This is a genomic window from Mesobacillus sp. (assembly GCF_057785455.1).
This window is the reverse complement of record NZ_JBYNSB010000023.1, coordinates 1-115,343: the sequence shown is the minus strand read 5'-3', so window position 1 is coordinate 115,343 and position 115,343 is coordinate 1. Positions and strand designations below refer to the sequence as shown.

105 protein-coding genes, 1 pseudogene and 2 riboswitches (1 of these 108 running past the window's edge) are annotated in these 115,343 nt (G+C 42.1%); of the genes and pseudogenes, 22 read left to right on the top strand and 84 right to left on the bottom strand.

Annotated features, from left to right (window positions below; translation table 11 throughout):
- The 3 genes in view from AC3EBE_RS08685 to AC3EBE_RS08675 are tightly spaced (each overlapping or abutting the next) and all read right to left on the bottom strand, a layout consistent with a single transcriptional unit that may run on beyond the window.
- Positions 1 to 41: the 5' end (the start) of a nucleoside recognition domain-containing protein gene (locus tag AC3EBE_RS08685; RefSeq protein WP_488594621.1), read on the bottom strand. 1,360 nt of this gene lie to the left of the window's left edge; only the first 41 of its 1,401 coding nucleotides appear in the window; it begins with the start codon at positions 39 to 41; its stop codon lies off the left edge, out of view.
- Positions 41 to 736 carry a FeoB small GTPase domain-containing protein gene (locus AC3EBE_RS08680; protein ID WP_488594620.1) on the bottom strand — a complete coding sequence of 232 codons (696 nt, stop codon included), beginning with the start codon at positions 734 to 736 and terminating at the stop codon, positions 41 to 43. Before AC3EBE_RS08680 ends, AC3EBE_RS08685 begins: the two co-directional genes overlap by 1 nt.
- Positions 729 to 980, bottom strand: a complete 252-nt coding sequence (locus tag AC3EBE_RS08675; protein WP_488594619.1) for a FeoA family protein — start codon at positions 978 to 980, stop codon at positions 729 to 731. The genes AC3EBE_RS08680 and AC3EBE_RS08675 overlap by 8 nt, the downstream gene beginning before the upstream one ends.
- Before the next feature lie 334 nt (positions 981 to 1,314).
- Between AC3EBE_RS08675 and AC3EBE_RS08670 the strand changes: the two genes are divergently transcribed.
- Complete coding sequence (locus AC3EBE_RS08670) at positions 1,315 to 2,367, top strand: M50 family metallopeptidase (protein ID WP_488594618.1); 1,053 nt, start codon at positions 1,315 to 1,317, stop codon at positions 2,365 to 2,367.
- Between the two features lie 334 nt (positions 2,368 to 2,701).
- Here the strand turns inward: AC3EBE_RS08670 and AC3EBE_RS08665 are convergent, their stop codons facing one another.
- The 5 genes from AC3EBE_RS08665 to AC3EBE_RS08645 form a co-directional block, all read right to left on the bottom strand.
- Complete coding sequence (locus AC3EBE_RS08665) at positions 2,702 to 3,028, bottom strand: ankyrin repeat domain-containing protein (RefSeq protein WP_488594721.1); 327 nt, start codon at positions 3,026 to 3,028, stop codon at positions 2,702 to 2,704.
- Positions 3,029 to 3,336: 308 nt separating this feature from the next.
- Positions 3,337 to 4,137, bottom strand: a complete 801-nt coding sequence (locus AC3EBE_RS08660) for a DUF6843 domain-containing protein (RefSeq protein ID WP_488594617.1) — start codon at positions 4,135 to 4,137, stop codon at positions 3,337 to 3,339.
- 302 nt (positions 4,138 to 4,439) lie between these two features.
- A complete protein-coding gene (locus AC3EBE_RS08655; RefSeq protein ID WP_488594616.1) occupies positions 4,440 to 4,829 on the bottom strand; it encodes a hypothetical protein in 390 nt (129 codons plus the stop codon).
- Between the two features lie 157 nt (positions 4,830 to 4,986).
- Positions 4,987 to 5,319, bottom strand: coding sequence for an ArsR/SmtB family transcription factor (locus tag AC3EBE_RS08650; RefSeq protein ID WP_488594615.1), 333 nt, complete (start codon positions 5,317 to 5,319; stop codon positions 4,987 to 4,989).
- A gap of 99 nt (positions 5,320 to 5,418) precedes the next feature.
- Positions 5,419 to 6,153 (bottom strand): ZIP family metal transporter, encoded by a 735-nt coding sequence (locus AC3EBE_RS08645; RefSeq protein ID WP_488594614.1) that lies wholly within the window; start codon positions 6,151 to 6,153, stop codon positions 5,419 to 5,421.
- A gap of 154 nt (positions 6,154 to 6,307) precedes the next feature.
- Here AC3EBE_RS08645 and AC3EBE_RS08640 point away from each other — a divergent pair, with 154 nt between their 5' ends.
- Entirely contained in the window at positions 6,308 to 7,180 is an 873-nt protein-coding gene (locus AC3EBE_RS08640) for a cation diffusion facilitator family transporter (RefSeq protein ID WP_488594613.1), read from the top strand.
- 80 nt (positions 7,181 to 7,260) lie between these two features.
- Here the strand turns inward: AC3EBE_RS08640 and AC3EBE_RS08635 are convergent, their stop codons facing one another.
- The 8 genes from AC3EBE_RS08635 to AC3EBE_RS08600 all read right to left on the bottom strand — a co-directional run bounded on the left by AC3EBE_RS08635 (position 7,261) and on the right by AC3EBE_RS08600 (position 14,097).
- Positions 7,261 to 8,184, bottom strand: a complete 924-nt coding sequence (locus AC3EBE_RS08635; protein ID WP_488594612.1) for a cation diffusion facilitator family transporter — start codon at positions 8,182 to 8,184, stop codon at positions 7,261 to 7,263.
- A 255-nt stretch (positions 8,185 to 8,439) separates the two neighbouring features.
- Positions 8,440 to 8,607 (bottom strand): hypothetical protein, encoded by a 168-nt coding sequence (locus AC3EBE_RS08630; protein WP_488594611.1) that lies wholly within the window; start codon positions 8,605 to 8,607, stop codon positions 8,440 to 8,442.
- A 69-nt stretch (positions 8,608 to 8,676) separates the two neighbouring features.
- Positions 8,677 to 9,747 (bottom strand): copper resistance D family protein, encoded by a 1,071-nt coding sequence (locus AC3EBE_RS08625; protein WP_488594610.1) that lies wholly within the window; start codon positions 9,745 to 9,747, stop codon positions 8,677 to 8,679.
- Positions 9,744 to 10,328 carry a copper resistance CopC family protein gene (locus tag AC3EBE_RS08620; protein ID WP_488594609.1) on the bottom strand — a complete coding sequence of 195 codons (585 nt, stop codon included), beginning with the start codon at positions 10,326 to 10,328 and terminating at the stop codon, positions 9,744 to 9,746. Before AC3EBE_RS08620 ends, AC3EBE_RS08625 begins: the two co-directional genes overlap by 4 nt.
- Positions 10,329 to 10,341: 13 nt before the next feature.
- Positions 10,342 to 10,722: a FixH family protein gene (locus AC3EBE_RS08615; protein WP_488594608.1), complete on the bottom strand. Its 381-nt coding sequence runs from the start codon at positions 10,720 to 10,722 to the stop codon at positions 10,342 to 10,344.
- Positions 10,723 to 10,955: 233 nt separating this feature from the next.
- Positions 10,956 to 11,570, bottom strand: a complete 615-nt coding sequence (locus AC3EBE_RS08610) for a class I SAM-dependent methyltransferase (RefSeq protein WP_488594607.1) — start codon at positions 11,568 to 11,570, stop codon at positions 10,956 to 10,958.
- Positions 11,571 to 11,591: 21 nt separating this feature from the next.
- Positions 11,592 to 13,736, bottom strand: coding sequence for a heavy metal translocating P-type ATPase (locus AC3EBE_RS08605; protein WP_488594606.1), 2,145 nt, complete (start codon positions 13,734 to 13,736; stop codon positions 11,592 to 11,594).
- Positions 13,729 to 14,097 carry an ArsR/SmtB family transcription factor gene (locus tag AC3EBE_RS08600; protein WP_488594605.1) on the bottom strand — a complete coding sequence of 123 codons (369 nt, stop codon included), beginning with the start codon at positions 14,095 to 14,097 and terminating at the stop codon, positions 13,729 to 13,731. Before AC3EBE_RS08600 ends, AC3EBE_RS08605 begins: the two co-directional genes overlap by 8 nt.
- A gap of 202 nt (positions 14,098 to 14,299) precedes the next feature.
- Here AC3EBE_RS08600 and AC3EBE_RS08595 point away from each other — a divergent pair, with 202 nt between their 5' ends.
- Entirely contained in the window at positions 14,300 to 14,791 is a 492-nt protein-coding gene (locus AC3EBE_RS08595; RefSeq protein ID WP_488594604.1) for a PCYCGC motif-containing (lipo)protein, read from the top strand.
- A gap of 297 nt (positions 14,792 to 15,088) precedes the next feature.
- On the opposite strand, the gene AC3EBE_RS08590 is transcribed toward AC3EBE_RS08595, so the two are convergent.
- Positions 15,089 to 16,993 carry a TniQ family protein gene (locus tag AC3EBE_RS08590; RefSeq protein WP_488594603.1) on the bottom strand — a complete coding sequence of 635 codons (1,905 nt, stop codon included), beginning with the start codon at positions 16,991 to 16,993 and terminating at the stop codon, positions 15,089 to 15,091.
- A 320-nt stretch (positions 16,994 to 17,313) separates the two neighbouring features.
- Positions 17,314 to 18,507 (bottom strand): PDZ domain-containing protein, encoded by a 1,194-nt coding sequence (locus tag AC3EBE_RS08585; RefSeq protein ID WP_488594602.1) that lies wholly within the window; start codon positions 18,505 to 18,507, stop codon positions 17,314 to 17,316.
- Between the two features lie 245 nt (positions 18,508 to 18,752).
- Here AC3EBE_RS08585 and AC3EBE_RS08580 point away from each other — a divergent pair, with 245 nt between their 5' ends.
- Complete coding sequence (locus AC3EBE_RS08580) at positions 18,753 to 19,226, top strand: hypothetical protein (protein WP_488594601.1); 474 nt, start codon at positions 18,753 to 18,755, stop codon at positions 19,224 to 19,226.
- A 53-nt stretch (positions 19,227 to 19,279) separates the two neighbouring features.
- Here AC3EBE_RS08580 and AC3EBE_RS08575 read toward each other — a convergent pair whose 3' ends face one another.
- The 6 genes from AC3EBE_RS08575 to AC3EBE_RS08550 form a co-directional block, all read right to left on the bottom strand.
- Positions 19,280 to 20,728, bottom strand: coding sequence for a S41 family peptidase (locus AC3EBE_RS08575; RefSeq protein WP_488594600.1), 1,449 nt, complete (start codon positions 20,726 to 20,728; stop codon positions 19,280 to 19,282).
- A gap of 303 nt (positions 20,729 to 21,031) precedes the next feature.
- Entirely contained in the window at positions 21,032 to 22,360 is a 1,329-nt protein-coding gene (locus AC3EBE_RS08570; RefSeq protein ID WP_488594599.1) for a murein hydrolase activator EnvC family protein, read from the bottom strand.
- Positions 22,361 to 22,456: 96 nt separating this feature from the next.
- On the bottom strand, positions 22,457 to 23,350 hold the full coding sequence (gene ftsX / locus AC3EBE_RS08565; RefSeq protein WP_488594598.1) for a permease-like cell division protein FtsX: 894 nt from the start codon (positions 23,348 to 23,350) through the stop codon (positions 22,457 to 22,459).
- A complete protein-coding gene (ftsE, locus tag AC3EBE_RS08560; protein ID WP_488594597.1) occupies positions 23,340 to 24,026 on the bottom strand; it encodes a cell division ATP-binding protein FtsE in 687 nt (228 codons plus the stop codon). The genes ftsX and ftsE overlap by 11 nt, the downstream gene beginning before the upstream one ends.
- 500 nt (positions 24,027 to 24,526) lie before the next feature.
- Positions 24,527 to 24,841: a cytochrome c551 gene (gene cccB / locus AC3EBE_RS08555; RefSeq protein WP_488594720.1), complete on the bottom strand. Its 315-nt coding sequence runs from the start codon at positions 24,839 to 24,841 to the stop codon at positions 24,527 to 24,529.
- Positions 24,842 to 24,891: 50 nt separating this feature from the next.
- Positions 24,892 to 25,731, bottom strand: coding sequence for a YitT family protein (locus tag AC3EBE_RS08550; RefSeq protein WP_488594719.1), 840 nt, complete (start codon positions 25,729 to 25,731; stop codon positions 24,892 to 24,894).
- A gap of 778 nt (positions 25,732 to 26,509) precedes the next feature.
- On the opposite strand from AC3EBE_RS08550, the gene AC3EBE_RS08545 reads away from it, so the two are divergent.
- Both AC3EBE_RS08545 and AC3EBE_RS08540 read left to right on the top strand, forming a co-directional pair.
- The gene (locus AC3EBE_RS08545) at positions 26,510 to 29,077 is read left to right on the top strand and encodes a CoA-disulfide reductase (protein ID WP_488594596.1); all 2,568 of its coding nucleotides are present in this window, start codon (positions 26,510 to 26,512) and stop codon (positions 29,075 to 29,077) included.
- 100 nt (positions 29,078 to 29,177) lie between these two features.
- Positions 29,178 to 29,738, top strand: a complete 561-nt coding sequence (locus tag AC3EBE_RS08540) for a hypothetical protein (RefSeq protein ID WP_488594595.1) — start codon at positions 29,178 to 29,180, stop codon at positions 29,736 to 29,738.
- A 67-nt stretch (positions 29,739 to 29,805) separates the two neighbouring features.
- Here the strand turns inward: AC3EBE_RS08540 and prfB are convergent.
- From prfB to AC3EBE_RS08440, 20 genes and pseudogenes are all read right to left on the bottom strand, one after another.
- A protein-coding gene (prfB, locus tag AC3EBE_RS08535) for a peptide chain release factor 2 (RefSeq protein WP_488594594.1) occupies positions 29,806 to 30,916 on the bottom strand; the annotation gives its coding sequence in 2 pieces (ribosomal slippage) (positions 29,806 to 30,843 and positions 30,845 to 30,916; 1,110 coding nt in all).
- A gap of 223 nt (positions 30,917 to 31,139) precedes the next feature.
- On the bottom strand, positions 31,140 to 33,653 hold the full coding sequence (secA, locus tag AC3EBE_RS08530) for a preprotein translocase subunit SecA (RefSeq protein WP_488594593.1): 2,514 nt from the start codon (positions 33,651 to 33,653) through the stop codon (positions 31,140 to 31,142).
- Positions 33,654 to 33,895: 242 nt separating this feature from the next.
- Positions 33,896 to 34,738, bottom strand: a complete 843-nt coding sequence (locus AC3EBE_RS08525) for a DUF1028 domain-containing protein (RefSeq protein ID WP_488594592.1) — start codon at positions 34,736 to 34,738, stop codon at positions 33,896 to 33,898.
- A gap of 108 nt (positions 34,739 to 34,846) precedes the next feature.
- Positions 34,847 to 35,392 (bottom strand): ribosome hibernation-promoting factor, HPF/YfiA family, encoded by a 546-nt coding sequence (hpf, locus tag AC3EBE_RS08520; RefSeq protein WP_488594591.1) that lies wholly within the window; start codon positions 35,390 to 35,392, stop codon positions 34,847 to 34,849.
- Between the two features lie 284 nt (positions 35,393 to 35,676).
- Positions 35,677 to 36,060: a DUF8042 domain-containing protein gene (locus AC3EBE_RS08515; RefSeq protein ID WP_488594590.1), complete on the bottom strand. Its 384-nt coding sequence runs from the start codon at positions 36,058 to 36,060 to the stop codon at positions 35,677 to 35,679.
- 10 nt (positions 36,061 to 36,070) lie between these two features.
- Entirely contained in the window at positions 36,071 to 36,412 is a 342-nt protein-coding gene (gene fliT, locus AC3EBE_RS08510) for a flagellar protein FliT (RefSeq protein ID WP_488594589.1), read from the bottom strand.
- On the bottom strand, positions 36,412 to 36,813 hold the full coding sequence (gene fliS / locus AC3EBE_RS08505; protein WP_488594588.1) for a flagellar export chaperone FliS: 402 nt from the start codon (positions 36,811 to 36,813) through the stop codon (positions 36,412 to 36,414). The genes fliT and fliS (AC3EBE_RS08505) overlap by 1 nt, the downstream gene beginning before the upstream one ends.
- A 34-nt stretch (positions 36,814 to 36,847) precedes the next feature.
- Positions 36,848 to 38,959 (bottom strand): flagellar filament capping protein FliD, encoded by a 2,112-nt coding sequence (gene fliD / locus AC3EBE_RS08500; RefSeq protein WP_488594587.1) that lies wholly within the window; start codon positions 38,957 to 38,959, stop codon positions 36,848 to 36,850.
- Positions 38,960 to 38,976: 17 nt separating this feature from the next.
- Positions 38,977 to 39,348 carry a flagellar protein FlaG gene (gene flaG, locus AC3EBE_RS08495; RefSeq protein ID WP_488594586.1) on the bottom strand — a complete coding sequence of 124 codons (372 nt, stop codon included), beginning with the start codon at positions 39,346 to 39,348 and terminating at the stop codon, positions 38,977 to 38,979.
- Between the two features lie 109 nt (positions 39,349 to 39,457).
- The gene (locus AC3EBE_RS08490) at positions 39,458 to 39,895 is read right to left on the bottom strand and encodes a YaaR family protein (RefSeq protein ID WP_488594585.1); all 438 of its coding nucleotides are present in this window, start codon (positions 39,893 to 39,895) and stop codon (positions 39,458 to 39,460) included.
- A gap of 86 nt (positions 39,896 to 39,981) precedes the next feature.
- Positions 39,982 to 40,425, bottom strand: a complete 444-nt coding sequence (locus AC3EBE_RS08485) for a flagellin (protein WP_488594718.1) — start codon at positions 40,423 to 40,425, stop codon at positions 39,982 to 39,984.
- 1,611 nt (positions 40,426 to 42,036) lie between these two features.
- A pseudogene (locus AC3EBE_RS08480) lies at positions 42,037 to 42,453 on the bottom strand (flagellin N-terminal helical domain-containing protein); the annotation flags it as partial.
- A 21-nt stretch (positions 42,454 to 42,474) separates the two neighbouring features.
- Positions 42,475 to 42,903 (bottom strand): flagellar export chaperone FliS, encoded by a 429-nt coding sequence (fliS, locus tag AC3EBE_RS08475; protein ID WP_488594584.1) that lies wholly within the window; start codon positions 42,901 to 42,903, stop codon positions 42,475 to 42,477.
- 50 nt (positions 42,904 to 42,953) lie between these two features.
- Positions 42,954 to 43,250 (bottom strand): EscU/YscU/HrcU family type III secretion system export apparatus switch protein, encoded by a 297-nt coding sequence (locus AC3EBE_RS08470; RefSeq protein ID WP_488594583.1) that lies wholly within the window; start codon positions 43,248 to 43,250, stop codon positions 42,954 to 42,956.
- Positions 43,247 to 45,595, bottom strand: coding sequence for a hypothetical protein (locus AC3EBE_RS08465; RefSeq protein WP_488594582.1), 2,349 nt, complete (start codon positions 45,593 to 45,595; stop codon positions 43,247 to 43,249). Before AC3EBE_RS08465 ends, AC3EBE_RS08470 begins: the two co-directional genes overlap by 4 nt.
- A gap of 921 nt (positions 45,596 to 46,516) precedes the next feature.
- Entirely contained in the window at positions 46,517 to 47,254 is a 738-nt protein-coding gene (locus tag AC3EBE_RS08460; protein ID WP_488594581.1) for a glycosyltransferase family 2 protein, read from the bottom strand.
- 6 nt (positions 47,255 to 47,260) lie between these two features.
- Positions 47,261 to 47,587, bottom strand: coding sequence for a hypothetical protein (locus AC3EBE_RS08455; RefSeq protein WP_488594580.1), 327 nt, complete (start codon positions 47,585 to 47,587; stop codon positions 47,261 to 47,263).
- 8 nt (positions 47,588 to 47,595) lie between these two features.
- Positions 47,596 to 48,336: a glycosyltransferase family 2 protein gene (locus AC3EBE_RS08450; protein ID WP_488594579.1), complete on the bottom strand. Its 741-nt coding sequence runs from the start codon at positions 48,334 to 48,336 to the stop codon at positions 47,596 to 47,598.
- On the bottom strand, positions 48,299 to 48,961 hold the full coding sequence (locus AC3EBE_RS08445; RefSeq protein WP_488594578.1) for an HAD family hydrolase: 663 nt from the start codon (positions 48,959 to 48,961) through the stop codon (positions 48,299 to 48,301). Before AC3EBE_RS08445 ends, AC3EBE_RS08450 begins: the two co-directional genes overlap by 38 nt.
- Before the next feature lies 1 nt (position 48,962).
- On the bottom strand, positions 48,963 to 49,598 hold the full coding sequence (locus AC3EBE_RS08440; protein WP_488594577.1) for a PI-PLC domain-containing protein: 636 nt from the start codon (positions 49,596 to 49,598) through the stop codon (positions 48,963 to 48,965).
- A gap of 277 nt (positions 49,599 to 49,875) precedes the next feature.
- On the opposite strand from AC3EBE_RS08440, the gene AC3EBE_RS08435 reads away from it, so the two are divergent.
- Entirely contained in the window at positions 49,876 to 50,820 is a 945-nt protein-coding gene (locus tag AC3EBE_RS08435) for a WavE lipopolysaccharide synthesis family protein (RefSeq protein WP_488594576.1), read from the top strand.
- Between the two features lie 380 nt (positions 50,821 to 51,200).
- Here the strand turns inward: AC3EBE_RS08435 and AC3EBE_RS08430 are convergent, their stop codons facing one another.
- From AC3EBE_RS08430 to AC3EBE_RS08355, 16 genes are all read right to left on the bottom strand, one after another.
- On the bottom strand, positions 51,201 to 53,144 hold the full coding sequence (locus tag AC3EBE_RS08430; RefSeq protein ID WP_488594575.1) for a glycosyltransferase: 1,944 nt from the start codon (positions 53,142 to 53,144) through the stop codon (positions 51,201 to 51,203).
- A gap of 120 nt (positions 53,145 to 53,264) precedes the next feature.
- Positions 53,265 to 54,110, bottom strand: a complete 846-nt coding sequence (gene hag, locus AC3EBE_RS08425; RefSeq protein WP_488594574.1) for a flagellin Hag — start codon at positions 54,108 to 54,110, stop codon at positions 53,265 to 53,267.
- 150 nt (positions 54,111 to 54,260) lie between these two features.
- On the bottom strand, positions 54,261 to 54,482 hold the full coding sequence (csrA, locus tag AC3EBE_RS08420; protein ID WP_488594573.1) for a carbon storage regulator CsrA: 222 nt from the start codon (positions 54,480 to 54,482) through the stop codon (positions 54,261 to 54,263).
- A gap of 5 nt (positions 54,483 to 54,487) precedes the next feature.
- Positions 54,488 to 54,922 carry a flagellar assembly protein FliW gene (gene fliW / locus AC3EBE_RS08415; protein ID WP_488594572.1) on the bottom strand — a complete coding sequence of 145 codons (435 nt, stop codon included), beginning with the start codon at positions 54,920 to 54,922 and terminating at the stop codon, positions 54,488 to 54,490.
- A 13-nt stretch (positions 54,923 to 54,935) separates the two neighbouring features.
- Complete coding sequence (locus AC3EBE_RS08410) at positions 54,936 to 55,490, bottom strand: DUF6470 family protein (protein WP_488594571.1); 555 nt, start codon at positions 55,488 to 55,490, stop codon at positions 54,936 to 54,938.
- A 61-nt stretch (positions 55,491 to 55,551) separates the two neighbouring features.
- Complete coding sequence (gene flgL / locus AC3EBE_RS08405; RefSeq protein WP_488594570.1) at positions 55,552 to 56,442, bottom strand: flagellar hook-associated protein FlgL; 891 nt, start codon at positions 56,440 to 56,442, stop codon at positions 55,552 to 55,554.
- 10 nt (positions 56,443 to 56,452) lie between these two features.
- Positions 56,453 to 58,018 carry a flagellar hook-associated protein FlgK gene (gene flgK, locus AC3EBE_RS08400; RefSeq protein WP_488594569.1) on the bottom strand — a complete coding sequence of 522 codons (1,566 nt, stop codon included), beginning with the start codon at positions 58,016 to 58,018 and terminating at the stop codon, positions 56,453 to 56,455.
- A gap of 24 nt (positions 58,019 to 58,042) precedes the next feature.
- On the bottom strand, positions 58,043 to 58,492 hold the full coding sequence (locus tag AC3EBE_RS08395; protein ID WP_488594568.1) for a flagellar protein FlgN: 450 nt from the start codon (positions 58,490 to 58,492) through the stop codon (positions 58,043 to 58,045).
- Positions 58,493 to 58,507: 15 nt separating this feature from the next.
- A complete protein-coding gene (gene flgM, locus AC3EBE_RS08390) occupies positions 58,508 to 58,771 on the bottom strand; it encodes a flagellar biosynthesis anti-sigma factor FlgM (RefSeq protein ID WP_488594567.1) in 264 nt (87 codons plus the stop codon).
- A gap of 101 nt (positions 58,772 to 58,872) precedes the next feature.
- Positions 58,873 to 59,274, bottom strand: a complete 402-nt coding sequence (locus AC3EBE_RS08385; protein WP_488594566.1) for a TIGR03826 family flagellar region protein — start codon at positions 59,272 to 59,274, stop codon at positions 58,873 to 58,875.
- A gap of 34 nt (positions 59,275 to 59,308) precedes the next feature.
- Positions 59,309 to 60,028 carry a ComFC family protein gene (locus AC3EBE_RS08380; RefSeq protein WP_488594565.1) on the bottom strand — a complete coding sequence of 240 codons (720 nt, stop codon included), beginning with the start codon at positions 60,026 to 60,028 and terminating at the stop codon, positions 59,309 to 59,311.
- Positions 60,006 to 61,517 carry an ATP-dependent helicase ComFA gene (locus tag AC3EBE_RS08375; protein ID WP_488594564.1) on the bottom strand — a complete coding sequence of 504 codons (1,512 nt, stop codon included), beginning with the start codon at positions 61,515 to 61,517 and terminating at the stop codon, positions 60,006 to 60,008. Before AC3EBE_RS08375 ends, AC3EBE_RS08380 begins: the two co-directional genes overlap by 23 nt.
- A 262-nt stretch (positions 61,518 to 61,779) precedes the next feature.
- Complete coding sequence (locus tag AC3EBE_RS08370; RefSeq protein WP_488594563.1) at positions 61,780 to 62,619, bottom strand: DegV family protein; 840 nt, start codon at positions 62,617 to 62,619, stop codon at positions 61,780 to 61,782.
- A 179-nt stretch (positions 62,620 to 62,798) separates the two neighbouring features.
- Positions 62,799 to 62,960: a sporulation histidine kinase inhibitor Sda gene (gene sda / locus AC3EBE_RS08365; RefSeq protein ID WP_488594562.1), complete on the bottom strand. Its 162-nt coding sequence runs from the start codon at positions 62,958 to 62,960 to the stop codon at positions 62,799 to 62,801.
- Positions 62,961 to 63,238: 278 nt separating this feature from the next.
- Positions 63,239 to 63,922, bottom strand: coding sequence for a response regulator (locus AC3EBE_RS08360; protein ID WP_488594561.1), 684 nt, complete (start codon positions 63,920 to 63,922; stop codon positions 63,239 to 63,241).
- Positions 63,923 to 64,003: 81 nt separating this feature from the next.
- Positions 64,004 to 65,146 carry a sensor histidine kinase gene (locus AC3EBE_RS08355; protein WP_488594560.1) on the bottom strand — a complete coding sequence of 381 codons (1,143 nt, stop codon included), beginning with the start codon at positions 65,144 to 65,146 and terminating at the stop codon, positions 64,004 to 64,006.
- 421 nt (positions 65,147 to 65,567) lie between these two features.
- Here AC3EBE_RS08355 and AC3EBE_RS08350 point away from each other — a divergent pair, with 421 nt between their 5' ends.
- Entirely contained in the window at positions 65,568 to 66,200 is a 633-nt protein-coding gene (locus tag AC3EBE_RS08350; protein WP_488594559.1) for a YigZ family protein, read from the top strand.
- A gap of 151 nt (positions 66,201 to 66,351) precedes the next feature.
- Positions 66,352 to 67,401 (top strand): LCP family protein, encoded by a 1,050-nt coding sequence (locus AC3EBE_RS08345; protein WP_488594558.1) that lies wholly within the window; start codon positions 66,352 to 66,354, stop codon positions 67,399 to 67,401.
- A 1,003-nt stretch (positions 67,402 to 68,404) separates the two neighbouring features.
- Here AC3EBE_RS08345 and AC3EBE_RS08340 read toward each other — a convergent pair.
- Positions 68,405 to 69,463, bottom strand: coding sequence for a glycosyltransferase family 4 protein (locus AC3EBE_RS08340; RefSeq protein WP_488594557.1), 1,059 nt, complete (start codon positions 69,461 to 69,463; stop codon positions 68,405 to 68,407).
- 468 nt (positions 69,464 to 69,931) lie between these two features.
- Here AC3EBE_RS08340 and secA2 point away from each other — a divergent pair, with 468 nt between their 5' ends.
- Positions 69,932 to 72,289 carry an accessory Sec system translocase SecA2 gene (gene secA2 / locus AC3EBE_RS08335; RefSeq protein WP_488594556.1) on the top strand — a complete coding sequence of 786 codons (2,358 nt, stop codon included), beginning with the start codon at positions 69,932 to 69,934 and terminating at the stop codon, positions 72,287 to 72,289.
- Between the two features lie 14 nt (positions 72,290 to 72,303).
- Complete coding sequence (locus tag AC3EBE_RS08330) at positions 72,304 to 73,206, top strand: accessory Sec system S-layer assembly protein (protein ID WP_488594555.1); 903 nt, start codon at positions 72,304 to 72,306, stop codon at positions 73,204 to 73,206.
- A gap of 1,029 nt (positions 73,207 to 74,235) precedes the next feature.
- Here AC3EBE_RS08330 and AC3EBE_RS08325 read toward each other — a convergent pair.
- From AC3EBE_RS08325 to AC3EBE_RS08310, 4 genes are all read right to left on the bottom strand, one after another.
- Positions 74,236 to 77,760, bottom strand: coding sequence for a S8 family peptidase (locus AC3EBE_RS08325; protein WP_488594554.1), 3,525 nt, complete (start codon positions 77,758 to 77,760; stop codon positions 74,236 to 74,238).
- 229 nt (positions 77,761 to 77,989) lie between these two features.
- Positions 77,990 to 79,069, bottom strand: a complete 1,080-nt coding sequence (locus AC3EBE_RS08320; RefSeq protein WP_488594553.1) for a hypothetical protein — start codon at positions 79,067 to 79,069, stop codon at positions 77,990 to 77,992.
- A 20-nt stretch (positions 79,070 to 79,089) separates the two neighbouring features.
- On the bottom strand, positions 79,090 to 80,532 hold the full coding sequence (locus tag AC3EBE_RS08315) for an MBOAT family O-acyltransferase (RefSeq protein WP_488594552.1): 1,443 nt from the start codon (positions 80,530 to 80,532) through the stop codon (positions 79,090 to 79,092).
- 337 nt (positions 80,533 to 80,869) lie between these two features.
- Positions 80,870 to 82,864, bottom strand: coding sequence for a phosphodiester glycosidase family protein (locus AC3EBE_RS08310; protein ID WP_488594551.1), 1,995 nt, complete (start codon positions 82,862 to 82,864; stop codon positions 80,870 to 80,872).
- Between the two features lie 232 nt (positions 82,865 to 83,096).
- Here AC3EBE_RS08310 and AC3EBE_RS08305 point away from each other — a divergent pair, with 232 nt between their 5' ends.
- Complete coding sequence (locus tag AC3EBE_RS08305; protein WP_488594550.1) at positions 83,097 to 84,143, top strand: S-layer homology domain-containing protein; 1,047 nt, start codon at positions 83,097 to 83,099, stop codon at positions 84,141 to 84,143.
- 154 nt (positions 84,144 to 84,297) lie between these two features.
- Here the strand turns inward: AC3EBE_RS08305 and AC3EBE_RS08300 are convergent, their stop codons facing one another.
- The gene (locus AC3EBE_RS08300) at positions 84,298 to 85,578 is read right to left on the bottom strand and encodes an S-layer homology domain-containing protein (protein WP_488594549.1); all 1,281 of its coding nucleotides are present in this window, start codon (positions 85,576 to 85,578) and stop codon (positions 84,298 to 84,300) included.
- Between the two features lie 485 nt (positions 85,579 to 86,063).
- On the opposite strand from AC3EBE_RS08300, the gene tagU reads away from it, so the two are divergent.
- Complete coding sequence (tagU, locus tag AC3EBE_RS08295; protein ID WP_488594548.1) at positions 86,064 to 86,996, top strand: polyisoprenyl-teichoic acid--peptidoglycan teichoic acid transferase TagU; 933 nt, start codon at positions 86,064 to 86,066, stop codon at positions 86,994 to 86,996.
- A gap of 346 nt (positions 86,997 to 87,342) precedes the next feature.
- Here tagU and AC3EBE_RS08290 read toward each other — a convergent pair whose 3' ends face one another.
- The 9 genes from AC3EBE_RS08290 to AC3EBE_RS08250 form a co-directional block, all read right to left on the bottom strand.
- Positions 87,343 to 89,001, bottom strand: coding sequence for a glycerol-3-phosphate dehydrogenase/oxidase (locus AC3EBE_RS08290; RefSeq protein ID WP_488594717.1), 1,659 nt, complete (start codon positions 88,999 to 89,001; stop codon positions 87,343 to 87,345).
- Between the two features lie 145 nt (positions 89,002 to 89,146).
- A complete protein-coding gene (glpK, locus tag AC3EBE_RS08285) occupies positions 89,147 to 90,637 on the bottom strand; it encodes a glycerol kinase GlpK (protein WP_488594547.1) in 1,491 nt (496 codons plus the stop codon).
- A gap of 215 nt (positions 90,638 to 90,852) precedes the next feature.
- Positions 90,853 to 91,695 (bottom strand): MIP/aquaporin family protein, encoded by an 843-nt coding sequence (locus tag AC3EBE_RS08280; RefSeq protein WP_488594546.1) that lies wholly within the window; start codon positions 91,693 to 91,695, stop codon positions 90,853 to 90,855.
- Positions 91,696 to 91,926: 231 nt separating this feature from the next.
- A complete protein-coding gene (locus tag AC3EBE_RS08275) occupies positions 91,927 to 92,472 on the bottom strand; it encodes a glycerol-3-phosphate responsive antiterminator (RefSeq protein WP_488594716.1) in 546 nt (181 codons plus the stop codon).
- A 196-nt stretch (positions 92,473 to 92,668) separates the two neighbouring features.
- Positions 92,669 to 93,847 (bottom strand): toxic anion resistance protein, encoded by a 1,179-nt coding sequence (locus tag AC3EBE_RS08270; RefSeq protein WP_488594545.1) that lies wholly within the window; start codon positions 93,845 to 93,847, stop codon positions 92,669 to 92,671.
- Entirely contained in the window at positions 93,844 to 94,503 is a 660-nt protein-coding gene (locus tag AC3EBE_RS08265) for a 5-bromo-4-chloroindolyl phosphate hydrolysis family protein (protein WP_488594544.1), read from the bottom strand. The genes AC3EBE_RS08270 and AC3EBE_RS08265 overlap by 4 nt, the downstream gene beginning before the upstream one ends.
- 345 nt (positions 94,504 to 94,848) lie before the next feature.
- Positions 94,849 to 95,397, bottom strand: coding sequence for a transposase (locus AC3EBE_RS08260; protein WP_488594543.1), 549 nt, complete (start codon positions 95,395 to 95,397; stop codon positions 94,849 to 94,851).
- Between the two features lie 165 nt (positions 95,398 to 95,562).
- Complete coding sequence (locus tag AC3EBE_RS08255) at positions 95,563 to 96,657, bottom strand: S-layer homology domain-containing protein (RefSeq protein ID WP_488594542.1); 1,095 nt, start codon at positions 96,655 to 96,657, stop codon at positions 95,563 to 95,565.
- A gap of 173 nt (positions 96,658 to 96,830) precedes the next feature.
- Positions 96,831 to 97,259: a hypothetical protein gene (locus tag AC3EBE_RS08250; protein WP_488594541.1), complete on the bottom strand. Its 429-nt coding sequence runs from the start codon at positions 97,257 to 97,259 to the stop codon at positions 96,831 to 96,833.
- Positions 97,260 to 97,416: 157 nt separating this feature from the next.
- On the opposite strand from AC3EBE_RS08250, the gene AC3EBE_RS08245 reads away from it, so the two are divergent.
- Positions 97,417 to 97,545: a hypothetical protein gene (locus AC3EBE_RS08245; RefSeq protein WP_285290782.1), complete on the top strand. Its 129-nt coding sequence runs from the start codon at positions 97,417 to 97,419 to the stop codon at positions 97,543 to 97,545.
- A gap of 43 nt (positions 97,546 to 97,588) precedes the next feature.
- On the opposite strand, the gene AC3EBE_RS08240 is transcribed toward AC3EBE_RS08245, so the two are convergent.
- Entirely contained in the window at positions 97,589 to 97,753 is a 165-nt protein-coding gene (locus AC3EBE_RS08240) for a hypothetical protein (protein ID WP_488594540.1), read from the bottom strand.
- Between the two features lie 44 nt (positions 97,754 to 97,797).
- Positions 97,798 to 97,888: riboswitch (cyclic di-GMP riboswitch) on the bottom strand.
- A 194-nt stretch (positions 97,889 to 98,082) separates the two neighbouring features.
- On the opposite strand from AC3EBE_RS08240, the gene AC3EBE_RS08235 reads away from it, so the two are divergent.
- From AC3EBE_RS08235 to AC3EBE_RS08225, 3 genes are all read left to right on the top strand, one after another.
- Entirely contained in the window at positions 98,083 to 98,544 is a 462-nt protein-coding gene (locus AC3EBE_RS08235) for a hypothetical protein (RefSeq protein ID WP_488594539.1), read from the top strand.
- Between the two features lie 52 nt (positions 98,545 to 98,596).
- A riboswitch (cyclic di-GMP riboswitch) is annotated at positions 98,597 to 98,680 on the top strand.
- A gap of 587 nt (positions 98,681 to 99,267) precedes the next feature.
- On the top strand, positions 99,268 to 99,768 hold the full coding sequence (locus tag AC3EBE_RS08230) for a matrixin family metalloprotease (protein WP_488594538.1): 501 nt from the start codon (positions 99,268 to 99,270) through the stop codon (positions 99,766 to 99,768).
- Between the two features lie 21 nt (positions 99,769 to 99,789).
- Entirely contained in the window at positions 99,790 to 100,347 is a 558-nt protein-coding gene (locus AC3EBE_RS08225) for a hypothetical protein (RefSeq protein ID WP_488594537.1), read from the top strand.
- A 168-nt stretch (positions 100,348 to 100,515) separates the two neighbouring features.
- Here the strand turns inward: AC3EBE_RS08225 and AC3EBE_RS08220 are convergent, their stop codons facing one another.
- On the bottom strand, positions 100,516 to 101,394 hold the full coding sequence (locus AC3EBE_RS08220) for a helix-turn-helix domain-containing protein (RefSeq protein WP_488594536.1): 879 nt from the start codon (positions 101,392 to 101,394) through the stop codon (positions 100,516 to 100,518).
- A 163-nt stretch (positions 101,395 to 101,557) separates the two neighbouring features.
- Here AC3EBE_RS08220 and AC3EBE_RS08215 point away from each other — a divergent pair, with 163 nt between their 5' ends.
- The 5 genes from AC3EBE_RS08215 (at position 101,558) to AC3EBE_RS08195 (ending at position 106,405) form a co-directional block, all read left to right on the top strand.
- Positions 101,558 to 101,689 (top strand): hypothetical protein, encoded by a 132-nt coding sequence (locus AC3EBE_RS08215; protein ID WP_488594535.1) that lies wholly within the window; start codon positions 101,558 to 101,560, stop codon positions 101,687 to 101,689.
- A gap of 291 nt (positions 101,690 to 101,980) precedes the next feature.
- Entirely contained in the window at positions 101,981 to 102,577 is a 597-nt protein-coding gene (locus AC3EBE_RS08210; RefSeq protein WP_488594534.1) for a DUF5317 domain-containing protein, read from the top strand.
- A 155-nt stretch (positions 102,578 to 102,732) separates the two neighbouring features.
- Positions 102,733 to 104,571, top strand: a complete 1,839-nt coding sequence (locus AC3EBE_RS08205; protein ID WP_488594533.1) for a diguanylate cyclase — start codon at positions 102,733 to 102,735, stop codon at positions 104,569 to 104,571.
- A gap of 341 nt (positions 104,572 to 104,912) precedes the next feature.
- Positions 104,913 to 105,584: a C40 family peptidase gene (locus tag AC3EBE_RS08200; protein WP_488594532.1), complete on the top strand. Its 672-nt coding sequence runs from the start codon at positions 104,913 to 104,915 to the stop codon at positions 105,582 to 105,584.
- Between the two features lie 254 nt (positions 105,585 to 105,838).
- Complete coding sequence (locus tag AC3EBE_RS08195; RefSeq protein WP_488594531.1) at positions 105,839 to 106,405, top strand: 3D domain-containing protein; 567 nt, start codon at positions 105,839 to 105,841, stop codon at positions 106,403 to 106,405.
- Between the two features lie 142 nt (positions 106,406 to 106,547).
- Here the strand turns inward: AC3EBE_RS08195 and AC3EBE_RS08190 are convergent, their stop codons facing one another.
- The 7 genes from AC3EBE_RS08190 to AC3EBE_RS08160 all read right to left on the bottom strand — a co-directional run.
- Complete coding sequence (locus AC3EBE_RS08190; protein WP_488594530.1) at positions 106,548 to 107,450, bottom strand: DL-endopeptidase inhibitor IseA family protein; 903 nt, start codon at positions 107,448 to 107,450, stop codon at positions 106,548 to 106,550.
- 206 nt (positions 107,451 to 107,656) lie between these two features.
- The gene (locus AC3EBE_RS08185; protein WP_488594529.1) at positions 107,657 to 109,321 is read right to left on the bottom strand and encodes a DL-endopeptidase inhibitor IseA family protein; all 1,665 of its coding nucleotides are present in this window, start codon (positions 109,319 to 109,321) and stop codon (positions 107,657 to 107,659) included.
- 89 nt (positions 109,322 to 109,410) lie between these two features.
- Positions 109,411 to 110,787, bottom strand: coding sequence for an ATP-binding protein (locus AC3EBE_RS08180; protein WP_488594528.1), 1,377 nt, complete (start codon positions 110,785 to 110,787; stop codon positions 109,411 to 109,413).
- Between the two features lies 1 nt (position 110,788).
- Positions 110,789 to 111,493 (bottom strand): response regulator transcription factor, encoded by a 705-nt coding sequence (locus tag AC3EBE_RS08175; RefSeq protein ID WP_488594527.1) that lies wholly within the window; start codon positions 111,491 to 111,493, stop codon positions 110,789 to 110,791.
- 500 nt (positions 111,494 to 111,993) lie between these two features.
- Positions 111,994 to 114,555: a bifunctional 2',3'-cyclic-nucleotide 2'-phosphodiesterase/3'-nucleotidase gene (locus AC3EBE_RS08170; RefSeq protein WP_488594715.1), complete on the bottom strand. Its 2,562-nt coding sequence runs from the start codon at positions 114,553 to 114,555 to the stop codon at positions 111,994 to 111,996.
- Between the two features lie 192 nt (positions 114,556 to 114,747).
- Complete coding sequence (locus tag AC3EBE_RS08165; protein ID WP_488594526.1) at positions 114,748 to 115,071, bottom strand: hypothetical protein; 324 nt, start codon at positions 115,069 to 115,071, stop codon at positions 114,748 to 114,750.
- 177 nt (positions 115,072 to 115,248) lie between these two features.
- A partial coding sequence (locus AC3EBE_RS08160; protein WP_488594714.1) for an IS3 family transposase occupies positions 115,249 to 115,343 on the bottom strand: 95 nt, incomplete at its 5' end.

Genomic DNA, 115,343 nt, shown 5'->3' with positions numbered 1-115,343 from the left:
TCCATGAGCATCTGTTGTTGTTCATACGCTGTATCTCCCATTAGCTTAAAACCTCCTTCATTAGATGCCTCTCCTTCAATTCATCAAGCAGTTTCTTGTCTCCATCCAACAGTCTTAAAGAAAGCCACCTAGCAGGAATTTTATCCCCAAATACCTTTTGCACCATTGGTAAAAGTGAATCTATTTTTTTTTCAGTTTCTTCATCATATTTAATTGGAACAGGCATGCATGGAATAACCCCGGTCACTACCCTTTCGATTGTATCTATCAGCAGCGGCAGACCTGTTTTGTTTCTTGCCGAGATTTTAATAACAGGTACTCCAAGTCGCCTCATTAGGATTTTTTCATTAATTTTGATGCCCATTTTTTCAGCCTCATCAATTAAGTTGATGCATACAATCACTTTTTCAGTAAGCTCCATGACCTGCAAAGCCAAATTCATATTTCGTTCTAGAGCAGTTGCGTCTAAAACTACAACAGTCAAATCAGGTTTTTCAAAAACAATGTAATTCCTGGCTGTTTCTTCATCTAGCGAATTAGAAAAAAGGGAGTACGTACCTGGCAAGTCTATCATGGAAAAAGATTTCCCTTTATATAAAAATGACCCTTCTTTAATATCTACTGTTTTCCCTGCCCAATTTCCTGTATGCTGCCTTAAACCTGTCAAAGTATTAAATAGTGTGCTCTTCCCGGTATTAGGGTTTCCTGCGAGTGCAATCCTAAATCGGTTACTCATTGTTGATCAGCTCCCCTTCAATACTTAAACTCTCTTCTTTTCTTAATGCGATTGATGTACTTGATACCCGATAAGCAATAGGGTCACCTAATGGACTTTTTCTGATCACCTCTACTATGGCCCCAGGCACAAACCCCAAGTCAAGCAGCCTCCTTCGCATTGTTCCTTCTAAGGTAAGATTTGAAATTTTTATTAAATCGCCTTTTACACCTTCGAACAAACTGATGATTTTAGTCCGAGCCATCTCTTTTTCCTCCACACTATAAATTTTACCTTGCGCAACTTTTATTTTATTATATGTACATATGCTCATATTGTCAAAAAGTTTGTGCAAAAGTATTTCTGAAAAAAAATACATAAAAAAATCCCTATTGAATCAGCATTTTATGATAAATACTGATATAGGAACATAATAAAAATCCAAATATTATATTTAATTTTTCTTATACCAAATGGAATTAATCACTAAAACCTAAGAAGTTATCCTTAACTTTTCTCTTCAAAACAGGCCCTCTTTAAAAATATTAAGGAGAACTCGTACATATAATGGAAAAAACAAGATATTTGGAGATGTGTTGATGGCAAACATAATTGTACTTACTTTATTATTGTTATTATTTCTTTGGAGTTTTTTTATGTTAATAAGATCCTCAATCAATTTAACTGTATCGATGAAGAGAAAATCCGTTGACGAGGAAATTCGCTTAAAACAAATCGAGAAATTTCAATCTGGCATCTTTACCCACATAATTAATATTTTTATCATTAGCGGATGCCTGAATTTTTTTCTTGAAAACGTTATTACAAGCAAACTAGTTATTAATTTATTTGTTGCATATTTAACATTAAATTTTATTATCTTCATGCATGAATTTGGACATTATTTCTTCGCTAAAAAGTTTGGTTTAAAAATTGAAGCCTTTAATGTGGGAATTGGTGCCACGCTATTTAAAATACAAAAAAACGAGACCACCTTTACATTAAAGCTCATTCCGTTTTTGGGTTTTGTAAAACCTAGGGATATGGAAGAATTTAACCAGTTGAAAAGAAGTCAAAAAATACTTTTCTTTTCAGGTGGTCTAATCATAAATTTTCTTTTTTATATTATAGGTGTTGTTATGGTAGGGGTAGCAAAAGGTCATTCAGTTCTCTTCGGAATTAAAGCATCATTCACATTATTATGGACATCTCTTCTAAAGGTAATAGAATCCTTTACTATAGATATTGTTTATTCACCAGAATTAAGTCTCGAAGGGCAAGTTCAAGGAATGATGAAAATGTCAGAATTCTTCTCTGACTTTTGGATAGGATTTGCTATTTTAAATCTGTTATTTTTTATATTAAATTTACTTCCTATTTCTCCTCTGGATGGAGGCCACATATTTAAAGAAGTTCTAGAAAAGACATTAAATATTCTTCGGATTCCAATGAAGATAGTTACCTTCATCACTACCCTTTTTGTAGTGACAGGAATAATTTTTCTGGGGTCTAGAATGGTGGTTAACAACGGGTGGGCAATGTTGAATGACATAAGCGGAAGATGGATTGAATTTACACTATGGCTAATGCTTCTCTTTGCTGTAGTTGGATATTTCACTCAAAGAAAATTAGATAATATAAATAATTCATGAATGTTTAAATAAAGCCTTAAACAATTCTTATCAATTAAATCACAGGTATAGTGAAAAAACTAAGCATAAATTCAAGAAATAAATTGAGAGTCGGGATTAACAATCGATATTATTTGCATGAAACATAAACACCGAACGCATTTGGTCAGCCAGATATTTCTGGTTGACCATTTTTTCATAACGGTAGCCTGAACAGAATGGAAGCTCACGAGGTTTCATTCCGTCAGCTAAACAGTTCGCCCGCTCCTATAGGAAAACGATTGAAATGGATCGGATTCTAGAGGAATCGGCACATATGATTTAGAAGCCAGGCTAGGAAATTATTGAAAATTACTTATAATTTGTTCTCCCGCTGTTTTATCAATTCTATAATTTCTACTTGTTTATGATCATCCCAACCGTTTTTTGCTCTTTCTAAACAACCGGTTTTATCTGCTCCGTTTTCCAACAAAAAGGATGTAATTTCAAGATATCCAAAATAACAAGCAATTAACAAAGGAGTCCTGCCTAAATGGTCACGTTGGTTCACATTTGCACCTCTATGAATTAAATTCTTAGTAAATTGAATATTATTCATATAGACTGCCCAATATATCAGACTTTGACCTTTGTACACCTGGTTTACATTATGTTTTGTTAAATATTCATTTAATCCTTCGATATCATTTTTATGTAGTTAATTCAAATAATCCATTAGCTCAACCTCTTTTTATAAATGTATCTATGAATCCCCCTCCTTTATGCACATTTTTCTATGCATATAAAATTGCATGTACGTATTTATGATATAGGATTTGATATATCGTGCTATAACAAATTTCTTATCATGAACACAAATTATGATTTTCTACACACAATAAAAAGGAGGCGAGAGCAAAGTGCTCTTACGCAGCTTGGTAGTCGCCGCAGGTACATATGGTATATAATATACTTATAGATAAGGAGAGCTTCCAGCTCTCCTTATTATTTTTACTCTCTCGGTATGAATTTATATTTTTCCAAATCAAAAATGCCTTCTTCATAAAGGATGTCTTCAACAGATGGTCCTTCTTTGAAATAGTAAAGTTCTTCTTGCTTAATATCTTCAATACATCCTACAGTAAAATGGGTATATGAATACTCATATCCATCCCCCATTGTTGAACCAAGTCCACCCAACTCGATGCATCTCTCAGGAATTTCTTCACGTTTTCCCTTTTCATCAACATAATAGTATAAGTCCTCAATCAAACCCTCACTTTGTGGCAAAGCGGTTACAGCATATCCTTTATTGTTTACGCTGAACACATCATACTTCCCTTCTGTTACTGGTTCGGGGGAATACTCAAACTCATGTAAAATTGTCACTTGTCCAACATATCCTTTTGGTATTAAATATACATCATTTGTCTTTTCTTCCATTTCGGCTTTCCCCTGCATCCAGAGAAGGCCCATCAGCAGCAAAATAGCCAATAGAAATGCAGTGGCATTCATTACAGCTATTTTTCCACCAGGCATTTGCCTATCCCATTTCCTCCACTCATCCACCATAAAGAAGAATACTGATGCCAATAGAGCAAAAAAAGCAAAGCTATCCATTATAAGATAAGTTACTGCTCCAAAAATCGTATGTATAAACCCCGCCGCAGCAAACCTCCACTTGATTAACCTTTTTGTGAGATAGTCGGACAGCAGCGAAACAGGAACTCCATAAATCACATTTCCAATTAGACAGTATAGGAAAATTACCAGTAGCATAAAGGAAAATAAAATCTTCCCATCCTGAATCAATCCTAACAGCCAGAAACCAAATGTGAAAATTAAAGTAGCATATAATGCAGTCTTAAACTTGAAAGTTAGCACAAAACAACCACCTTTAATGTGAATTACTTCACATTAATAATAGCATCAGAAGGAAATTATCCATACATTCAATATAAATAACAAAACGTGCTCCTTAGCTATAAATAATACAATCATCATGGCCCCTTTGCATAATAAGGAATTCAACTAAAAAGGTGGCTAATCCTTCCTGGATCAAGTTTAAGTGCATTTTTTCACAAAATTTGAATTATTAATAATTATAAAATTGATTATCCTTCAACAATTGCTAGGTATCTTAAAATTTCTCCTTCTAATTTCACGAATAAAATATCTCTTCTTTCCTTGGCTGAGAAAATCTTTGCACCAACTGGAAGTTTATTCGCCGTTTCATCTTTGAAATCTGTATTAGTATCATTTCTTGTTTTAATTTCACCGATTTGAACGTCTTTTGTTAAAGACAATTCTTCAACCCAATCGATATTAGTTTTGTAGATTACTCCATCATATTGGAAAATATCAGCATTAGGGTCCAATGTTAAAACCTCTTCAGCATCAATACTATTAATTGATACTCCCGCTGTTTCGCCTCCATTAGAGCATCCATTAATAGTAAATAATGCTAATGCAACCAATACATAAAATAACTTTTGAACCAACATATTATCCCCTTTATATATAGATGGGTCTTCTTCTATCAAGTTAGATATTTCTTATTCAACCTGCCCTGTAAGAAAAAGGGACTACCACAATAATCCCCTCCTTTAACTCATGTACAAATAATTCAAATACACTATATAAAATGGGAAAAACTGCATTCTAATGATGCATTGCATGATCAATAATTTGTTTAAGAACATCCATTACATGTTCATCATCGCAGGAATAGATCATGGAAGTCCCTTCCCTGCGATATTTAACCAATCTTAAATTCTTAAGGAATCTTAGCTGATGGGATATAGTGGATTGGAGTAATTGCAATTGTTCTGCAATTTCATTGACTGACTTTTCCTCTTTAGCCAGCAGATAAAGAATTTTTATTCTTGTTGGATCAGAAAGAGCTTTAAATGTTTGGGAAACAATAAACAATGTTTCCTCATCCAGAGTACCTTTCGAGATTATAAAATCATCTTCAAGTTTGTTTTTTTTCATTTGTTTCACCTCAACGGCTTTATATCGAAAATTATAGCATATCAGGTAATTAACTCACACTAGCACCCATAGTTACACGTTAGATAAAATCTATACGTTCTACCAAGAAGCTACGATTAACATAAAGATTTTTAATGATCCAATAGCAATTACCACCGTAATCAATACCTTAAAAATAGACAACGATTGAAAACCTTTCCAAAGTATTTCGTAAAAGGTAACATAACATAAAGTTCCAATTGCTGCGCCAGTTATGATTGTATATAGCTTAAGCGAATCAATTGAAATGTTTAATCCGATAAAGAAGTTCAAACCAACAATAAGGGCTAACACAAAACAAACTGTCCCAAAAAAACCTGGCTTAATTTGATGATGAATCATAGCAGCCATAATAATGACTCCTTCTGGAATATGATGCAGTATAATAGCAGCTGCAAAAATTGAGTTTGTCAAATACCCATCACCTATATTCAAACCAAGGGCAATGCCTGTAGGGACACTATGTAGATATAAAGCAAAAATCAATAAAGTAAATGAAAACACTCCCACTTTTAAGTTGTGCTTATACCGGTGAACCGCCCTATCTATTAAAAAAACAAGTATGATTCCTGCCGATATTCCTATAAAAATCCCTAATGGATCTAGTTGATTCAAGGTTTCAGGGATTAAATCCAAAATAATAATGCCCATTAATAATCCGCCACAAAATACATTTATAAAAACATGGTTAATGCTTAATTTCTTACTTATTAACAGTGTTAAGTACCCGCCCACTAATGTTCCTAAAAAAATGAGGCATATTAATAATGAACTGACTCTTACAGCTTCAACCACTTAATCACCTCGATATTGAAGTTTTATAAAAGTATATTCAGTACTTACTAGGACATGCTTTCTACCTTTTACTCCAATGCTTCTAATTAAGGATAATTCTTTCAGTTTTATATTTTTTTATGAAGGGAAAAGAAGAAGAAAAAGGAGTATGTGTATGCAGAAAGAAAAGAATTCACACAAAAGCATGGGTATTGCTTTTTTCCTAAATCTTGCATTCGCGATAATTGAAGTAATTGGAGGCATATTAACAGGAAGCATTGCCATAATATCTGATGCAATTCACGATTTAGGTGATTCCCTATCCCTTGGGACATCATGGTACCTGGAAAGAAAGTCTGACAAAAAGGCTGATGAAAATTATACATTTGGTTTCAAACGATTATCTCTCATGGGCTCTCTTCTAAACGCTGCAGTTCTTATATTTGGTTCAATATATGTACTAATGGAAGCTGTTAAGAGATTACAGGATCCAGTGTCACCTAACTCGTTAGGAATGTTATGGCTCGCTGTCTTAGGTATCGTTGTAAATGGATACGCGGCTTATCGGCTGAAAAAAGAAGAAAACGGCATGAATGAAAAAATGCTATCATGGCATCTTATCGAGGATTTATTAGGATGGATCGCCGTACTAGTTGTCAGTATCGTCATGCAATTTAAAGATATTCCTATTCTAGATCCCCTTCTCTCAATTGGCATAACAATATATGTCTTATATCACGTAGTAAAGAACCTCAAAAAGACTTTAGTCATTTTTATGGATTCTGCTCCAATAGATTTGAATATCACGGCCTTAAAGGAGAAACTTTTAACTCTTGAAGACATCGAAGATTTGCATGCTATGCACTATTGGTCAATAGATGGAAAGCAGAATGCCTTTTCCGTCCATTTTGTTGTCCCAGAAAATTTGGAGCAAAGCAAGGAAATAACTTTATTGAAGAATGTGAAGAAAATCCTTAAAAATACTGATGAAAATACAGATTACATTACCATACAGATAGAGCGAGGAAGGAAGATTTGCGAGAATTAAAAAAGGGAAGAATACCTGGATTAACTTCCCTTGGTATTCTCCCTTTTATTTTACCTAATTAAAAATTACACCCTTGTTCATTAATTACAGGTCCCATGCTCACTAGGACAACCATATTCAACTTTTTCAGTTTGAATGGTACTGTGATCAATCCCAAACTTATCATGGAGGATGGATTGCGCCCTATGCAGAACAGTATCGTGTACTGCATCTTCGGTAATAGTAATATGGCAGCTTAACATTAATACACCTGAAGTAATAGACCATACATGTAAGTCATGAATATCTTGTACAGATGGAATATTAAGTAGTGAAGATTTAACCTCTTCAGTATTAATTTCAACAGGTGCTCCTTCCATCAAAATGTGAAAAGAATCTCGAGTAACTCTCCACCCACTGATTATAATTAAAATCGATACTGCAACACTTGCAATTGGGTCGGCTATTCCCCAGTCGAAAAAATAAATTAGTAAGGCAGCCACGATGGCACCGACTGATCCTAACATATCTCCTAAAACATGCAAGAAGGCACTTCTTACATTTAGATTTTCATCCTTGTCGCCCTTCATTAGTATCCAAGCAGCGATAATATTCACCATTAATCCAATGACAGAAATCGTAAGCATACCCAAACTTTTTACTTCCGGTGGATTTAAAAATCTCTGATAGGCTTCATAAAAAATGTAAATGGAGATCAATATCAATGTGATACCATTAAGGGCAGCAGCAATGATTTCAAATCGTTTATACCCAAAGGTTTTCCCGACAGTCGCTTTTCTTTCACCAAGTTTTATCGCAAATAAACTAAGTCCTAATGCTGCAGCGTCACTTAACATGTGACCTGCATCCGACAATAGTGCAAGACTGTTTGTAATGATTCCACCTATTACTTCGACAATCATATAGGCAGTAATGATAATAAATGATAAAAACAGTGCCTTTTTGTTATTTACACCTCCATGGCTATGACCATGTGAATGTCCGTGTCCGTGTCCATGTCCCATCAATCCCACTCCTTATATGAATATATGCTCATATATAAATATTAACATGTTTTTCTACATTTACAATAAATATTTTCTACAATATACTTTCCTTTTACACTTTTCCCCTAATCCAAGCAGGTGATGTCATCTTATCAACATTGTGTATCTCACCATATTTTAGCTACAAAAATGATAAGAATTGAATAGATAAGGGACAACAGAAACAGGTAAATAAAATAAAAGGAGCAGGGTTAACCCCTGCTCCTTTCATCCCTAACTATTGTTTTCTTTTTGATTACTTTTTTCTTCAAGTGCCTTCAGCTCTTTTTCGGATTTTTTCTTAAAAAGAACGATTACACCTATAGCTAAGGCAGAAAGTATGGAATACACCAGAATTGTTGGAAGTAGATCAATTACAGTAAAGCCAAGTATATATCTCACTTAAACGCACTCCCTTATTTTTATTACACAATGACATTCACGTTGTTTTTATTAACTAAAAAATTTCATTTAATGTGCCGCAGTCAACAGAGTAATATAGGTAATAAAAACAAAAAACAATCCGAATATGATGGACAGCAGAACAGAGTCTTTTCTAATAAAACTAAATATCATTAAAATCACGACAATAGCCGATAAAACTCCACCTACTAAAAAGGAGGAATCTATGTTCAATTTAACTGCTGCATCCGGTAAAAATGGATGAAACCACTTATACAACTGTGAATAACCTTCTGTATGAATCATTGATTCTATATCATGCGGTGGAGATTGAATGCCGAGAGCGCCAGTCACAATAAATATCAAAGTTACAAATATGCTTTCTGCTTTTATCCATTTAATTGTTGAGGGACCTGGATGTTCCGCTTGTTTTTTCATCAAAATTCCATTGATAAGTGCAAAGACTAATAAAGGAATTATTAGTATATGTTTAACTAATAAAGCCTGTCCATATGGCAGCATCCAAGAAGAGACGTAATCTTTAGGATCCACAACCAGTTTCATGGTCATAAAGCCACTTACAATGATTAATATCAGGCAAAGAATAGCTGTAGGAGTAAACCAAGACAAAAACTTTCTCCAGTTCCGCAAGTCTTTGGAGAAGAAAGAAACCATCAATAATATACCTGTCCAAACCGCAACACCTAGAAAATGTATTGTGTGAGATGTCAGGCCATACCAAAATGATAAACTTGCAGCATGGCTTGAATAACCAACTGCAATAATTAACAAGAGAACTAAAAAAGCTTGAAAATGCTTGGATTTCTTAAATAAAATCATAAAATATAGAAGCAGTCCCACCCATGAAGTAAACATCCAAGCTTTACCTACTTCAAAATCATATAGAACTGATTTTAATGTTTGCCAAAAACCTAATGCTTCAATAAAATAAAATATCACTTGAACTAAAGGTCCAATTGAAGCAAAAATGATTCCCAGTATCGCTAGAAAATATACTGCTCTTGGAATTTCAATCGTTGGCTTATAATTTTCGGGAACGAGCTGGAATATCATAGCTCCAACTAAAACGGAAAAGGAGAGGTACAAAACAGTTTCAGATACTATTAGATAAAAGGTCATTTTTTACCCTTTCTGAATATAAAAAATGCCATAATTAATATAGTTAAAGTTGCTAATGGCAAAAACCACTTTTTGATATTTGAATTTACCGTTCCATTTTGATTAATTTGTTCGTTTTGAGACAAGGTGTCATCTTCCTTGTTTTGCTCTTGAGCCTCCTGCTCTAAGTCTTCAGTTTGGTTCTCGGTTTCATCTTCTTTGTTTGAAGGTTCATTTTGAGATTGTTTAGGAACTTGAACGGTAAATGAAATGGTTCCTTCCAAAGGATGGCCATCTTCTCCAACTATCTTCCAGGTCGCCTGATACTGGCCGTTTTCTAATGGCTTATCGAATTTCCCTATTAATTTATCTTCTTCAATCGTAATATTCTCCACTTCAACTGTCTGGTTATTTTGTGTTAGGAATAGTTCACCAATTGTTTCAATTTCTGTTTCAAAGGTGATGTCGATCGTATCAAGAGGTTCCTCAACAATTTCCCCTTCTGCAGGGTTCGATTCTTTGGTATAAGAATGAGCGAAGACTTCAATTTTTGAATTAGAGATAAAGAGAATCAGGATTACTATCATCCAGAACTTTTTCATTTTATAAAACCTCCTATTTCACTATAAAATCCATTTTGGGCATGTTGTGCATCCCTCTGGCAGTTACATGTGCAATAATAGTATACTTTCCTGCTTCAGAAAAAGACTTTTGAATGGAATAGATTCCTGATTCAGTATTTTTAGCCTTTAGCTTTTCATGAGTTTCCTGGCCATCTTTCCAAATCTCAAATTGTACAGAGTCAGCATCATTCACATATTCTTTCTCCTGAGTAATTTGGGCTTTCAATGGAACAGTTTCCCCTTTATTTATTACTTCAGGTAGAACAATTTCAACATCAACCATTTCGGGTAGGGGTTCCTCTTTGCTTTCCTGTGTACACCCTCCCAATATAAAAATTATAGTGGTGAATAATATCACGATAAAAGATTTCATTTAAATCAACTCCTTATTCCAAGGCTCGGAGCCTTTTATTAACCACGTGAATATATGAGCAATTAATCATATAAAATATTACTAATTTGAAGAGCATAAATCAATAACTTTAGGCAAATGACTTACCGTACCTAACTATCCAAAGCTTAGGGTAAATTAATTAACCCTTATTAAATAAATTTTTCATGAAAAAGCCCACATTCAACATTCGAAATGCGGGCAACTTGTGCAAATTAACCTTTCATCAATACTATCTTTTGATACATTCCATTGAATAATAGATCTTTTCTCTCTAATAGTCTTATATTCTTCGTCTCATTCGAGATAGACTCAAATGCTAAACCAATATCAGTTCCCAATATTCTAATCAATGGCCGAATAAATCTTTTCGATATTGAAAGTTCTTTCTTACCGTCAACAAACTTATCAAAAACAATAATCTGTCCACCATTTTTCGCAACTCGGACCATTTCATCAAAGGCTTTATTGCCATCGGGAACGACAGTCAATATCAAGCTGCCAATGACATAATCAAACGTATTGTCAGGCAGGTTCATGCTTTGGGCATCCATTTGTATAAAATCAATTTTTTCGCCTTCATACTTCTTTCGTGCTTGATTTAGCATGTCTTCTGAAAAGTCTATGGCTGTTATTTTGAGGCTGTTAAAAGGGACTTGATCGATATCCGCCCCTGTACCAACCCCTACGAAAAGCACGGACTCTCCCTCTTTAAACTCTATATCTTGAAACACTCGTTTCCTTGCTTCTAAAAATAGTCCGGAATTGAAAAAGTAATCGTAGATGGGGGACCAAATTTTATAGATGAATCGATTCCAATTATTATTCATCTGAATACCCCGTTCGTAAAATTATTCTTTTACCCTCAAAAGTCGCAACCCATTTAAAGTTACAATAAGAGTAGCCCCCATGTCGGCAAATATCGCGATCCATAAGGTAAGCCATCCAGGTATTACTAGCAGAAGTGCGATAAGCTTGATCGCCAGGGAGAATGTAATGTTTTGCTTAATGATCGTTAGGGCTTTTCTGCTAAGTTTAATAGTAAACGGCAGTTTCTTGAGATCGTCGCCCATTAGAGCAATGTCTGCAGTTTCCAATGCCGTATCAGTCCCTGCTCCTCCCATGGCGATTCCTACAGTGGCAGAAGCTAGAGCAGGTGCATCGTTGACCCCATCTCCAACCATGGCCACTTTACCATGTTCATCACGCAGTTTCTTGATAAATGCCAGTTTATCCTCCGGAAGAAGTTCCGCTTCGATGTCAGACACTCCGACCAATTCACCAATTGCATTTCCAGTCCCTTTATTGTCACCAGTCAGCATGATTGTCTTCTTTATACCAAGTTCATGCAGTCTGGCTATAGTGGACCGGCTGCTTTCCCTAACTTCATCTGCTACTGCAATTAACGCTGATAAACCATCTGTGGTGCCAACAACCATTACTGTTTTTCCTTGAAGCTGTAATTCACTTATTTTTTTGCTAGTTTCTAGTGAAAAACTGTTATCTAGCAGCTCTTCAAATAACTTTGGATTCCCAATATAGTAAGTTAATCCGTTTATTGTTCCTTTTATCCCTTTTCCCGTAATCGATGAAAAATTCTCCACAACTACGTCCTTGTAAGATATTTCTTTTTCCTCTGCTTTTTTTATTATCGCTGATGCAAGAGGATGCTGAGAATTATATTCTAATGCAGCTATGATACTCAGCTGCTCATATTCATTCTGCTCATTATCAAGCATTACATAATCAGTAACTGCAGGTATGCCTTTTGTTAAAGTACCTGTTTTATCAAATGCGATGGCGTTCAGCGCCCCCGCTTCCTCAAGATAAACTCCGCCCTTGATCAAAACCCCATTCTTTGCTGCATTCCCTATTGCCGTTACAATGGCGACCGGTGTTGATATGACAAGTGCGCAAGGACAGCCGACAACAAGGACAGCAAGACCTTGATAAATCCATTCGCTCCAGTCTGCCTGGAATAACAGTGGAGGAACAATTGCCACCAATGCGGCGACTAAGATAATGACAGGTGTGTAGTATTTCGCAAATTTATCGACAAAAGCTTGCGATGGGGCCCTTTCCGCCTGAGCTTCCTCTACCAGATGGATGATTTTCGCGATCGTTGTATCATCGACCCTTTTTGTTACTTCGACCTCCAGTAAGCCTTCTGTATTCAATGTACCTGCGAAAACATCATCATCCAAGGATTTTTCTAGCGGTACTGATTCTCCAGTAATTGCTGCCTGGTTGACGGATGAATATCCTTTAACCACGGTTCCGTCCATAGCAATTTTTTGACCTGGCTTCACGATCATGATATCACCAATTTGGATATCATCTACTTTAATCAATAATTCCTGGCCGTTTCGACGGATGAGAGCTTCTTTGGGCGCGATATCCATTAATGACCGGATTGAAGCCCGAGCCTTATCCATGGAATATTTCTCAAGGGCTTCAGATATTGCAAATAAGATAACGACTACTGCACCCTCGCTCCATTCGCCGATAAAGCCAGCACCTATGATGGCAATCGTCATGAGAGTTCTCATGTCAAACTCTAATCGGAACAGATTTTTCAAACCTGTTTTAAATAAAGAAAAACCTCCAATTAAGATGGCTGCTAGAAAAGCAGCGATCGTTGGCAGACTCTCTTCGCTATTAATGGATTGAGAGACATATCCTAAAATCACAAACAGCAATGAAGCCAAAACCGTGGAATATTCCTTCCAGAATGGTTCTTTTTTCTGTGGTGCTATCTCACCTTTTTCTGGATAAAGTTTTAAATTTTCAAAGGCTCCTGCCTTTTCCAGTTCTTCAATCGTGGTGTTTCCATAGACCGTTATTTTTGAAGCACCGAAGTTTACATTAGCATCATAAACACCATCCAGGTGTTTAACGTTCTTTTCGAACTTAGTGGCGCAGCCAGCTCAGGTGAATCCTTCAATACGATAAACTTGCTTCTCAGCACTTTGGTTTTGTCCTAATTCCTCAGTCAAGGCTGCTCAACTCCTTTTGATGTTCAAATGCGATACTAATCAATTGTTTTACATGATCATCCGTAAGTGAATAAAAAACCAATTTCCCTTCCTTCCTATACTTAGCCAAACCCATATTTTTAAGCAGACGCAAATGGTGAGACGCAGTTGCAGTTGAAGCCCCTACAATATGGCCAACATCACATACGCAAAGCTCTTCCTCTAAATATAGAGAGTAGGCTATTTTCATTCTTGTATCATCGGATAATGCCTTGAAAATTTTGGCCACATCTTTTGTCACTTCAGGATTAAGTATTGCTTTCACACGATTAACCCTTTCTTGATCCACACATGCCACTTGACATACATCGGTTTCCTTCATAAATCCACCTCCATCAAACTATATTCAAATGCTTGTTTGAATATATTATATTCAAAAGTATGTTTGAGTGTCAAAGATTAATTCACTTTTCGTTTAGGATTCTATATTCTTATACATTTATTTCATTAATCAAAGGAAGCTTAGAATATGTTATAATTGTATCTAAATCAAAGCATAATGTAGAAAGTGTGGTTATAATAAATTGAAAAAATTCATTATACCAATGATTATTGGCTCTTTTTTAGTTTCGGGCTGTTCCTCAAGTAATACTGAACAGTCCAATGAAGAACATAAGGACAGTCATAATACCCAAGCTCAGCCGACATTAAAATATGTACTGGGCAGCAATGATTGGTCTTCTGTCACCACTTTAACGGATGATCCAAAGATTTTAGAAGCTTATCAATTTGCAGTAGAACACCCTGAAGTTTTAAATTATATGCCATGTTACTGTGGTTGTTATGAAGAAGATGGTCATACAAGCAACACAAATTGCTTTATAGACTCGGTAAAAAATGATATAGCCAACCTAGATACTATGGGCTTTGGCTGACCAGTTTGCGTAGATATCGCCCGTGAGGCGAAACAAGAATTTGAAAAGGGAACTGACCTGAAAACAATCAGGGAAAATATAGACAACAAATATAAAGGCGGGGGTAGTGAACCTACACCAACCCCATTACCAAACGCATAAAGGAACAGATTCTTCAAAATCAATGTCTTTTTCTGAGTAGTAAACCCTTAATCAATATAAATATTAATTCGAAATTAACGAATTAACGATTAGATTTTTATAGTACAAACTAGCAATTAGTAGTATATTCCGAAAAAGAATTAGCAAAGAAATTTGTAAAATCAGCACTCAAAAAGCTCAGAACCATAAAAGGGTCTGAGCTTTCACTTTTTTACTATTGAACAAAACACACCCGTTACTTTAGGTATTAATTCAAAAGATTTCAAAAACATTTAAGTAAAAAAACTCACAAAGGAGTTAGGTATTAAATCTTTCAGACTTTATACTTTCCTTTTCGAATGATATAACTTCCAATGTTCTTTCATATAAACTTATACTTGGTGACTCTAAACCAAGTTTATCTATATCAGTTCTTCTAAATAAATATCCACTACTACCATCTAATGTATAGCCGGTAACAGGATAGATACCTTGTTTTCTTAATAAATTTACAATATTACTACTTGAAGTTTTGAATACTTGTAAAAGTTCATTAAGAGGGACAAAATCGTTAATAAATTCCTCCACCTCAGAATATCCAAATGCCACTACTTCTTCACTTCCAATAAAACCCAACCTTCTCCAAGAAACAAAATTGTGATATGTTACTCTCAACAATTCACATACTTCCCCAACACCTAAACGTATATTTTTCTCAATGAACTTCTCATACCTGAAGATTTTTATATATGATAAAACTTCCGTTAATTTAAAATAATAACTTTTAAATGGTCTTTCTCCTTCCACTTTAAACATATTTACCGATCCGTTTATTAATCCGTCAATTAATTCAATAAACGAAATACCTCGAACTGCTGCTCGATTGTTAAAATTACTGAATGAAATTAAGGTTTTATCTTTTATTCGTTCCTTCGGTATTATAATAATATTCTTCTCTAATTTACTAACTAACTCTTCTCCAAACCTAATGTCATAATACGATTTTTTCTCATTTTTCTTACTAAATATTTCAATTCTTTTTATCCAACCATTTTCTTCAAACATATTAATATTTTGAGTATTTAATCCGAGATAATCCGCTAATTCTTTTTTGAATACAATAAATTTTCTCATTTGAAGGAAGTTATTAATTGAGTCAACAGTTATACTTCTTGTTTTATATGCATCATTATGTATTTGCTTAAACTCAACAAGTATTCCCTTTTCGATTAAATTATTTATAGATGGGTGTCCCATATTTAGTAATTTTAATACATTACCATATGACATTAAATTAGATTCCGTATTAAAGTTCTTGAATATTACCGGTCTTTTTGCTTGCCTTTCAAGATAACTTCTGAATTCCTCAATATAAACTGAAAATACAGGCTCGTATAATTTAGTATAAAAATCCCTTTTTATATTAGTAATGAATTTTTCATTTTTACTTTTATTAAGAGAATCTACAAAGTTATATGGCCAATTCAGGAACATGTTATAAACTGAGATGAGTTGTTCAAATAAATCCTGCTTCTCTGTATTTATCTGATTTATTCCTATACCGTTTCTCCCTTCATTTAAACGATACCAAAATGAATGGATCAGTTTCGTTAAGGAATAATACTCAAGCTGATTGATTGGTGAATTATCAAAAACTTTATATAGTTTTTTGCCATAATAAGCATTGGCAATAATTCTACTGTGTAAAATTCCACTCTCTTTTAGATGAACTTTTGGCAAATTAATTAATCTATAGCCACAGTTGCATTTGTTGATATCTGTCCTGATTGATGAAATCTTTTTATTACAATTTGGACATATATTTATTAGGAGTAATGAATGTATAGGACAACCCATGTTTATTTTTAAATTCCACACCTTTTTAATATAGGTATCCTCTTCAAAACAAGCTGGACAGATTTTATCATATTCTGTATTAGCATGGTCTTTAAAACTGCAAGGGTCACCCGTACTTTCGAACAAATCAATATCCTTAACAAACGTTAGCCCCCATAATACAGCTTCCTCTATTCTCATTAATTGTGCCAAGGGATATAAGTTTACCTTCTTAGGATTTGGCTTTGCTAATTGTCTACTATCAATACCAACTAATTTAGAAATCCAACTTAAACTTTCATATTTATTAACCTGACACGTCCTTAATAAGAAACTTGTAAAGGTCTCGTCGGCTTTCGGTAATATTGTCAATAATAAACTCTTCATATCTGTTCTTCCTTGAATTTTATTTATCAGGCAACATAACTGGAAATTAATAAACCGTTAGCCCTGATATAAAATGTTATAAAATTGATTGATATTTCTGTCTATTATAACAAATAAAATATAAAAGCCGCACCCCTTTAAATTGGGCTGCGGCTTTGACTATCTGTTGTTTATACATAAAATGTTAATTATTTTAAGTACAATAAAATATTCCTAAAATTATGGAAGTATTCCATTAAATTGAGAAAAGTGTTCCGAGTAATTTTGAAATCCATTCCGGTGAATTAAGATACTATTCCGGAAGTTAATAAAAAATTACATTAAACCGCTGTACTTCCCCACTTCTTCTCATCCTGAACAAACAGGATCCCGAGCTCGTGGTGATCGCCTTCATAAAGGGCACGCTGAACGAACCGGATTTGCCCGTTTGTGTCCAGGACTTCGAGCTTGCAGTGGGCGCGATTCCGGGATAATGCTTCATAGAATGTCTTTTCATCATGAACCGCAGATCCATTCACTTTTGTGACGAGCTCTCCTACGCCAAGGGCCATTTTATCGGCAGGTGATCCCGGCAGAATTCCGAGAATCATGACTCCGTGATTTTTCTTAGAAAAATAGAATGGCCTGTTGTCCTCTTGAATCTTCTGCGCTAATGTCAAAATTTCCCGTCCGATGATCGCCACTGCAGCCGCAGCGATTGAAGCAATCGGATACCAGTATCCCGCTGCGGCGATAAGTGCAACCGCGATTCCAAGGCCGATTACCCTGCTGCCCAATTGCTGTACCGCTTCGGCTGGCAGCATTCCCTGGATTTGCTGATGCATCCCGATTGCAAACGGAACGAGAATCAAGCTATATGTATTGTCGCCAATTGCAAACACCGGCCACCATTCAAACGGCAGCGTCAGCACATTACCCGGTACAAGCAGGAATGCCGGCAGCAGCCAGAGCCGTTTTACCTCATGGACCCCAACCGTTTGCCCGCGCTTGCTCTTGACCAGCTTAGGAGATGTCCCCTTTGATCCGTTCTTTAAAATCAGAATCCCTTCCCCGATGACCAATAACGCCAACAGAATCGCTATGGAAGGATAGATTTTCTCGTTAAGCCCTGCAAAAGCATCCTCCAGAAAAGGCAGGCTGATTTTTTTGCCGGATAGAAAAATCAGCGCAAAAAATGCCGCTCCTACTGTATAGGCAGGTGCCAGCAGCCTGATGCTCGTTGTCAGCCCGAGCAGGAGCGTGATGGCTGCAGTCATAATAACAGCTGCCAGCGGTATAGTTAAACCCATGGCAATCGTTATCACCGAGATGATCAGCCCAAGCAGCAGCCCGAGCGGCAACAGCTGCCTGAGTTCAAAATATGCATCCATCGCGCGCACCGTGAAATTTTTCCGTTCGCGTTTCACTCTCGATACGCCAAGTACCGCTGCAACAATAATTGATAGATAAAACACAGGGTGAAGCAGAAGCTTACCCGTCCCTTTTAGCAGTTCGATGATCCAATCTTGAGCCACCCCTATGTCACCAGCCTTTGCGTCCTCAATAAATTAGTATGATATTAAGCTTATTCTATCAAATCTGAACATTAAAACCTATTAATAGTTTTGGAATCTGTCTGGGATTTTTTTCTGCTTCCAGATGATGGTAATATATTACCATTTTTACCATAAGCCATATCTTCTGATTGGATTATATAGTATAAATGGGTTGAGGAAGAAATGTCCGGTATTTTTATAACTGTAAAGGAGTGAACGACTTAATGGACTTATTAAGATTAAGAAGCTTCAGTGGAAAAATGGTTTTAGCAAGTGTAATTGCTATAGGCGGCATTGCAGCTGGTCCGCTGACCGGGCTGCCGGTTTTAACACAGGAGGCATCAGCGGCTATGCATTCTTTCCAAAACTGGCTTAAGATTATCAACAGTAAGACTTTAGCTCACGGCACAAGTTTTTCAACCAGCCATTCCATTGACCATAAGGAAAGGACTTCACTTTGGTATATAAAAAATGAGCATGGAACAATAAAAATGAAAGGGACGAACATTGTTAAGTATAGTACGACAACGAATGATGGGCATACCACATGGAATACTGCCGAATTAAAGACTGATGTTTCCAGTTTAAAACCAGGAAAATACTCACTTCTATATATTTATAATGTCGGGAACACCACATATCGTTCAAGTCAGTATTTTATCATCAAGGCAGATGGCAGCCTAGCCTACTATTATTAATAGTCTTAGAGAATGAAAGAAGGACTTCAATCGCTATTGAAGTCCTTCTTGTTTTATCTAGCCATCAGCCTCAAAGCAGTCTGCAGCTGGATATCATTTTCTTGCTTCTTCATTTCAGCTCGTGCTGCATCCTCAAGGGCAGCTGCCGTCTTCGCGTTAATCACGCCGGTAACCTTCATGCCATTTTTTCGCTGGAACGCTTTAACTGCCGTTTCGGTTGCCTCGTTAAAGTATCCATCCGTGCGGCCTGGTTCAAAACCGATGCCTGCAAGGATTTCCTGTGCATTTTTCACCTGTTCATTGTTCATATCGAGCTTCAGCGGTTTTTCGGCCTGGATTGGATGCGTGTCAAAAATAGCCGGCTGGCTGACCTCTACGGTTGGCTCGACCCCTTTTTTATGAATCCAATTTCCATCTGGAGTCAGCCACTTGAACAAGGTCAGCTTGATATTGCTACCATCGCCCATCGGTACTGCCTGCTGGACAGTGCCCTTGCCGAAGGTTTTCTCGCCAATGATCGGATATCCGCCTGCTTCCTTTAACGCCCCCGCAAGGATTTCCGATGCTGATGCGCTGCCTTTGTCAGTCAGCACGCCAATCGGGTAGTCCTTTACTTTTTCCAAAGCAGAGAAGAAACGTGTCTTTTCCCCGCTGCGCTCCTCGATTTGATAGAGCGGCTTATCCTTGGCGATCAATTCGCGTAAAATCTCTTCTACACTTGAAAGCAGCCCGCCTGGATTTCCGCGCACATCAATCAGCAGGGAATCCATCCCTTCTTTTTCAAGAGCCTTCAGCTCCTTTTTGAACTCCTTCGAGGTGTCCTCGGAAAAAGAAGTGATCTCCAAATACCCAACCTTTTCGCCATTCACTTTTTTCATATCAGCATGGACGGTGATTTGCGGAATCTCATCCCGCACTACTTTTACTTTAAGCGGCTCCTTCAGGCCCTTCCGTTCGATTTCGAGCTCGACGGCCGTTCCCTTTTTGCCGCGGATTTTTAGGGTCGCCTCATAGAGATCGAGCCCCTCAATGCTTTCCCCATCCACCTTAAGGATCTGGTCATTCGGCTTCAAACCTGCTTTTTCTGCCGGAGAGTTCTTAAATGGCGAGACAATCATGATTTTGCCGTCAACTGTGCTCACCTCGGCACCGATTCCTTCAAACGAGGATTGGAGGGTGTCGTTGAATTGTTTGGCGGTTTCCTTGTCCATATAGACGGAATACGGGTCATCCAGGGTGGAGAGCATCCCCTTGATCGCACCTTCAACGAGCTTTTTTTCCTCGACCTTTTCTACATAACTGTTAAAAATCAAGCTGTATGCCTGTTCCACTTTTTCCAGACTGTCAGGATTGCTTGCCCGGACTGCGGTATCGGCCTGCGGCACAAGCTGGCGTTCCAGGACGCCTGCATTGCTTCCGTACCACTTCATGCCGGCATATGTACTTCCAGCACCTGTAAGCAGCGATCCCGCCATTAAAAAGGCAATCCACTTCCGTTCCATTGCCATGCTCCTCTCTGTTTACCGCAACATGCTCCACTGCCGTAAATTTTTCTAGTAATCTGCTTTCCATTATATGACGGAGGTGGACAGGGTATGAAGGATTAATTTTTCTAGCAGGGGCTTAAAGGGAGATGATTAATTTTTTGCTGGGGCTTAGACGGAGGGATGATAAATTTTTTATGCAGGGGTTCAGGGGGATCATTAATTTTTCAAACAGCGGCTTAGAGGGATAATTTACAAGTTTCCTAGTTCGTTCAGCGGGAAAATAAAAAAGGAAGAGACATAGTCTCTTCCGATTGATGTTTATGGTAAAACGCTAAGCGGGTCAATTGCATTTGACTTAGAAGCATTCCATTCGCCTCTATGTACTTCAAAGTGCAAGTGCTGGCCGAATGATTGGCCTGTGTTGCCCATGATGCCGATTTGCTTGCCTTTTGATACGACTTCACCGCTGCTTACATTGCGGCTGTTCATATGAGCGTAAACCGTTGTATAAACCTGTCCGTTGATTGAGTGTGCAATGAAGACTGCGTTCCCGTAGCTTGATGAATAGTAAGAACGGATGACGACGCCGACGGCGGCAGCAACGATTGGCACGCCGCTTGCTTTATTGGCGATGTCGATTCCAGCATGGAAGTCGCCCCAACGCTGTCCAATACCTGAAGTAAGCCTTCCGTTAGCAGGCCACATGAAGTTGCCGCTAGATACTGGTGGAGCAGATTGCTCTACTGCAGGAGCCGAGCTTCCGCCGCCGCTGTTCCTTTTGGCCTTTTGTGCAGCAGCCTGCTGAGCAGCGCGCTGTCTTGCCTCTTCTGCCGCTTTTGCACGTGCAGCAGCTAGTTCAGCCTGGCGCTTTTGTTCAAGCTCGATCGCTTTCTGGATTGCGGAACCCTGGGCTGCAAGGATTTCGTTTTGTTCCTCAAGCTTTAGATTTTCTTTGTGCAGCTGATGCTCTTCATGCTTAAGCTGTGCCATCAGCTTATTCTTTTCACGGATTTTCGCGTTCAGGCTATCTTTAAGCCCGACCAAATCCTGCTTCATACGCTGAAGCAGTGCAAGCTTCGATTCAACCTGCTGCTGCTTTGTTTCAAGATCTTTTTTATCTTTTTCATGCTGTGTGATAATATCTTTATCAGCTTGTACAATTGTTGTCACTGCACTGACACGGTCGATAAAGTCGCCGAAGCTCTGAGCCCCAAGAAGGACATCCATATAGCTAACAGTTCCGCCGCTGAGCTGCAGCGAACGGGCGCGGTCCTTAAGCAATTCATTGCGCTTTGCAATGCGCTCTTCAAGGACCTTGATTTCACCTCTTAATTGAACGATTTCTTGATTCGTCGTCTCAATTTCGGCATTCTTCGAAGCGATTTTGTTTTGTGCATCTTCAACTGCCAAGTCCAGTTTTTCCACTTGGGTTTCGATCTGGTCCTGCTCACTTTGCAGTTCACCGATCTTGTTTGTCTTTTGTTTGATCTGGCTATTGACACCGGAGCGCTTGCTCTCGATCTGGTCTCTTTGTGCCTTCAAATCAGAAATGCTTGCTGCTGTTGCGGTATTCACTGTAAATGGGCTAACGAAGGCACCCAGGCTTAAAGTACTGACTACTGCTAGTGAGAGTATCTGTTTTTTCACTAGAACTATACCCCTCTCATACTTTTGATAGTTTCGTAACTTCTCTGTCTTTCTATCGATCGTCTATTGGTTTTTAAGTGTTTGCTAGATTGCTGGTTACACTTTCAAGAACTTGCGGACGGACATGAGACTTCCCCAGATTCCAATCGCAGCGCCCATGATGATCAGGATCGCTGATAATTGATAAACAAACGGGTTGAATTCAAGCAATCTAATGAAATGGTCCTTCAGTTTCTCGTTGAGGAAATCGTATGCATAGTAGTAGGCACTGGATACGACCGCAATCGGGATGACTGCTCCGAGAATTCCAAGCCATAATCCCTCAAGGAAGAAAGGCCATCTGATAAAGTTATTTGTTGCCCCGACAAGCTTCATGATTTCAATTTCGCGCCTGCGGGCCATAATCGTGATTTTAATCGTGTTTGATATCAGGAACATTGCTGTGAACAGCAATCCGACAATCAGCACAAGGCCGACGTTCCGGCTGATTTTTATAAAACTGAATAGCTGTTCGACCTTGCCCTGTCCGTATTTAACCGAAGCAACGTATTCAAGGGGTTCAATCTTCTTAGCTACTTTCATTGTATCGGTAGGATTTTTCGTCTTTACGACGAACACGTCATTTAAAGGGTTGTCTTGTTCAAAAAGCTTATAGGCTTCTCCTTCGTCACCCATGCTATCTATCAGCCTTTCGAGTTCTTTTTCCTTAGGAGAATAAGCTATATCTTTGATCCCGGGAACTTGTTTGATTTTCTGTTCCAATACCGCTTTATCTTTGTCGTTCGCTGCCACATCCACGTGTACGCGGATTTCAACATCCTCTTCGATAGTGGATGCCACTTTATTCAGATTCATCATAATGACGAAAAAGACACCGACCAAAAGCAAGGTGACCGTTACGGCACTTACGGATGCAAATGTCATCCAGCCATTTCGGCCAAGACTTTTGAAGCTTTCACGGACATGGCGGCGGAAGGTTCTAGCTTTCATATCCGTATTCACCTTTCATTTCGTCACGCACGATCCTGCCGTTTTCAATTGCAATGACACGGTGCTTGATGGTGTTGACGATTTCTTTGTTGTGGGTTGCCATTACAATGGTTGTTCCCCTTAAGTTGATTTCTTCAAAGATGTTCATAATCTCCCATGATGTTTCAGGGTCAAGGTTACCAGTAGGCTCATCCGCGATGACGACTTTCGGTGCGTTCACTATTGAACGAGCGATGGCAACACGCTGCTGCTCCCCGCCCGACAGTTCATTCGGAAGCGCTCTTGCTTTATGCTTAAGCCCGACGAGCTCCAATGTCTCCATGACACGTTTCTTGATGTACTGAGGCTGTTCCTCGATTACTTCCATAGCGAATGCCACATTTTCATAGACTGAAAGAGTCTGCAGCAGCTTGAAGTCCTGGAAGACGACCCCGATGTTGCGGCGCAGTAAAGGAACCTTGCTCGCCTTCAGCTTGGCAAGATTCACACCATTGATTGTAATGCTGCCTTTAGTTGGCTTCACTTCACGATACATCATCTTTATAAAAGTAGATTTACCAGCTCCGCTGGGTCCTACTACGTATAAAAATTCACCTGGATCTATATGAACATTTATCCCGTTAGCGGCTGTAACACAGTTCGAGTATGTTTTATACACATCTTGCATATCTATCATTTCTGTATCACCTTAGACTGTTTGTCTTATAAATCCCCTAAAACTCGACAATTTGTAACAAACCTATTATAGCATCTATCTATCTCAAAAAAACCCTTTTCTATATTACAGTTTCTTTTCAAAACGGGAATTTTTAACCATTTACTTCCTAATATTCTATATTAAACTAGGAATTTTACAAGCAACTTATAGAGAAATTTAGCTAGAAACCGCGTATTTTGCCGCCTTTCCAGCATGAGGGAATAAGTGAAATCTTCAGTAATATTTCAAAAGTATAACGACCGTTTGACAAATTATGTTATGGAAGAAATGTGAACTTTTTTAGGGGGTGGAAATGGGTCTGGCGGGAAGAGACGAGATGGATGGATGGATGGATGGCTTTAGCACTTTAAAGGACCGGGGGTCAGACCCCCGGTCCTTTAAAGTGCTAAAGTGCCTGGTTAAATTAAAAACGTCCTGAGAGGTTCAGGACGTTTTGCTTTGCCGTACTTTGGTTTTGATTACTTCTTGTTCGCGAGCCACTCTGCTACAGCTTTTGCGTCGTCGCCTTCAAGCAGCTTTGGAGGCATGGAGCCTTTGCCGTTTGCGATTGTGCTTTCGATTTCTTCTTGAGATAGGCGTGATCCTACGTCGCTAAGCTTAGGCCCAACTCCGCCTTCAAGATTGCCGCCGTGGCAGCTTGAGCATTTTTGATTGAATAGCTTTTCTGGATCTGCACCAGCCTTGTCGCCGCCAGCTTCATCTCCGCCGCCACCGCCGCAGGCTGCCAGTGCTAAGGAAGTTCCCATTAATAGAGCCAATAATTTCTTCTTCACCATAACTCCCCCTAAGAAAATTTTACATACACAGCTATTTTATACCAATGTCATGCCCGTTTAAAACCCTCGCCCAATACCTCTGAAGCATCCATAACAATGACAAATGCAGCAGGGTCAATGGATTGGACCAATTGTTTCAATTTGGTGAACTCTGTTTGATCGACCACGCACATGATGATTGGCCGTTCCTGATCCGTATAGCCGCCGTATGCTGATAGTTTTGTCACTCCACGGTCGATTTTATTCAAAATTGCTTCACGAACTTCTTCCTGGCGGTTGGTGATGACCATCGCCATCTTGGACCGCCCAATTCCAACCTGCACCAGGTCGATTGTTTTACTCGTCACATAAAGCCCAATAAGCGCATATAAGCCGCGTTCGATATCAAACACAATCGCTGCAGACAGAACGATCATGCCGTCGATCAGTGCGACACAGGTGCCGAGCGGCAGTCCAGTGTACTTATGGATAATCTGTGCGGCCAAATCCGTTCCGCCAGTAGAAGCATTTCCCCTAAAAAAAATGCCTAGTCCCAAACCAACTCCAATGCCGCCGAATAACGATCCAAGCAGAGGATCCATCGTCCACGGACTCCATTCATTCGTCAAAAATACGACAAATGGCAGGAAGATCGTCCCCGCAAGGGTTTTATACCCAAATTGCCGGCCCAGTAAAACAACCCCGGCGATGAACAAGGGGATGTTGAACGCCCATTGCACATAAGCTGGCTCCCAGCCTAACGTCGCATCCAGAATCGTACTGATCCCGCTCACCCCGCCGGAAGCGACCCGATTTGGCAGCAGGAAAACATTAAAGGATATCGCTACGATTGCTGAACCAATCAATACATTTACATATTCGAATACCTTTTCCAAGGCTGGATTCATTGTATGACTCCGTCTCTTTTTCAACTTCCTATCCCCTTTTTGAAAATCTCAGATTGTCTTTTTTAAAGGCTCTTTTCTAATACTTTGTTGCTATTCTATAGGCTTTTGAAATTCTTCAAAATGGTTTATTAAAGGACGCTTTGCAATAAAAGGCTGTTGATTTCCGTTCCAGGCGCTTCGCTTTCCTCGGGGCGTGCGGTTGCCTCCTCGTCGCTTTGCTCCTGCGGGGAAAAATGATCCCTTCTTTTGGGATCATTTCTTCCGGGGTCTCACCTGTCCCGCTTCATCCCGAAGGAGTCTGCGCGCCTGGAACGAAGAGCAACAGGATCTCAATTCAACATTGGTGAAAGCAACAATCTTTGCGAAAAAGCCTATTTAAATATAAAATGAGGACATTTTTTCACAAGCAAAAATAATCCTGAACTGGAAGAGTCACCATATGCCGTCAGTGAGTATAGCACGTGTCGAAAAAGCTGTAAATGCTAATGGTGTAACGTGTTAAAGTGATAAAACATGTGATATTTTAATAAATTTTTGCGTGAGTTTGTGAAATTATGAACAATTTTTGACGTTTCTCCAAATACCCTTACCCCTTACTGTACTTTGTGATATATTTCACGTATGGAGGCGATCACATGATTAGTCTTTCCTGTAAAACAAAAACCGTATTCATTTCCATACCGTATTACAGCATCTGGCCAGACTGAAATACAGAGCAATTTTTTAAAACAACTTAAAAACTTAAATAGATCAATTTTAAAGAAAGAGGGTAATCATAATGGCTAAAAAAGTAGTAATCGTTGGCGGAGTTGCAGGCGGCGCGACAACGGCAGCCCGTTTAAGAAGATTAGATGAACAGACAGAAATCGTGATGATTGAACGCGGTGAATATATTTCTTTCGCAAACTGCGGACTTCCATATTATATCGGCGGAGCGATTCAGGAACGTGATGCATTGCTCGTGCAGACTGTTGAAGGCATGTCTAAAAAATTCAATATGGACATCCGCAACCTGAGCGAAGTGTCACGCATTGACCGCGAACGCAAGGTGGTTGAAATCAAGAACCTGAAAACAGGCGAAACTTATGAAGAAAGTTATGATGTCTTGGTTTTATCACCAGGAGCAAGCCCAATCAAGCCTCCTATTCCTGGAATCAATGAGGCCGATGCACTTTTCACATTGCGAAACATCCCTGACACAGACAAAATTAAAGCTTATGTAGATGAGCAAAAACCACGAAAAGCTACTGTCATCGGCGGCGGTTTCATTGGTGTCGAGATGGCAGAAAACCTTTGGGAGCGCGGAGTTGATGTAACGCTCGTCGAAATGGCTGACCAGATCATGGCGCCGATCGACTTTGAAATGGCTTCTATTTTACATCAGCACCTGCGCGAAAAAGGCGTCAACCTGGTTCTCGAAGACGGAGTGAAATCCTTTGAACAAAACGGCAGGCTGATCAACCTGAACAGCGGCAAGCAGATCGAGACAGATTTGGTGATCCTTGCTATCGGTGTCGCTCCGGAAAATAAACTGGCTAAGGAAGCAGGGCTGGAATTGGGTCTTCGAGGCGCAATCCGCGTGAACGAACGCCTGCAGACTGCAGATGAAAACATTTACGCAATCGGGGATGCCATTGAAGTGAAGGACTACATCAACGGCCAGGCTACACATATTCCGCTTGCATGGCCGGCTAACCGCCAGGGACGCATCGTCGCTGACCATATCAATGGCATTGACTCAAAATATCAAGGGACCCTTGGAACATCAATCGCAAAGGTGTTTGATATGACTGTCGCCGCAACAGGCAACAACGAAAAGACATTGAAGCGACTTGGCATCACGTATGATGTCGTGCACGTGCACCCAAGCTCTCACGCCGGCTACTATCCTGGCGCCTTCCCAATTGCGCTAAAATTAATCTTTGACCGCGGGACAGGTAAAATCTTCGGTGCGCAGGCTGTGTCTTACGATGGAGCTGACAAGCGCATCGACGTACTTGCTACCGCAATCAAGGGCGGAATGACCATTTTTGACTTGCCAGATCTTGAGCTTGCCTATGCACCTCCATATTCTTCTGCAAAAGATCCAGTCAATATGGCAGGCTATGCAGCTAAAAATATTGCCGAAGGCCTTGTGGAAACAGTACAGTGGCATGAAATCAATGACATCCTCGCAAACGGCGGCTACCTGATCGATGTCCGTGAACCAATCGAGCGCGACATGGGCATGATCGAAGGCTCTGTCAACATTCCGCTTGGCGAGCTTCGTGAACGCCTGGATGAAATCCCTCGCGGACAAAACATCTACGTGTACTGCCAGGTCGGCCTTCGCGGCTATCTTGCTACACGCATCCTGATGCAGGCTGGCTTCAAGGTCCGCAATCTGGATGGCGGCTATAAGACATACTCTTGTGTATACGAGCCGGATGCGAGCGAGAACTGCGGAACGCCGATCAGTGATAATGGCGTCGCTCAGCGAAATCATGCGATGGAGGAGATTGCTGCTGGGGCTGGGGAGGCTAGCGTAGGGGCAGCTATTGCGGAGACTCCAGTTGTGCCGGTGGCTCCCGTTCCTGTTGCTGTTCAGCCCGCTGTAAAAACAACATTGGATGCTTGCGGGCTGTCTTGCCCTGGCCCAATCATGAAGGTGTATAAAACGATTGGTGACATGAAGGATGGCGAAGTGCTTGAGGTTCACGCTACTGACCCAGGCTTTGCCAAGGATATCAAGGCATGGTGCGAGAAGACAGGCAACAAACTTGTCAGCAACAAGTTTGAGGATAAGAAGTTCAAGGCCCAGATCATGAAAGGGAATGTGGTGGTACCTGTGAATGCAGTTGCTGCTCCGGCTGAAGTTCCTGTCGGAGTCCCTGCTAAAAATGGCGCGACGATGGTCGTCTTCAGCGGCGACCTTGATAAAGCAATCGCTACCTTCATCATCGCGTCCGGCGCTGCGGCAATGGGCAAAGAGGTAACCTTGTTCTTCACCTTCTGGGGACTGAACATCCTGAAGCGCAACGACGCACCGTCAACCGAGAAAGACATGATGGCGAAAATGTTCAGCATGATGATGCCAAAAGGCGCAAACGACCTGCCGCTTTCCAAAATGAACATGGGCGGCATGGGCGCCAAGATGATCAAAACCGTCATGGCCAACAAAAACGTCGACAGCCTCGAAACTTTGATGAAGAACGCCATGGAAGCCGGCGTAAAGCTAGTAGCCTGCGGCATGAGCATGGATATCATGGGCATCAAGAAGGAAGAACTCATTGACGGAGTTGAGATCGGCGGGGTTGCTGCTTATCTTGGCGATGCTGAGGATTCTGGGTTGAATTTGTTTATCTGATCTAACTGGAAAGCGGTCCTTGAGAGGGCCGCTTTTTTTAATATCCAAATGGGATCTGGCATATATAATAGATTTATCTTCTTATATTTTGGGAGCGATTATGGTGGATAAAAAGATCTTATTAGCGCTACTCTGTTTAGGTTTAATTTTATCGATTTATTATTTTGCATCATCTTCTAATAAAACTACCAATCCGGAGATTCCTGGTACATCTTTGGAAAAAGTAATCTGTGATCAAGTTACAGCCAAATTTGGGGATTGCAAGAGGATTCTTTTGTATGATGCAGACTCAAACTTAGTTTTTGCCGAGAGCAGTGTGGGAATTATCCCGATACTTACCAATAAAAAATTTACAGATTTCCAAAAGTTCATTTATCCGATTATGGATTTCCAGGAGTTTAAGGAAGAGAAAGCGGAGAGAGGACCTATAGATTGGCGTGTGGATAACAAAGTGCAACAGGATTTATCTATGATCTACGGATTTGCTGAAGATGAAGCGAAGACAATCGTAATAAACTCTGAAGGCAATATACAGCCAAACAGGTTTTACGTTAGCGATAATTTGTGGGTTTGGTATGCCACGGTCAAAAAAGATAAGGTTAAACTGCCAGTTAAGATGACAGTCTATGGTCGAAATGGGCAAATTATCGACGGAGAATAAAAGTGACTGCTTGAATTTTATATTACCGCGCAAAAAATCCCCCGCCAACCCGGCGGGGGACTCCAATTTACTCACCTAAACTCAACTTAGACCTCAAATAAGCATCAATAAACATATCAATATCCCCATCCATTACAGCCTGGACGTTACCGGATTCGGCGCCGGTACGGTGGTCCTTGACCATTGAATAAGGATGAAAGACGTAAGAACGGATTTGGCTTCCCCAGCCAATTTCCTTTTGCTCACCACGGATTTCGTCCAATTCAGCCTGCTGCATCTCAATTTCGCGCTGGTAAAGCTTTGCCTTCAGCATCTTCATTGATGTTTCTCGGTTTTTGATCTGTGAACGCTCCGCCTGGGAGGAAACTACGATACCTGTTGGGATGTGCGTGATACGGACGGCTGAGTCAGTCGTATTGATGTGCTGGCCGCCGGCACCGCTCGCACGGTACGTATCAATTTTCAGATCTTCAGTACGGATATCGATTTCAATTTCATTGTTGAACTCCGGCATTACTTCGCACGATACGAATGAAGTATGGCGGCGGCCTGAAGAGTCAAATGGCGAAATACGCACCAGACGGTGTACCCCTTTTTCAGCCTTCAAATATCCGTAAGCGTTGTGGCCTTTGATCGCGAGCGTGACACTCTTGATTCCAGCCTCATCTCCAGGCAGATAATCAAGCGTCTCAACTTTGAAGCCGCGCTTTTCAGCCCAGCGTGTATACATCCTAAGGAGCATGGAGCCCCAGTCCTGTGATTCCGTTCCGCCAGCACCAGGATGCAATTCAAGGATGGCATTGTTTTTATCATACTCTTCACTCAGAAGAAGCTGGAGCTCAAATTCATTCATGCGTTCAACGAATTCTTTCAGCTCCTTCTCAAGCTCCTCCTGTAGCTCAGCGTCGTTCTCTTCCTTTACAAGCTCATGAGTCAGATCGAGATTCTCATACGTCTCATTCAGCTCATAAAACACATTGACCTGTTCCTTCAGCCCATTTGCCTCGTTGATGACAACCTGTGCCTTCTGCTGGTCATCCCAGAAATCCGGGGCAAGCATCATGTCATCAAGCTCAGCTATACGAGCTTCCTTGTTTTCGAGGTCAAAGAGACCCCCTAAAGTCCGCTAATTTCTTAGCTGTTTTCTCAAGCTCATTCCTGATATCCGCTAATTCCATTTCGTTCACCTCATAGAAAAGTTATTTACTATTATATCTTCTTTGGAGAATTATTTCACACCTGGCACCAAAAAAAGAAAACCAGCGGAAAGTCCGCCGGCTTCAATCCTTTAAAGCACCGGGGGTCTGACCCCCACCGCTTTAACGCTTTAAACTGCCGGGGGTCTGACCCCCGGTGCGTTAGTGTGGTAAAGCGCCACGTCGCGCCGCCCTACCCTATCTATTACTCTGCCTTACCGCAGCAGTTCTTGTATTTCTTGCCGTTGCCGCAGATGCATGGGTCGTTGCGGCCTACGTCCATTGTTTTGGTGACTGGCTTTTTCTTTACTTTGCCGCCTTCGTCTTCTTTTGGATTCACGGCATGGCCTTTGGCAACTTCTTCACGCTCGAGGTTGCTTCTGATTTCGGCCTTCATGATGTATTTCGCTACGTCTTCTTCGATGGAGAGAATCATGTTCTCGAACATCGCGAGGCCTTCATGCTGGTATTCGCGCAGCGGGTCGATCTGTCCGTATGCACGGAGGTGGATACCCTGGCGAAGCTGATCCATCTGGTCGATGTGGTCCATCCACTTCGAGTCAACGGAACGAAGCACGATGACTTTTTCGAACTCACGCATTTGCTCGTCAGTCAACTGGCTTTCTTTTTCATCATAACGCTCTTTGACTTTCGCAAGGATTGTTTCCACAATCTCATCTTGCTCTTTGCCGCGAAGGTCTTCGACTGTGATGTCTCCTTCGTGAAGCAGGTTGCCGTTCACGTAATCAATGATGCTGTCAAGCTCCCATTTTTCCATATCCTCGCCTGCTGGCGTATGGGCAGCGACATTGCGCTCAAGGGAAGACTTGATCATCGTTTCAACGATGCTGCGCAGGTTATCGGATTCGAGTACCTCGTCGCGCTGCTTGTAGATGATTTCACGCTGCTGGCGCAATACATCATCGTACTGAAGCAATTGCTTACGGGCATCGAAGTTATTGCCTTCAACACGCTTCTGTGCCGATTCAACCGCCCTCGAAACCATTTTACTCTGGATTGGCTGGCTGTCATCCATGCCAAGACGCTCCATCATCGATTTCATATTGTCAGAACCGAAGCGGCGCATCAGTTCATCTTCCATAGAAAGATAGAACTGCGTCACACCAGGATCTCCCTGACGTCCGGAACGTCCGCGCAGCTGGTTATCGATACGGCGGCTCTCATGTCGCTCTGTACCGATAACAGCAAGGCCGCCAAGCTCCTGGACGCCTTCGCCCAGCTTGATGTCCGTACCACGTCCGGCCATGTTTGTGGCGATCGTTACAGCGCCCTGATGACCAGCTTCAGCGATGATTTCCGCTTCACGTTCATGGTTTTTCGCGTTCAGGACATTATGCTTGATGCCTTTTTTCGTCAAGTAATTTGAGATCAGCTCGGAGGTTTCGATTGCAACAGTACCAACTAGAACTGGCTGTCCCTTATGGTGGCGCTCAGCAATGTCCTCGGCAACCGCCTTGAACTTCCCTTGCATCGATGCGTAAATCAAATCCGGACGGTCGTCACGGGCAATCGGACGGTTTGTTGGAATGCTAACAACGTTCATATTGTAAATGTTGCGGAATTCCTCTTCCTCAGTCTTCGCTGTACCGGTCATACCGGAAAGCTTCTCGTACATACGGAAGTAGTTCTGGAATGTGATCGTCGCAAGCGTCATGCTTTCGTTCTGGATATCAAGACCTTCTTTTGCCTCAATCGCCTGGTGCAGACCTTCACTGTAGCGGCGGCCCTTCATCAAACGGCCAGTGAACTGGTCGACGATGACAATCTCGCCGTCCTGGACGACATAATCAACATCGCGATGCATGCTCGCCTGTGCTTTTAACGCCTGGTTGATATGGTGAAGCAATGTCACATGCTTGATGTCAAAAAGGTTCTCGATCCCGAAGGCGCGCTCTGACTTCGTGATCCCTTCCTCCGTCAGCTGGACACCCTTCGTTTTTTCATCATATGTGTAATCCTCTTCACGCTTAAGCGTGCGCACGAAAGCATTCGCCTGGATATACAATGCGGCAGATTTTTGCGCAGAGCCGGAAATGATCAGCGGCGTACGCGCTTCATCGATCAAAATAGAGTCAACTTCGTCAATGACGCAGAAGTGCAGCGGACGCTGAACCTTCTGATCCATGTAAAGCACCATGTTGTCACGCAGATAGTCAAAGCCAAACTCATTGTTCGTACCGTATGTGATATCGGCACGGTACGCTTCCTGCTTTTCTTCCTTCGTCATGCTGTTCAAGTTCAATCCGACAGTCAGGCCAAGGAACTCATACAGCTGGCCCATTTCCGTGGCGTCACGGCTAGCCAGGTATTCGTTGACCGTGATAACGTGAACACCCTTGCCAGTGATCGCATTCAGGTAAACCGGCATCGTCGCTGTCAGCGTTTTACCTTCACCGGTTTTCATCTCGGAGATATTCCCTTCATGCAGGGCAATACCACCCATCAGCTGAACCTTATACGGGTACATGCCAAGCACGCGCTTCGCCGCTTCGCGCACGACCGCAAATGCTTCAAACAGGATGTCATCAGCAGACTCGCCTTTTTGGTAGCGCTCCTTGAACTCAGCCGTTTTCTCCCTTAACTGCTCGTCCGAAAGTCTTTCAATATCAGGTGCAAGCGAATCGATTTGATCCGCCATCTTCGTAAGCCTTTTAATATCGCGTTTATTCTGGTCGAAAATTTTCGTTAAAATCCCCATACAGACGCTCCTTTTATCAACTGAATCTAGTTGTTATCAATAATCGATCTTGTCGGTTGCTTTTTATGGTAAAAATAGTCCCAAAGAAAAAAGATTCGCTGTGAATGCACCGAATCCCTTTTAGAAAAATTCGATTTATTTCCCCTTCTATCTTACCACTTACACCATAGAGTGACAACTGATGCAGGATGGCAGGGCGTCCGTAAAAAATCCCTCTGACTTATATCAGAGGGATCCTGCAATTATTGGTTTTTCATAAACTCCAAAACTTCCAGGTCGATTTTCCCCTTCTCCTGCTCTCTTTCCTCGAAGTTCTCCGTATGGATATAAGCAGTCAGGGCTTTGTGCAGCTCTTCATCATCAGCCGGATCAGCTGTTAAATATTCCAAACGCTTTAAATGTGAAGCGATTTCCGTTTTCACATCCCCTTCAATTGCAACAACATTTTCCGGCTTAGCTTTGGCAAAATAAAGCTGCTGAAGGCCATAGATACGGATCAGTTCTTTAATCGGTTCTGGATGGTCATCAACGCGCAGATCGATATAACGGTCGTTGTAGCCACCATAGCCGCCCTTCTCTTTTACCACAAGCAGAGCAGCAGACTGCTGGCCCCTGCGGTCTCCACCGGCTTGCTGACCAGCATATAGAGCTGTCAGTAACCGATGAGCAAGCGCCCCTTCTGTTGACTGAAACATTTCTGCCATCCTCTGAACCGTATTCTCATCTACTAAAATATTACCCTGCGCTGCGAAATGCTTGCCGGTCACTCCGCCTGCCCAGTCATAGCAATATGTACCTGTAAAAGTCGCAGCATTTCCCTCAGCATCAATCAAGCCAACCTGGCGCATTTCCTTGTCAGGGTCATTCTTCGTGATCAGCTCCATCACTTCCTGAGCCGATTTGCCCTGTGCCATCAATTCAAGCGCCTGCGGACCATAAGCTGTATTCGCGTATGACTGCGTCGCAACAGCTCCTACCCCTGCTTTTGCAAAAGGAACAACCGCCCCTACTCCAAGAAACTTGGATTGCACGGCAATACCCCATTCTTTTTCCTGCGGATCATAACCAACGATTGAAAATGTCATTTAATTCGCCTCCTGTAAAAATATTTCGGCATTCGGTATAAATATTCCTTTTCCAGACACAATAAAACCCACAGCCAATTTCTGACTGTGGGTCATTTGCTTGTGAAGTTATTGAGCTTCAATCAAACCATAACGGCCGTCATTACGCTTGTAAACGACGTTTGTCTGGTTTGTTTCAGCGTTTGTGAAGACGTAGAAGCTGTGGCCCAGCATGTTCATCTGCAGGATCGCTTCTTCGCTGTCCATTGGCTTCAGGTCGAAGCTCTTAGTACGGACAACTTCAAGATCCTCATCTTCGTCAACCTGCTCAACTTCTGTGAAAATTGGAACGAAGTCCTTCAGGCTTTCCTTATCACGGAATTTGCGGTTAACCTTTGTTTTGTGCTTGCGGATTTGGCGCTCCAATTTGTCAGTGATCAAATCGATTGCCGCATACATATCTTCATGAGTTTCCTCGGCGCGGAGCACAAGGTCCTTCATTGGAATTGTAATTTCAACTTTCGCTTTTTTATCTTGGTAAACTTTCAGGTTAACGTTCACATTAGCATTGGGTGACTCCGTGAAATAACGCTCAAGCTTAGCAACCTTCTTCTCAACATACTCTCTGATTGCTGGAGTTACCTCAATGTTTTCTCCACGAATGTTGTAGTTCATAGTGGACTCCTCCTTTGGGATATGACTATGTATTACTAATTCTATTTTACCCCAAAGAACTCCTTCAAAAACAGTCAGAAGATTTGACGATTTTATGTCTGTTTTTACTGTCAGAATAGTAGATATTTTGTCAGAGGCTGTCCAGATAAAGAAAACTCGCCGATTGGCGAGCCCTCAGGGCGAAGACAGAGGCGTAGTTGCCCTTATGCGTTAGGAAAATATAAATTTTTTCAAAATTTATATTTTCCTATTAGCCATGGAAAAACCGCCCGAAATTGGGCGGTTTAAAGGATATAATAAGGTTTTAATTCCAGATCGATTTGTCCTCTCCAGGTTAAAAAAACCGGATAGATTTTTTTGCTGATAATTTGTCCAACTACTACGATGTTGTCTTCATGTTCAAGCAGTTCCGTTGCATCAAGTACCTCTATGAACTGTTCGAAACACCTTAACAGGGCCGGACTTTCCATAAACTGATTGGATATGATTGAATGCGAGTCATCTATCTGCGAAAAAGCCAGGAGGATATCCTCCCACAGGTCCTTTGCCCCTTCAAATCTTAACTCCTCAAAACAGACCAGCATATGTTCAAACGCTTCCTCAATTGTTTCCAGCAAGCCCGCATACTGCTGCACCAGGAGGAATTTTTCTTCACTTAAGGTTGTCATCCATTTCCACCTAATTTCTTTTGTCGTAGAACATGCCGTCTGTCGAAAGGTTCTGATATGGATTGACGTACTTGGTATTGGATTCTTTTTTAGCCTGGAGATTTTTAATCTCCTTCTGGATCAAGGCTTTTTCAGTTTGTAAAAGCTGCATCAGCCTGGCATTAAGCGGAATCAGTCTTTTCCCGACCTCAGCCTCATCCGGGGTAAAAGGAGGAATCATCTCACTCATCAAACGTTCGCGTTCCTCTAACAGAGTTTGGACCTGTTCGATTTTCCCATCCCGTTCCTCTGCTGATTCCAAAATCCGAACCAATTTCTCTGTCCGCTGGTAAAACTGGCTGACAGCACCCACTATACTCTGCCACCCTCAGCAAACTGCTTCTGGCGGTTCATTTGGATGACCTGCTTCCACGTATCGCGGAATTCCGTTACAAGTCCTTCCACTTCCTCTAAAATCGCCTTGTCGCTCTTAATATTCGCCTCGATTAAACGGCGGTGCATGTAATCATACAAAGACATCATGTTCTGTGATACTTCCAAATCCATATTTAGAGTGACCATAAGCTCTTGAACGATCTTTTGCGCTTTAAGGATATTTGTATTCCTGGCAGTGATATCTTTTTGGTCAATCGCATGTTTGGCCAGATTGATAAATTTCAAGCATCCGTTATATAGCATCAACGTCAGCTCCCCCGGGGATGCTGTGTTAACGGAAGATTGCTGGTAAGACTGATATGGGTTATTCAAAGCCATTATTTAACTCTCCTTTTTGTGAAAGGGCATTTTATTAAGCACCGCTGAATTGCTGCATAAGATAAGCAGACTGACTGTTTGCTTTCTGAATCGCTTTTTCCATTGCCGTAAACTGGCGCCAGTAACGGTTTTCTACTTGGGTGAGACGGGATTCAAAACGTTTAATTTGACTATCTACATTTAACAAGTCTTTTCCCAGACTGAATTGCTGGTTAGTGGAAAAAGCGTTCCCAGCCTTTTCCTTAAGCTTGTCCATAGTTTCATTAGCCGTATCATACAGACGTTGGATAATTCCTTTTTGACCGTCTGTTGTGCCCGATGCATTAAAAAGCCGTTCAACAGATAGTGGATCCTCTTCAATTGCCTTCTTTAAAGTGGCTTCATTAATCTGCAGCTTTCCGCCTTCAAGATAGTTGGCTGAAGTAGTGATTCCGATACTCGCAAGCTGTTTATACAAAGGGCTGACCTCAGCATTTTCGACTGGCGTATAGAAGTCAGACCGCATTTGGGAAAGTGCTCCAGTTAAAATGGAATCTCGGCGCAATAGGCCGCTTTTTGACTTTTCCTCCCATTGCTCCTGCTGCTTTTCACTTAATGTTTCCCGCTGTTCATCTGTTAATGGCTGATAATCTTTGTAATAAGTCTCACCGGTTTTCTTTTGAATCTTGTCAATTAGCTCATTGTATTTATCTACGAATTTTTTAATATTATCGAAGACTGTTGTAGTATCATTGTTAATATTCACCGTGGCCGCAGGCTCTGTGTTTAATGCAGGATCTGCATTATTATTGAAGGTCTGCTTTAATGTAAAAGTAACACCGTTCATTTCGAATGTATTTGAAGTACGTTCAGTATCAAGGCCATTGATTGTGAATTTTGCGTTAGCCCCGGCAGTCGTCACGTTGCTAACAGCCCCGAATTTCAATGTATCTATGATAAAGGAACCTGTGTATTCGATTTCTTTTCCCGCAGTGTTGAAGTCACCAGTTTCCTTCCTGGTCATCGTCATGCTTTTTGTAAAATCATCATAGAACATCGTAATGCCAGCAGTGGATGAGTTAACCTCGTTAATTACTTGGTTCAATGATTCATTACCTTTAACAAGAAAATTCTCGGTTACCTTAGTTCCTCCAGTTTTATAGGAGGAAACGGAAAAGCTCGTATACTTCTGATCATAAGTGAATTCCAGTTTAATTGAATCTGTAGTAGATCCCGCAAGTGTACGCATGCTTTCCGATACTTTGATGCTTCCTGTAACAGTATCGAGCACCCCTACTTCTTCCGTTCCACGCATAATCCTTCTGCTGTTTGGTTCGCCGGTTACTGCCTCAAACGTTAGATTCTCTGGGGCTGCTGTTCCAATACTTAATTTCATTCCTGTAATATTGTTGAGGGCTCCGTTGGATAACTGTAAGTTTTGAGTATCTTTCGTAATCGCAGAAGTTGTTTCCGTTTTCGTTTTCGCTACATATTCAACAGCAATGGCACTGTCTTTTGCAATCGTCTTGCCAAAAACAAGTTCACCTGTACTTGTATCGAATTTTACCTCATTGCTGTTAGCGGTCGGTGTTCCAGTTACTACTTTGTAACTCTCACCATTTACTTTTACGCTCCAGGAGAGCAATTTAGCTGTGTCAGCCGGGTCAATTTTCCCAAGCTCATCTGCAGTTAATCCTAGACTTACTTTCGTGCTATCAGCAGCTACCTTGACAGTTTTACTTTCAACAACTCCAGTGTTCCAAGCAACACCTGTGGAGAATGGCTGTGATACCAAAGCTTTATTGCTATCAAAAGTCGAGCCTGCAATCGAACCTCCATTTTTAATCGTTTCCGCACTGGCTAATTGTTTCACGCTGGAAATCGAAAATGAAGATTCACTGGCAGAACTGTTTGCTGTTGCCGAAACCCGTGCATCGTTTGTTGAAGAAGTCGTCCTTACTCGAAAGGTCGATGACAGCTTCATGCTTGTCAATTCTTTCCGGAAATCCAGGAAGAGACTATTCATGGCACGATAATCATCCCGTCGCCACTCAATCACCTGCTTCTTTTGCTTCAGCTTATTGACTGGCATCCGCTCTGCCTTCATCAAATCGCCGACAATTGTGTCAATATCCATGCCGCTTGCCAGGCCGCCGATTCTCACCATGTTACTTCACCAACCTTCTAAATCTTCTTATCTACGATCAGTCCAAGGAATTCATTCATCGCCGCGTAAAAATCAAGCATTTTTTTAGGCGGGATTTCCCTGACTACTTCCTTTGTATTCTCATCTACTAGAGTCACATAATACTCTTGCAATTTTTCGTGGTACTGGAATTTCAAAGCTGTATTGCTATGCTTAAGATACTTATTGAGTCCTTCAACGACACCTTCCATTTTTTCTTTAGGTATGGTTTGCGACTCTTCCTGTACAGGAACTTGCGGCACCATTTCCTCAGGTGCAGTTTTTGGACCATTGTCGATACTATCAATTTTTGTCTTTATCGTTTCGTAGATGTAGGAACCCGCTGTATTTGAAGAGAGACTGTTGATCATGAAAAATTGCCTCCTCGAAAGCGCATATTATATTGTATATATCGGCCTGACAGTCAAAACTCTTTAACATTTTGTGAAAAATAAAAAGCTTCCTCATCATGAGGAAGCTTTACGTATAAATATTGATCAGCATGCCCTGGATTTCGCCAACAAGGCCTAATAAATCGATCCCTTTTTTCTCTTTATCGAGGACCGTGTTAGTCAAATCGATGAGTTTGCTGTCTACTTCTTTTACAAGCTTATAAATCTTCGAGGAACCGCGCTGGTTGAAGCCTCTGTGCTCTTTCAGCTCAAGCCCATTTTTTACAGCGTCTTCCATAAAATCTTTTACGAGTTTTTTATATTTTTTTAGGTTTTCAATAGACCTGGTTTCGACTAGCTTCTGACCCTGACCCTCGATTTCCTTCATTTTTTTACTTAGACGTTCAAAAGTGATATCCGTGCGGCGCTGACCGACCACTTCACTGAACGAAATCGAGTCTTTCGCAACCTGTTCCTTCATTCCCATCTTGTTTAGTGAGGCCCTGGAAACGCGCTGAACATCCATACGTTCACACCCTTATTAAAAAAATAGCTATCTATAATTATAGCATAAGAAAGGAGAGGCAAATGGCTGCCTCTCACCTATGGAATTTATTTCAGTAACTGAAGAACGCCCTGCGGCATCTGGTTCGCCTGGGAAAGCATTGCTTGTGCTGCCTGGTTCAGGATATTGTTCTTTGTAAAATTGGACATTTCCTTCGCCATATCAAGGTCGCGGATACGGGACTCAGAGGATGTCACGTTTTCAGTCATGATCTTCAGGTTGTTAACAGTGTGCTCAAGACGGTTCTGGATGGCACCAAGGCGCGCACGTTCGGAAGAAACCTTCTGGATGGCATCAGAAAAGACAGAAATAGCTGCCTGTGCTTTTTCATGAGTAGAAACATCGACCGCATACTCTGTCAGTTCGTCAGATTTCCCGTTGCTGACAGTCGGTTCGGTTGTATACCAGACCTTTTGGCTGGTCCCATTTTCTAAAGTGATGGTCTTTTCTCCCGCAGCTGCTGAGCTTGCCTGGAGAGATGCTGCACGCATATCATTAACTTCCAGTGAAACAGTTTGACCAGAGTTGGCTCCTATCTGGAAGTTAATCGAGTCATCAGATCCTGTTCCCGTTTCGACGATCTCAAACTTGAATGAACCTTCTTTTAAATCAAAAGAGTTCAGCTGAAGGCCAGCAATTCCCGCGAATCCCAGTACCTGGGCAGGCTGGTTCTCAGGCTGATTGACAGCCACTTCAACAGGATCCTTGCTATCAATGCTGACGCTATAAGTATAGCCATCTACTGGATCGACCGTGTTGAAAGAAATAACCTGGCCATTGCTCAAACCAGTTGTATCTTCGACAACAAACTGTAAGCCATAATCATCAAAAAGCTTGCCAACTTCAACATCAGCTGATTTTCCTGAGCTGCTTGCTAGTTTGAAAGTATCTGCAACAGCCGGATCAACGGTGAAGCTGAATGTCCCCTCCGTTAAGTTAGCAATATCAAGGGATAAACCTTCAAATTGAGCAAGGCCTGCAGCTGCGTATGAACTGCTGATTGAGCCAGCCGCTCCTGCTCCCATGACTTCCGGAATAATATATTGGCTTCCGTCCACATCAATCGTGAAGTCATACATTTTCGTAGCACTGCTTGTATCAAAAGTAATTTTATCGCCATCGTTCATATCAGAAGTGGCGATTTGGAATTCCAATCCATGCTCATTGTACTTTGCATTAGCTGCTACTACTTCAGTGAACTTCGATGGATTGCCATCCTGATCAGTTCCGTCAAAAGCAACCTGATATCCTGCAGCTACTTTTTCAATAGACCACTGTCCAGTCCCTACTTCAGTATTCACCTTAAATGGCTGTGCTGGGTCAAAAGTAAAGCTGCCGCTGAAGCCTGCCTTCGGTTCAGTTGCGATGGTTCCCTTGTCGCCTGGAATCGTGAAGCTGATTTCTTCGCCAGCATCGAAGTCTGCCGCTTCCATCGTAAACTTCAAGCCGTGGTGGTTGAACTCAGTGCCTGGTGTATAAAGTTCACTCGTAATCGGGCCGCCTGATACGATAAATGCCGTTCCATCGTATTTAAGGGTAATCGTATCTTGATAGTTAACAGCTGGCAATCCGATCAGGTTGCTCGTTGTGTCATAACTAATAACTCCATCGCTAAAAGTGAAGCTGCCATTCACGCTGGTTGAAGAAACCTGTGAAGCTTCCGCTTTAGGGACTGTATAGTCTTGCGCTCCTCCTGGGAAGGCTGCTCCGACTTCCCGTGCGCTGACTGTTACCTGGTGAGCTCCGGCAGCGAGGTTCGTGCCGCCATTCGCGACACTTACCATAACACCTGTGGAGTTCGGTTCCACAGCCGTAATCGCCGCATCCTTGCCTTCCTGGAACGTTAATTTCCAATCATCCGCCTCGACGTCTGTTGTCGGCTCGATTCTTCCCCCTGCAAAAATCGAACTGTTCTCTGCAGGTACAATTGGGTCAGGGTCTGCTGTTCCGGCGTAAGCACGGGTGACAGTCATTTGATGCTCACCAACAGTAAGTTCATCTCCATCTACGACCACGAGCTGCATTCCCGTATTGTTTTGATCAACAAATGGCGAAACATTGTTCGGGAATCCTTTCCCATTTGCCACAAAAGTATTTTTCCTGCTTCCATCCAATAAAGATGCTGCGTTGAATTCGGTTGAATTTCCGATTCGGTTCAGCTCAGAAGTAAGCTGGTTAATCTCCTTCTGAATCTCAGCACGATCCGTTTCAGTATAGGAATCGTTTGCAGCCTGTACAGCAAGCTCACGCATACGCTGCAAGATTTCATGCGATGAAGAAAGCGCGCCTTCTGCTGTCTGGATCATCGAGATTCCGTCAAGGGCATTCCTCTCCGCCATTTCGAGTCCGCGGATCTGCGAACGCATTTTTTCCGAAATAGCAAGACCGGCAGCGTCATCAGAAGCTTTATTAATTCGTAATCCTGAAGACAATTTCTCCAGGCTTTTCGCTGTATTTGTATTATTAATCGCAAGGTTGCGATAGGCATTCAAAGCAGAAATATTATGGTTGATTCTCATTCTGTTCTCCCTCTATTTCTCTTAGTTTTGGACTCTCATGATACTATTTTCATAGGCTGACACCTTGCGTACCACACTGGATTGAGAGACGTTTACTTTTTTCTTTAAAACGTCATTCCAGGCATGCACGATCGGCTCAATCAACGAGATCATTTCTCTTAAAATCGAAGCATCCTTCCTGATGTTCGCCATGATGATCTGATCAGCCATGTAATTGTACAGAAGGTCCAGCTGCTGGCCAATCGGGCCTGCTTCATACTTCAGCCCGACGCCCAATCTATGTAAAATATCATTCGTACGCTGCAGCTTCAGGTTCGCATTAAGGTAGTCTTTTCCCTCGATATACTCAATCGCCTGCTCCAGATTATCGATGATTCCTTCGTATAGGAGAGCCGTCAATTCCTGGGGACTCTTCTTGAATATGACGTCCTTTGTCAGTGCCTCCATCATATACCTCCATCATGGTAACTATAGATTCTATCGGTAAATCCGCTCGATGTTTAATAGTTTTTCTCCAATTCCTCCAGCAGGATGAAAATCTCCGCTATGACTCCGTACAGCTGAGGCGGTACGGAATCGCCTAAGTCAATATCCAGCAGGTTTTGCAACAGGGATGAATCCTCCTGAAGATGGACATTATTTTTCTTCGCGAGCTCGATGATCTTCTGCGCCACTGCCCCGGTACCTTGGGCGACAATCGTCGGTGACTTGCTAAGGTCGTCATCATATTTGATCACTGCAGCCGTGGGACCGTTCAGATGCCTTCTATTTTTCTGGTTAAAATAAAGGTTGCTCATATCGTGAAATTGTACCCCTTCTCTGTAAAAGCAGGTGTTAGTTTAGCAGGCTGGCCTTCCACTGGTTCGATACCTGCTTCTGGTGCAGGCTTTCTCGCTTTAAGCGCTTCAAGCTTGTATCCGATCTCCTGAAGGCGCTCCCTGGAGATCTCAGTCATCGGCTCAAGCTTCTTTTCCAATCCGTCTTTTTGGCTGTTAAAAGTGATCGAGATATTGCGGTTATGGGCCGTCACCTGGATTCCGACTTCGCCGAGTTTTTTCGTATCGAGCACGAAATACAGACTGCAATTTTCCCAGTCGATTTTATCTCCTGACTTCTGGGAATTAATGAACACTTTGATGTTTTCCATCTCTTGATTCAAAAGGAAAGGCATTTGCAGAAATAAATTTTGCATCCCTGTTGGATCCTGCTTATTTAAAAGCTGCTGGCCTGTGATGTTTGCCAGTGCCTGCTCTGCTTTCGGATGACCGTCTGCGTCTTGGGCCATCTGGATCAGCCTTGCTTTCAAGTTTTGATCCAACTCTCCCTGGTCACCCTTAGAACCGAAGACGAGACTGTTCGCTGCATCATTTTCATGCGTCAATCCAAGACGTCTTAACGATTCAAACACTTGGCGGGCAGAATAATCCTGGTCAGGCATCGGCCTTACCGCTTGCCTGACAGCAGCTGTTAGCTGTTCATCCACTGTTTTGGAGGTGTTAAGCAAACTCTGCTCATTGACGAAGTGCTGGACTCTTGTATTTGAAGGTTTATAGATGATCTGATCAAGCGTCGTTTTCACATCTTTTACAATCGTGCTTGCTTCGGAATACTCTCCTTTAGCGAGGAGATTGCGCGCTTCGGCAAGCCGGGAACTTGCTGTGAGCATCTTCTTCTCAGTCATCATGTCCGTATAAAGCATGAAGTTGCTTTTCAGAATCGCGTTATCCAGTTTATTGATTGCTGCATCGAGAGTTTGTTTCGCATTGACCTTGCTTCCGCCTTTGTCTAGCATTAAAGATACATGATCGAGGCTCTTCGTGATTTCCTGCTTTACTTTTTTAAAATCGATCGCCAGCTGTGATAGTTTTTTTGTTATTTCTGTTACCAATATCGCCTTTGACTGGAGCGCAAGAGATTGAAGCGATTCATTGATCGCGTATTGTTCAGCGTCTGTCAAACCCAGCTGTTCCCCGCCTCTCTGTAGCGATGGATGGTCTTTTTCCAGCTGGTTCATCGCTTCCGCCACAACCTTTCGTGCAGCAAGCTCCCTGCCCTGTTCAGCAAGCATGGATGCTTTTTCGAAAGAAGCCTTTAATTGTGTGGAATCAATCGTCTTATTGCCTTCCAGTTCATTTAGAGCCTTTCCTATCGATTCAAGGACTTTGGCTAAAGATGCTTCCTTTTGGACGTCCTTTAAAAGGTTTTTGAGGCTGAGTAAATCCTGACCAGGTGTTTCGGTTTCGGATTGTTTCATGTTTTGTGCCGATAAGCGTTCAAGTGACTCTCGCAATCTGGCAGCGGCTATCCTCAGCAATTTTTCCCCATCCGCATTTTGTCCCTGTCTGATTCGGTCCGCTCCCGCTTCATGGATCTGCAGTGCCTTTGTGATTTCCTGTTTCAATTGCTCAAGTTCCGGGCGGCCATTCGTATCTAGGCGGCGTAATAGGGGTTCAATGTCTTTAGGTGAGTAATTTCCGTTCTTTATGTCCTGTAAAATTTGTTCAATATTTTTCGGCCCATTACCAGGACGCAGGTCTCCACTATCCATGTTAGTTTGCGCTCTAGGAACTTCGATTTTCATTTCACCCGTTATTTCCCGCAGAGCGTCCTTCAAATCTGTTCCATGTAAAGCAGTATGGATAGCGTTCAAGTGATTCGCCGTCACCGGAAGATTCTTTTGCGCCAACACATTGACCGCTTCTATTTTTTCTGATGCCTTTCCAGGAGTTTCGGTTAAAAACTTCTGCAAAGTAACAAGCTCGTCCTTCGTGAGCGTGATTCCTTTGTCATCAAAGATTTTCATTGCACTTTTTAAATTACTATTGGCTGCGGGATCAATCCCTGCTTTTGCAAGACGAGCATCCAATGATGTTGTATCTGCAGCATTCATTGCAGGAGACGGGGGAATTTCCCTTAATACGAGTTTCCCGGGTTCCGGCATGCCGACCACTTTCGCCTGAATCCGATTAGATAATGGCATCTGGCCTTCAAACCGGGCGCTGAATTCCAGCCCCTTAAAGAGCACATTCGCTTCATTGCCACTCAGCTTTTCCTTTATGAAAACAGAACCCATATCCCCCGAAGAAACCGGAAGCTGGCTATCATTCCCCTGTCTGGAAACCATCTGGTTCGTAACCTGCATATCAACACACTCCGAACATTTGAAATCTATACTTTGTATCGGCTGGAACGGAATTTATTTGAATGAGGAAATTTTCCCATATGGGACATATCTTTTGCTTCAATCAGGCAGGAAGCACGGGGACGTATCTTCTGCTTCCACCAGGCAGGAATTTTCACAATAGTTTTTGAATTGTTTAAAGTGAACTTATTATTGGATTGTGAATTATGAATAGTTATGGAAAATATTCTGTCCCAAAGACTTTGACGAATATCCTGGAATTACAGTCTGAACTTCGTCAAAAGGGCAATCTGCTGTACGGGGATTTGTTAGGCTGCTATTTTAGAAGCACTGAAGTTGAGGAGCGTTATCTAAATACGCCATACATGATCTGATCCCGTTTGCGTGAATGGATGGAATACATTATGGATTTCTTACCGATATTGCATGAGGCAAGAGTAATACTTAAGGAGCGGCTAAAATTAAAACCATTACTAGATACTCCCTATTATTTTTCCAAATAAAGGAAATAACAAGCCAGAAGAATTGTCCTGCAAACAAAAGACGGCTTTTGGTGTTGTGGATAAATTTTCTGATTCTACTACCCTTAAAGCGGCTTATCTTTCAAAAGACTGCTCTCTATCACTCCAATTGGTGCAAGGATATCTTTGAGGCAGCAACACCCGTAGCTAAACTAGCCTTTCTGCGGGATACCCAGTCATATGGGTTTGGTGGACATTTGATTGTTTACTAATTGTAAGATATCGAAAGGCTCCTCACAATGGGGAGCCTTCAATTACTTTTATCTAAACAAGTTACAAGAATCTTTCAATGAAACCTCTAAATATCAGTTCCTTGCGACGGGAGGAACCGTCCCTGTGTCTCATAGACTTAAGAAAAGGTATGGATTAAAATTTAACTTTTTCAATTATTGATTCTCCTTCAACAGGTAAGTGATTTCATCTTAAAAAGATAATTATTTAAATCTTCTGGTGTTCCTAAACCATGCATCTCTTCAAAATTTATATTATAAATACCTATTTTCTTATTCTCAGCAATCATATAGTTGTACACTGGACATGTATAAAATTCATTATTAACTCTTTCATTTGCCATTATCATATCGGTAGCGCTATCTACAAAGTCTTTCCCCTTAGAAAAAAGGTAAATTCCTACTGTTGCATATTGTGAAATAACAGTTTTCTCCTTAACTTCAATAACTTGTTGTGAATCATTAATTTTTGCAAATGACCATTTTGGATCTTTAAATTCATCAATAAATGTTAAAATAGATCCATCTAACTTTCTTTTTTTACAGTCTTTTATAAAATCAGAAACGTTTACATCAATTAATTGATCGGAGTTGGCAATTAGTAGAGGTTCTTCATTATTAATATATTTCGTAGCATATAGTACTGTGCATGCTGTACCTTCTGTTAACTTATCTACAGTCACAAAAGTTGCATTGTGATTTATTTTTATTTCATTAACTAAATCTTTTTCCTTTTCAAGATGATCATTTCTTCCAATTAATATAAACCTTGCACCATCAACTTTTAAGTTATCTAAAACTCTCATAATCATTGGTTTTCCATTTACATCTATAAATGGCTTAGGTTTCTCGTATCCTGCCTTTTTAAATCTACTTCCTTCACCAGCCATAGGAATTACTATGTTCACAATATCCTACTCTCCCACTATATATTTATCCCCTTTAACACTAGGAGTTTTAACTACCGCAGTTTTACAATCAGTTAATGCTAAAAAATCAGTAACTTCATTGGGAAGGATTATAATAATTTCCCCCTCACCATAAGTTTTATTATTCATCTTTACTTTCCCACTAATAATAACAGTTATTTCTTTAGCTTTTTTGTGATAATGTTTTTGTTCATAATCTCCTTTTGAATAGTTTTTTACAGCAATTTCAAATTGGTCTGTTTTTAATAATGTAGGTTCAAAGTTACCCACGAACCATCCTTTTATCATATCTTTCAAATCAAATACTTCCATATATTCTCCTATTTACATAGACTTATCATTTTTTCATATTCCTTTATCTTCTGTGGGGAATAAAATGAATAATATTTTCCAGCTTCTATTTTATGAATATTTATCTCTTTGTTAGCTAATATCATCTCATTGAGAGTTGGAGCGATATAGAATAACCCATTTACATTAGCATCATTCTTTATAGATTTCATAGCTGAATTTACAAATTCCTGCCCCTTTTTAAAAAAGTACCATCCTGCAATAGCGTAATTACTTATTGGCCTTTTTTCTGCTGTTTCGACTACATTATAAGATGTATCCAACCTTACATATGACCATTTAGGGTGTACCGATTTAAAGCAAATTGTACCGGCATCTGCATTATTACTTACAAATTCATTAATCACAGTATTAAAATCCTCTAAGATAATTTGATCTCCATTTGAAATAAGTAGCATATCGTCATTATTAATGCGTTCTATTGCCATTAATATACTACAAGGAGCACCCATAGTTTCTTTCTCTAACTGAATAATTTCGCATTCATTATCAGTTATTAATCTTAAAACATTATCAAGATGGTATTTAACACAATCTCCTTTCTTAACAATAAAGATGAATTTTTTATCTAATGTAATGTGATTTAAATTTTCGATAACATGTTGAATCATTGTAATACCATTTATTTCAATAAGAGGCTTAGGAAATGGATATTCATTAACTTCAAAAAAATTAGAATGCCCCGCCAATGGAATAACTATATTTAGCATTCTTAATCTCCTCTATTTCTTCTATCTTGGATTTAATATTTTGGTACGTTACATCTTCCACATTATTTACCTCTAGTACAAATGCTCCACTTGCAACAGCTGCTCTAATTCCATTTTCGTTATCTTCCACAATTAAGCATTCTTCAGGTTTTAATCCCAACATCCCAATAGCCTTGATATAAATTTCCGGATTAGGTTTTCCTTCTTTTACATCTTGATTAGATAGGAAAAATTCGAGGTATTTTAGTAAGTCTGATTTTCCCATCATTACATCTATACTATTACGAACAGAATTCGAACAAACACAAAGCTTATACCCTTCACTCTTTAATTTGGAAAGTGCATACTGATGATAAAAAATTGGTTTACATTTCTGATAAATGATCTCCATTGTAAAGTCTTGCTTTAAATCATTTATAAACCCATGTAACGCTCGTGGTAACCCTTTCTCCATGGATAACATTTCTAACTTTTTTTTAGTAGGAAGACCATCAAACGTCACTAGATGGTCATATCTATTTATTTCAAATCCAAATAATTTCAAGGCTTTATTTAAAGCTTCGTAGTGCCAGTCCTTCGCATCAACTAAGACACCATCCATGTCAAAAATAATCGCCTTAATCAATTTACTCACCACCATGAAAAAATCTTTTAGCTTCTTGAGGATAATCAGTACAAATTATTGGTTCGTAAGGTAAATAGCATTCAATTTTTTTATACTCTCTCCACTCTTTTATGTATTCTCTTTGATGTAATTCAGGTGATACTATACAGATCCTTTTTTTATTTTCACAATGCTGTCTTAAGACAGATTCACTAATCCAGTGTGTATCAAATTCATCCAGCCATACCCCTAATGATAAATGATATAACGAGGGATCTATTTCGTATTCACTCTGACGTGTAAATACTTTGAAGCCTTGTTTATGATAGCTAATTTGGTCTGGGATAGACATATCAAAAACAAAATAATTACTAACTTGATAATATTCAATCAACCTTTTTAATTCCTTGTGAAGACCATCAGATTTTATATTTAACGCTAAAGGTAGATTCCCCCCATAAGAGTTATAAATAACAAAAAATTCTTCCAAACTTAGCTCACCACCCATTGGGGGATCATGAGAAATTACAAGTTTACCAAAAAAATCTCTTATATCTGTTTCAATTCCGAAACCATTTTCAAAGGATCTATAAAATGCCTCCTTTGTATTGCGTTCTTCTCTTTTATTCCAGAATCCTCTATGACTTAAGACTTGCAATTCCTTACCCCTCTCAAACCTTATTCTCGTATTTTATTATCGGCATATATAATCATCTTTTTAGCTAGATTGATTTTGTTTACTGATGGAAATATTAACCAAAATTTCTTTATAATAATTTGTTATAAAATGTTTTTCAAAAAATATAATGGTTATTCTTTAATGTTAAAGAGATATAAGCAATTATTGAAAATATTATTGTATTTATATAATGTTATATAGTAGCATCAACATTAAAAGGTAATTTTTAAAAATACATATCACTAAGGAGATAACTATGAATAATATTTCTGATGCTAATATCTCAGTCGTCATCCAGGGACCAGTGGTTGGGCTTTCTTCGGATCCTTATTTGTCCAGATTCACCTTAAGATCTATAGAAAGTATTAAAAAACATTTAAAAAATGCCGAGATAATACTTTCCACATGGAAAGGTTCAGATACAACTGGGCTACCATATGACAAACTAATCGAAAATGATGATCCAGGGGTAGTAAATTCAGGCATTAACTCTTTTGATATACCTTGTAATGTAAATCGAATGATCGTTTCTAGCAGGAATGGAATAAAAGAAGCAAGTAATAAATTTGTTTTAAAAATAAGAAGTGATATGGTTTTAAATGGTAAAGGTTTTATGCAATTCTTTGACATGTTACCAAAAAGGAGTGAATACTGGAGGTTATTGGATAAAAGAGTAGTTGCTTCAACCTTTGGCTCCACAAACCCTAGAAGGGATCCTCTAGTTTATCATCCTACTGATTGGGTTTTCTTTGGTTTAAAAAAGGATGTTTTAGCTATCTGGGATATCCCACTTGCCAATTTACCAAATCATGCACGGTTTTTCGAAGAAATTCCTAGACCATTTCCAGACTATATGCCAAATTTTTCACATCAGTATGCTAATGAACAGTACGTTTGGATTAATTTCTTAAGAAAGTACGGAGAAATCGATTTTGATCATCTTTCAGATCGTTCAGCAAATTTTAATCTACAATATTCTGAATTAACCATCGTTAATAATCTTCATTTAGTACCTTTGGAGAAACTGGAAATAGATTGTTTAAAGTATAATAAGCAGAAGAGAGATGAAATTGGAAGAAGGTATTATACTGAAGAAGAATTTTTAATGACATATGTCCAATATTGTGAAAATGGTATGGATAAAGTGCTCTATGAGTTAAGTAATGGGAAAACAAAACCAAACTTTAATTTTACTGAGTAAGTAATTAGATTCATTCACTGGTTGTTCAAAATGTTGATATATTCGCAAATTTAATAAGGATAAAATACCCTGTGAAAAGGAAAAGTTAATGATTAAGGACGTTAAAAATTACCACTTATTCCATATTTTAAAGAGAATTTAACACTTTACCGGATTTTGCCAAACATTTTTAACAATAAAGAACTCCTCCATCATAAGTAATGTGGAGGAGTTTTTTATTTTATTAAAGACCATGATTGCGACACTTCTACTTTCACATAATATTTGTGTCTAAATAATAGTTTTCTCCCATACCCTTTTTTAACCGAACAAAAATTATAGGCAACCTATGTTACTCTAGATTTTATAAATGGAATTAATTAAATAGTTGAGATAAGACACTATATTTGATTCTTATTAAATAAATATAGCCACTCACTATTCTCAAAAAGTTTTAACGCCTTCTCCAAAATAGTACTATCAAGGTGATTAAGTTCTCTACCCAATGATAGTAAGTATTGATAAAACTTAAAATCCCTGTCAAAATACTCAATTGCTATAGTTGCTATGCGATACGCCTCGTCAAGATTATTAGTTTGAATCAGCCAAATTATGATGTTTTCAAACCCTTCTGAGCTAATGGTATTTTCAGGAGCTTCTGCATAGAATTCTATTGCAATTTCCTCATATTGGTTCTTATATAAAATTGTAGCAAGCATTGAATTACCAAATTCTCCTAAGATGTTTCTTTGATTGATCAATAATTCTAATAACTCAAATTGATTATATACTAAGCACTTATGAACAATATTAATATAAACTTCAGAAAAAGTTTTAAGGTCATTATGATCAATATCCTCAGATCGCGTTCCTTTTAACCATGAAACTACACCTTTTAACTGAGTATTTAGCAAGATCAATTCAATCGTATTTTTTAAATGACTACTTGTTAAACTCCAATATAGAATAATTAAATCAGCACTATCAATTATTGACATTTGAATTGCTTTTAAAATAAAGGCGCTTTCTACTTCTTTGCTAAATCCATCTAACTTACTTTCAAGAATATTCACCTTAAAATTCAAAGCCTCATTTTCGAAAGAGGAATCATTAAAATAATGTCTTATTAACTTTTTTGACAGAGAAATTAATCCACTATCTATTGTACCAACAATAATTCTCTTTAAAAAATCTCGACTTGACTTCGGTAATATTTTAGTAATAAAATTAAAAATTTCAGAATAAGAATGCTTACTATTTAAAATAGTAATGATATTTTGAAATGATTCAAGTGAATACTTATTAATATTTGTTGCTTCTATAAAATACTGAATTGCTTTTTCGTAATCTTTATTTCGCATATGAATATATCCTAAAGCTTTATTAGGAAGATATTGTTTAAATTCTACACTTTTTATAACAACAGTAAATTTATTATTATTTTCCAATATATGTTCAAAAACTCTTTTAGCATCATAATTCCGATTTTGATACAAATACACTTGTCCTTTTAGAAATAGAAAATCTGGAGAAGTTTTAAATATCACTTCTGCATCACTTATCACCTGAAGTGCATCTTTGTACCTCTTTAATGTAATTAGTGTTTCGATAATATTGATTAGACAGAAAGGGACCCAAGCTGTTTCAAAACAATCTTTATTTTTGTAAGCTGATATAAAGCATTCAAGTGCTTCCTCATTTTTTCCGAGAATCTTTAATTCGTTTCCCCTATTGAACGAGTCAAAACCCAGACTTCTACCAGTTTCAAGTTCAGTCACTATTAATTGTTGATTTCGTTCAGATTTATTCTTTTCTTTCAATGTTTCTTCAAGGTATCCAGAATGATAAATAACTAGGGATGACATTCCTACATTTACAGATTCAGAATTAATTTTAACCAATTGTTCATGTATTGAACGGGTAAATTTTATACTGCCATCGTTTTTATAAATTCTTACATGCTGATGTTGTGCAGAGTGTTCTCCAAATCTTCCAGTGAAATTTATTATATTAACTGCATAAATGTCGTGTTCAGTTTTATATCTAATTTGTGTAACCGCTTCTTGTAAATTAGTACTATCCACAAATTCATCAGCATCTAATACAAGGATCCATTCACCATTTGCTTTCGAAGCTGCATAATTTCTAGCTTCTGAGAAGTTATTGTTCCAATTAAAGCTAAATACTTTTTCTGTGTATTTTTTCGCAATATCGACAGTTGCATCTGAAGAACCCGTATCAACAATAATTATTTCATCAACAATGTTCACAACTGTTTCTAGACATCTTCTTAATACTTTTTCCTCATTTTTAACAATCATACATAAAGAGATAAACGTATGCATTATGTCACCCCTAGGTAGTTATAAAATTAATAGAAGTCAACATCCATATCCTCTTTAAATATGGATGTTGACTTCTATAAACAAACCTATCAGGTAGCCTGATAGGTTTGTTTATATAAATTAACGTAACAATTGAAGTACGCCTTGAGGTTGTTGGTTTGCTTGAGCTAACATTGCTTGAGCAGCTTGAGAAAGAATTGAATTTTTCGTTTGAGTCATCATTTCTTTCGCCATATCAACATCTCTAATTCTTGATTCTGCTGCAGTTAAGTTCTCAGAAGAGGTATTTAAGTTATTAATAGTATGTTCTAAACGATTTTGGTATGAACCAAACTTTGCACGTTCATCCGAAACAGATTTAATTGCGGCATCAATACTTGAAATAACAGAACCAAATGAAGCTGCAGTTCCACTGATATCTAATGCTGTAGCAAGTTCACCGGCTCCAGAACCTACTCCTAAAGCTGATGCTGACATTGTACCAATAGTCAATGCAATAACTTGGTTTTGGTTAGCTCCAACTTGGAAAGTGATAGCAGTGCTAGCAAAGCTTCCTGTTAACAGGTTCTTAGTGTTAAACTGAGTATTATTAGCGATTCTATCGATTTCTTTTGCTAATTGATTCATTTCACCTTGTAGTGCAGAACGATCATCTGCATTGTTTGTATCATTTGCTGATTGAACTGTTAACTCACGCATGCGTTGAAGAATATCATGTGTTTCGTTTAATGCTCCTTCAGCTGTTTGAATTAATGATATACCGTCTTGTGAGTTTTTGCTCGCCATATCTAATCCACGAATCTGACCACGCATTTTCTCTGAAATGGCTAGACCAGCAGCATCGTCTCCTGCCTTGTTAATACGAAGGCCTGATGCTAATTTTTCCATTGACTTAGATTGTGCCCCGTTAGCAGTGTTTAACTGACGAAAAGTATTTAATGCACCAATATTGTGATTAATTCTCATTATAAATTTCCTCCTTGAATGTACGGTTCACTTCCTTGTGAACCAGTTAAATTAGTTCGGTTCAATAAGGTCGGCCGCCCTTATTTACCCTTACAATTTATATATCGTCGGGAGGGATATTTTGTTTAATAGTTTTATAAAAAAATATCTTTATTTTTGCACCTTAAAATTCTCAAGCAAGCTTGTAATGTCTTTTGATGCCTGCTGGTTCTCTTCCTGGATTTGTTTATAAATTTCTTTCCTCAGGATTTCTACACTTTTAGGAGCCTTAATCCCAATTTTCACCTGATCATTTTTAGATGAAACAATAGTGATCTCGATATCATCACCAATTTTGATAGTTTCCCCATTCTTCCGTGTCAGAACAAGCATTCATCTCACCCCTTTACCTTTTCAAATAAACTATGCTTTGTCTTATAGCCTTCCTCTACTAAAATAACCTGTTTTGCTTTGTTATTAGATTTATTTATTACAACTGGTGCCTGCAGGTTGGCTGTCGTCTTCTCAAACGGATCCTCTACCGTTAAAATCGAATAAACCAAAACATCCTTTTCAGATTCAAGTTCCAGCTCCTCTACCACGGATTCTTCCAACCTAAAATCATAGTCAGTAAAAAAGGCAAATGGGCTTGCGATGACTAAAGCTAAACCTGCTGTTTCCACCGACTGCAATACAGAAAATGATCCATCCTCATTCAATGGCAAAACTATAAATTTCTTCTCATCTGGAAATCCCGGAATCCCTTTTTCAAAATGCAAAATCTCTGATTCTTTCACTTCAACTTCATTATGATATTTAGTAGTAAGTCTCATCTTAAAATCTCCTTTAGATTTCAAAATCGATATTTAGTGAATTTTTTTGCTGTAAATAGATATTTGTTTTGCCAGGGTAATAGTCAATTATTGGCTTGTTCGGTGTTACTTCGATATTTACCGGGCGTGTATTCCAGTTGATTCTCGTTTCGCCTGGGTCATAATTTATTTTGACACTATTATGGGATGGAATCCAGCCTATGTTAAAGTCTGCCTGAGGCGGCAGGCTGTTCCGCTCTGACTGGTTTGGAATCGCCGAAAATCCGTGCTCAATCATCATCAGTTCGTCGCCTTCCTGAGCTCTTGTTGCGATGGCGTCCATTGCTTGCTGATAGCCTGCCTGGGCTGCATCCTCCGTCATTCGAAACACGCTCTTCAGATTCACATCCTCAAAGGCTCTTGTCTGGTCGATTGTCAGCCTGGGCGGTCTTCGGTCGACGATCATCTCCGCCTTAGGCTGTTCAATACTCATATCAGCATGTCGCTGTTCAATTTGCAGCTCTCCACGGCTCGTTTCCATTCCGATCTGTGCAAAAGTAGATTGCATCCTTATTTGCGGTATGTTCATAGGTAACTAACCTCCTATAAGAAAAGCCTTATCAAATAGCTTGATAAGGCTTTAGTTAAGTTTATCTTAGAAAATCCATCAAAGTTGGCTGAATGATTCGTGCACTCACGCTCAAAGCAGCACGATGAACGCTTTCCTGTGATTTCAGATCCATGATCACGCGCTCGATATCGGCATCCTCATTATCAGACATGATCTTGGTCGCCATTACTTCCTGCTGACTGAGTCGATTATCCACCATTTCCAAGCGATTGTAGCGTGCTCCTAGCTCGGATCGTTCCGCTGATAATTGGTTCATCACGTTATCCAGGTCATCAAGCAGCTGATCCATTCCCTGTGGGTCAGCACTTTCCAGCTGATCCTGGATTTTTTGGACCGTGTCGAACATTTCCTGGTTGAACACATTGGCAGGATTCACGTTGGCTTTCATGAACACGCCGCGGGACACTTCGACCTGGTAGTTGTTGATTTTATCCGATGTTAAGTTTTCAGCAACTTTTACTGGATTCTCAGTGGTAACTACAGGTTCCATTACATCCGTACCGTGGAAAATATAGCGTCCGCCCACCTGTGTGTTGGCTGTTGCTGCGAGGCTTTGCTTTAATTGGTCAATCTCGCGGGCAATTGCCTTGCGGTCATCCGGGCTGTTTGTATCATTTTTACCCTGGATCGTCAGTTCACGTACACGCTGAAGTGCGCTGTTTGCCTGGTCAATCCCAGCCTCTGAATTATCCATCCACAGATAAAGCTCGGACAGATTGCGCTTATATTGTTCAACTTCCGTCAGATTGGAGCGATAGTACATCCCCTTCATCGCGACAACCGGGTCATCGGAAGGTTTATTGATTTTTTTGCCTGTAGCAAGCTGGTCTTCGTACGTTCCCATTCTCCTGTAGCTCTCGCTCAGATTCCTAAGTGAGTTGGAAGACAGCATCGATTGTGTGACTCGCATCTATTTCACCCTACCTTCCGCCGGTTCCCATGCCGTTGATGATTTTGTCCAGAAGCTCGTCCTGGAGGGAAATCATTCTAGCCGATGCATTATAGGCATGCTGGAATTGGATCATGTTTGTCATTTCTTCATCTAAAGAAACAGTGCTTACTGATTCACGTTTATTTTGGACAGCAAGCTGCAGCGCTTCACTATTTAAAGTCATCCGGTTTGCTTCCTGTGCCTGTACAGCCATCCCGCCGATTACGCCTTCATAGTAATTGCGGAAATCAGCTGTCTCCGAGCTGCCATCATAGCTCAATGGTTTAGTCAGGACATTTGCCAGGTTTAACACGTTTGAACCGTCACCAAGAGTTGCTTTTGTCAGGTCATCTCCAGAAGCAGTTGCGATATTGTCAAGGCTCGCAAGGATTTTATTATCCACTGTCATCCTGCCGGCGAAGCCTTCAAGGTTGCCGATTGGCGCAGAATCTTTATCCGCAAAAAAGGATATTTCTTCTGATTTTGGCCCAGTTCCATCAGTACCCTTAATTTCATTCGGGCTAAAGCCTGTTTTATGCACATCATTGAACGCATTTGCAAACGTAAACGCAAGGTTGTCCAGCTCTTTTAGCATATCAGCATAAATGCCGGATACTTCCCCTTTATCATTTTTATAAGCAAAGGCTTCTACAAGCCCTTTCAGCTTGCCTCGGGACTGCAGGTCATTAAACGAGATCTCTGTATTGCCCACTTTAATGCTTTCTACAGCATTATCTGCATCTTTATTGATGGAAATTTCACTAAAGCTTCCCTTCCCGACAAGGATGGCATGCTGCTTGCCTGTATCGCTTACAAGCTTGACGATGGCTTTGCCTTCAGCTCCAGAATGGGCATTTCCACCCGGTTCTGCATATTCCACTTTAATATTTATAATAGAAGATAGTTCATCGATCAGCCTGTCGCGCTCATCGTATAGGTCGTTCGGCAAATATCCGTGCGGCTCAACGTCACCAATCTGCTCATTCAGGCCATTGATTTGCTTTACAAGGGAATTTACCTTGTTGACAGTGACATTAATTTCATTGCCAATGTCTTTCTGTACCGCAACCAGCGAATTGTGCAGATAATTGAAGGTTTCGGCTACCGCGATTCCGCGCTGGCGGACAACTGATTTTGCACCTTCATTGCTTGGATTAACGGCTAAATCCTGAAGCGCCTGCCAGAATTGATCCATTGTATTGGACAATCCAGAATCAGACGGCTCATTCATGATCTGTTCCAGTTTTTGATACGCTTCTGCCTTTGAGGATGAATACCCAAGCTTATTCGTTTCATTCCGGTACTGGACATCAAGGAAGCCTTCACGTATGCGCTGAACGGCATCCGCTTTTACCCCAGTGCCAACCTGGCCCGGAATATTCGGCCTGTTCATCGCTGCTGACGGATAGGGCTCCGTCTGGGCAAAATTTACACGTTGCCTTGTGTAGCCCGGTGTATTGGCATTGGCAATATTATGTCCGGTCGTATGTAAAGCGGATTGCTGCGTGAACATTCCGCGCCTTGCTGTTTCTAATCCCATAAAGGTCGAACGCATTTATTAGTTCCTCCAGTAAAAAAATTACGCTTTTGAATTGAACAGACCCCTGCCTGCAGGAGCCGGCTCACTTTTTCCGTAATTGAAGTCTTCTTGTGGCGGAGTGACCAGGCTCATCGAAAAAGAGATGAATTTCAGCGACTGGGTAATCAGCCCTTGATTCAATTCATTCTGCTTTTGGATCTTTTCAATGACACCCTGCAGTTCCTTGCTGATTTCAGTTAAAGTCTCCCGATCTTGATCAGCCAATTCCACGAGCAGCTCACTTAATATCTTATCCCCTGCAATCCTGCGCCGCTCTGCTTCCAGCTTCTCAATCGCAAAAATATGCGTCTGCTCTTCCTTCAACAGTTCAGTCAAAGCCGGCACATCTTCCGCTTCCAGTATTGCTGTCTTTCTAAACACCAGCTCGAGCAGGCTTTTGTGCAGCTTCAGAAGCTTGGCCATGCTATCAATAAGGTGATTGATGCTCATGATTGTCCCCCGGCCTTATTTTTTGGAATAGAAATCGGCGATGCTTTTCGCTATTTCCTGAGGATTCGGCTTGTAAGTACCGCTCTGCACCTGGTTTTTCAGCTCTTCCACCTTTTTCGCGCGCAGCTGTTCCACTTCTGAACCTTGCTGCATCGCTTTTGCAGTCGAAGAAATCTCGACCTTATCAACTGGTTTTTCAGCCTTTTTCAATTCTTCCATTTTATTGATTTGACGGTTGTATGGATTAATTCTGTGTGTTCCAAAATTATTGATTTTCATTTATACCCCTCGCTTTCGAAAGTTCAGGATTCTATATCCTTATTATCGGACATAACCCTGTTAACTTTAGTGATAATGTAAAATCACGACTTTGGTCATATTTAATTTCTTGTAAAATAAGTGCCTTTATGGCTACTCATCTTTTGTTTGAATTCTTCCTGTTTCTCGAATTCCTTTAAATCATTTCTGATCTCACCAGCACAGCTTTCACAAAGCCTGCCAGTTCGGATGATCGCTCCACATTTGTCACATGGATAGCCCAAATTCGGAAATTGCGTGATCTGAAGCTTGCCATTTTTTATGAATTTGAGGATTAACACCTCAGGTATCCCAGTTGCTTCTACGACTTGCAGCATTGTGGCGGCACGATTCTCCCGCTTCCTCATATATTTAGAGACAGTATCATATGCCGCTTCTTCTTCACGCCAGCACTTCTCGCACACATCACGGAATTTACTTTTTATATAGATTTCGCCGCATTCTGGGCAATTAGAAAGATCCATGATCCTTCCTCCTTCAATTTTATCTCAATATGTATCAACGCGCCAAAGTTAACGAATGCACTTTAGCCGCTCCATTTTCTTTTAAAAGCTTCGCCGCATGCCGCAGCGTTGAGCCTGTAGTATATATATCGTCAACAAGCAAAATTGTTTTACTGGTTAAATCCATCTCCGTTTCCAATTTAAATACCTGCTCAAGATGGATTCGTTCATGACAGGATTTTTTTGACTGTTTTTCTGTATGGATTCTTGTCAATAAATGAGTCGGCTCAAACCCTGCGGTCCTGATGATTGCCTCTGCCTGGTTGAAGCCCCGTTCATACAGCCGTTCATCGCTTAAAGGAATCGGAACGATTAAATCATAGTGCAAACGTTGCAATATACCACGAAAATCCCTTGCAAAAACATCGGCAAGCACATAATCCCCGCGAAATTTAAATCTCGCAATCGTTTCCTTTGTAAAATCGTCATAGTTATACAAGGAGATATTTTTGTCCAGGCTCCCAACCCATTCATCGTCCTGCTCCCAACGCCTGCAATCAAAGCAAATACTTCCTATTCGATATTCAGAATCCAAGTTCGCAAATGGCCGGGAGCAAACAGAGCAGGTTTCCCCCTCAATCGGCATCAGCTTTTCCTCACACTCACTACAAATCCTGACTGGTTCCGCCTTCCCAAAAATACTTCCCCATGAAACATCAGGTTCCATCTCCACATGACAAAGCAAACAGCGCTCACCCTTCCACAGATTCATCATCAATCAATCCTTTCCTGATTCCCTCTCTGTTCATCATTAGGATTTGCTTGCGGGCGCGCATCATCGCTTCAGTTTTTCCATAATGAAAAAACACCACATCACCCGTTGGGAATTCAGCGCTTCTCCCGGCACGGCCGGCAATCTGCACGAGGGCGCTTTCGGTAAAAACACCATCCTCCGAGCCGATTACCGCAACATCAATATTCGGAAACGTAACACCACGCTCCAAAATAGTCGTCGTAATCAGAATCGGTATTTCCTTATTTCTCATTTTCATGACCTTTTCTTTCCGGTCAGGATCCTGAGCGTGCACGGATTCAATTAGTGGATTCACTTCTTGAAGTATCGGGAGGATTTTTTCCATTGAGGATATTTTAGGGGCAAATAATAATGCCTGCTTTCCAGCTGACAGCCTTGCTTCAACCCACTTCATCACGGGAGCAGGGAGCTTTCCTTTTGTAAGCTTTTTCTCCCACTTGCCTGACCATACAAATCTCGGAACAGGGAGCGGACGGCGATGGAATCGGGCGGGAATGGTGACATGATCTCTTTTGCCAAGCCTGCATTCGCGCTGCCATTTCCGGCTTGGTGTAGCAGTCAGGAAGATAAATGCTGATCGTGTCTTCCTTGCTTGCTGGACCGCATACTGCAGTGTTTCATCAATTGAATATGGAAATGCATCAACTTCATCGACAATCATGACATCAAACGCCTGGTAAAAGCGCAGCAGCTGGTGGGTTGTCGCAATTGTCAGTTGTGCATATTCATGGCGGTCCTCGCTCCCGCCGTATAAAGAGGCAATTTTCACATGGGGAAATACCTTTTTCAATCGGGGTGTCAGTTCAAGAACCACATCGGTTCGCGGTGTGGCCAGACAAACCCGCTTTCCTGTGGATAGCGCCTCGGCAATCCCGGCAAAAAGCACCTCAGTTTTCCCGGCTCCGCAAACAGCCCAGACAAGCAGCTCGGAGGAAGCTTTAACAGCATCAGTAACGCGCTTGCTGGCATATTTTTGGCCTTCCGATAACTTCCCATCCCATTGAAGCGGGTGTTTATCCACAGGAAAACCAGGTTCTTCCCCAGCCCAGCTTATAAGAGGTGCACACCCGCTTATCCTGCCCATCATCAAACAGTTCCGGCAATACACGTCGGTCTCACCGCAGCGGGCACACGGAAATTCCGCAAACCAATCAGGATCTGTCGTCCCGCAACGTGAACATTTTAAACTGTGATTCTCCATCTCAATTCCTTTGCGGTAAACTAACTGCCCATTTTCGTAGTGCTCCTGAATTTCTTCAAATGTAAAAGGCAGATCATCAACCAATAATTGTTTCCCCGCCAGTAACTTTTGTAGTTCAGGATTAGTAGAAAAAGAAGGATTTGTGGATAAGTGAGGAATAGCGGTAATTTTCCACAGTGGTTTTGAATGCTCATCAAATGCAGCTTTTGTTCTGGGGATCAATTTGCCACTTTCTAACATAAACCTCATAGTTAATCACACCTCTTGTGGATTTTTATGTGGATAATTTGTTATTTCTGTGGATTATGTGGGTTATTTTGTTGATAACATACTAAATGTGTGTAAAAAGAGGATGGTAACGGTTACTGGCTGTGGATAAATGGATTTCAAGGAATTATCTTTGTGAATAAGCAGGCTTGTTTGTTGATAAGCTGGATATTCTGTGGACAACCTGGGGTTAATTGTGGGGCGCCATTCCAGACGGATCGGAAATGGCGCTGTAAGCTGTTGATTATTTTTTGTACCAGCCCATGCCCATAGAACCTTCACCGAGATGGGTTCCGATTACAGGGCCGAAATAGCTGATCATGAATTCGACATTCGGGAATTGTGCCTCAAGCTCACTTTTCCACTCGAGTGCCTCTGCTTCCCTGTTGGCATGAATGATGGCAGCAATGTACTTTTCACCGCTTGCGGAGTCTTCTGCCAAAAGCTCGACAACTCTATTCAAAGCCTTTTTGCGGGTGCGGACTTTTTCAAACGGGACGATCTTTTTGTCTTCAAAGTGAAGCAATGGCTTCACCTGCAGGATGCTTCCAATCAAGGCCTGGGCACCGGATAATCTGCCGCCGCGCTGCAGGTGGCTTAGATCGTCCACCATAAAGTAGGCCCTCACCGACTGCTTCATTTCCTCAAGGCGAGCGATGATTTCTTCGCCACTCTTGCCTTGTTCCGCCATCTCCGCTGCTTCCAAGGCATAAAAGCCCTGGACCATGCAGCTGATTTCAGAATCGAATGCGAATACTTTAATTCCTTCTGCCATTTCGCCGGCAGTTATTGCACCTTGATAGGTGCCGCTGATTCCGCTGGACAGATGGATGCTGACAACCTGGTCATAGTCTGCTGACAGTTTTTCAAAAAGCTCGACAAACTCGCCGATTGGCGGCTGGGATGTTGTTGGCAGCTCCCGGGTTTGTATTTTTTCATAAAACGCTTCTGCGCTGATATCTACTTCTTCTTGGCAGGTTTCCGTTCCAAAAATCACGGTTAACGGAATCATGTGGATATTCCATTTCTCTCGCAATTCTTTCGGGATGTACGCTGTACTATCCGTTACAACTGCAGTTCTCATAAAAAAGTTACCATCCTTATGTTTTCTCTACTTATGCTCACTCCCATTTTATACGAACATAATCTAAATTGCATTCTTTGCGAGAGTATTTTTCCGATCCGCTCGAGATAAAATTTTCCGTTACAGTTTTATGGCATTAAAAAACGCTGGCAATCGATTGCACAGCGTTACGTACTTTTTCAAGAAACACATAAACTGATCGTGTTTTCCAATCCTCTTGCGCTTAATTCTGATTCCAGCATTTCAATAAAGGTATCATCTAACTTCAATAGAGTAGCTTTATGGTAAGCTTCTATCAGTTTTTCATCCGTTAGTTCCCATAGAGAAGATATAATGACCACCCCTTTGCTGCTTATTGTTCTCTCATTATAGCTGATTTATTTAAGTTTTTGTAAATTCTCGGCGAGTTTTCTGTCGTATTTTTCCAACATTAAAAACTGTATTTCGACAAAAAACCACATTCGCCATTTCGACAAATGTGGTTTTTATTTTATCTTTGTTAAACTAAGTGTTGATTTTCGTTCCAGGCGCTTCGCTTTCCTCTGAAGGAGTCTGCGCGCCTCCCACTACAATCAACAGGTTTAAAAATCAATTCAGCTTTAACACATATTTTTAAAGTCTAGCGAACCTCAACCCAGCCGTTCTTGATTGCTACGACTACAGCCTGGGTACGGTCGTTAACATTCATCTTCTGCAGGATGTTGCTGACATGGTTCTTGACCGTCTTTTCACTGATGAATAATGCTTCGCCAATGCCTCTGTTGCTTTTTCCGTCAGCAAGGAGCTGAAGGACTTCGCATTCGCGGCGTGTCAGCAAATGAAGCGGGCGGCGGAGCTCCACCTTTGATATGTACTTATCAGATCCGCTCTCATCTGTGGACAATCGGCGGTATTCTTTTACAAGATTATGCGTGACGCGCGGATGCAGGTATGAACCGCCATCTGCGACAACCTTGACGGCTTCGATAAGCGCATCGGCATCCATTTCTTTTAAAAGATAGCCTGTTGCCCCTGTTTTAAGAGCATGCGTTACATAGTTTTCATCATCATGAATCGAAAGGATGATGACCTTAGACTCCGGGTATTTCTGGATGAGCTGGGAAGTTGCCTCTACACCGTTTATATTCGGCATGTTGATATCCATGATCACTACATCCGGCTGGTATTGTTCAACCAGCTCAACCGCTTCGCTGCCATCATCGCCTTCTGCCACTACTTCAAATGATGGTTCAAAATCAAGGATTCGTTTTACCCCTTCTCTGAAAAGTTGATGGTCGTCAATAATAACAATCTTGGTTGTCATACTTTCGCCTCCCCTACGGCTTCTATCTCTATTTTTTTAACTTGTTGGCAGCTAGCTGCGATGGATCGCTCATTTCGAGAGTTATAGATTCAGCGGAACCTGGATGATCACCAGGGTCCCTGCACCGATTTTCGAGTGGATATTCAGCTCGCCTTCAAGGAGCTCAACTCGTTCTCTGATTCCCAGAAGCCCAAAAGACTCAGGTTTCTTTTCATTGACATCAAAGCCCTGTCCATCATCCTTGATGACTGCCATGACAAGATCCCTTTTGATATCAAGCTTTACCTGGATCGTGCCTGCGTTCGCATGCTTAAGTGCATTTTGCACCGACTCCTGTATCATCCGGAACAATGCGACTTCATACTTCGCTTGCAGTCTCCTGTCCTCTCCCATATTTGTGAATTGGATTCTGGTTGTCTTATGATACTCTTCGATTGTCTGCAAATATTTTTTGAGGGTAGGAACCAGGCCTAAATCGTCAAGAGCCATTGGCCTTAAATCGTAAATGATTCTTCGGACCTCATATAATGCAGACCGGACCATTTTTTTCATATTGCGAATTTCAATTATTGCCTCGCTGGCACTTCGCTCTTTATAAATTTTTTCAATCAGGTCGGAACGCATCATGACATTCGCCAGCATCTGTGCCGGGCCATCATGGATTTCCCGGGATAGCCTTTTCCGCTCGTCCTCCTGGGCTTCAATGATCTTAAGGCCAAAATCCTGCTTCTGCTTCGCCGTTTCCAGTGCTTCACCCATTTGCCTGATATCGCTCATCAAATAATTCATGACAACGGTTATTTGCGAAACAAGATGGTCTGCCCGTTCGATCGTTTCATTCAAGCCAAGAAGCCGGCGCTCCAGGTCATCGCGTTTTTCACGAAGCTGCTTTTCAGCCTGTCTGTTCAATGTCAGATCCATTTGCAGCTTGTGTGCGACTTCATAGGCTTCGCGTACCTGGGCTTCCGTATAATCTTTGAAGTGCTTGCTTACCTCGGACAGCCGTTTCCTCGCTGCCCTTACCTGCGTGTCCAGGAAGTCGCCTTCATTGATCGTTTGCGCGACCTTTCGTTTTATATCTTGTAATTCTTCGGTGATTGATTCAAAATCAGACCGGCATTCTTCGCCGATCCGGAAGATTTCATCCTTGCTTTCCCCAACCGTCTCAATCATTTTCTCGAGAATCTGATCAAGCGATTTTGAATCAAAGGTTTTAATCGCCATGTAAAAACTCCCCCAAGGGTGGCACTAAAGATATTTTAGCTCTAAACACGAATTGTTACTAATTTCAACAAGAAAATCATGCCAATTTTCGCGAAAATCATTCCAAAGACGCAGGTTTGATTTTTCATTCTAAGTCTTATATCCTATTATTCTAGGAGTTAAACGCCATTTTTAAAATAAAAACATTTTTCCAAAAACGTTTGGCAGACTCCATTCAACCTGGTCGGACCACTCATTATTATAACATTCAAACACAATTACTGTATTAAAGTTATATTACAATCATAAGACAACAATTGTCCCATGAATCTCGGAAACTTATAATGAATTGTAGCATTAAAAATGCCCATCGAAAACAAGTACTGCGTCCAAATGACCATAGAGACTATTGGGAAATTTTTGATAGAAGGGACGAGCGAGCTTGCTGCCAAAATACTATACAGTAAAAGGTTACGGCGAACATGAAATCGAGATTCAGAAATCCCGTTTCATTGCATATATAAATAGGGTGGAATCAGAGGAAGAAGCACAGGAATTCATCCAGAAGATCAAGAAGCAGAACTGGAACGCCAACCACAATTGCTCCGCTTATATGATTGGCGAGAATGACCATATCCAGAAAGCCAATGATGACGGCGAGCCAAGCGGTACTGCAGGAGTACCGATGCTTGAGGTGCTGAAAAAGAAGCATCTTAAGGACACGGTCGTTGTCATCACCCGCTATTTTGGCGGAATCAAGCTGGGAGCCGGCGGATTGATCCGCGCTTATGGTAAAGCGACATCAGAAGGATTGGCAGCTGTCGGTATCGTTGAACGCAAACTAATGAGGATTATGCATACAACAATTGACTACACCTGGCTTGGAAAAATTGAGAACGAGCTCCGCGGTTCGATTTACCAGCTGAAAGAAATTCATTATCTTGATAAGGTGGAAATCGAGACATTCGTCGAGGAAGCCCAGACAGAAGCTTTCAAAGAGTGGATGATCGAGCAGACAAGCGGGCAATGTGAATTGCGTGATGGTGACATGCAGTATTTGGAGGAATTGGTGTAGGTAAATGCGCTTTTGAGTCCCTGTCACTGGAAAAATATAGCGCTGAAACACGTTAGTAATAAAAAATTCATTTTACGAAATACGTGAAAAATTGTAAAATAAAACTTGGCTTTCAAAATTCGTCTTATTTTTACAAAAAAGGAGCTCTTATATGCTTGTTGATAGACGTTCAGATCAAAGGAAACGCAAAAAACGGAGAAGAATTCTTTCCGTTGTCATGTTTGTCATTGTCTTTTTTGCCCTGACTGCCGGCGGTTATGGCGCATTTTTATATAATAAAGCACAATCTGTAATTGATGATTCCTATAAACCGCTGGATCGCCAGTCAGACAAACGGGAAAAAGCGGTTAATCCCGATATTGATAATATCTCGATCCTGTTCGTCGGCATCGATGACAGCGAGTCACGCAATTTTGAAGACGCATCAAGAACCGATGCGCTGATGCTTGCTACTTTGAATGAAAAAGAAAAGTCAATTAAATTGCTGAGCATCCCGCGCGATTCATATGTATACATCCCTAGCAAAGGGTTTAAAACGAAAATTAACCATGCATATGGCAAGGGCGGAATCACTTCAACAATCGAGACAGTCGAAAACACACTTGATGTTCCTGTTGATTATTATGTACAAATGAACTTCGATGCATTCATTGACGTCGTTGACGCATTGGATGGCATCAAAGTGGACGTACCTTATGAATTGCACGAGAAGAACTCAAAAGACAAGACTGGAGCTATCTACCTTAAGCCAGGACTTCAGACACTGGATGGAGAACAAGCTTTGGCACTTGCAAGGACTCGAAAACAGGATAATGATATCGAACGCGGCAAACGTCAGCAGGAAATTTTAAAAGCGATCATGAAAAAAGCAGCCTCCGCAAAATCCATCACGAAGTATTCAGATGTAATGGAAGCAGTCGGCGACAACATGCGTACTGACCTCAGCTTCAGCGAAATGAAGGCATTGATCGATTATGCAACTGCAGGCTCAAGCCTGAATGTAGAAACTATGTCCCTGCAGGGTTCTGACTCCATGATTGACGGCGTGTACTACTACCAGCTGGATGAAGAAGCATTGCAGCAAACCATCCTTGATTTAAAAGACCATTTAAAGGTCGGCAGCTCAAGCAGTGATGACGAGCACCATCTTGCTGACAGCCTGAAGGATGAAGACGACTCTTACATTTACGAAGAAGAATAAGTATGTATTAGGACAGCTCCTGGTGGGGCTGTCCTTTTTTGTTTCTCGGGTGCTTGGTGTGTGTGTGTGTGTGTGATAGTTGTGATGGTTTGGCCTTTGTTTTATGTTTAACCGGATTCTTATGGAGTGAAACTTTTTGTTTGTAGTTAATTTGGATTATTTTTGGAAGTTTGAGGGGCGAGGAAGTTGGTGTGGCGTTTTGTTGTTAGGGGTTTGCTGGGGTAACGGTGTCGATATTTTTGTGATTAGTCTTGAATCCCCCGCTCATTGCAATTCATGTATGCTTTTTCCTGTTGAACTGTATTGAGAGCCACGCCCATTGCAGTTCGCGGACGCTTTTTCAAGTTAACTGCATCGAGAGGCACGCCCCTTGCAGTTCGTGGACTCTTTTTCATGTTGTACTGCATCGAGAGCTCCATTCATTGCAGTTCGCGGACGCTTCTTCAAGGTGAACTGCATCGAGAGCCTCGCCCATTGCAGTTCGCGGACTCTTTTTCAAGGTGAACTGCATCGAGAGCCACGCTCATTGCAGTTCGTGAACGCTTCTTCAAGTTGAACTGCATCGAGAGTCTCGCTCTACTTTTCGGGTTATACTGTATTGAGGGTCTCGCTTATTGCAGTTTCACTTTTCTCGGTTGAATTGTTCTAATAAACAATCTTATGACAATTTCAAATCCGCTTTTTTCATGTTGAATTATTCTAATGGCCCTTTTTTTGAGCAATCCAAGCTCCTATTTCCTTAAATCTTACTCATTATCCTCCCGAACCTCTAGTACCTCCCCTCTGTAGAAGATAAAACCAGCTCACATCGCGCTGTGTTTTATTATATCGACGAATCCGGCATACTTATCGACGAAAAATAAATTATATCGACGAATTCACTCTACTTATCGACGATTTTTCAATTATATCGACGAATTGGTAATTCAAGCTGATTTTTTCCAGTTACAAATAACACAAAAAGAACCGCCCCCATTCATCCCAGGAGCGGTTCATAACTTATTTATCTGTCTTTAGCTGTAGAATAACGTCCTCGCAGGAACTTAAGCAGTGGGCGTCTGTTCTTGCCCATGAGCCCGATGCTTTCTGCAAGCACTTCAATCAGGATCAGCAGGCCTCCTATTACAAGGAAGGATCCCCATACTTTTGCCTGTGAGAAGATGACGGCTGTCAGGCCGAAGAATGCAGCCATTGCGTAAATCAGGATGACTGTCTGGCGGTGTGAGTAGCCAATTCTCAGCAAGCAGTGGTGCAAATGCGATTTATCTGGTGCCGATAATGGCTGTTTGTTAACAAACCTGCGAATTATCGCAAAAAATGTATCAGAAATCGGTACTCCGAGGATAATAACAGGAACGATGAGTGAAATCACTGTTACGTTCTTGAATCCGAGCAGTGAAAGCACTGCGATGATATATCCAAGGAACAATGCCCCTGTGTCACCCATGAAGATTTTCGCTGGGTGGAAGTTGTAAAACAGGAAGCCGAGTGTGCTCGCAAGCAATACGGATGCGATTGCGACTACGTAGAAGTTGCCCATGATCAAGGCCATGAAAGCAATCGTAATCAAGGCGATCGATGAAACTCCGGCAGCCAATCCGTCAAGGCCGTCGATCAGGTTGATGGCATTTGTGATCCCGACAATCCAGAGGATCGTCAATGGAATGCTGAAGTATCCGAATTCGATCATCCCGCCGAATGGAAGGTTGATGAAGGAAACAAGGACATCTCCCCAGATGACAACTACGGCTGCAGCAGCCAATTGGCCAGCAAGCTTAATTTTTGCGGAAAGTTCGAATAGATCATCAAAGATTCCGGTTAAAATAATGATCAAGCTGCCGATTACCAATGGCCAGTGGGTTTCGCTGCTTGGCTGGAGAACCAGCAGACCAACGATGAAGCTGATATATATTGCAAGGCCTCCGAGACGAGGCATGATTTTTTGGTGTACCTTGCGCTGATTCGGTTTATCAGTTGCGCCAATTTTAATGGCGAATTTTTTTACAAGCGGTGTGATCAATATGGAGGTAATAAAACAAATGAACATTGTCACATAAATCATGTTGGTCCTCCTTAATAAATAGCATAACCAATGCGGCTCTATTTTGAACATCTAATTGATGACTTTTTCGTTATTAATTAACAGTTGGCTAAGGTTACGGATTGATTTTACAGCCTGGTTTCCTGAGCAGCTGCTCAGATTACCACAAAATGCATTATAGCATAAGTAATGAATCTCCGAAATACCTAATATATGATTATATCGACAAATATCTCCATTGTACTAGATTTATTTTCCCGTTTTGCGGCAATGCAAACGCGGAGCCGACGGAAAATCAGCTCACTTATACTTTTCGGATATAACGGCAGGATTTCGCGGGTATCTTGCTCAATCGATAATATAGACGAAGGTATTCCATGAAAAGTTACCTAGATTACTAGAAAAATTTGTCACCCCTGCAAAACATATTATTATAAGGAAATAAATGATATACTAGTAAACGAATTTGTATAAGGGAGCGTTAATGGAATGCTGTCGATGCTAAAGAAGAAATTTGGCGATTCAAACGAGAAACGCCTCAAAAAATATAGAAATCTGGTAGAACAGATCAATCAATTAGAATCCGAGATTGAAAAGCTTTCCGATGAACAGCTGAAAAATAAAACGATTTATTTTAAAGAGCAGCTTGCCAGTGGAAAGACAGTCGATGACATCAAGGTTGAAGCGTTCGCTGTTGTCCGCGAAGCTTCAAAGCGGGTGCTCGGCCTGCGCCACTATGATGTACAGCTGATCGGCGGCCTTGTGCTGAATGATGGCAGTATCGCTGAAATGCCGACTGGTGAAGGAAAAACACTTGTCGCTTCCCTGCCGAGCTATTTGCGTGCGCTTGAAGGCAAGGGCGTTCATGTTATCACAGTCAATGATTACCTGGCAACACGTGACCGTAACCAGATCGGGAAGATCCATGAGTTCCTTGGATTGACAGTTGGGCTGAATATCCCAATGATCGAGGCGCATGAGAAACAGCAGGCCTATCAGGCGGATATTACATATGGAATCGGCACTGAATTCGGCTTTGATTACCTGCGTGATAATATGGTTGGAAGCGTTGCACAGCGCGTCCAGCGGCCATATCACTTCGCGATCATCGACGAAATTGACAGTGTGCTGATTGACGAAGCCAAAACGCCGCTGATCATCGCCGGTAAAATGGAATCAAGTGCAGACCTGCATTATATTGCAGCCCGTTTGGCAAAGCGCTTTATCAAAGATGTCGATTATAATTTCGATGATGAAACTAAGGCGACAAGCCTGACCGACACTGGGATCAATAAAGTAGAAAAAGCTTTTGGTGTCGATAATCTGTATGATCTGGAGCACCAGACACTTTATCACTATATGATTCAGGCTGTCCGTGCCCATGTCATGTTTGAGCGCGATGTCGATTATATCGTCAAGGAAGGAAAAATCCTGCTTGTCGATATGTTCACCGGCCGAATCATGGAGGGCCGCACGATGTCCGATGGCCTTCACCAGGCTTTGGAAGCAAAAGAAGGCGTTGAGGTTACTGAGGAAAATAAGACCCAGGCTTCAGTCACCATCCAAAACTATTTCCGCATGTACCCGATGATGTCAGGGATGACTGGTACAGCGAAAACGGAAGAAAGCGAATTCCGCCAGGTGTATGGAATGGAAGTCATCCAGATTCCTACAAACAGGCCGGTTATTCGCGAGGACCTTGAAGATAAAGTCTTCGAAACGAAAGACCAAAAATATCAGGCTGTTACCAGAGAGGTAAAGGAACGCCATGCCAAAGGACAGCCTGTCCTGATTGGCACGACCTCGATCCTTCAGTCGGAAAAGGTTGCAGAATATCTGTCAAAAGAAAATCTGCAGTTTGAGCTTTTGAATGCGAAGACGGTGGAACAGGAAGTCCGCTTGATTTCTCAGGCTGGACAGCGCGGCCGGATTACGATCGCCACCAATATGGCAGGCCGCGGAACTGATATCCTCCTCGGTGAAGGAGTTGCCGATTTAGGCGGCCTCCATGTAATCGGTACGGAGAGGCATGAAAGCAGGCGCGTCGATAATCAGCTGAAAGGCCGTGCCGGACGACAGGGCGACCCTGGTTCTTCTCAATTTTTCATCTCGGTTGAGGATGATATGTTCAGGCGCTTTGCCCAGGAAGACCTTGAAAAGCTCAAGCCGACTCTTGAAACCGATGGAACCGGGCTTATCCAAAATAAAAAAATCAGCGAGTTCGTTAACCGTACTCAGCGGATCGTTGAGGGTGCGAATTTCTCAATGCGCGAGTACAATCTTAAACTCGATGACGTCATTAACGAACAGCGAAATGTCATTTACACCCTTCGCAATCGGGTGCTTGTAGAGGAAAATCAGCTTTCGATTATTTTGCCTCTATTGGATAAGACTGTAGATCATTTGCTTGATCAGTATTGCCTTGATGATGAAATTCCGGAAAATTGGCCGGTGAAGGAACTGAAGGCTGAGTTTGATCAATTCCTCCCTGGCGCGGAGATCGACTTCCCTACTGAGGACTTTGACCGCAAGGACCTCGAGAAATTACTTGCAGAACGCACAGCAAAATTCAGGGAAAAAGCAGACTCTGTCAGCAATAATCAACAGCTGCAGGCTGCATTAAAAGGCTCTAATACTTTCGTCATCGACAGGAATTGGATCAGGCATCTTGAAAATATGAGCAGGCTAAAAGAAGGCATCGGAATGCGCCATTACCAGCAGGAAGACCCGATGCGCCTATATCAAAAAGAAGGACTCGAGCTTTTTGAAATGGCCTACTATAAGATTTCCAAAGAAATTTGCATCCAGACTGCACAGCTCATGGTCGTAGCCGAAACCCAGGAATAGAAAGGAAAATGAAGATGTTTTCTTTTTTCAAAAAAAATAAACAAGATAAAATTGAGAAACAGGGCCAGGACTCTGTTATTCCTTCAAAAGAATTGCTGAATGATGAGGTGGCGGCAGAAGAGCAGGAAGTATACACAGAGCTGTCGCTTCACCCATCAATGGATGTTCCCCAGGAAACGCAATACGTCCTGCGTTTCCTGAACAATGAGCTTCCCCCATTGAAGCCGAACCAGGTTTCACTAGCGGGAATCGAGCTGCGGGCTGAAGAGGACCAGCTCATCGTTTCAGCTTTTGTCCGCAACAGTGTCAATAAAGGAATTCGCCTCGCGGAATCGCCGATCTTGCTGATTGGACCAAACGGTGAGCATCTGGCACGCCGCGTATTCAACCTGGCAGAGCTTGGCGAGATCCCTGCAAAAAGCAGCAGGCCTTGGCATTTCGCTTTCCAGCTAAGCGATGTCCTGTCCGCAGAAATTCCTTCAGAGGGCTGGAAGCTTGCTTTTGAAATCAAGGCACCGCATCGCCTTGACCTTGATCCTTCATGGGAAAGCAATCTTCCTGCTAAGGAAAAAGAAAAGCTGGCCCAGATGGTTGATTCACTTGGCGCACCAAATGTTGGCGAAGTCAATTTCATGGGACTGCAGGCAAAACAAAACGAAAATGGCGGTTTAAGCGTCACCTTGCTGATCCGCAACGGCAATGACAAGAACATCCAGCTGCACCAGCTTCCGCTCCAGGTGGAGGATGGCTCAGGGCAAACCATTGCAAAAGGCGGATTCGCGCTGGATAACTTCGAAGTAAAAGCTAACACAAGCAAGCCATGGACATTCATTTTCCCAAAAGAATTGGTGCTTACTGACGAGCCTGATCTATCCAAGTGGAAGGTCCAGATTGTTGAGCAGAAGGAAACGGTATAAATAAAATCCGACTCGTTATGAGTCGGATTTTTTTGGGGGTAATTTTTATCCCGATCCATATTGAAGCACTCTCCATTATTGCACCATGGATAGTTTCAACAGCCCCACCAGTGTTTTTCTGCCATCTTCGCAATTCTGCCGTAATCAGCTGTCTATTCGGACAGATTTTCGTGGGTCCCAGCTTTTTCTGTCCAAATTAGCCCTCTATTCGGACAGTTTTCCGGACTTCTCCCCTTTTTCTGTCCGAATCAGCCCAACATTCGGACAGTTTTCCGGACGTCTCCGCTATTTCTGTCCGAATCAGCCCTCTATTCGGACAGTTTTCCGGACGTCCCCGCTTTTTCTGTCCAAATCAGCCCGACATTCGGACAGTTTTCCGGACGTCTCTGCTTTTTCTGTCCCAAATCAGCTCAACATTCGGACAGTTTTCCCTTTGTCTCCGCTATTTCTGTCCGAATCAGCTCAACATTCGGACAGTTTTCCGGACGTCTCCGCTTTTTCTGTCCGAATCAGCCCAACATTCGGACAGTTTTCCGGATGTCTCCGCTTTTTCTGTCCGAATCATCCCTCTATTCGGACAGTTGCCAGGGCCGTCTCTGTTTTCCTTTACAAATAAAAAACCTTCAAAGATACAGCTTATTCTCTACTAAAAATAGTATGCCAGCTACACACTTCATAGTTTTACCTATAACTATAATGCTTATTATTTCCACAAACAAAAAAATGAAGAGTACCTGCATCTAAACAGGTACTCTCCATCGGCCATAACCAACCCTTGCACATTTGAAAATACAAAACAGGAATTGTGCTACAATCCTATTTTACCACGTTGGCATCTTTATACAAGGATAAAATAAGAAATATTGTCATATTTAAGCAGTATTTTTAATTGTAGCCTTTTAAGGTTATCTTTTCAAAATCATTCAAATCTTTTGTATTTTTTGGTTATTTAATATATCTTCATGACTACTTTTCTGTTACACAAGAAAAAATGAGAGAGTTCTAAGGACTCTCTCATTTTACATTATCTTACTTCATATAGACTTTAAGCTTATATGGCTTGATAGAAGAGCTACCGTGGAAGTCAGTGATCTTCACCTGATATGTTCCCTTTTTCAGGGAAGCTGATAAAACTTCCGGATCGCCTTCTGGATAGAAGTCTGCTGATGAAATCAATTTGCCATTTTGATAAAGCTCGATTTTACCGTCGGTTTCGATGGAGCCTTCCAGCTTGATTACGCCAGATGCATTGCGGTCAAGTGTAAAGGTGTACCAGTCTTCATCTCCGAAGGTCAATCCAGAATTGAAGTTGCCTACAGATTCCCATGTGTTGGCTGTAAGCTTCTTCATTTTTACAGGATTGGAGGCTTTGTTGTTCGTGACCTTGTTGCCTGCATCCTCGTCCTTAGCATTTGCCGCTGCAAGTGTCAGCTTGTATGGCAGCAGAGTCAGCGGTGTATTACTTTCTGGCCAGCCGGCAGCCACAATGATGTAATTGCTGCCTTTTTTCGCCTTGAAGGAACCGAATGTGTAACCGCCATACACGCCTTTTTCAATATACTGGGCATACGGGTATTCTGCTTCATCAAGCTTGCGATTTTTGTTTTTGTCTTCAATAACCTGGACGAAGCCGTAGAATGGGCTGATGATTTCCTTTGGAAGCCTGCTCAGCTCTTTTGTAAGTGCTCCGCGCTCAATTGTTACGCCAAATACCTGGGTTGCTTTGGATTGGAAGTAGAAGACGTCCTGGTCGTTCGGCATGCCGAAATTGCCTTCGACGACTGAGCCCGGAATGTCTTTTACCTTCTCAAGCTTGTCATTGTCTTCATATTTATCCATTGCATTCTTCGTTACAAGCTTTGAAGTGAATGAATATGGATCGAAGCTGATCTGGTTTTTCATGTAATCATTGTTCAGCTTGATGAAATACTTCTCGCCTTTCTTGAGGCCAGTGTATACCTTAGTGTTAAAACCATTGCCGAACATATCCCATGTTACATTTGTGCCGATATAGTTCAGCCATTGGATTTCTTCGCCATTGTCCAGCTTATCGGTCTCAAGCTTATAGATTTCAAACCAAGGCAAATTGCCTTTGTTGCTGAGAGTGAATTCATAAACTCCTGTTTCCTTCGCGCTTAGGCTGAACCAGTCCTCATCTTCGAAAGTAGACAGATAGCCTTCGCCGCGCTGCCCGATTGTGTATGGGCGGGCATTTTCCTGAACCATATTGATGTATTCCATTTCAGGATTTTCTTCGTGTGCTGCTTTATAGGATGAAGCGATTTTCATTCGTTGCTGCTCAAGCATTCCTTCCTCCATGCCTTCTTCAGGCATTGGCTCTTCCATGAATGGAAGATTGTCCTCATCAGCCGGCATGACTTTCCCGGTGATGCTGAACATATAAGGAACAAGCGAGCTTTCCGGCTTTTGGCTCGATTCCATGAACATGTCAAATCCATAGAAGAACTCGTACATGCCATAATAGTTGCCAGGGTTATTCGATACTTTTACCGCGTAAGGAATTCCTGGTTCAGCAGTGAATGTAAGCACTTCTTCTTCACTGGTTCCTCCATTGTTCGCATAATACATTGGCTCGATTTCTTCGCCATGCTCACCTTCATGCGCTGCCTGATATTCCCCTTTTTCCGGATATTCACCTTCAGGCATTTCGCCGCCTACCGGCATTAGCATATCAGCAGGATAAACGCTGATCGCCGTATTCGCACCCGGCACAGCACTTACTTCAAGCTTGACGAGCTGGCGTTCTTCAACGGAGAAAGTGAAGTAATCGTCGTCAGTACCATCCCTTCCCGTAAAAGTGAGCGGATTTTCATCCGTGCTGAATGGAATCGCTTCGATCGCCACTGGATTCTCCAAATCTGAATCATCCGTTAAATAGCCGACCATCTTATTGACCTGCAGCGTGTATTTCGATAGCTTTTTCGCAGAATCATCATAGTTCGCATTTACGTCCTTCACTCCGATTGCAAGGACACCGTCAGCTGGTGCCGTGAACAGCTTTCCTTCTGCCTTGCCTTCACGGACCTTATTGATTTCATGGATGCGTTTTGTGCTTGAAGACGTGAAACGCATCATCATCTTGTAATCGTACTTGGAAGCTCCAGATAAAACTGCCTGGATGTTTTCTCCCTTTTTAACATTGAATTTGATCCATTTTTCTTCATATGGCTTGGTGATGGCATCTGTGAATAAAGCTTGGTTATCAACCTTCACAGACTTTGCAGCTGCGAAGATTTCTTTTTCCGTCAGCTTCTTATTCACTAATGCCGGCAATTTCTTTGTGTCAAATTGAAGCGCTTTGACAGGGTTCACTAGGCCGTTTCCAAATTTGACATCGAAACCTTTTTCACCAAGATCATCTGCAGTGTGCTCGAGTATGTACTCTACCTGCGCAGGTGTGAGGTTCGGATTTTTGGATAGCAGCAGCGCAGCCGCTCCGGCAACTACTGGCGAAGCCATCGATGTGCCGCTCATCTTCCGGAAGCTTGATAGCTTCTCAGGTTCATAGATGGTGCTGTACACTTCTTCACCTGGTGCTACAACGTCAACGGAAGGTCCGTATGAAGAGTAGCTTGACAGTTTTTTATATTTATTAGTTGAGCCGACGCTGATGACCCCTTCATAGCCTGCAGGATAGTTTGTCCAATCGCTGGCATCGTTTCCTGCTGCCGCCACGATGACTACATTGCGGGCAACCGCAAACTTGACGGCTTCCTCAATGACTGGTGATGGCATCGGTCCGCCAAGGCTCATATTGATGACCTTCGCGCCGCTTCTGACAGCCTCCATGATTCCTTCAGCGATGGCAAAATCGCTCGCTCCCCAGCCGCGGTCAAAAACGTCAATTGATAGGATGTCGGCATCAGGTGCGACTCCATAGCCGCCAATGCCATTGTCCTTTTTGGCCGAGATGATCCCGGCTACATGCGTGCCGTGTGAATCGGCCATTCCAGGGCTGATTGGATTGACGGTGTTTTTACTAGAAAGGATTTTACCTTTAAGATCCGGGTGATTGCGGTCGATGCCTGTATCGATTACAGCGACCTTCACTTTATTTTTTCCAACGAGCTTCTGTGCCTTGGCGACCTGCAGCTGAGTCAGATGGTACTGATCTCCTACTTTCGGATCGCTCATGCCAAGCTGCTGGTAAAGGACAGATGGAGTGACGGATACTACTTTATCCAGCTGCTGGTATTTAGAAATGACGGCATGCAGGTTCTGCTTGTCCTTCACTTTTACAACAGCGTAATTCATTCCCGAGACTTGACGTACGAGAGTGCCTCCCAATCTCTTATGCTCTGAAGCTGTAAGAGGCTTCTGGTACTTGATGACCAAAGTATCTTCGCTAAGCGGTGACTTCTTCTGATTCATCTTCTGTTGCAGCAATGGTGAATTGACTGAAACTGCGGATATCCCCACATGCTTTCCAGCAGTCGTTTTTGCAAATGCCGTTCCTGTTGGCACGGACGCCGCGCCTGCTATCAGGCTTGCACTTACGCCAATCGAAACGAGGTTCTTCTTCCATTTCCCCACGTTCTCTCCCCCTGTCTTTCTTTCGTTGGAATTCATATCCAATTTACATGTTACTCATTTTAGTAGAATTTTACAACTAATAACATGCAAGGATTTCCAGCAGCAGGCGACATTTTCTGGTGGATTTTGTTGGAATATAGCAAGGGATTATGGGGTGGTGGGGATAATATACTTTTAGGAATTTTTTCAGAGATAAAAAAATAGCTGCCTGGGATTGGCAGCTATTTTGCTAGTTTTTGCTCGCGGTCAGCGGCTGTTCTTTTAACTGATCATAGGAAAAATTCTTAAGCTGGTTTGCGAGACTTTCCACCTTTTCCTTATACTCTTCTTCTGATTGGATTGGTTCCGTTGTGGCCATCTTCTCAAGAAGGAGATCATTTACATAAGGAAAGTAGTGAGAACGGTCAATATAGTTTCCTACGTTAAAAGTGATCTCCGCTTCATCCTGGAAATCATAGACTGCGGCGTTTTGATATTTTTCAAGTTCATTATAGATTTCGAGCTTCGCCTGCAGGCGGTCCTGATTGATTGAAGGCATTTTTTCCTGAATAATCATATGCCGCGTGATTGGATATGGTGTGTAAAGGAACGTGAATTGCGTATCAGGATACTTTTTCAGCATAGGCAGCATGTTTTCTTTAAAGCTTTCGACGTACGATTCAAGTGTGTGGGCAGATGCTGGCGGCGCACTTTGCCCTTCCAGCTCCTTTTTCATCGCTTCGATGGTCAACGGCTGCTTTTTCTCGCCGAATTTATAAAAGCTGTATGGGTCGACATCCGATTTTACCAGATGCTGATTTTCCCATTGGTAATCAATCTTCTTGAATGCCTCATAGCTCAGCAGGTACGGCAGGTCGTTCACGATGTTGCGGTCGTACAGGAATTTCGGGAAGGTGGCATCCACACGTTCTGGATCACCAGCTAATGAGTCATAATTGATTTCCCAAAAAACATGCTTCACATCGTGCGATTTTAGCGCCAGCTCGACCGCCTTCCTCTGCTCCCTGGCAGATGAACCGGAAATCGTGGCATTGAAAGATGTTGTATCCCAAAGCTGATTGATTTTGTCCTCTTTGAAGTTATGGCCCATTGAGGTGCCGACAAACAAGGTTTCGTATTCCAGATTCCTGATCATCCCGGGAATCTGGTAGCGCATATTGAAGTTTTTCGTGAACGTACGTTTATAAACCCCTTCTTTATGATAATAAACATACGGGTCGGTCACGTAGACGATTCCAGCAATGAGCAAGAGCACTGCTGCGAAGACGATGAAAAACTTAAGAACAAACTTCTTATAGATTGGCTCCACTTGCAGAACTCCTTTGAGATTTAAAAGTTAAAATACAGGAACTCGGAGACTTTTCCAAGCTGTAAAATCGATACGATTGAAATTAGCACTATAAATACCATGTTAAGATTCGATGGACTGAAACGATCCAGCATCTCGAACGAGTTTCTTCTCGTTGTGGTGATGATCAGGCCGAGGATGACCAGGATGACGCTGGTTGCTGTATAGAGCATCGGACCGTCCGGCAATAGGCTGACATTGAAAATTGGTTCGAGCAGTCTTGCTACCCGTGTTGGCAGCTCGATTTTTCCCATGCCGAACATTGTCTTGAGAATAACTGTCGCCTGGGCGATGGTTTCAGCCCGGAACAGTACCCAGGCCGCGTTGACGAACTGGAAGGTGATGAACCATGCGAGCCATTTTGGCATTGAATAGCCGCGGCGGCTCCACCAGCGATAAATGACCGATGCCAGGCCGTGCAGGAAGCCCCAGATGATGAACGTCCAGCCTGCGCCGTGCCAGAAGCCGCTGACCATGAAGATGATCATGATGTTGATATAGGTTCTGGATGGGCTGATCCGGCTTCCTCCCAGCGGGATGTAGATGTACTGGGTTAAAAAGCGGCTGAGCGTGATATGCCAGCGGCGCCAGAAATCCTGGATGTTGAGCGCCTTGTATGGCGAGTTGAAGTTGATTGGCAGCCTGACATTGAATAGCAATGCCGCTCCTACTGCCATATCGCAGTATCCGCTGAAGTCGAAATACAGCTGGAAAGTGTAGGATAACGATGCGATCCAGGCTTCTACGATATTCAGGTCGAATGCATTTGCGAAGCCGTCGGTCGCCCATATTGCGAACGTATCGGCAATCATGACCTTTTTGAACAGGCCGATGCCGAAAATGTATAAGCCGAGCGAGATATTTTTTGCGTTCATGCGTGAGTTTTCGTTATGGAACTGGGACATGACCTCTTTGTGATGGACAATCGGCCCGGCAATCAGCTGCGGGAAAAACACGACGAACAGCATGTATTCATCGAACCGGTAGCCCTTTGTTTCATAACGGAAGCTGTCCACCAGGTAGGCGATTTGCTGGAACGTGAAAAAGCTGATCGCCAGCGGCAATGCCAGGTGAAGCAGCGGGAAATCTGCCTTCGCAACTGAGTTGATGGTAGTAAGGAAGAAATCCGTGTATTTAAAGTAGCCAAGTAAAATGACATTGAATATGATGCCGATCGTTAAAGCGATCCTGCGCGTCTTGAGGTGGTCACTATTCGCCAGATAAGTACCGACGGCATAGTTGACGACAACCGAAATGAGAATCAGCGGCAGATAGCTGATATTCCACCAGCTGTAGAACACCAGGGATGCCACTACCAGCGAAATCTTCGCCAGTCTCGATAAGCCCGCATATTGGAGGGCGAAGTAAATTACAAAAACAGAAGGCAGAAAAAAGAATATAAATTCATATGAATTAAATAACACAGCACACGCACCCTCATTAAAAATATTTACTGCACAATTATACATAAATTAGCGAACAATGTCATTTCAAGGAGAGAAATGGAGATTTGTGGAATGTAGGTGCATGGCGGTGGATGTGGATGTGGATGTGGAGTTGGGTGTGGGGACGGCTTTAACACTGTAAAGCACTGGGGGTCTGACCCCCAGTGCGATTGTGCGGTGATGCGGTGATGTGGCGGGGGTCAGACCCCCGGGACGGTGATGCGGTAAATTATGAAAGGACCAGTCTCCGGCATTGTGCTTTTGCCGGAATGACTGGTCCCTTTTGTTCCTATGATTATCGTAATCGCTGTTTTTGTTACCTTGTTACTGCCCTGTACAGGAACAATGCGTATTGGATGCGGTCTACGCTTTCATTTGGTCTGTACTCGGTTCCGTATCCTTTTGTGATGTCGTTTGCATACAAGCTTAGGACGGACTTGTAAGCAAAGCTGGACGGTGGCACGTCTGTAAACGGCATTTCACCTGATGGCTGCAGTTTAAATGCTCTCTCGAGGATCGCTGCCATCTCTGCACGGGTCAAAGGCGCATTCGGGTCAAATTTTGTTCCGCCTTCCTTACCGTTGATGATGCCTGCATTTGTGATTGCTGCAATTTCTTTATAGAAACGGTATTCCTTAGGAACATCCACGAAATTGACATCCGTTATATTGGACGTATCAAGCTTCAATGCCCTTACAAGCAGCAATGCTGCGTCCAGGCGCTTCAATGTTGTAGCAGGACGGTATGTCCCATCTGCATATCCTGCGATGATATCGCGATCATACAAGTACTTGATTTGCGGATAGTACTTACTTGTGCTTGGGACATCAGAGAATGGTGATGCCACAGCCGTTACCTTGATCGGAATCTCTTTTGGCGGTAAATTTCCATAAGTTGCGACAATCACACCGTCGCCGGTTTTAGTCGTTTTTAAGGTAGTGCCTTCAAATGAACCTAGTGTACTGGATAACTTCAATTTCGCCGGGTCTTTTGCCAGCGGGTTGTAGAATTGGTCTAAAACATATTTTAAAGATACAGTGATGGATTCCCCTATTGTTACGGATGAGCTGGACACCCCTACTCCAAAGGTGCTTTCAGTACCGATTGGTGCTGTGCTGATGGCTTGTAATGAAGTATGGACTGCCCTTTCCCATCCATCAGATGGCTTATTGATTAATGACGCCATATCATTGCCATATTTACGCGCCAGCATCGTTGTTGAGCCGCCGCCATCAAGATTAAGAGCTTTATAGGCTCCAAGCTTTACAAGGTACTGGGCGAATTCAGTCAGGTTCATTCCCTTACTGTAACCCTCTGCCCTGCCATCTACTGTAACCATGAAGACTTTCGTCAATGTGCGGTCAACCGCAATAGCAGTTCTTGGTGCACGTTCCAATGCACGTTGGCTCTTTGGATCGATACTTAAAGAGACAGCACCATTGTCAACTAGTCTAGGGCCGCTGGCAAGCATGTATTGCGCACCCTTCCACTTATCGTCAATATCAATGGAAACCTCTACTTGATCGCCGATGTTCATTCCTTTTAAAAACTGGAGGTTCTCGGTGCCGTGTGCAGACAGGACGAAGCCATCTGCCGGAATAGCAGTATTGGTTGTTGTGTTATACGGACGGATCGCACTGACGGTCCCAGTGATTTTATCACCGAATTTCAAGTCTTTATTTTTCGAAGCGCCTGTAAAAATCACTTCCATCCCGTACTGGTTAGAATTCGTATACTGGCCATATTCAGGAGTGAATAAAATCAGGTTATTCTCTGTCCTGACTTTGTTAACGCTGGTAATTTCCATAGCGGTGCCGTTATGGGCAGCTGAAAGATCTAAATCAAAGTAATCAATCATGGCTTTTTTTGAAGCATTAATACCAAAGGCAATAGGTTCATTGACATACTGGTCACGCCCGGAAGCGATGATTCCAGAGTTTACTAATGTATCATTCTGGGCGATTAGATACATTGGCAGCTTTGTCTTCGTGTCAAAGAAAGATCCATTAACTGCCCCTACCACTCTATTTCCATCACGATGGACCAATTTTGCCTGGGCAGTAGTGCCTGAAATCGTACCGATTTTCGGCACAGATAAATTCAACTGTGTATATTGATCCTGGAGATTAACCTCCAGCACCTTAATAGACTGATCATATCCATTGATCACTTCTCTATTTTCCTTGTACTTTACACCAGATGACACTGGGTATTGTTCATATGTAGCCGCAAAACCAGATTGCAGCGCTGCTGACTGAAAGACAAGAAAACTTGCAATGACTCCGACAACAACCTTCTTTGCTAAATTCAACTCTTTTCCCCCTAAATATTATTCTTCCATTATCTGTTTCTACCAAAATATTTTTACCATATCCAACAAATTTTGTCGAATGGCTAAGGAAGGATATAATTAGCTGTTTTTACATAATAAGCCTGATTTTTACCAGTTTTTTAGGTCTCAAAAACCCTTAAATTACCAATATATTTATCTGAAAATTACCGGTAAAATTTAGCTGATTAAAGAATAAGGGGGAAAAATGCAAATGAGGAAATTGTTCGCTTTTTTGTTTTCTTTTACATTGCTTTTCAGTTTGCTTAGCAACTCATCTGCTTCAGCTGCAACTACTTTTAAAGATATCGATTCGTCGCCGATGAAGTTCTACATAGAGGAGCTTGCAAAAAACAAAGTAATTACCGGATATGCGGATGGAACGTTCCGCCCGAAGGAAAAATTAACACGTGCCCAATTCGCTAAAATGCTTGCATTGGCTATGGAGCTGCCACTGGACGCAAAGGCCGCCGCACAATTCACCGATTTGGCTGACTGGTCAAGACCTTATGTCGGTGCTCTTGTTAAGGCAGATATCACGTACGGTAAATCAAAGACTTTGTTTGGTTCTAATGCGCTGATTACCCGTCAGGAAATGGCTGTTATGTTCGTGCGCGCCATGGGGCTTGAGGAGTTCGCCGGGCTGCTTGAATATGATCCAGCATTTGCGGATTTTTACAAGGTTTCAAGCTGGGCACAGCCTCATGTCGCGTTTTTAAAGGAAATTGGTTTTATTGAAGGAAACGGGCAGTATTACTTCCCGCAGGATGCCACAACACGTGAAGCATTCGCCAAACTAACCTACAGATTTAAGATGGAAGAAGATAAGTATTTCGAACGCGCACTGAACCGGATCATCCTGGAGATGGTGGAAGAAGCCGTCGATGTGACGCTGATTGACGAGGATACAATTGAAGTAACATATGATGACGGCGAAGTTGTAGAATACGATATCGCCTACTATCTCCAAGGTGTATACAAGTCATTCCAATATGATTCACTTGCCTACCTTGATGGATTTGCCTGGCAGCAGATGACCTCTGCTGAAAAGAAGGAAATCATCATGTTCGCCATCAGCTACTGGGACAGCGAGTACAGCGAGTACATGCTGAAAAAGACACCAGAACAGGCATACAGCATTCTCCTAAGCAGACTGAACACCTACTATGTAAACAGTACAAACAACAAAGACAACCTGCTCAAACAACTAGTATGGAGCGCAGTCGACACCTACACAATCGAGTACATCGGTGAAGAATAAATTCTCTTCACCACTTTAAAGCGCCGGGGGTCTGACCCCCGGCGCTTCACCGTATCACCGTGCTGGGGGTCTGACCCCCACCTCACTAAAGCAGTAACGCATTAACGCCCTGGGGGTCTGACCCCCAGGGCGTTAATACGTTAAAGTGCCACTATTATTTTACTGTTACGTTTAGTGTCAGGGTTGTTGTGTTTTTGGCTGCGTCTGTGAATGGTGCTTTCAGGACGTATGTGCCTGCTGGGATGTTGTCATAAACTGCATCGTTGATCAGTTCCCAGCTGCCGTTTTTGTATTGCAATTGTCCCCATGTCTTGCCTTCGCCAGCTTTTGCAGCTTCCACTGTTGTGGAATCAAGGGTAACAATGACATTTGCTGGGGCTGTACCGAACTTGTCTACTACTGACATCTTCATGCCGTCAAGGTTAGCTGAGCCGTTTGTTCCTGCCAATTCAACACTTGCAGTTGTTTTTCCTGCGAAGTCGAATGCTGCCGGAGTTGCAGTGCCTGCAAGAGTGATTGATCCCTTACCTGCAACAGGAGCAGCAAAATCCACAGCCAATTCCAGGTCATCAATATATAGAGTGCCTTCTTTGCCTTCTAGGCTTGGAGTGATATCGAACGTTACAGTCTTGCGGTCTGCTGTAAGTTCTGCGTTCAGCATTTTAGGAAGAGTGATCGATCCATCCTTTGCTTCGAAGCCGATCATCAGGCCTTCAGCAACATCCTGAGCTGTAAGTTCTTCTGGAGCTGCTTCATCGATTGTAACCTTCAAAGTATTATAATCTACGATTTCTGCAGACTCTGCATATGGATAATACATATTTTCATCAATGAACATGAATGTTCTGTACAGGAGGTTAGCAAAGTCACCGCGAGTGATGTTCATATTTGTTCCGAAGGAGTCCTTTGTTTTACCAAAAGTGATCTCCGTGCCATATAGCGCTTCAATATAAGGTCCGAATGCACCTACAGCATCCTTAAATGGAGTTTCCTCAGCATAGTCCTCAAGCCCGAAACTTAGTACAAGGATTTTCGCCATAGCACCCCGTGTCAATTGCAGGTTTGGAGCAAATTTGTCCTTGCTCACACCAGAAATGATGCCTGCTTCCGCCAAAGCGTTAACAGAACCTTCAATACGCGGAATCAAGTCAGTGAACCCAGCATCAGGTGCATTCTCTGTATCCAGACCAAGAGCGTTAGCCATGATAACAGCAGCATCTCCACGAGTCAGATTGTTGTTTGTTCCAAATGTTGTTTTAGATGTTCCATTAACAATTCCCCACTCATAAAGTGCGCCAACTGCTTCATCATAGTTTGCGCTTACATCTTTAAATGGATGAAGAGCTTCAGCAGATGCTGCTGGCGCTACAACAGAAACGACTACTGCAGCTGAAGTACCTGCAGCAAGGAATTTTTTAAAAGAGTGATTTGCCAAGTTAATTCCTCCTGGAAAAAATAATAATAATTTGCTAGCTTTACAAGATATATCCTCTCTTGCTAAAAAGATTTTAACAGATTTAATGTTTTTGAAATACATGTAAATATTCCCTAATACATTTAGAATAAAATGGCATAAACACTGGCATTTAAGCCCTCTTTTAACAGCAGCCCTAGTTATTTCTAATTAGCTATTTTATTATCTTGTGCTGACAGTTTTAAATTTGGATGATTTCAGGAATCGAAGCCCTTTTCCACAGGATTTTGCACTACTAAATTAAAGCCCTCAAAAATCAATTCTGCAAATCATTTCCCTACCGGCATAGTTTTGTATTAAAGTACGAATATCTTGTTAAGGATAAAGAAGGCTTGATGAATTGAAGCAGTTCAGCTAAAGAGAGGTAAGTTGCCCTTTTAGCGTTTTGGCTGGTTCCATTTTTCCGATTATCTAAAAAGCGAATTACATTTGGAGGTTTCTTACTTATGCCACGTACAACCACAAGCAAAAAAAAGAAGTGGATCACCATCCTTTCCGCATTCTTCTTACTCATCATTTCTGCAGTTGGGATTTATGCTTATTCCATTTATAAATCATTCAATGAAACAGTTGATACGATGCATCAGCCAATCAGCCGCGAGGTTTCTGAAAAACGGGCACAACCTATTACTTTGGAAAAAAAGGAGCCATTTTCTGTTCTGATGCTTGGCGTTGATGAGCGCGATGGCGATAAAGGCCGCTCGGATACAATGATTGTCCTTACTGTTAATCCCGATCTGAATTCGGTAAAAATGCTGAGCATCCCGAGGGACACCAGGACGGAGATCATCGGCAAGGGCAAGCAGGATAAAATTAACCATGCTTACGCTTTTGGCGGGGTCGAAATGTCGATGGATACAGTCGAAAACCTGCTTGATATCCCGCTCGACTACTATTTGCAGATTAATATGGAAGGATTCCGTGACATCGTTGATGCGGTTGGCGGAGTGACCGTTGAAAATGACCTTAGCTTTAAATATGGCGGTTATGAGTTTCCGAAGGGCCAAATCCAGCTTGATGGCAAAAAGGCTTTGGCCTTTTCAAGAATGCGATACGAAGACCCAAGAGGTGATTTTGGCAGGCAGCACAGGCAAAGGGAAATCATCCGGGCAGTCATCCGTGAAGGAGCCAGTCTTTCTTCGCTTGGGAATTACGAAGAAATTCTCGCAGCTCTGGGCAGCAATATTAAAACAAACATGACTTTTGGCGAAATGTACAATATCCAGTCCAAATACAAGGAGGCTGGCAAAAAAATTGAGGAGCTTGAGCTGAAGGGGACAGGCGGCAAAATTGGCGGGATTTATTATTATCAGGTAGAGGATGCCGAGAAACAAAGGGTTCAGGAAGAATTAAAATCACATTTAGAAATAAAAGAATAAAAATTTTTTTAGTAATAAATCCTTAAATTTTTTACTCACTTTATCCAATTAACGTCTAAAATTATCCAATCAATAGAGATTAATTCCTATAAAGATGGCGACAATAGTGAAATCTGTGATTTATTAACATAAACTGCATTATTTTGCCATAATAAAATACCCTTATAAAAGTTAGTTAGCTAGCGTAACCTATAGTAGATTTTGGTTGAATAGCCACTTTGGGCTTCCCCCTCTTCTGGTAAAAGACGGGGGTTTTTTTATGCCCTTTTATCGTTAGCAGAGCCTTTATCGCATTAACGCGCCGGGGGTCTGACCCCCGGCGCGTTAATGTGGTAAAGTCCCGCTCTTATTCTTGGATTGGTGTGGTGGCTGCTTTGATTTCTGCCTCCAAGGCGGCTTCTTGTTTTTGTTTTTCTTCCTGGCTCCAGTTGAAGGTGTCGGCCATATAGGCGCTGACTGCTTTTTTTGTTTGCTGGACGGTGTTGATTTCAAATAGCAGTTTTCCTGTTCTCCTATTGAAGAAATCTACCAGGGTTGCAACCATTTCGTATTCGATGCCATATAGGAGTTTAGCGAACGTTACTGCCGGAATTCCATATTGTTTCATGCTGGCCTGCTGGTTTCTTACCAGTTCGAAGACTGCAGGCGCGTTGGAACCGTAGAACTTCGCCAGGTGGGTGGCTTCTTCTTTTTTCAGGCCTGCTTTAACTCCCAGTTCTGCTGTTTTCGTTATGAATTGCGGGAATTTCTCCGACCCGCCAAAATCACCGCCTGAAATTGGCATGTGCATTGTCCTGGATGATCCGAAATCCTTCCCTTCCTCCGACCTGAATTTTTCCGCTACCACATCGACGATTGTTTCAGCCATCTTCCGGTATCCTGTCAGCTTTCCGCCGGCGATCGTGATCAGGCCGGAATCTGATTCCCAAATCTCATCCTTCCGTGAAATCTCGGATGGGCTTTTTCCCTCTTCATGAATCAGTGGACGGATGCCAGCCCAGCTGGATTCCACATCCTGCTGTGTGGCTTTTACATCAGGGAACATATAGTTGATCGCATTGAGCAAATAATCCATGTCAGCCTGGGTCATGCGCGGATTTGCTTTTTCATCATTATAAAAAGTGTCCGTGGTCCCGACATAGGTTTTTCCATTGCGCGGGATTGCAAAAATCATTCTTTTGTCCGGTGTATCAAAATATACCGCCTGCTTCAGCGGGAAGCGGGACTGGTCGATGACAACATGGACACCCTTTGATAAAATCAGCATCTTGCCTTTCTTGGAGCCATCTTTTTCCCGTAGAACATCGACCCAGGGGCCAGTAGCATTAATGATTTTTTTCGCGAGGATTTTGTACTGTTCGCCTGTCAGCTGGTCTTTTACCAAGACACCTATGACTCTGCCATTTTCATAAACTAGCTCCTCTACCTTGGAGTAGTTCAAAGCCGTTGCCCCTTTTTCCACCGCGGCTTTCATGACCTCAATTGTCAGCCTTGCATCATCTGTGCGATATTCTACGTAATAGCCGCCGCCTTTAAGGCCTTCTTTTTTAACCAGCGGTTCTTTCGCAAGGGTTTGCTCCTTGGAAAGCATGCTGCGGCGCTCGCTCTTTTTTACCCCTGCTAAAAAATCATAGACTTTAAGACCGATTGATGTTGAAAAGCTGCCAAATGTCCCGCCCTTATGGAAAGGAAGCAGCATCCATTCTGGAGTCGTTACATGGGGTCCGTTTTCATAAACGATTGCGCGCTCCTTTCCTACTTCAGCAACGACCTTCACATCGAGCTGCTTGAGGTAACGCAATCCCCCGTGTACGAGCTTTGTCGACCTGCTGGAGGTGCCGGCTGCAAAATCCTGCATCTCGACAAGGGCTGTGCTGATTCCTCTTGTTGTGGCGTCAAGCGCGATTCCCGCGCCGGTAATCCCGCCCCCGATGACGAGCAAATCGAATTTCTTTTCCTTTAAGTTGGAGACTATATCTGTACGTTTAGTATTAGTGAACATGATGTTTCCTCCTTTTGGACAGAAAAAAGAGACCGCAAAGAACATCACCATTAGTAGGTAATGCTTCGCGGTCTCTCCAGATCTCCTGCCGATTTATTAACTTATCTTTATTGTATCAAATTTATGAGGTAAAAGATATTGTAAAAACTTATTTAAAAACCATCGCTGCTTTAACTGCTTTTTTCCAGCCGTCGTAAAGCTGTGTGCGGTTTTCATCAGACATCTTCGGTTCAAAGGCCTGGTCAATCGCCCACTGTTTCGCGATTTCCTCCTGGCTTTCCCAATAGCCAACTGCGAGCCCTGCCAGATAGGCCGCTCCCAAAGCAGTCGTTTCATTTACGACCGGGCGTTCAACAGGAACATTCAGAATGTCGCTCTGGAAGTTCATTAAAAAGTTATTCTTAACAGCTCCGCCATCAACACGCAGAGTTTTCAGCTCGATCCCTGAATCTGCCTCCATCGCGGACAGAACATCCTTAGTCTGGTAAGCAAGTGATTCGAGTGTCGCGCGGACAAAATGCTCCTTGCTTGTACCGCGGGTAAGGCCGAATACTGCTCCCCTGACATCACTGTCCCAATACGGCGTGCCCAGGCCGACGAATGCAGGAACGACATAAACCCCATCCGTTGATTCGACTTTTGTGGCATAGCCCTCGCTGTCCTTCGCATCCTTAAGCATCCTTAAGCCGTCGCGCAGCCATTGGATGGCAGAGCCTGCCACGAAAATGCTGCCTTCAAGCGCATACTCAACTTTTCCATTCAGGCCCCATGCAAGGGTGGTTAACAGGCCATGCTCGGAACGAACAGCTTTTTCGCCTGTATTCATCAGCATGAAGCAGCCTGTGCCGTAAGTGTTTTTCGCCATGCCTTTTTCGAAACACGCCTGGCCAAACAATGCCGCCTGCTGGTCACCTGCCGCTCCGGCAATCGGTTTCTCCTGGCCGAAGAAATGGTAGGCAACGGTTTGAGCATAGACTTCTGATGATGGTTTGACCTCTGGAAGCATCGATGCCGGCACCCCGAGGATCTCCAGCAGCTCTTCATCCCATTTCAGGTCATATATATTGAACATGAGCGTGCGCGAAGCATTGCTATAGTCCGTCACATGGGCACGGCCGCCGGAAAGCTTCCAGATCAGCCAGGTGTCGATGGTGCCGAACAATAGCTTGCCCTCCTCGGCTTTCTGCCGTGCGCCGTCTACATTGTCAAGGATCCATTTTACCTTCGTGCCTGAAAAATAAGCGTCGATGAGCAGGCCCGTCTTTTCACGGAATAAGTCATTGTAGCCTTTTTCCTTCAGGTCATCGCATATCCCGCTCGTCTGACGTGATTGCCAGACAATCGCGTTATAGACAGGGACACCTGTTTCCTTGTCCCATACAACAGTCGTTTCCCGCTGATTGGTAATACCTATTCCCGCAATCTGCTCCGGCTTAACATTGGACTCGGATAAAACCCCAGCGATGACAGCGAGGACCGAGCCCCAGATTTCATTCGCATTGTGCTCAACCCAGCCAGGCTTCGGAAAATGCTGCGTGAATTCCTTCTGCGCAACATGCACAATCTTCCCAGCCTTATCAAAAAGAATCGCCCTCGAACTCGTCGTCCCCTGATCCAAAGATAGAATGTACTTTTCCATTTAAAATTCCTCCCTTATATAAAGTCCATATGAGATTAATTTGGTGAAATTATTGGCATGCAGTGTTCTGTGTCTAGCACTCCGGGAATCCTGGCATCACGGCAACCGGGCACCCCGGCACCCCGCCACACTAAAGCATTACCGCGCCGGGGGTCAGACCCCCGGTGCGGTGATGCGGTGAGTTGTTAAAGTGCTGTCTTCATTTCACATGCTGCTTATCTGTTATATGTTTTTAGTTTCCCGATTTTGGAAGTATCGATTTCGCCTGCTTGCTTTCGTCCTACTGTATAAGCTAATGCTAGACTTAATGCAACTATACCAGTTACGATCCAAAAAGTCGTAGTAAAATCACCGGTAAAAAACGCCTGGTAGAACACTGCTCCCATTGCGCCTCCTAGCAGCGGCCCCACTACCGGAATCCAGGCGTAGCCCCAGTTTGAGCCTCCCTTGCCAGGAATCGGCAGGATAAAGTGAGCGATCCTTGGCCCAAGGTCACGCGCCGGGTTGATTGCATATCCCGTAGTGCCGCCGAGCGACATGCCAATGACAACAATCAATAGGCCGACTGCAATCGGATTCAAGCCTTCGGTAAATTTATTTGCGCCAATAAATAATAATCCTAAAACGAGAATAAAAGTGCCAAATACTTCACTGAATAAATTTGAAAATGTATGCGGAATAGCCGGGCCTGTTGCAAAGACTCCTAATTTTGCCCCTGGATCTGATGTTTCTTTCCAGTGCGGCAGATAGTGAAGGAATACAAGCGCTGCTCCAAGAATAGCTCCAATTAACTGAGCAAGTATATAGCCTGGAACGTCTGACCACGGGAATGATCCGTTAATCGCCAGTGCGAGAGTAACAGCCGGATTCAAATGTGCCCCGCTTATCGATCCTACTGCAAAAACACCCATGGTTACCGCCAGTCCCCACGCAATCGTAATGACAATCCAGCCTGCATCCTTTGCATAAGATTTCTTGAGCGTTGATCCTGCTCCGATTCCTGCGCCGAACACAATCAAGATCATCGTCCCAATGACTTCTCCCATAAAAGCTGACATAGAGATTCCCCTTCCCTGTTGCTGTATTATGATTGTTATCAAGTAGAGTCAGGAGATAAAATAAAAAGGGAGATCCACAACAGTACACACCAAAAAATTCTGGCGTCTCTGTGTGAATCTCCCATTCTCCGTCACGTCTCTTAACTTGTATTTCGAAGTATACTAGACTTTGAAAACGCTGTCAATAAATTTGTCAGATATTTTTTATAACTATATTACCAACAATGCTATCTATGCGAAGTGCTTCCATATTTCTTTTTGCGAGGTCGTTACAGCGACTGCACCAGCATCCAAGGCCTGTTGGACGTCCTCAACCTTCCTGATAAAACCTCCAGCAAATAGGGGAATACTCACCCGTTCGTTCACTTCTGAAATTAGCTCAGGCATTAATCCAGGCAGGACTTCAATGTAGTCTGGCTTTGTTTTTTCCAGCAGCTTATAGCTTTTTTCAAGAGCATGCGAATCCAGTAAAAAAACTCTTTGCACTGCGATAATTCCCTTTTGCTTTGCTTTTAAAATTACATTCGATTTCGTCGAGATCAGCCCATAAGGCTTGTATTCCTGACAAATAAACTCGGTCGAATAATCGTCGGCTTTGATTCCGTGGATCATATCCATATGATAAAGCATCTTCTTCCCATGCGCCTCCGCCATGGCATTCACATGCTTCAGCTGTGCGATATGCATTTCGAGAAAAACCCCAATCTCAAAAGGGCTTTTCAAAAACCGTTCAAAATCCTTCATGCTAGAAGAAGCCGGCAGAATCTTTTGATCCATCATTTTCATCCTTTATGTATCATAATGCTTCCATGATAGAGCGAAGACGTATTAAAAAGCAAGGGCAAGAAGGCAGGATGAACGAACTGGGTGATTGATTTATTTCGGGACGCAGATCTAACCCTTTTACACTTTAAAGCGCCGGGGGTCTGACCCCCGGCGCTTTAAAGTGGTGAAGCGGGGCCTGGCCCCGCTCTTATTTATCTTTAATCTCAAGCAGCTTGAGCCGCAGTTCGTTTTCCATGGCTGCGAGGTCTTGTTCGGCGAGGCGGCGTTTTGTGCGGCCTTCTTCCTGGATTCGCAATGTTTCTTCGAGGGTGGAGATCAGGTTTTCCTGAGTCTTTTTCAGGGTTTCGATATCGACCAGGCCGCGTTCGTTCTCTCTTGCGGTCTCGATCGTGTTGGTCTTCAGCATTTCTGCGTTTTTCAGCAGCAGTTCATTGGTTGTCTTTGATACCTGCTTTTGTGCTTCAACGGCATGACGCTGTCTGATCAGAGTCAGCGCGATGGCGACCTGGTTTTTCCAAAGCGGGATCGCCGTCACAATGGACGACTGGATTTTTTCCACAAGCGCCTGGTTGGTGTTCTGGATCAACCGGATTTGCGGCGCGCTCTGGATCGTGATTTCACGGCTCAATTTCAGGTCATGAAGCCTTTTATCGAGGCGGTCGGCGAACTGGATCATGTCGTTCACTTCCTGGAACTTCATCTGGTCGTTCGTTTCCTCTGCCGCCCGCTTCATGGCAGGAATCGTTTTTTCATGAAGCTCCTCCAGCTTGATTTCCCCTGCTGCGATATAAATATTCAACGCATGGAAATATTCCTTATTCGTTTCATACAATTTTTCCAGCATGCCAATGTCAGATAGCAGCACATTCTTGCTGCGGTCGAGCTTCACGCTGATGCGGTCAATCTGGGCGCCGGTTTTCTGGTATTTGGACAATACCTCCTGAATCGTGCCGGACATCTTCCCGAACATCCTTGAAAGCAGCGACGGCTTCTCAGCACGCAGCTCATCCGGGCTCACCTGATTCAAGTGCTTCATCAAATCACTGATGATTTCCCCGATTTCGCCGACATCCTTCTTTTGAACATGGTCAAGCATCGCATGGGAAAAAGACAGCAGTTTCCCCTGTGCCTGAGTACCATACATAATCATCGCCTGGTGGTTCTTCGGATCGATCTGCTCTGCCAATTGGTAAGCCTTTGCGCGGTTTTCTTCCGGAATCACATCAATCAGTTTTACCGGCTTGCTTTCTGACTCCTGTGCAATTGGCTTCAGCACTAAATCTCCCTGATCGCCAAACGGATTGGCAAGGATATCGTCTACAATATTGCCGCTATTTTTTAATAAATCGAGGTCCTTCTCGTTCATTTCTTCGTCCTCCAATTTCCATCAAGAAATTTCGTTTCTTTTACCGTATTCAGCCTATGCTTGGCTACATCTATCTCAAAATTCAAGTGGTCATAATCGTCAGCCAGTACCTGATAAAGGTCCTTCTCGACCGCTCCGGTCATTTCAATCAACGTTTTTTGCGTATCCTCGAGCGTGTACTTCATCTCGCGGTTCGTTTTTGACTGGGCGGATAGGAAGGCGTACTTCTCAGTCAGCTCAAGGACCGAGTCCAAATGGGAAAAATAAAACTGTTCGGCCTGGTAAAATCGCTTCGGCTCCCTGCGAGTCAGGCTGTAAATGTTGCGGACCATCCTGATCAGCTCCATGCGTTGCTTAAGCGACTTGATGTGCCGGATGGAAAACTGGACCTTTTGCAGGCGCTTGATTTTCAGCTTCGCTTCATCAAGATTCTTCTTTATATATTTATATTCCTTTCTCGTCAGGCCATGTTTATTGAGGAATCGGGTCTTCATGAAACTGCCAAGCCCAAAATACACAAGTCCACCCGCCGCGATGCCGGCCAGGATAGCCGTTCCGAATGTCAGATCAAAGCCAATATACGTTAAAAGCCATATAAACCCGGCGGAAGGGATGGCTGCCAGGGTACGGGCAATAAAAGAAAGTACTGGGTTCATCGTCATTACACTCCTTCTTGGAATCCTTCCTCTATATACGATTGACATGGGGTCAATGTTTCACTATTCCATAGTTCCATATTACCCATAAATTCTCCTGCTTTTAACAGGCTTAGACTGTAAAGGTTTCTAAGACCTGAGACCGATTTTTTTGGAGGAACATAACTTCTCCTTTTTTTATGGGGACGGAAGCAGGGGGACGTACCCTCTGCTTCTCTTTTCCCTTGGAGGAAGCACAGGGACGTACCCTTCGCTTCTTATATTATCCAGAAGATTTACTTCCGGTGAGAATCTAAAAAGCCCACACCTATTCCGGCAAACAATAGGCATGGGCAGAATTAATTTTTATTTCATCAGAACCAGTTCATTTTCTATCACTCTCTTATAATACTCTTTTGGCGGCTCGGGAAAATAGGATAGGATTCGGTCTGTGGTGACATGAGGATTTTTCACATTGGAAATATAAGCTTGATAACTGCTCCATTTATAACTTGCTGGATCTTGGGCTATTTTTGCCTCGACGGGATTTAGATGAATGTACCTGCTGGCATTCAAGAAATATTCCGGTGAGTCGATTAACTCAGATTTATAACGGCCCTGGAACACATGACCGACAAAATCATGGCGGTTATTAAAATAGATTCCATATCGGGAATTCAGCATTTTCATGATTTCCTGCGGATGGTGGTTGATGGTTTCGAGCAGAAGATGAAGGTGGTTGGTCATCAGGCAATAAGCGTGAAGAGTGAACGGGAAGTAGATGCGGGTTTCTTCTAAGAAGTCCATATACTGGTATCGGTCTTTATTATCCATGAAAATCGGCATTTGCCGGTTCCCACGGTCGGTAATGTGATAGACCGCGCCAGGGTACCAGGTTCGTGGTTTGCGGGACATGTGGACAGCTCCTTTTTATTCTATTAAATTTTTTATCTAACGAACTACAGCCTCCTTTCTTTATGGGTAAATTATATCATTATAACGAATCCTGGGAATAGCTGCTGCTTCTGAAAAATAAAAAAACACCATCCTTGTAAAAGAATGGCGTATCAAAAATCTCTTTTAAAAATTTTGCATGACAAACATATAGCTAGACTGATAGCTGCCGCCGTGTTTTCGGAAATCATATCCCTCTACAGATAAGTAGATTTTTTCTTCTGTATAACTTCCTTTATAAAATCCTCTTTTCTTATACAGCATTGTTTCATCAATTTTTTCAGTATCGAAAGTTTTAGGCAGGCCAACGTATGGCTTCAAATAACTCTGGTAAGCAGTGAACATTTTATCCAACTGCGAGGAAGCAGGCGGCGCATCCAAATGGTTATCTACGTTAATAACTACTCGATTCAATTTATCGTTTTTAAATGTAAATAAATATTGTTCATTTGCCGATAGTCCGGTGATTTTAGAAGAATAAACGATTTGGTGGTCATTTGTTTCTAGGGGCAGTTTAATTTCACTTTCTATTTTATAATTCGCCATCAGCTTTTTTACTTGAGAAGAAGTCATATCGTATTTAATGCTCGGCAGGAACAAGTTAAGTACAGAATAGCTTCCCCGGAATTCCGGATCAAGTGACCTGGCGATAAACGCTGAGAATTGAGCGCGGGTAACCGAGTCCTTCGGTTTGTATGTACCATCATTGAAAATTGCAGTCACTCCATTTGCGGCCAAAGCCTTAACAGCAGGAAGCAAGTCAGTGGGAACATCTGTGATTACAGCAGAATAAGTACCTTTTAATTTATATCCATTCACCAGATACTTAGCCATCTCACCTCTTTTTAGTTCCTCATTTGGATGAAAGGCCGATGCCTTTGGGATGACTCCTGCTTTTACAAGAGCCGCAACATCCTTGTATGCAGGATGTGTTGCTGGGAGATCGCTGAATCCTGGGTTAACAACATTTTTCGTATCGAATTTCAAGGAGCGATTCATCATCATCGCCGCCTGCGCCTTAGTTACAGGCCTGCCTGGCAGAAACCTGCCGTCAGCATAACCAGAAATAACCTTAAGGTTCTGTAAATACAGGATCTCCTCAATTGCCCAATAGCCGTTTGGAACGTCTTTAAAATACGTCTGCGCAAGAGCCTTCTCGGTTGAACCAAAAGTAAAGCTTGCTGTGAATAAAACGAGTAAAGCGATTAATAACTTTTTCATTTCAGTCCCCTTTCAGGTGGATAGTTTTTTGGTAAAACTATCCTTTATATCGACTGAAATTTCAATTTTATTAGCTTGAATCAAGGAAGCAGCCTTTAACGCATCACCGCGCCGGGGGTCAGACCCCCGGCGCGGTGATGCGGTGAAGTGGTGGGGGTCTGACCCCCACCGGATTAACGCTTTAGTGTGGTTGGGTGCTGCTCATAATTGGTTTTCTTCAGGATTGCTGCAACGGCTAGCCCCAGCAGGATTCCTATCAAATCGAAGCCTACGTCGAAGAGCCTGCCTCCTCTTAACAGGTGGAGCTGTAGTATCTCAGTTAGTAATGCGAAGGCTAGGGAGAGAAATATCGATTGGAGCTTATTCAACTGCAGTATTAATAAAATGGACAAGATTGAAAATGCAATAACATACCCTATTTTTTGTAATATGAATCCTTCTGAGGGATTTGTGGGAGGACTTAGTAGGAACTCCTGGTAAAACGGATTAGGGTTCCAGTAAAAATAAATTGCCAGCTGGCTGTTCGCTAACTCGAATTTTGTCGTACAAGTCATAATGAGAATGGCCATGGACCAAAGTGCCAGAAAAAGGCTTCTCAACAAGGTGAATCATCCTTTTTACCTGCCATTATGAACATCAAATAAGAACAATATACTATAACTCCTCCCGATTGCCGTCGTTTCTTATCGAGAACAAATTGTACAAATCTGTTCTCTATTTGGATAGAATGGAATTAACACTATTTGGGAGGAGTTATATATGCCTTTGCTTCAAATGAAGGAAGTTTACACGCCGCTCAAACTGATCGGAATCAAGGTATTTAAGTGCAAAGAAGGCCATACTTATATTAAATTTTGGAACAAGCCTCGAAAAAGAATGACCAATTAGCTTAGCTTAAACACTAAAAAACGAGCAGACAATTGTCTGCTCGCTACATTTTTACTTCTATAAAACTCGCCTGCCGTCTATGATATACTGCCTTTTGCTGTAATCTCGCCCTGAGTTCTTTACAAATGGCATCTTCCATCAATGCCTCATTATACTTTTGCAGCAGCAAATGAAAACGATATTTTAGTTTCAATCCTTGTTTTAACACATTATATCCTCCTTTTTTCTTCACATAAATCGCAGGAGTTCGTGTTCGGAATCTGGCTGACGTAGTCACAAAATCGCAACTTTAGTCCCTGTAGTTTTGCGTCACCATCTTTCAATGGTTTTGCCCTTATCGTACGTTTTATGTGTTATCTAATTTGAAATTACCAAATTTGACCACAATTGTTAAGGGACTAAAGACCTACATAATTCCTAGCTGTTAATATATTTTTATTACCCCCTTCCCTCCCTCACAAAACGGTTCATAGCATAATTCCAGAAATTGGGACATATGATTTGAAGAACTTCTTAAATAAGGGGTTGTTCTTATCGATGAAAAGGCGACATCAGTTTCAAGCTGTCCCTATAATAATAGGTATTCTTTTGCTCGCATTTTTAGTAATCATCTTGCGAGCTGTTCTAAACGCACCTTCTCACCAAGCCATAGCAGCAGTTGAAAAATTTTATGATTATGAACAGGAAGGCAGCTTTTCAGAATCCTGGGAGCTCTTCCACCCCTATATGAAGCAAAAATTCACAAAATCAGCTTTCATACAGGATCGTGCCCATGTTTTTATTGGCCATTTCGGCGCAGAAACGTTTACATATGAAATAAGTGAAGCTGAAGAATTTGAAAAATGGAAACCAGATGCTAGCCAAAAGACTATAAAAAATGGTTACAAAATGACTGTGACGCAAAGCTATAATGGCAAATACGGAAAGTTCCATTTTCAGCAGGATGTTTATGTAGTAAAACATAAAGGAGAATGGACGATATTATGGGATTATAATTAAAGCCAACATTTTTTTACAAAAATGTTATAAAGATATATAATTTAGTAGCCGATATAAATAAAGGCAAAATCACTGAAAGGTGATGACGCAAAGCTATAGGGGCCTCCGTCCAGCACAAGGCCAGCCAGCTGCCATCAAATAGTAAAGGAGAATTTTGATGTCCTCGTATTATTGGCTTACACCAGAGGAGAAGCAAAGAAAGAAAAAAAGGAACAAAGCAATTATGTATGCTTCCCTAATGCTGCTCTCCGTAGTTTTAAGCGCATTCGTAACAATTCTTGCAAACCAGATATAGCAATATCAAAAAGATCTCAGCAGCTGCTGGGATTTTTTTGCGTTTTGCCAACTTAATCTGAACATCACACTTTAACGCATCACCGCACCGGGGGTCTGACCCCCACCGCTTTAGAGTGGTGAAGTGTGGTGTTTCTTCTTTATGTATGGATAATTTTCGTTTTTGTGGGGGGTATTTTGGGGGTTGGGTGCACTTTTTTTACTAATTTCTAGTTTTTCCATAATCGATTTTCATAGGGTTTTACCACTCGTCCTCATCCTTTCTCTCTTTTTCTCCTAATTTCATTTACACCTAAACTTATCCGAATATTTCAACAACTACTTTTTTCCTCCTGCTATACTCCTATTATAGGTTGGCCAGCCTGATCACTAAATTTTTCCAAACAGACATAATCAACGAAATAATAAATGAATAAGGGTGGGAGAAAAATGAAGAAATTCATGAAAAAAGGACTTATCGTCGGAGCTTTAGGCTTGATGCTTTTGCCTTCAGCTGCATCCGCTCACTTCCTGGGCTACGATTCAGTTGACGGCAAGGAAATCCGCTGGGGAACTTACCACGGGACTACAAAGTGGACGACAGCAAGGGGTGCAGCGATTTCTACCTGGAATGGCATTAACCCAATCAATATCCTTGGTGATACAGCAACAACAGTCGAGGATTTATCCTTCAAGGACGCGAACCGTTCGGATGTAACCTGGGCCGGGCTGTACAGCAATTTATCCGGTGCTGACAGAATCCAGCTGAACAACTATTACCTGAATGGCTACACAGCCGCTAAAAGGCAGAACGTATTCACTCACGAACTTGGACATGCTCTTGGACTTGCCCATAGCTACTCAGACCAAATTATGTATGCCTATGTGACCTCCAAAACATCCCTGGGATCACATGACAAATCTGACTATCATTCCCTTTGGGGCTATTAATTTATAGGAGGAGCGGTTAATATGAAAAAAATCACGATGTCACTAACCCTAGCAGCTGTCATTACAGGCGGATTTTTAGGAGCAAATTATCTTAACGGTGAACAAGCAAGCGCGGAAAAAGTAGTAGTAAGAGAAGCACATGCGAATTTTATTGATGATTTTTCAGATAAAAAGAAGCTCGTAGGCGCAACGGATAACGTTTTCCTTGGAAAAGTTGTCGAACAGGCTGGAGCAAAATCGCTGGATGGCGGTCCGGAGACTCAATTTACAGTTGAAGTCATTACGAATGTAAAAGGAAAGCTAGACGGAAGCGTTACGGTAAACCAGCAGGGCGGCTACATTGAAAATGAAGCCGGTGAGACAGAACTTCTTCTAATCGAAGACGACCAGCTGCTTGTCCCTGGTGAGACATATTTATTTGCCACAAGATACTTAGAATCCGAAAATTGGCATACTGTTGTTCCTGCATTTGGGGATATCAAAGTCGACAGCGAAGCGAAGAAATCTGATTTAGTGAAGGCATTTAAGGAAGCCTACAAGAATCAGGTTGTTCCTGCAGATTTGAAGGATAAAAAGTAAGATTGCAAAAAGGTGCAGGAGATGGTTCCTGCACTTTTTTCTTGTCTCAGGCAATTGGACCTCTTCTGTCAGCGACCCAGCCCTTTCCCCCTCTTACCTGACCAGGTGTCCAGCCTCTCTTCGAAAAAGGCAGCGATAAACCAGCGCCCCCCCAATTCCAAACCCGCATCACTGCCGGAAAATCGCCAATTTATCCTGCACCAGCTGGATATAGCTTTCTTTTTCCTGCAGAGAGAAAATGGTGCCCGCCTGCTGCAAGAAATAAATGCCCTGGGTCACATCCCCTCGTTCGGCGAAAATGAATCCCTTCTGATATAATAGCTCGCCAAGCAAATAACTCGAGTCGTTTTCCAGCGCGAGGGAGATGCCCTTGCCAGCAACGGCCAGCGCTTCATTAACATTCGCGAGTTTATAATAGATTTTACTCAAGTTATAGTAAATCCTGATCAAGATGGTAAAATCCATTGAATAAAGCGCTTTGCTGTATATCTCCTGGGCCCTTATAAAAGAATTCTTCGCTTCATCCCACTGTTCTTTTTCCCCATGGATGATTCCGATGCTGTTGATGATTTGGATATCCTGCTCTGTCGCCTGGATGGAATCCTTTAAATCAAGAGCGGCTGTCAGAAGTTGAATTGCCTTCCCGGAATCATGCTCCAAATAATAGGCACAAACGCCCTTATGCCATGAGATGAATTGCCGTTCCTCAATATTTTGGAAGGATGGATGCTTTTCAAGCTTATTGAGGAGCCTCTTCACTTCCTTATAATCCTTCTTTTTAATATTCTCCCTCACCATGTTTTTCGCCTGGGAGACAAACTCGTAATGTTCCTTGGAAATTTGGTTGATGAAATGGCTCGTATTGATGCCCAGCCGTTCTGAAATTTTCACCAGCGTGTGGATATAGGGGCTGATTTCCCCCGTTTCTATTTTGCTGATCTGTGATTGACTGCATATGCCGCTGGCCAGGTCCTTTTGGCTGATCCCAAGCTTCACTCTTATCGAATGTATCGATTCTCCCAGGTTTTTAAAATTGAAATCTGTCATAAGTAAATCTCCTATCCTAGCTGAAAAATATTCCTATAAGAATATTCTTACAAGATACGCCGTCATTTAGTTAGAAAATTCCAATAAAATAACCCAAAACCGCCCCCAAGCCAAAATACCTAAATATTTCCTTCATGGTATATTGGTCTCAGGAGGGATTAACATGAAAAAACTATCAAAATTATTATTTGGAATCGCCGTTCTGGGTATTATGTCATTCGCTGTTCCTGCCGCTCAATCTGCGGTACACGCAGAGGCTCCAACGCCGAATGTAGATTTGCCGTTCGAGCATTAAACCCTATAAGTTAATAATAAACTTAAAAAGAAAAATTTGTAAATTTATCTTCTCTCATTTTACACGTTGTTGACAGGACAATGTGTTTTTTTTCTGCACAGTAAAGGGTTCTGATGACCTATAATAATTCAGCCTGCAATTTTACAGCCATCGATCATAATTGTCAGGCAATTGAAAATCATAGGGTAAAAAGACCCTTCCTATTAATAGATGTTATTGCTATACTATAAAAATGAATAAATTGTTATATTTTTCTTCTAATTCCAATTATATTTAACAGGAGTACAAAGCATGGTATTTGATGGTATTATTTTATCGGTGATTGTAGGGTATCTCCGAAAAGGCAATCTCAAAGCACTGGGCACGCTTAAGCTTAAATTTGGCCTGGTGTTCCCGCTTCTCCTGCTCGTACAGGTTGCTGTTTTCTCTTTGCAAAATGAGATTCCCTTTCTTGGCAAGGCAAGCGGTTACATCTTTATGCTCGTTTATATTGCCGGGATGTTCTTTTTAGCCCTGAACTGGCATTACAAAGGTTTTATTATTATATTAATAGGTGTTTTCTTGAATTTTCTCGTTATGGCAGTCAACGGCGGCCGCATGCCTGTGTCGATGGAAGCTGCAGTCATCCTTGATCCTGGTTATATCGAAGCTATAAAAGGAGAGCTGTACGCGAAGCATGCAGTATTGACCAGCTCCTCGAATCTCGGATTCCTTGGGGACATCATTCCCCTGACAGACCCTTATCCGAAAAATCAGGTAATCAGCATTGGCGATGTATTAATGAATATTGGAGTTTTCATGTTCATCCAGCAGCTCATGCTCGGCCATTTAAAAAGCCACCAGAAAGACGACGTCTCCTTTCAATTGAAAGGGGGTGAATCAAATTGAAAAACACAAAAGGCATCGTTCTTAACGCAATTATCCTTGGTTCTTTAATCATTGCTTTGACATCTGGCTTCAGACTAATCTAATAATACTAGTTTGGGAGAAGATGGCGCTATGACCTCCTTCTCCTTTCTAATTTAATATTGTGAGTGATAATAATGAACAAATTAACAAACCCATCAAATCTCTATTTAACCGCCATCTCTTTAATTGGCATTATTGCCTTCGCTGCCCTTCATCAAGTACATTTCGATGCAAGCGCCAAAACTGTTGTAATATATGCTCTAATTGGCGCAATTCTTCTCGTTGATAAATACCCCATTCCACTGCCGCCCGATGGCAACTCCATTTCTATGGACTCAGCCATTTTTCTTGCTGCCATTTTCCTGTATGGATTGGGAGATACACTGGATGTCCTGTTCATGTTTGCCCTAGTATTCACTCTCATCCAATGGAAAATTAAGTGGTGGAAGCATATCTTCAATTTTTCTCTCTATTCAATAATGATTATCTCCGCATACTATACGTTTATTTTTACCGGAGGAGTAGTCGGTGACGTCCATTCATCGAACATCGTTCCATATGTTGCAGCATTGACGGTATATTTTACCCTGAATACAACCCTTGTCAGCACCTATTTCTTCCTTGCACAAAAGGAAAGCCTGATGAGTGTTGTTGGTGGTGTCCTTAAGGATAGAACCTTCCAGGTCAGCTATTTTATTATTTTCCTGCTGTCGCTTGTCCTGGCGATCCTTATGCAGCATGAGCACATTTTTGGGCTATTCCTGTTTGTTTCGATCGCCCTCCTGCTGTCCGCTGCCTTCAACCAGCATTTCCAGAACCTGCAGGCGGTTTCACAAAAAGCAAATCGCGATTATCTGACCGGGTTATACAATCATGGATATTTTAAGGAACAGCTGGAAAAAGAAGCTGCAGCTGCAGCCGAAAATCACAAGCCGCTAAGTGTGGCATTGATCGACCTGGACGATTTTAAAAAATACAACGACCTTTTTGGACATATTCAGGGAGACATTCTCTTAAAGAAATTCGGCACCCTGCTTCGCCAGCATTCGAAAAAGCAAAATTTTCTCGTTGCCCGATACGGCGGCGAAGAGTTCGCGGTCATCATGCCAAATCAAACGACAGCGGAGGCTTTCAAATTCCTTGATAAGCTGAGGAAGACCATCAATGATACGGCATTAACAGGAGTGGACATCCTTCCTTACGGCTGCCTGTCCTTCTCTGCGGGGATTGCTGAATTTGAAAAAGGCACCTATGATATTGCAGAGCTTTTAAATAAAGCAGACCAGGCGCTTTATTATTCAAAAGCCCAGGGAAAAAACATGGTTCATATTTTTGATAAGGCCGACGAAACTCTGGATGCTTCCCATTCGTTCGAAAAACAGTTCGAAGAGGCAGAACAGCAGTTAAAGATTTTCCTATCAAAGGATGTTTACACATATCGCCACAGCAAAAGGGTGTTCCAGTACTCCGTGGACTTTGCCCGTAAACTGGAGCTGTCTGAACACGAACGGCGCATTTTCACTTTGGGCGCCCTTGTCCACGATATTGGCAAGCTGGAAATCCCCCGCGATGTCATCAATAAAAAAGGCAAGCTCGAGCCGCATGAATGGGAAATGGTTAAGAAGCACGTAATCTGGGGAAAAGAGATTATTTCAACGAACAAAGAATTGCAGGAATTGATTCCACTGGTGGAGCTGCATCATGAACGATACGATGGAAAGGGCTATCCGCACGGCCTTAAAGGAGAGAGCATTCCGAAGCTGGCAAGAATGCTGTGCATCATTGATTCGTTTGACGCAATGACGACCGAGCGCCCTTACCAGAAAACGAAGAGTTTTGCCGAGGCCATTGAGGAAATCCGCAGCTGTGCAGGTCAGCAATTCGATGCCTACTATGCAGAGCAGTTCATCGAAATGATTGAGCAGCAGTATGATTTTAATAGTAATAATGAGAAAGAATTGGTTAATGTATAGAAGTTTCCCTTTTTTTATTGGGAAACTTCTATTTTTTATATTACATATATGTTACAAAACTTGTAAAAAGGGCCTTATTCTATTGGAAAAAATATTAATTTAACCCTATTTTCTTACAGTTCATAAAATCTTCACTAGTTTTTGGGCAATTTTTTAAAAAATTTCCAAAGGAAGCAAAACCCAGTAACAGCAAGGCTTTTTGCCATATTTCGCTAAGGTTTATCTTTCCTCTAGCGGTATATGTCGGTATTTGTAACATTATTGTAATTTGTCTGTTATTTGTCTGTAACCCCTTTCCTTATATACTAGGTTTAACATAAACCAAACGGGGGTAAACAACTTTGTTTAAGAGAATTTTAGCTTCAACTGTACTAATCTCAGTACTTGCCACTGCCGCTCCGTCTATGGATCAAGCCTCAGCTGCTTCAACTGCATATCATGTAAATGTAAGCTCAGGCACATTAAATGTTCGTAATCAGCCATCAACTTCTGGTAAAGTGATTGCAACTCTACCAAAAAACTACAACGTTACAGTAACTAGCCAAGGTAATGGATGGGCTAGAATTTCATATAGTGGAAAAATCGGATATGTAAGTTCTAAATATATCACTGCGGGAAGTGTTTCCACAACGGCTTCTACTGTAAGCAGCAACTATAAAGCAAACGCAATCTCTGTTGCAAAAAGCCAAATGGGTGTTAAATATGTATGGGGCGGAACGACTCCAAGCGGTTTCGATTGTTCAGGCCTGGTAACATATGCATTCAGAAATGCTGGATACAACAAGCTGCCTCGTACTGCAGGCGAAATGTTCAATGTAGGTACAAAGGTAACTTCATACCAGCCGGGAGATCTATTATTCTACGCAACTAGCGGCGGAAGAAAAGTTACCCACGTTGCAATTTATATCGGCAACGGCCAAATGATTCATGCTGCTACTTCCAAAGGTGTATCAATCGCAAGCATCAACAATTCATATTGGAAGCCTAAATTCATGGGCGCTAAAAGATTATAATGATATGAAAGGTGGCTATTATGCCGCCTTTTTTTAATTCTTCTTAAAAATTTTCCCACATTTTTTTGTTTGATTTTAATAAAACACCTCCCCTTTTTGCCTTCTTTTATAAAAAGCATATTCTACTAGACCATTTTTTCCTTATATTACATGTTTGAAATTGTTTTGTAATAAAAATAGTTTCCCAATGTAACACAGCTGTTATATTAAGCTGTTAATCTATTCCTAGCAAAGAAGAAAAAGGAGACTAGAACTTGAAAAAAACTGCGATCAGCTTCATTACTGCTCTTGTTCTACTATTCGGAGCTTCAAATGCCACTTTAGCCGCTGGAAATACATATCAAGTAAAGAAAGGCGACACTCTTTGGGGAATCGCCAAGAAACATAACATATCCGTTACACAATTAAAGTCTATCAACAAACTGAGTTCAGATAAAATCAAACCCAACCAGGTGTTAAAGGTTTCCGCAGCTGCCAGCACTGCTGCTAAGAAAACAACTAAAGCTAAGGCACCAGCACCTGCTTATAAAGAGATTACAGTTCGCGCTACAGCATATACAGCAAGCTGCAAAGGCTGCAGCGGAATCACAGCAACAGGCATCAACCTGAAGAAGAACCCTAATGCCAAAGTCATTTCCGTTGACCCCAGCATTATACCTCTTGGATCTAAAGTTTATGTGCCAGGATACGGTGAAGCAATCGCCGGAGACAAGGGTTCAGCAGTAAAAGGAAACAAAATCGATGTCTTCATCCCGAACAAACAAAGAGCCCTCCAATGGGGAAGCAAAACACTCAAAATCAAAGTCTACATTAAAAAATAAGATAAAACAAAGAGAGCTGCGGCTGATGCCGCAGCTCTCTTTTTCGCTTTAAAGCACTAGGGGTCAGACCCCCAGCACTTCACCGCGTTACTGCACCGGGGGTCAGACCCCCGGTGCTTCACCGCGTTAAACTCTGAATACTTTACATCTTAATGTCTGTTATTTTGTATTCCATTTCGGCTGTGTTTTGGATGGTGATGGTGAGTTGGTTCAGGCCGGCTTTGAGTTTGCCTTTGTAGTTTTTGTCTAGTTCGGCATAGATGGTTACGCTGAAGTCGATCTGGTCATTGTTCCTGTTTAGTTCTTTCATGTCGCGGTATTCGATTTTCTTGATGCCTTTTTTAAATTGGTTGACGTTTAGCAGGCTCTTTTTGATGAGCTGTTCTTCAGAGACGCTTGAATCCACCAGCAGGTATTTGAAGAAGACGAAGGCTGGATTGATATTGCCAGGGATATTCAAATCAACGGTATGGCTGTAATCCAGCTTGCTGATTTTCCAGCCTTGCTTAGGCCAGCGAACGACACTCATCTTATATGCTGCTAGCTCTTTTGTTTCTCCAACCGGAACCAACAAGGTGTAATTTCTTTCGCTTCCTGATTTGCCATCAAACCTCACCACTGACTTATCCCATTGCAAAAGCGAGCCTCCATCCGCTTCGGGCTGCGCCATTTTCCCTTTGTATTCAATAATCCCAACTTCCTTGATATATACATTGGCGTAGGCCGGAGTGACGCTTTGTTTCAGGTAAGCAATCAATTCTTTTTTCGTATCAATATCTTTTGAAAGATAACGATAGTAAGACCTCTTATATTCAAATGATTTGTACTCTCCCTCAGCATAATGCCCGCCGCTTTGGATATAGGTTTTCTTTTTTACCCATTCGTTCGCCATTGCTCCGACTTGCTTATCTGTGATCATTTTCTTAACAATCAAAACCTGAGAAACTTTATGACTTTCCTTGGCGAAGGATTCCTGCCCCGGGAACATTGAGAATCCTAACATTGTGACTGCCAGCCCTGTGATTAAAAGTGATTTAGCTTTCATTTTTATTACCTCCAGTATTGTGGTTGCTCCTTATGCTTTTATTTTAGGGCTTCATTCAATTCAATAAGTTACGAAGAGGTAAACAGTTGTTTGAAATGTGGTTACAGTTTTGTATCGGAAAAAGCTTTTACACGCAGCGTGTAGCAATCCGCTAGCATCCATTCTTCCAGCTCAAAAAGAAAAACAGCACCCATAAAGGCTGCTGCTCATAACGTCACTGGATTCGATGAAATCCTCCATCCTTCTGCGGTTTTCTTGAATATGACCGTTACCGTTTCGTGAACCAGGCTGTTGCCGAGCGGGACACTTAAGTCATATTGCACTTCCGTCCCCAGATTTCTCACCTTCAGTACCTTAGCTTCACTATAGTTCAGCAAAGATCCGCCGTCCGCATTGGGCTGGGCAAGTCTCCCCTCATGCTCCACGATCCTCATCGTTTCCATATAATTTTGGATGTTTTCCTTTGTAAAAATAGAACCAAGAAAAGCATTCATTTTTTCTAATGTATCAATGTCTTCCCCTAAATACCTGTAATCCGTGTCATTAAGGGGGAAATTTTCAAGCATGCCGTCTTTCATTTTTCCGCCCATGCCGACATATACAGCTTTTTGATAAGCTTCCTGGACCTTTTTTATCAATAGCTGATCCTCGAGGATTTCATATTTCGCAAAAGGCGAACCCAGCCTTACACTTCCGATGATCCCGTCCACCATTGCGCCTAGCTTCTGATCCTCAACGGTTCTTCTTACTCCATAAATCAACTGTTCATTTTCAGCAATGACTGGCAGGGTGAATTCCTCCCTTACGATGAACTCCTGAGAATGGACTTCGATCGCAAAAAGCAGCGTCCTATTCTTCCCTTCGGTAAAATAAACCTGAATCACATATTCATTCGCTTCGCCTTCTTCAGGCTCCACGGTTATATTTGGGTACAGATTCTCAGGAATATTCATTGTCAGGTCTGCCTGCGGGTCATAATAAAGCACATCCGCTCCACTTTTTCTGCTCAAACTCGTGTCTGTTTTTTTTCGTAAAACTTCAAAAGCATTCCAATCAGGTATCTTGATTCTTCGCTGCATTCCCTGGTTTAGCGCCATTTGTGCATCCTCAGGCATATCAGCCTTCAGGTAACTATCGGCAAGATAGTACCAATAGTAGGCGGCATCCGGGACTTCTTCCGTTCGCTGTTGATAGTAATGTGCAACCTGCTTGAAGTAGGCAGGGGTCAACTCTTGGTCCTCTGTAAATGCCCCCCCCTTCCACTTTACTACCTTGACATCATAGACATCTTCCAGCTCCCGCTGCCAGATTGCCAAACTGGACTGCCCCTCAGATTTTAAAAGATCCAGCTCATGATACTTTTCCTGTGCAACTTTTTCAAAATGTTGGTCCTTCCAGCTGTAAATATCAAGCATGCTTCCTGCGGACACGCCCATTTTCCAGCCGATCAGCAAATCTGTCCTTCCGTCTCCAGTAATGTCTTCTGCGCTTCCCCAGCTGATTTCGTATCCCGGACCGTCAAAATTGGCGATTTCCTCCCAGGACAGTCCTTTTTTCTCAAGAACAAGCACACCAGCTTCATTGGCTTTTATGGAAGATTTATAAAAAGCAATGACCTCTATTTTGCCATCATTATTAAAATCCGCTTGAATAACTGAATCGCTTCCTACCGGCTCGTTCGGCACATATAGGGAGGTTCCAGCGGGCAGATGTGCCATAACTGTCTGAATGTGATTTTCCTGCTCCAGACTGCTTTCCTGCGGTTCTCCTGGCGCGGAGATGAGACTTACTGGCTCAGGAAATAAATTACAGCCCCCCAGCACCATACATGCTAAAGCCAGCGGCGCAGTATGCCTCCACTTCCTTTTCATCCTAATCCTCCTCTCTCCCGTTAATTTGACAGTACCGTCTATGGGGAGAGAAATCTCTCTTATTCCTTTAAGAAAAGGTAACAAAAAGGTTAAATAGTCGGCAGGGTGATTTCCACTGTCGTTCCCTTCCCTACCTCGCTCTTCAGATCAAATGTGCCGCCGTGGGCACGGACAATTTCCTCGCAGATGGCAAGGCCAAGCCCGGTCCCTGAGACTTTGGATTTCCCTTTTTGGAATTTTTCTTTTATTAATGGAAGCTCCTGGTCGGGGATTCCTTCACCTGTATCACTTATCTTGATTAACGCTTCAGCCTGGCTTTTCGCCAGGGATACAGTGATTTTGCCTCCGCTCGGTGTAAATTTCAGCGCATTATCGATGACATTGATGAACACTTGCCTTAAGCGGTTTCCGTCTCCTTTTAACAATGCTTCTTCATGTAAGAAGCTAAGCAGCTTGATTCCTTGCCTGTCTGCCCTTGGAGTCAGCTGGGCCACTACCTGATGGAGGGTGTTTTTTAATTGGAGCTCCTCGAAGCTATACTTCACTTTTCCGGCAGAAAGACTGGATAAATCGAGCAAGTCGCCGAGCATATTGGACAGGCGCTCGCTTTCATTGGAGATGATCTGGAGGCCTTCCTGGAAGGTTTCGTCCGTCGACATCGAACGCAGGGTAATCGCCCAGCCTTTAACCGACGTAAGCGGCGTCCTCAGCTCATGGGAAACGGAGGCAATGAATTCGTTCTTCAGCACCTCGTGCTTCTCGACTTCTTCCGCCATGAAATTCAGTGTATCGGCAAGCCTGCCTAGTTCGTCATTCTTCTTTTTATTAATCCTGGTGGAGAATTTCCCGGATGCCATTTTCTCAGCAGCAGCCGTAATGTCGCTGACCGGCCTCGTAATCGTACTGGCCAGGAAAAGGCTTATGACAGCTGCGACCACAATAACGAACACACCGATTCCCATCAGCATGAGCATGCTTTTTAGCAATACTTGATTTACCTGTTCCATTGAAGTCGTCAGACGGATCGCACCATAATTTGTTCCATTGATGAGCATCGGCTGGGTAACGGACATGACTTTTTCGTTAGTTAATCTGCCTGTAAAATAACCGGTCTGCCCGGAATTGAGGGCGGTTTTTACATCCTCCAGCTGACTGACGTCCATTTGTTCATTATTATGCGAGTCCGCCACCAGCCTGCCTTTGGAGGTAAGCAGCTGGACCTGTGCACTGATTGAAAAATTGTAATCCTGGAGAAGCTGGGGTGCCTTTTCTTCCAGTTGGCCGTTTTTTATCTCCTGCTCATAGAATGTAATGAACATTGCACCTTGATCTTTAAGTGTCTGCTGGACACTTTCAACATAATAAAATCTGAGGGCCGAAACAATCAGTGCTTCAAATAATACAACTGTCAGGATGATCAATAATAAATAGCTCCAAACGAGCCTTCCTTTAATACCTGTTCTCATGTTAGGCGCCGCTTTCCTGGAAGCAGTAGCCGAAGCCCCACATCGTGATCAGGTATTTAGGGTTGGAAGGGTCATCCTCCAGCTTCTCCCGGAGCCTGCGCACATGGACATCGACCGTTTTCGGGTCGCCAAAATAATCTCTTCCCCAGATTTCATCGAGAAGATCGTTTCTGGTGATCGGCTGATTGATCCGCTCGAAAAACAGCTTCATCAACTGAAACTCCCGGGCCGTGAGTTTAAGCGCTGTTCCTGATTTATATAGCTTGAGAGTTTTCAAGTCCAATATGTAAGGCCCCATTGCCAGCCTTTCGGGTGCCGCTGGAGGCGACTGCAAGGGCATCGTCCTTCTCAGGACCGTACGCACCCTGGCGACCAATTCTAGCGGATTGAACGGCTTGACAATATAATCATCGGCACCAAGCTCAAGGCCCATGATTTTGTCCATATCCTGCCCCCTGGCTGACAGAATGATGATCGGCAGCTGCGGATTCCGCTTCCTGACCTCCGTACAAATCTCGAAGCCATCCATATCCGGCAGCATCAAATCCAGGATCATGATCGACGGCCTCTCCTCCTCAACCAATCGAAGAGCCGCAGCACCATCCCCAGCCTCCACCACATCAAAATTCGATCGGCTCAAATTAAAACAAATCAGCTTCCGAATCGGCAGCTCATCCTCCACAACCAACACCCTGCCCTCACCCATCACCGCATCACCCCATTACTCCATTGGGGGTCAGACCCCCATTACTTCACCGCATTAACGTGTCGGGGGAGACCCCCGGCGCTTTACCACATCACCGTGTCGGGGGTCTGACCCCCGGTGCTTTAACGCATTAAACTCCATATGTTTGCGCCACACCTGTAGTACTTAACATTACAAGTTTCCCAGATTTTCATATTCCTTGTTATTAATCTTATGTAGACGAAGAATTAAATAAGATTTAATTCGTTTAATGCGCCCCTGGAATTTACCTTTCATCAATTATATAGACGCAGGAATCCTCGACTTTGTTTCTTTTAATTTAGTTAAGAGCATAAGTATAATTTCAGGCTAGCTTCCAATGGAGGTTCTCGCGGTTCTCGAGGTTCGCGGCTTTATCACATTAACGCGCCGGGGGTCTGACCCCCGGCGCGTTAATGTGATAAAGAAAGCCCTCCTGTAAACCAGGAGGGCTTGTACTTACTGTGTCTTCAATTTATATCTTATTTGTTTAGAAGCAATGATACTACTTTTGCAGCCTGTGCTCTTGTTGCTTTGCTCTTTGGCTCGAATTTGCCGCCGATTCCTACCATGAAGCCTAGTTCGTTTACTTCGTTGACTGCATCTTTAGCGAAGCTGGATACTTTGCCAGTGTCAGCAAACTTGGCTGTTGATTTTGCATCATATGCTTTGCCAATCTTGTATTCATAAGCACGTACTAGCATAGCAGCCATTTGCTCACGGTTGATTGAAGCATTAGGATCAAACTTGTCCTTAGTCAGACCAGCAGTGATGCCTGCTTTGTATGCTGCAGCGATATCCGCTTCAAGTGCGCCAGCAACATCATTGAATGGATGCTCTTTAGTGGATTCAAGCTTTAAAGTACGTGCAAGTAAAGATACAAATTGCCCTCTTGTAACGTTTCCACTTGGATTGAACTTATCAGCAGACTGACCTTTGATGATTCCTGCTTCTGTTAATTCAGCAATGAATTCAAATGCCCAGTGGTCTTTTTTAACATCCTTGAACTTCTCTGGAAGGTCTGCAGGTTTTCCTGGTTCAGCAGGCTTCTCTCCTGGGTTTTGAGGAGGAACAGGATTTGTAGCTTTCACTTTCATATCAAGAGCATACTTCGCAAAACCGTCTTCTCTAGTCTCTACATATTTATAGTTATCTGCCGATGTGACGAACTGTTTGCCTTCAGGTGAGGATAGGAAGTAAACTTTTACATCTTCACTGATCGTTTTGAATGACCAGTTTAAATCTGTCGTTGGATCAATAATACCTTTTTCTACAACGTAAGCTGAAACTACTTCCCTGCTTGATTCAGGAGCTTTTACAATGATCTCAGATCCTTTTACGCCAGGGAAAGTACCAGAAGCACGGTAATCATTTGTTGCGACAACAAATTTTTGCGCTGGATCGATTGGCTTTCCATTGAATTGCAAGTTCACAATGCGGTTCGCATTTGCATTCAATACTGTTTTCCCAGCTGTATCGTATTTTGCAGGCTGTGTTACATCAATTTCATATGTAACACCGTCAATTACGTCAAAATTGTATGAGCGATAGTCCCCGTTAACAATATTTTGCTCTTCTGTTGAGTCAGTTTTGATTTGGTTGAATTGTCCAGCTGTCATTTCAAGCCATTCTTTTAAATCAGCACCAGTTACTACAACAGCTTGAAGCGTGTTGTTATCGTACAAATATAAATCAGCAGCATTTTTTATTTGCAGTGTGCCAGCAGGAATATTGGTATAGTAGTTTGGATTATCACGTGTACCAGCTTTAAATGGTGCAGCAGCAGAAAGGACAGGAAGCTTTTCAAATTCCGTGCCCTGGATTGCCTTTTCTGTATACCATTTTTGAGCAGCGTTCAATACCTGAATTGCTTCATTATCTTTAATTTGTGAGAAGTAGCTATTGATTGGAGCAGTTGTTCTTCCAAGCTCGCCCTTCATATATTCAATAGTCGCTTCATGCTCATGTTTAACAGCATCTACGACACTTTGGTCAGCATCTGCATTTGAGTGAGTTCCTGCGGTATCTTTTGTGAAAATCTGACGAGTAGAGCTTTGAGAATCAAGAATAGACCAATTACCTTCTGCATTCTTCTCAATCGTCATGTCGATCAGGCCAAGGTTGTCTCCCCACATACCAGCTTGTACTGTTGCAACTCCGTTTAAAGTACCTTTTTCAAGATCAGCGCCTGCTAGACCAGCATACTTGCTGCTTGGGAATGTTGCGTGTGAGTGGCCGAAAAGAATTGCGTCAATGCCTTCAACCTTGCTTAAGTTATAAACGGCATTCTCTTCGTTTTGGCCATTCGCATTTACATCAATACCAGAGTGAGGGATCGCAACGATTAAGTCTGCACCCTTTTGCTTCATTTCCGGTACGAACTTGTTAGCTGTTTCAATAATGTCTTTAGCAATTACTTGGCCGCTGATACGGGCAGCATCCCACTGAGTGATCTGTGGAGGAACGAAGCCAATAACACCCACTTTAATAGTGTGCTTTTCGCCGTCCTCATCAGTTACTTCTTTATCTAAAATTACATAAGGAGTGAACGCATTTTTATCATCAGTTGCGTCATCGATATAAACGTTTGCGTTAACGTATGGGAAATTAGCCCCTTTTAAAGTACGGTCAAGGAAGTCAAGTCCATAATTGAATTCATGGTTTCCAAGGTTACCAGCGTCATAGCCCATAAGGTTCATAGCTTTGTAAACAGGGTGAGTTTCCCCGTTTTTCAGCTGGTTAACCTTTGCTATGTAGTCACCCATTGGGCTTCCCTGAATCAAGTCGCCGTTGTCAAAAAGCAAGCTGTTATCAGCTTCTTCCTTTGCTTTTTTGATTAAGGTAGCAGTCTTGGCAAAACCAAAGTTCAATACTTCTTTATCTTGATAGTAATCATAGTTCATCATGTTGGAGTGCAAGTCTGTTGTTTCGAGGATGCGAAGTTTAACTACGTCTTGGTCCATTACTTCTGCATAAGAAATAATCGGTGTCGCCTGTGGGACGATCAAACCAAACGCTAAGGCCGTTGCAGCTAGTTTTTTCATCTTTTTCAAGGTATTTCCCCCTAAATAGTGTAATCGCTTGCAAAGGATATTGTAGCCTATTGGACTATAAAAGTTAATAGGTTTTTTTTAAATTAATATATATTTTACAAATATTTATAATCCTATTTACCCATCATTTAGCAAACCAACGCTTTACTGCACTGGGGGTCAGACCCCCAGTGCAGTAAAGCGTTAAAGCAATTGCCAGAGAAATGCGGTGATGAACAGATGAGTTACTACTAATAATAAGGCAGGCAAAAGATTTAACTTCCGAACTATCTTAAAAGTGATTAATGTCAGGTAAATTGTTATGAGAGGGACAACTGTAAATCCTAAAAGCATTATTATTGGCGTACTGGGATCGATGCCATTCTCTTCAATAAAAGACTCGTAATCCATAGTTGATTGGTAAATGAACAGCACAATCCCAATCAATGACATAGATGTGATGAAATAATAATTATACAGACTAAGCGGAATCATTCCAAACCTGATCGTTTGATGAAGGATTTTCATTTTCAGTCTCCTATTTCATTTTCTGCCTCAGACTTTCCGTCAAACCCTTAAAGATAATGATCACTTTAATGCGCTGGGGGTCTGACCCCTACTGCGTTAATATGTTGAAGTAAAAACAGGCACCATCCGCATTGAACTGTACCCCGTCAAGTAGACAATCGAAATAATAAAAATGATTTAAGCGGCGTTAGCTCTATATTCTATAGGGCTAAGGCCGTTTAATCGTTTTTGATATCTATCGTGATTATAAAAATGTATGTATTCATCTATTG

Coding starts and splice junctions, on each gene's coding strand:
- fliS (WP_488594588.1), bottom strand. CDS start 36,813: ATGGCTTTGAATAACCCATATCAGTCTTACCAGCAATCTTCCGTTAAC.
- AC3EBE_RS08380 (WP_488594565.1), bottom strand. CDS start 60,028: ATGATGAATCTGTGGAAGGGTGAGCGCTGTTTGCTTTGTCATGTGGAG.
- AC3EBE_RS08485 (WP_488594718.1), bottom strand. CDS start 40,425: ATGCGTGCAGCATCTCTCCAGGCAAGCTCAGCAGCTGCGGGAGAAAAG.
- hag (WP_488594574.1), bottom strand. CDS start 54,110: ATGAGAATTAATCACAATATTGGTGCATTAAATACTTTTCGTCAGTTA.
- AC3EBE_RS08640 (WP_488594613.1), top strand. CDS start 6,308: ATGCAGAAAGAAAAGAATTCACACAAAAGCATGGGTATTGCTTTTTTC.
- csrA (WP_488594573.1), bottom strand. CDS start 54,482: ATGCTTGTTCTGACACGGAAGAATGGGGAAACTATCAAAATTGGTGAT.
- secA (WP_488594593.1), bottom strand. CDS start 33,653: ATGGGGATTTTAACGAAAATTTTCGACCAGAATAAACGCGATATTAAA.
- AC3EBE_RS08455 (WP_488594580.1), bottom strand. CDS start 47,587: ATGGAAGTATTTGATTTGAAAGATATGATAAAAGGATGGTTCGTGGGT.
- AC3EBE_RS08610 (WP_488594607.1), bottom strand. CDS start 11,570: ATGAATAATAATTGGAATCGATTCATCTATAAAATTTGGTCCCCCATC.
- AC3EBE_RS08215 (WP_488594535.1), top strand. CDS start 101,558: ATGAAAAAACTATCAAAATTATTATTTGGAATCGCCGTTCTGGGTATT.
- AC3EBE_RS08620 (WP_488594609.1), bottom strand. CDS start 10,328: ATGAAAAAGTTCTGGATGATAGTAATCCTGATTCTCTTTATCTCTAAT.
- AC3EBE_RS08625 (WP_488594610.1), bottom strand. CDS start 9,747: ATGACCTTTTATCTAATAGTATCTGAAACTGTTTTGTACCTCTCCTTT.
- AC3EBE_RS08575 (WP_488594600.1), bottom strand. CDS start 20,728: ATGGAACGGAAGTGGATTGCCTTTTTAATGGCGGGATCGCTGCTTACA.
- AC3EBE_RS08550 (WP_488594719.1), bottom strand. CDS start 25,731: ATGAATCCAGCCTTGGAAAAGGTATTCGAATATGTAAATGTATTGATT.
- AC3EBE_RS08675 (WP_488594619.1), bottom strand. CDS start 980: ATGGCTCGGACTAAAATCATCAGTTTGTTCGAAGGTGTAAAAGGCGAT.
- hpf (WP_488594591.1), bottom strand. CDS start 35,392: ATGAACTACAACATTCGTGGAGAAAACATTGAGGTAACTCCAGCAATC.
- AC3EBE_RS08490 (WP_488594585.1), bottom strand. CDS start 39,895: ATGGATGTTCAGCGCGTTTCCAGGGCCTCACTAAACAAGATGGGAATG.
- AC3EBE_RS08370 (WP_488594563.1), bottom strand. CDS start 62,619: ATGAGAACTGCAGTTGTAACGGATAGTACAGCGTACATCCCGAAAGAA.
- AC3EBE_RS08375 (WP_488594564.1), bottom strand. CDS start 61,517: ATGAGGTTTATGTTAGAAAGTGGCAAATTGATCCCCAGAACAAAAGCT.
- AC3EBE_RS08615 (WP_488594608.1), bottom strand. CDS start 10,722: ATGAAATCTTTTATCGTGATATTATTCACCACTATAATTTTTATATTG.
- AC3EBE_RS08225 (WP_488594537.1), top strand. CDS start 99,790: ATGAAAAAAATCACGATGTCACTAACCCTAGCAGCTGTCATTACAGGC.
- glpK (WP_488594547.1), bottom strand. CDS start 90,637: ATGGAAAAGTACATTCTATCTTTGGATCAGGGGACGACGAGTTCGAGG.
- flaG (WP_488594586.1), bottom strand. CDS start 39,348: ATGATCAACAGTCTCTCTTCAAATACAGCGGGTTCCTACATCTACGAA.
- fliS (WP_488594584.1), bottom strand. CDS start 42,903: ATGATGGAGGCACTGACAAAGGACGTCATATTCAAGAAGAGTCCCCAG.
- flgM (WP_488594567.1), bottom strand. CDS start 58,771: ATGAAAATCAATAATTTTGGAACACACAGAATTAATCCATACAACCGT.
- tagU (WP_488594548.1), top strand. CDS start 86,064: ATGCCACGTACAACCACAAGCAAAAAAAAGAAGTGGATCACCATCCTT.
- AC3EBE_RS08600 (WP_488594605.1), bottom strand. CDS start 14,097: ATGAAGGAAACCGATGTATGTCAAGTGGCATGTGTGGATCAAGAAAGG.
- AC3EBE_RS08650 (WP_488594615.1), bottom strand. CDS start 5,319: ATGAAAAAAAACAAACTTGAAGATGATTTTATAATCTCGAAAGGTACT.
- AC3EBE_RS08580 (WP_488594601.1), top strand. CDS start 18,753: ATGGACTTATTAAGATTAAGAAGCTTCAGTGGAAAAATGGTTTTAGCA.
- AC3EBE_RS08590 (WP_488594603.1), bottom strand. CDS start 16,993: ATGAAGAGTTTATTATTGACAATATTACCGAAAGCCGACGAGACCTTT.
- AC3EBE_RS08385 (WP_488594566.1), bottom strand. CDS start 59,274: ATGGATCTTTCTAATTGCCCAGAATGCGGCGAAATCTATATAAAAAGT.
- ftsE (WP_488594597.1), bottom strand. CDS start 24,026: ATGATAGATATGCAAGATGTGTATAAAACATACTCGAACTGTGTTACA.
- AC3EBE_RS08515 (WP_488594590.1), bottom strand. CDS start 36,060: ATGACAACCTTAAGTGAAGAAAAATTCCTCCTGGTGCAGCAGTATGCG.
- AC3EBE_RS08280 (WP_488594546.1), bottom strand. CDS start 91,695: ATGTCAGCTTTTATGGGAGAAGTCATTGGGACGATGATCTTGATTGTG.
- AC3EBE_RS08230 (WP_488594538.1), top strand. CDS start 99,268: ATGAAGAAATTCATGAAAAAAGGACTTATCGTCGGAGCTTTAGGCTTG.
- fliW (WP_488594572.1), bottom strand. CDS start 54,922: ATGAGACTTACTACTAAATATCATAATGAAGTTGAAGTGAAAGAATCA.
- AC3EBE_RS08220 (WP_488594536.1), bottom strand. CDS start 101,394: ATGACAGATTTCAATTTTAAAAACCTGGGAGAATCGATACATTCGATA.
- AC3EBE_RS08525 (WP_488594592.1), bottom strand. CDS start 34,738: ATGACATTTTCAATCGTTGGTTATGATCCGCAGGAAAAAGAATGGGGT.
- AC3EBE_RS08330 (WP_488594555.1), top strand. CDS start 72,304: ATGTTTTCTTTTTTCAAAAAAAATAAACAAGATAAAATTGAGAAACAG.
- AC3EBE_RS08670 (WP_488594618.1), top strand. CDS start 1,315: ATGGCAAACATAATTGTACTTACTTTATTATTGTTATTATTTCTTTGG.
- AC3EBE_RS08345 (WP_488594558.1), top strand. CDS start 66,352: ATGCTTGTTGATAGACGTTCAGATCAAAGGAAACGCAAAAAACGGAGA.
- secA2 (WP_488594556.1), top strand. CDS start 69,932: ATGCTGTCGATGCTAAAGAAGAAATTTGGCGATTCAAACGAGAAACGC.
- AC3EBE_RS08355 (WP_488594560.1), bottom strand. CDS start 65,146: ATGGCGATTAAAACCTTTGATTCAAAATCGCTTGATCAGATTCTCGAG.
- AC3EBE_RS08435 (WP_488594576.1), top strand. CDS start 49,876: ATGAATAATATTTCTGATGCTAATATCTCAGTCGTCATCCAGGGACCA.
- ftsX (WP_488594598.1), bottom strand. CDS start 23,350: ATGAAAGCTAGAACCTTCCGCCGCCATGTCCGTGAAAGCTTCAAAAGT.
- AC3EBE_RS08470 (WP_488594583.1), bottom strand. CDS start 43,250: ATGAGCAACCTTTATTTTAACCAGAAAAATAGAAGGCATCTGAACGGT.
- AC3EBE_RS08430 (WP_488594575.1), bottom strand. CDS start 53,144: ATGCATACGTTTATCTCTTTATGTATGATTGTTAAAAATGAGGAAAAA.
- fliD (WP_488594587.1), bottom strand. CDS start 38,959: ATGGTGAGAATCGGCGGCCTGGCAAGCGGCATGGATATTGACACAATT.
- AC3EBE_RS08165 (WP_488594526.1), bottom strand. CDS start 115,071: ATGAAAATCCTTCATCAAACGATCAGGTTTGGAATGATTCCGCTTAGT.
- AC3EBE_RS08410 (WP_488594571.1), bottom strand. CDS start 55,490: ATGAACATACCGCAAATAAGGATGCAATCTACTTTTGCACAGATCGGA.
- AC3EBE_RS08340 (WP_488594557.1), bottom strand. CDS start 69,463: ATGATTTATGTGACAATGTTCATTTGTTTTATTACCTCCATATTGATC.
- AC3EBE_RS08175 (WP_488594527.1), bottom strand. CDS start 111,493: ATGGGTGAGGGCAGGGTGTTGGTTGTGGAGGATGAGCTGCCGATTCGG.
- AC3EBE_RS08255 (WP_488594542.1), bottom strand. CDS start 96,657: ATGAAAAAGTTATTAATCGCTTTACTCGTTTTATTCACAGCAAGCTTT.
- AC3EBE_RS08450 (WP_488594579.1), bottom strand. CDS start 48,336: ATGCTAAATATAGTTATTCCATTGGCGGGGCATTCTAATTTTTTTGAA.
- AC3EBE_RS08680 (WP_488594620.1), bottom strand. CDS start 736: ATGAGTAACCGATTTAGGATTGCACTCGCAGGAAACCCTAATACCGGG.
- AC3EBE_RS08190 (WP_488594530.1), bottom strand. CDS start 107,450: ATGAAAGCTAAATCACTTTTAATCACAGGGCTGGCAGTCACAATGTTA.
- AC3EBE_RS08360 (WP_488594561.1), bottom strand. CDS start 63,922: ATGACAACCAAGATTGTTATTATTGACGACCATCAACTTTTCAGAGAA.
- AC3EBE_RS08235 (WP_488594539.1), top strand. CDS start 98,083: ATGAAAAGGCGACATCAGTTTCAAGCTGTCCCTATAATAATAGGTATT.
- AC3EBE_RS08540 (WP_488594595.1), top strand. CDS start 29,178: ATGGTGGATAAAAAGATCTTATTAGCGCTACTCTGTTTAGGTTTAATT.
- AC3EBE_RS08655 (WP_488594616.1), bottom strand. CDS start 4,829: ATGTTGGTTCAAAAGTTATTTTATGTATTGGTTGCATTAGCATTATTT.
- AC3EBE_RS08635 (WP_488594612.1), bottom strand. CDS start 8,184: ATGGGACATGGACACGGACACGGACATTCACATGGTCATAGCCATGGA.
- AC3EBE_RS08170 (WP_488594715.1), bottom strand. CDS start 114,555: ATGAAAAAACTAGCTGCAACGGCCTTAGCGTTTGGTTTGATCGTCCCA.
- AC3EBE_RS08245 (WP_285290782.1), top strand. CDS start 97,417: ATGCCTTTGCTTCAAATGAAGGAAGTTTACACGCCGCTCAAACTGATC.
- flgL (WP_488594570.1), bottom strand. CDS start 56,442: ATGCGAGTCACACAATCGATGCTGTCTTCCAACTCACTTAGGAATCTG.
- AC3EBE_RS08270 (WP_488594545.1), bottom strand. CDS start 93,847: ATGAACGAGAAGGACCTCGATTTATTAAAAAATAGCGGCAATATTGTA.
- AC3EBE_RS08205 (WP_488594533.1), top strand. CDS start 102,733: ATGAACAAATTAACAAACCCATCAAATCTCTATTTAACCGCCATCTCT.
- AC3EBE_RS08305 (WP_488594550.1), top strand. CDS start 83,097: ATGAGGAAATTGTTCGCTTTTTTGTTTTCTTTTACATTGCTTTTCAGT.
- AC3EBE_RS08545 (WP_488594596.1), top strand. CDS start 26,510: ATGGCTAAAAAAGTAGTAATCGTTGGCGGAGTTGCAGGCGGCGCGACA.
- flgK (WP_488594569.1), bottom strand. CDS start 58,018: ATGCGTTCGACCTTTATGGGATTAGAAACAGCAAGGCGCGGAATGTTC.
- AC3EBE_RS08465 (WP_488594582.1), bottom strand. CDS start 45,595: ATGCAGGTTACGAACCAGATGGTTTCCAGACAGGGGAATGATAGCCAG.
- AC3EBE_RS08395 (WP_488594568.1), bottom strand. CDS start 58,492: ATGAGCATCAATCACCTTATTGATAGCATGGCCAAGCTTCTGAAGCTG.
- AC3EBE_RS08210 (WP_488594534.1), top strand. CDS start 101,981: ATGGTATTTGATGGTATTATTTTATCGGTGATTGTAGGGTATCTCCGA.
- AC3EBE_RS08180 (WP_488594528.1), bottom strand. CDS start 110,787: ATGAGAACAGGTATTAAAGGAAGGCTCGTTTGGAGCTATTTATTATTG.
- AC3EBE_RS08265 (WP_488594544.1), bottom strand. CDS start 94,503: ATGAACCCAGTACTTTCTTTTATTGCCCGTACCCTGGCAGCCATCCCT.
- AC3EBE_RS08185 (WP_488594529.1), bottom strand. CDS start 109,321: ATGAAAAGGAAGTGGAGGCATACTGCGCCGCTGGCTTTAGCATGTATG.
- AC3EBE_RS08275 (WP_488594716.1), bottom strand. CDS start 92,472: ATGGATCAAAAGATTCTGCCGGCTTCTTCTAGCATGAAGGATTTTGAA.
- AC3EBE_RS08260 (WP_488594543.1), bottom strand. CDS start 95,397: ATGTCCCGCAAACCACGAACCTGGTACCCTGGCGCGGTCTATCACATT.